Origin of the sequence: Streptomyces ficellus (assembly GCF_009739905.1) — a bacterium.
Classification (GTDB): domain Bacteria; phylum Actinomycetota; class Actinomycetes; order Streptomycetales; family Streptomycetaceae; genus Streptomyces; species Streptomyces ficellus_A.
This window is the reverse complement of record NZ_CP034279.1, coordinates 2,685,272-2,798,051: the sequence shown is the minus strand read 5'-3', so window position 1 is coordinate 2,798,051 and position 112,780 is coordinate 2,685,272. Positions and strand designations below refer to the sequence as shown.

Annotated in this window: 108 protein-coding genes (2 of these 108 cut by a window edge); 57 read left to right on the top strand and 51 right to left on the bottom strand. The window is 72.7% G+C overall.

Annotated features, from left to right (window positions below):
* Together leuE and EIZ62_RS12040 are read left to right on the top strand one after the other, a co-directional pair.
* Positions 1-439, top strand: partial view of a leucine efflux protein LeuE gene (gene leuE / locus EIZ62_RS12045; RefSeq protein WP_156692705.1) — the 3' portion only. 221 nt of this gene lie to the left of the window's left edge; 439 of the gene's 660 nt are visible here — the last part of the coding sequence; the start codon falls outside the window, past its left edge; its stop codon occupies positions 437-439.
* 60 nt (positions 440-499) lie between these two features.
* Positions 500-1,324, top strand: coding sequence for a MerR family transcriptional regulator (locus tag EIZ62_RS12040; RefSeq protein WP_156692704.1), 825 nt, complete (start codon positions 500-502; stop codon positions 1,322-1,324).
* Positions 1,325-1,376: 52 nt separating this feature from the next.
* On the opposite strand, the gene EIZ62_RS12035 is transcribed toward EIZ62_RS12040, so the two are convergent.
* Positions 1,377-2,690, bottom strand: a complete 1,314-nt coding sequence (locus EIZ62_RS12035) for a polysialyltransferase family glycosyltransferase (RefSeq protein WP_156692703.1) — start codon at positions 2,688-2,690, stop codon at positions 1,377-1,379.
* Positions 2,687-3,664, bottom strand: a complete 978-nt coding sequence (locus EIZ62_RS12030) for a glycosyltransferase family 2 protein (RefSeq protein ID WP_156692702.1) — start codon at positions 3,662-3,664, stop codon at positions 2,687-2,689. Before EIZ62_RS12030 ends, EIZ62_RS12035 begins: the two co-directional genes overlap by 4 nt.
* A 177-nt stretch (positions 3,665-3,841) precedes the next feature.
* Here EIZ62_RS12030 and EIZ62_RS12025 point away from each other — a divergent pair, with 177 nt between their 5' ends.
* The 13 genes from EIZ62_RS12025 to EIZ62_RS11965 all read left to right on the top strand — a co-directional run bounded on the left by EIZ62_RS12025 (position 3,842) and on the right by EIZ62_RS11965 (position 18,084).
* Complete coding sequence (locus tag EIZ62_RS12025) at positions 3,842-5,119, top strand: DUF6716 putative glycosyltransferase (protein WP_156692701.1); 1,278 nt, start codon at positions 3,842-3,844, stop codon at positions 5,117-5,119.
* Positions 5,116-6,327: an acylneuraminate cytidylyltransferase gene (locus EIZ62_RS12020; RefSeq protein ID WP_156692700.1), complete on the top strand. Its 1,212-nt coding sequence runs from the start codon at positions 5,116-5,118 to the stop codon at positions 6,325-6,327. Before EIZ62_RS12025 ends, EIZ62_RS12020 begins: the two co-directional genes overlap by 4 nt.
* An 11-nt stretch (positions 6,328-6,338) precedes the next feature.
* Positions 6,339-7,229 (top strand): N-acetylneuraminate synthase family protein, encoded by an 891-nt coding sequence (locus EIZ62_RS12015; RefSeq protein ID WP_156692699.1) that lies wholly within the window; start codon positions 6,339-6,341, stop codon positions 7,227-7,229.
* The gene (locus EIZ62_RS12010; RefSeq protein ID WP_244375636.1) at positions 7,226-8,428 is read left to right on the top strand and encodes a hypothetical protein; all 1,203 of its coding nucleotides are present in this window, start codon (positions 7,226-7,228) and stop codon (positions 8,426-8,428) included. Before EIZ62_RS12015 ends, EIZ62_RS12010 begins: the two co-directional genes overlap by 4 nt.
* Positions 8,429-8,678: 250 nt before the next feature.
* The gene (locus EIZ62_RS12005) at positions 8,679-9,899 is read left to right on the top strand and encodes an amidohydrolase (protein ID WP_156696353.1); all 1,221 of its coding nucleotides are present in this window, start codon (positions 8,679-8,681) and stop codon (positions 9,897-9,899) included.
* Positions 9,900-10,134: 235 nt separating this feature from the next.
* Positions 10,135-11,178, top strand: a complete 1,044-nt coding sequence (locus EIZ62_RS12000) for a BMP family lipoprotein (RefSeq protein ID WP_156692698.1) — start codon at positions 10,135-10,137, stop codon at positions 11,176-11,178.
* Between the two features lie 306 nt (positions 11,179-11,484).
* Positions 11,485-13,020 (top strand): ABC transporter ATP-binding protein, encoded by a 1,536-nt coding sequence (locus EIZ62_RS11995; protein WP_425281813.1) that lies wholly within the window; start codon positions 11,485-11,487, stop codon positions 13,018-13,020.
* Entirely contained in the window at positions 13,017-14,123 is a 1,107-nt protein-coding gene (locus EIZ62_RS11990; protein WP_156692696.1) for an ABC transporter permease, read from the top strand. Before EIZ62_RS11995 ends, EIZ62_RS11990 begins: the two co-directional genes overlap by 4 nt.
* On the top strand, positions 14,120-15,391 hold the full coding sequence (locus EIZ62_RS11985; RefSeq protein WP_156692695.1) for an ABC transporter permease: 1,272 nt from the start codon (positions 14,120-14,122) through the stop codon (positions 15,389-15,391). The genes EIZ62_RS11990 and EIZ62_RS11985 overlap by 4 nt, the downstream gene beginning before the upstream one ends.
* The gene (locus EIZ62_RS11980; RefSeq protein ID WP_156692694.1) at positions 15,388-15,777 is read left to right on the top strand and encodes a cytidine deaminase; all 390 of its coding nucleotides are present in this window, start codon (positions 15,388-15,390) and stop codon (positions 15,775-15,777) included. Before EIZ62_RS11985 ends, EIZ62_RS11980 begins: the two co-directional genes overlap by 4 nt.
* A gap of 117 nt (positions 15,778-15,894) precedes the next feature.
* Positions 15,895-17,172, top strand: coding sequence for a thymidine phosphorylase (locus tag EIZ62_RS11975; RefSeq protein WP_156692693.1), 1,278 nt, complete (start codon positions 15,895-15,897; stop codon positions 17,170-17,172).
* Between the two features lie 61 nt (positions 17,173-17,233).
* Complete coding sequence (locus EIZ62_RS11970) at positions 17,234-17,662, top strand: Uma2 family endonuclease (protein WP_244375634.1); 429 nt, start codon at positions 17,234-17,236, stop codon at positions 17,660-17,662.
* A 59-nt stretch (positions 17,663-17,721) separates the two neighbouring features.
* Positions 17,722-18,084 (top strand): STAS domain-containing protein, encoded by a 363-nt coding sequence (locus EIZ62_RS11965; RefSeq protein ID WP_156692692.1) that lies wholly within the window; start codon positions 17,722-17,724, stop codon positions 18,082-18,084.
* On the opposite strand, the gene EIZ62_RS11960 is transcribed toward EIZ62_RS11965, so the two are convergent.
* The 3 genes from EIZ62_RS11960 to EIZ62_RS11950 all read right to left on the bottom strand — a co-directional run bounded on the left by EIZ62_RS11960 (position 18,005) and on the right by EIZ62_RS11950 (position 21,072).
* Positions 18,005-19,012, bottom strand: coding sequence for a sigma-70 family RNA polymerase sigma factor (locus tag EIZ62_RS11960; RefSeq protein WP_244375632.1), 1,008 nt, complete (start codon positions 19,010-19,012; stop codon positions 18,005-18,007). The two genes, EIZ62_RS11965 and EIZ62_RS11960, sit on opposite strands and share 80 nt — an antisense overlap.
* Before the next feature lie 41 nt (positions 19,013-19,053).
* Positions 19,054-19,701, bottom strand: coding sequence for a L,D-transpeptidase family protein (locus EIZ62_RS11955; RefSeq protein WP_156696350.1), 648 nt, complete (start codon positions 19,699-19,701; stop codon positions 19,054-19,056).
* 81 nt (positions 19,702-19,782) lie between these two features.
* Positions 19,783-21,072 (bottom strand): MFS transporter, encoded by a 1,290-nt coding sequence (locus EIZ62_RS11950; protein ID WP_156692691.1) that lies wholly within the window; start codon positions 21,070-21,072, stop codon positions 19,783-19,785.
* 62 nt (positions 21,073-21,134) lie between these two features.
* On the opposite strand from EIZ62_RS11950, the gene EIZ62_RS11945 reads away from it, so the two are divergent.
* On the top strand, positions 21,135-22,094 hold the full coding sequence (locus EIZ62_RS11945; protein ID WP_156692690.1) for a LysR family transcriptional regulator: 960 nt from the start codon (positions 21,135-21,137) through the stop codon (positions 22,092-22,094).
* 7 nt (positions 22,095-22,101) lie between these two features.
* Here EIZ62_RS11945 and EIZ62_RS11940 read toward each other — a convergent pair whose 3' ends face one another.
* Positions 22,102-22,872 carry an alpha/beta fold hydrolase gene (locus EIZ62_RS11940; protein ID WP_156692689.1) on the bottom strand — a complete coding sequence of 257 codons (771 nt, stop codon included), beginning with the start codon at positions 22,870-22,872 and terminating at the stop codon, positions 22,102-22,104.
* Positions 22,873-22,983: 111 nt separating this feature from the next.
* Here EIZ62_RS11940 and EIZ62_RS11935 point away from each other — a divergent pair, with 111 nt between their 5' ends.
* Both EIZ62_RS11935 and EIZ62_RS11930 read left to right on the top strand, forming a co-directional pair.
* On the top strand, positions 22,984-24,138 hold the full coding sequence (locus EIZ62_RS11935; protein WP_156692688.1) for an adenosine deaminase: 1,155 nt from the start codon (positions 22,984-22,986) through the stop codon (positions 24,136-24,138).
* A gap of 131 nt (positions 24,139-24,269) precedes the next feature.
* Positions 24,270-24,599, top strand: coding sequence for a hypothetical protein (locus tag EIZ62_RS11930; RefSeq protein ID WP_156692687.1), 330 nt, complete (start codon positions 24,270-24,272; stop codon positions 24,597-24,599).
* A gap of 76 nt (positions 24,600-24,675) precedes the next feature.
* On the opposite strand, the gene EIZ62_RS11925 is transcribed toward EIZ62_RS11930, so the two are convergent.
* The 5 genes from EIZ62_RS11925 to afsQ1 form a co-directional block, all read right to left on the bottom strand.
* Positions 24,676-24,876, bottom strand: a complete 201-nt coding sequence (locus EIZ62_RS11925; protein ID WP_073753831.1) for a PspC domain-containing protein — start codon at positions 24,874-24,876, stop codon at positions 24,676-24,678.
* Between the two features lie 79 nt (positions 24,877-24,955).
* Entirely contained in the window at positions 24,956-25,543 is a 588-nt protein-coding gene (locus tag EIZ62_RS11920) for a VanZ family protein (protein WP_156692686.1), read from the bottom strand.
* 53 nt (positions 25,544-25,596) lie between these two features.
* Positions 25,597-26,211, bottom strand: a complete 615-nt coding sequence (locus EIZ62_RS11915) for a hypothetical protein (protein WP_156692685.1) — start codon at positions 26,209-26,211, stop codon at positions 25,597-25,599.
* Complete coding sequence (locus EIZ62_RS11910) at positions 26,198-27,700, bottom strand: sensor histidine kinase (protein WP_244375630.1); 1,503 nt, start codon at positions 27,698-27,700, stop codon at positions 26,198-26,200. The genes EIZ62_RS11915 and EIZ62_RS11910 overlap by 14 nt, the downstream gene beginning before the upstream one ends.
* A complete protein-coding gene (gene afsQ1 / locus EIZ62_RS11905; RefSeq protein WP_208827888.1) occupies positions 27,697-28,374 on the bottom strand; it encodes a two-component system response regulator AfsQ1 in 678 nt (225 codons plus the stop codon). The genes EIZ62_RS11910 and afsQ1 overlap by 4 nt, the downstream gene beginning before the upstream one ends.
* Before the next feature lie 149 nt (positions 28,375-28,523).
* On the opposite strand from afsQ1, the gene EIZ62_RS11900 reads away from it, so the two are divergent.
* Complete coding sequence (locus tag EIZ62_RS11900) at positions 28,524-29,246, top strand: SigE family RNA polymerase sigma factor (protein WP_156692682.1); 723 nt, start codon at positions 28,524-28,526, stop codon at positions 29,244-29,246.
* Between the two features lie 186 nt (positions 29,247-29,432).
* Here the strand turns inward: EIZ62_RS11900 and EIZ62_RS11895 are convergent, their stop codons facing one another.
* Positions 29,433-30,173 (bottom strand): uridine kinase family protein, encoded by a 741-nt coding sequence (locus EIZ62_RS11895; protein WP_156692681.1) that lies wholly within the window; start codon positions 30,171-30,173, stop codon positions 29,433-29,435.
* Between the two features lie 54 nt (positions 30,174-30,227).
* Here EIZ62_RS11895 and EIZ62_RS11890 point away from each other — a divergent pair, with 54 nt between their 5' ends.
* On the top strand, positions 30,228-30,590 hold the full coding sequence (locus tag EIZ62_RS11890; protein WP_156692680.1) for a hypothetical protein: 363 nt from the start codon (positions 30,228-30,230) through the stop codon (positions 30,588-30,590).
* A 78-nt stretch (positions 30,591-30,668) separates the two neighbouring features.
* Here EIZ62_RS11890 and EIZ62_RS11885 read toward each other — a convergent pair whose 3' ends face one another.
* From EIZ62_RS11885 to deoC, 3 genes are read right to left on the bottom strand one after another with little or no spacing between them, the layout of a single operon-like run.
* On the bottom strand, positions 30,669-31,577 hold the full coding sequence (locus EIZ62_RS11885; protein ID WP_156692679.1) for an aldehyde dehydrogenase family protein: 909 nt from the start codon (positions 31,575-31,577) through the stop codon (positions 30,669-30,671).
* Positions 31,570-33,003, bottom strand: a complete 1,434-nt coding sequence (locus EIZ62_RS11880; protein WP_156692678.1) for an aldehyde dehydrogenase family protein — start codon at positions 33,001-33,003, stop codon at positions 31,570-31,572. Before EIZ62_RS11880 ends, EIZ62_RS11885 begins: the two co-directional genes overlap by 8 nt.
* Before the next feature lie 5 nt (positions 33,004-33,008).
* Positions 33,009-33,953, bottom strand: coding sequence for a deoxyribose-phosphate aldolase (gene deoC, locus EIZ62_RS11875; protein WP_156692677.1), 945 nt, complete (start codon positions 33,951-33,953; stop codon positions 33,009-33,011).
* A 341-nt stretch (positions 33,954-34,294) separates the two neighbouring features.
* Between deoC and EIZ62_RS11870 the strand changes: the two genes are divergently transcribed.
* Positions 34,295-34,885: a PH domain-containing protein gene (locus tag EIZ62_RS11870; RefSeq protein ID WP_156692676.1), complete on the top strand. Its 591-nt coding sequence runs from the start codon at positions 34,295-34,297 to the stop codon at positions 34,883-34,885.
* A 42-nt stretch (positions 34,886-34,927) separates the two neighbouring features.
* On the opposite strand, the gene EIZ62_RS11865 is transcribed toward EIZ62_RS11870, so the two are convergent.
* The 4 genes from EIZ62_RS11865 to EIZ62_RS11850 form a co-directional block, all read right to left on the bottom strand.
* A complete protein-coding gene (locus tag EIZ62_RS11865) occupies positions 34,928-36,121 on the bottom strand; it encodes a hypothetical protein (protein ID WP_156692675.1) in 1,194 nt (397 codons plus the stop codon).
* A gap of 147 nt (positions 36,122-36,268) precedes the next feature.
* A complete protein-coding gene (locus tag EIZ62_RS11860) occupies positions 36,269-37,906 on the bottom strand; it encodes a phospho-sugar mutase (protein WP_156692674.1) in 1,638 nt (545 codons plus the stop codon).
* A 252-nt stretch (positions 37,907-38,158) separates the two neighbouring features.
* Positions 38,159-38,983 carry a purine-nucleoside phosphorylase gene (locus tag EIZ62_RS11855; RefSeq protein ID WP_156692673.1) on the bottom strand — a complete coding sequence of 275 codons (825 nt, stop codon included), beginning with the start codon at positions 38,981-38,983 and terminating at the stop codon, positions 38,159-38,161.
* 203 nt (positions 38,984-39,186) lie between these two features.
* The gene (locus tag EIZ62_RS11850; RefSeq protein ID WP_071965776.1) at positions 39,187-39,624 is read right to left on the bottom strand and encodes a gamma-glutamylcyclotransferase family protein; all 438 of its coding nucleotides are present in this window, start codon (positions 39,622-39,624) and stop codon (positions 39,187-39,189) included.
* A 139-nt stretch (positions 39,625-39,763) separates the two neighbouring features.
* Here EIZ62_RS11850 and EIZ62_RS11845 point away from each other — a divergent pair, with 139 nt between their 5' ends.
* Positions 39,764-41,203 (top strand): NAD(P)H-quinone dehydrogenase, encoded by a 1,440-nt coding sequence (locus EIZ62_RS11845; RefSeq protein WP_156692672.1) that lies wholly within the window; start codon positions 39,764-39,766, stop codon positions 41,201-41,203.
* Positions 41,204-41,381: 178 nt separating this feature from the next.
* Positions 41,382-42,338, top strand: coding sequence for a DeoR/GlpR family DNA-binding transcription regulator (locus tag EIZ62_RS11840; RefSeq protein ID WP_156692671.1), 957 nt, complete (start codon positions 41,382-41,384; stop codon positions 42,336-42,338).
* Positions 42,339-42,377: 39 nt separating this feature from the next.
* Here EIZ62_RS11840 and EIZ62_RS11835 read toward each other — a convergent pair whose 3' ends face one another.
* Positions 42,378-42,923, bottom strand: coding sequence for a TetR/AcrR family transcriptional regulator (locus EIZ62_RS11835; RefSeq protein ID WP_156696349.1), 546 nt, complete (start codon positions 42,921-42,923; stop codon positions 42,378-42,380).
* Positions 42,924-43,109: 186 nt separating this feature from the next.
* Positions 43,110-44,864 carry an acetyl/propionyl/methylcrotonyl-CoA carboxylase subunit alpha gene (locus EIZ62_RS11830; protein WP_156692670.1) on the bottom strand — a complete coding sequence of 585 codons (1,755 nt, stop codon included), beginning with the start codon at positions 44,862-44,864 and terminating at the stop codon, positions 43,110-43,112.
* 357 nt (positions 44,865-45,221) lie between these two features.
* Between EIZ62_RS11830 and EIZ62_RS11825 the strand changes: the two genes are divergently transcribed.
* Positions 45,222-45,677, top strand: coding sequence for a hypothetical protein (locus EIZ62_RS11825; RefSeq protein WP_156692669.1), 456 nt, complete (start codon positions 45,222-45,224; stop codon positions 45,675-45,677).
* Positions 45,678-45,690: 13 nt separating this feature from the next.
* Here the strand turns inward: EIZ62_RS11825 and EIZ62_RS11820 are convergent, their stop codons facing one another.
* From EIZ62_RS11820 to EIZ62_RS11810, 4 genes are all read right to left on the bottom strand, one after another.
* Positions 45,691-46,299 carry a Maf family protein gene (locus tag EIZ62_RS11820; protein WP_156692668.1) on the bottom strand — a complete coding sequence of 203 codons (609 nt, stop codon included), beginning with the start codon at positions 46,297-46,299 and terminating at the stop codon, positions 45,691-45,693.
* A gap of 61 nt (positions 46,300-46,360) precedes the next feature.
* Positions 46,361-46,489, bottom strand: a complete 129-nt coding sequence (mmpB, locus tag EIZ62_RS32735; protein ID WP_280117737.1) for a morphogenic membrane protein MmpB — start codon at positions 46,487-46,489, stop codon at positions 46,361-46,363.
* Positions 46,490-46,594: 105 nt separating this feature from the next.
* Positions 46,595-46,918 (bottom strand): hypothetical protein, encoded by a 324-nt coding sequence (locus tag EIZ62_RS32425; protein ID WP_244375626.1) that lies wholly within the window; start codon positions 46,916-46,918, stop codon positions 46,595-46,597.
* A 49-nt stretch (positions 46,919-46,967) separates the two neighbouring features.
* Positions 46,968-47,597, bottom strand: coding sequence for a TetR/AcrR family transcriptional regulator (locus tag EIZ62_RS11810; protein WP_156692667.1), 630 nt, complete (start codon positions 47,595-47,597; stop codon positions 46,968-46,970).
* 67 nt (positions 47,598-47,664) lie between these two features.
* Between EIZ62_RS11810 and EIZ62_RS11805 the strand changes: the two genes are divergently transcribed.
* Positions 47,665-48,846 carry an SGNH/GDSL hydrolase family protein gene (locus tag EIZ62_RS11805; RefSeq protein WP_156692666.1) on the top strand — a complete coding sequence of 394 codons (1,182 nt, stop codon included), beginning with the start codon at positions 47,665-47,667 and terminating at the stop codon, positions 48,844-48,846.
* 33 nt (positions 48,847-48,879) lie between these two features.
* On the opposite strand, the gene EIZ62_RS11800 is transcribed toward EIZ62_RS11805, so the two are convergent.
* Positions 48,880-49,089, bottom strand: coding sequence for an acyl-CoA carboxylase epsilon subunit (locus tag EIZ62_RS11800; RefSeq protein WP_156692665.1), 210 nt, complete (start codon positions 49,087-49,089; stop codon positions 48,880-48,882).
* 9 nt (positions 49,090-49,098) lie between these two features.
* Positions 49,099-50,700 (bottom strand): acyl-CoA carboxylase subunit beta, encoded by a 1,602-nt coding sequence (locus EIZ62_RS11795; RefSeq protein ID WP_156692664.1) that lies wholly within the window; start codon positions 50,698-50,700, stop codon positions 49,099-49,101.
* A 109-nt stretch (positions 50,701-50,809) separates the two neighbouring features.
* On the opposite strand from EIZ62_RS11795, the gene EIZ62_RS11790 reads away from it, so the two are divergent.
* The 5 genes from EIZ62_RS11790 to hutH all read left to right on the top strand — a co-directional run bounded on the left by EIZ62_RS11790 (position 50,810) and on the right by hutH (position 56,678).
* Positions 50,810-51,673: a biotin--[acetyl-CoA-carboxylase] ligase gene (locus EIZ62_RS11790; protein ID WP_156692663.1), complete on the top strand. Its 864-nt coding sequence runs from the start codon at positions 50,810-50,812 to the stop codon at positions 51,671-51,673.
* Between the two features lie 108 nt (positions 51,674-51,781).
* On the top strand, positions 51,782-52,966 hold the full coding sequence (locus EIZ62_RS11785) for an adenylate/guanylate cyclase domain-containing protein (protein ID WP_156692662.1): 1,185 nt from the start codon (positions 51,782-51,784) through the stop codon (positions 52,964-52,966).
* 39 nt (positions 52,967-53,005) lie between these two features.
* Positions 53,006-53,794 carry an enoyl-CoA hydratase/isomerase family protein gene (locus EIZ62_RS11780; RefSeq protein WP_156692661.1) on the top strand — a complete coding sequence of 263 codons (789 nt, stop codon included), beginning with the start codon at positions 53,006-53,008 and terminating at the stop codon, positions 53,792-53,794.
* A 30-nt stretch (positions 53,795-53,824) separates the two neighbouring features.
* A complete protein-coding gene (locus tag EIZ62_RS11775; protein ID WP_156692660.1) occupies positions 53,825-55,072 on the top strand; it encodes a GGDEF domain-containing protein in 1,248 nt (415 codons plus the stop codon).
* Between the two features lie 64 nt (positions 55,073-55,136).
* Positions 55,137-56,678, top strand: coding sequence for a histidine ammonia-lyase (gene hutH / locus EIZ62_RS11770; RefSeq protein ID WP_156696347.1), 1,542 nt, complete (start codon positions 55,137-55,139; stop codon positions 56,676-56,678).
* Between the two features lie 42 nt (positions 56,679-56,720).
* Here hutH and EIZ62_RS11765 read toward each other — a convergent pair whose 3' ends face one another.
* Positions 56,721-56,996: a hypothetical protein gene (locus EIZ62_RS11765; RefSeq protein ID WP_156692659.1), complete on the bottom strand. Its 276-nt coding sequence runs from the start codon at positions 56,994-56,996 to the stop codon at positions 56,721-56,723.
* A gap of 106 nt (positions 56,997-57,102) precedes the next feature.
* Between EIZ62_RS11765 and EIZ62_RS11760 the strand changes: the two genes are divergently transcribed.
* The 3 genes from EIZ62_RS11760 to EIZ62_RS11750 all read left to right on the top strand — a co-directional run bounded on the left by EIZ62_RS11760 (position 57,103) and on the right by EIZ62_RS11750 (position 59,492).
* Entirely contained in the window at positions 57,103-57,444 is a 342-nt protein-coding gene (locus EIZ62_RS11760; protein ID WP_167536371.1) for a hypothetical protein, read from the top strand.
* Positions 57,445-57,670: 226 nt separating this feature from the next.
* Positions 57,671-58,936 carry a L,D-transpeptidase gene (locus EIZ62_RS11755; protein ID WP_156692658.1) on the top strand — a complete coding sequence of 422 codons (1,266 nt, stop codon included), beginning with the start codon at positions 57,671-57,673 and terminating at the stop codon, positions 58,934-58,936.
* A gap of 205 nt (positions 58,937-59,141) precedes the next feature.
* Positions 59,142-59,492 (top strand): DUF1330 domain-containing protein, encoded by a 351-nt coding sequence (locus EIZ62_RS11750; RefSeq protein ID WP_156692657.1) that lies wholly within the window; start codon positions 59,142-59,144, stop codon positions 59,490-59,492.
* A 34-nt stretch (positions 59,493-59,526) separates the two neighbouring features.
* Here EIZ62_RS11750 and abc-f read toward each other — a convergent pair whose 3' ends face one another.
* The 4 genes from abc-f to EIZ62_RS11730 form a co-directional block, all read right to left on the bottom strand.
* Positions 59,527-61,143 (bottom strand): ribosomal protection-like ABC-F family protein, encoded by a 1,617-nt coding sequence (abc-f, locus tag EIZ62_RS11745; protein ID WP_156692656.1) that lies wholly within the window; start codon positions 61,141-61,143, stop codon positions 59,527-59,529.
* Positions 61,144-61,309: 166 nt separating this feature from the next.
* Positions 61,310-61,636, bottom strand: a complete 327-nt coding sequence (locus tag EIZ62_RS11740; protein ID WP_156692655.1) for an antibiotic biosynthesis monooxygenase — start codon at positions 61,634-61,636, stop codon at positions 61,310-61,312.
* A 40-nt stretch (positions 61,637-61,676) separates the two neighbouring features.
* Positions 61,677-62,387 carry a peptide-methionine (S)-S-oxide reductase MsrA gene (msrA, locus tag EIZ62_RS11735; protein ID WP_156692654.1) on the bottom strand — a complete coding sequence of 237 codons (711 nt, stop codon included), beginning with the start codon at positions 62,385-62,387 and terminating at the stop codon, positions 61,677-61,679.
* Between the two features lie 70 nt (positions 62,388-62,457).
* Entirely contained in the window at positions 62,458-63,567 is a 1,110-nt protein-coding gene (locus EIZ62_RS11730) for a hypothetical protein (protein ID WP_156692653.1), read from the bottom strand.
* Positions 63,568-63,691: 124 nt separating this feature from the next.
* Between EIZ62_RS11730 and EIZ62_RS11725 the strand changes: the two genes are divergently transcribed.
* The gene (locus EIZ62_RS11725; RefSeq protein ID WP_156692652.1) at positions 63,692-64,846 is read left to right on the top strand and encodes a cystathionine gamma-synthase; all 1,155 of its coding nucleotides are present in this window, start codon (positions 63,692-63,694) and stop codon (positions 64,844-64,846) included.
* A 98-nt stretch (positions 64,847-64,944) separates the two neighbouring features.
* Here the strand turns inward: EIZ62_RS11725 and EIZ62_RS11720 are convergent, their stop codons facing one another.
* Genes EIZ62_RS11720 through EIZ62_RS11710 form a run of 3 tightly spaced genes read right to left on the bottom strand, consistent with a single transcriptional unit; the run spans position 64,945 to position 66,235 of the window.
* Entirely contained in the window at positions 64,945-65,199 is a 255-nt protein-coding gene (locus tag EIZ62_RS11720) for a hypothetical protein (RefSeq protein WP_156692651.1), read from the bottom strand.
* A complete protein-coding gene (locus tag EIZ62_RS11715) occupies positions 65,196-65,648 on the bottom strand; it encodes a sigma factor-like helix-turn-helix DNA-binding protein (protein WP_156692650.1) in 453 nt (150 codons plus the stop codon). The genes EIZ62_RS11720 and EIZ62_RS11715 overlap by 4 nt, the downstream gene beginning before the upstream one ends.
* Before the next feature lie 32 nt (positions 65,649-65,680).
* Positions 65,681-66,235 carry a MarR family winged helix-turn-helix transcriptional regulator gene (locus EIZ62_RS11710; RefSeq protein WP_425281812.1) on the bottom strand — a complete coding sequence of 185 codons (555 nt, stop codon included), beginning with the start codon at positions 66,233-66,235 and terminating at the stop codon, positions 65,681-65,683.
* A gap of 149 nt (positions 66,236-66,384) precedes the next feature.
* Here EIZ62_RS11710 and ilvA point away from each other — a divergent pair, with 149 nt between their 5' ends.
* The 3 genes from ilvA to EIZ62_RS11695 all read left to right on the top strand — a co-directional run bounded on the left by ilvA (position 66,385) and on the right by EIZ62_RS11695 (position 69,657).
* On the top strand, positions 66,385-67,614 hold the full coding sequence (gene ilvA, locus EIZ62_RS11705) for a threonine ammonia-lyase (protein ID WP_156692648.1): 1,230 nt from the start codon (positions 66,385-66,387) through the stop codon (positions 67,612-67,614).
* Between the two features lie 91 nt (positions 67,615-67,705).
* Positions 67,706-68,809, top strand: a complete 1,104-nt coding sequence (locus EIZ62_RS11700; RefSeq protein WP_244375624.1) for an ATP-binding cassette domain-containing protein — start codon at positions 67,706-67,708, stop codon at positions 68,807-68,809.
* Positions 68,806-69,657: an ABC transporter permease gene (locus tag EIZ62_RS11695; protein ID WP_156692647.1), complete on the top strand. Its 852-nt coding sequence runs from the start codon at positions 68,806-68,808 to the stop codon at positions 69,655-69,657. The genes EIZ62_RS11700 and EIZ62_RS11695 overlap by 4 nt, the downstream gene beginning before the upstream one ends.
* 99 nt (positions 69,658-69,756) lie before the next feature.
* Here the strand turns inward: EIZ62_RS11695 and greA are convergent, their stop codons facing one another.
* Positions 69,757-70,254: a transcription elongation factor GreA gene (gene greA, locus EIZ62_RS11690; protein WP_156692646.1), complete on the bottom strand. Its 498-nt coding sequence runs from the start codon at positions 70,252-70,254 to the stop codon at positions 69,757-69,759.
* Between the two features lie 178 nt (positions 70,255-70,432).
* The gene (locus tag EIZ62_RS11685; protein ID WP_156692645.1) at positions 70,433-70,834 is read right to left on the bottom strand and encodes a DUF4307 domain-containing protein; all 402 of its coding nucleotides are present in this window, start codon (positions 70,832-70,834) and stop codon (positions 70,433-70,435) included.
* A 97-nt stretch (positions 70,835-70,931) separates the two neighbouring features.
* Here EIZ62_RS11685 and mca point away from each other — a divergent pair, with 97 nt between their 5' ends.
* Together mca and EIZ62_RS11675 are read left to right on the top strand one after the other, a co-directional pair.
* On the top strand, positions 70,932-71,813 hold the full coding sequence (gene mca / locus EIZ62_RS11680) for a mycothiol conjugate amidase Mca (RefSeq protein ID WP_156692644.1): 882 nt from the start codon (positions 70,932-70,934) through the stop codon (positions 71,811-71,813).
* On the top strand, positions 71,806-72,069 hold the full coding sequence (locus EIZ62_RS11675; protein WP_156692643.1) for a hypothetical protein: 264 nt from the start codon (positions 71,806-71,808) through the stop codon (positions 72,067-72,069). The genes mca and EIZ62_RS11675 overlap by 8 nt, the downstream gene beginning before the upstream one ends.
* 410 nt (positions 72,070-72,479) lie before the next feature.
* Here EIZ62_RS11675 and EIZ62_RS11670 read toward each other — a convergent pair whose 3' ends face one another.
* Positions 72,480-75,701: a tetratricopeptide repeat protein gene (locus tag EIZ62_RS11670; protein ID WP_156696345.1), complete on the bottom strand. Its 3,222-nt coding sequence runs from the start codon at positions 75,699-75,701 to the stop codon at positions 72,480-72,482.
* A gap of 161 nt (positions 75,702-75,862) precedes the next feature.
* On the opposite strand from EIZ62_RS11670, the gene EIZ62_RS11665 reads away from it, so the two are divergent.
* The 5 genes from EIZ62_RS11665 (at position 75,863) to EIZ62_RS11645 (ending at position 84,845) form a co-directional block, all read left to right on the top strand.
* Positions 75,863-77,896 (top strand): thioredoxin domain-containing protein, encoded by a 2,034-nt coding sequence (locus tag EIZ62_RS11665; RefSeq protein WP_156692642.1) that lies wholly within the window; start codon positions 75,863-75,865, stop codon positions 77,894-77,896.
* Between the two features lie 271 nt (positions 77,897-78,167).
* A complete protein-coding gene (locus EIZ62_RS11660; protein ID WP_156692641.1) occupies positions 78,168-79,424 on the top strand; it encodes a glycosyltransferase in 1,257 nt (418 codons plus the stop codon).
* Entirely contained in the window at positions 79,421-81,100 is a 1,680-nt protein-coding gene (locus tag EIZ62_RS11655) for an ArnT family glycosyltransferase (protein WP_156692640.1), read from the top strand. Before EIZ62_RS11660 ends, EIZ62_RS11655 begins: the two co-directional genes overlap by 4 nt.
* Positions 81,097-82,293: a glycosyltransferase gene (locus EIZ62_RS11650; RefSeq protein WP_156692639.1), complete on the top strand. Its 1,197-nt coding sequence runs from the start codon at positions 81,097-81,099 to the stop codon at positions 82,291-82,293. The genes EIZ62_RS11655 and EIZ62_RS11650 overlap by 4 nt, the downstream gene beginning before the upstream one ends.
* A gap of 95 nt (positions 82,294-82,388) precedes the next feature.
* Positions 82,389-84,845 carry a galactose oxidase early set domain-containing protein gene (locus tag EIZ62_RS11645; RefSeq protein ID WP_156696344.1) on the top strand — a complete coding sequence of 819 codons (2,457 nt, stop codon included), beginning with the start codon at positions 82,389-82,391 and terminating at the stop codon, positions 84,843-84,845.
* On the opposite strand, the gene EIZ62_RS11640 is transcribed toward EIZ62_RS11645, so the two are convergent.
* Positions 84,823-85,500 (bottom strand): TetR/AcrR family transcriptional regulator, encoded by a 678-nt coding sequence (locus tag EIZ62_RS11640; protein WP_156692638.1) that lies wholly within the window; start codon positions 85,498-85,500, stop codon positions 84,823-84,825. The genes EIZ62_RS11645 and EIZ62_RS11640 overlap by 23 nt on opposite strands.
* A gap of 29 nt (positions 85,501-85,529) precedes the next feature.
* Positions 85,530-86,207: a PAQR family membrane homeostasis protein TrhA gene (gene trhA / locus EIZ62_RS11635; protein WP_156692637.1), complete on the bottom strand. Its 678-nt coding sequence runs from the start codon at positions 86,205-86,207 to the stop codon at positions 85,530-85,532.
* Between the two features lie 207 nt (positions 86,208-86,414).
* Between trhA and EIZ62_RS11630 the strand changes: the two genes are divergently transcribed.
* Complete coding sequence (locus EIZ62_RS11630; protein WP_156692636.1) at positions 86,415-88,241, top strand: phosphoenolpyruvate carboxykinase (GTP); 1,827 nt, start codon at positions 86,415-86,417, stop codon at positions 88,239-88,241.
* Positions 88,242-88,501: 260 nt separating this feature from the next.
* Entirely contained in the window at positions 88,502-90,235 is a 1,734-nt protein-coding gene (locus EIZ62_RS11625; protein WP_244375622.1) for a WD40 repeat domain-containing protein, read from the top strand.
* 61 nt (positions 90,236-90,296) lie between these two features.
* On the opposite strand, the gene EIZ62_RS11620 is transcribed toward EIZ62_RS11625, so the two are convergent.
* The gene (locus tag EIZ62_RS11620; protein ID WP_156692635.1) at positions 90,297-90,689 is read right to left on the bottom strand and encodes an SCO4983 family protein; all 393 of its coding nucleotides are present in this window, start codon (positions 90,687-90,689) and stop codon (positions 90,297-90,299) included.
* A 58-nt stretch (positions 90,690-90,747) separates the two neighbouring features.
* Complete coding sequence (locus tag EIZ62_RS11615) at positions 90,748-91,959, bottom strand: pyridoxal phosphate-dependent aminotransferase (RefSeq protein WP_156692634.1); 1,212 nt, start codon at positions 91,957-91,959, stop codon at positions 90,748-90,750.
* Between the two features lie 107 nt (positions 91,960-92,066).
* Between EIZ62_RS11615 and EIZ62_RS11610 the strand changes: the two genes are divergently transcribed.
* Both EIZ62_RS11610 and mptB read left to right on the top strand, forming a co-directional pair.
* Positions 92,067-92,846: an SDR family NAD(P)-dependent oxidoreductase gene (locus EIZ62_RS11610; protein ID WP_156692633.1), complete on the top strand. Its 780-nt coding sequence runs from the start codon at positions 92,067-92,069 to the stop codon at positions 92,844-92,846.
* Positions 92,847-93,246: 400 nt separating this feature from the next.
* A complete protein-coding gene (gene mptB / locus EIZ62_RS11605; protein WP_156692632.1) occupies positions 93,247-94,737 on the top strand; it encodes a polyprenol phosphomannose-dependent alpha 1,6 mannosyltransferase MptB in 1,491 nt (496 codons plus the stop codon).
* On the opposite strand, the gene EIZ62_RS11600 is transcribed toward mptB, so the two are convergent.
* From EIZ62_RS11600 to EIZ62_RS11570, 7 genes are all read right to left on the bottom strand, one after another.
* Positions 94,730-95,704, bottom strand: coding sequence for a hypothetical protein (locus tag EIZ62_RS11600; protein WP_156692631.1), 975 nt, complete (start codon positions 95,702-95,704; stop codon positions 94,730-94,732). The two genes, mptB and EIZ62_RS11600, sit on opposite strands and share 8 nt — an antisense overlap.
* Positions 95,704-96,645, bottom strand: coding sequence for a hypothetical protein (locus EIZ62_RS11595; protein ID WP_244375620.1), 942 nt, complete (start codon positions 96,643-96,645; stop codon positions 95,704-95,706). Before EIZ62_RS11595 ends, EIZ62_RS11600 begins: the two co-directional genes overlap by 1 nt.
* 16 nt (positions 96,646-96,661) lie before the next feature.
* Positions 96,662-97,666 (bottom strand): ABC transporter ATP-binding protein, encoded by a 1,005-nt coding sequence (locus EIZ62_RS11590; protein WP_156692629.1) that lies wholly within the window; start codon positions 97,664-97,666, stop codon positions 96,662-96,664.
* Positions 97,663-98,199 carry a septum formation family protein gene (locus tag EIZ62_RS11585; RefSeq protein ID WP_156692628.1) on the bottom strand — a complete coding sequence of 179 codons (537 nt, stop codon included), beginning with the start codon at positions 98,197-98,199 and terminating at the stop codon, positions 97,663-97,665. Before EIZ62_RS11585 ends, EIZ62_RS11590 begins: the two co-directional genes overlap by 4 nt.
* Positions 98,200-98,283: 84 nt before the next feature.
* Positions 98,284-98,598 (bottom strand): hypothetical protein, encoded by a 315-nt coding sequence (locus EIZ62_RS11580; protein WP_167536370.1) that lies wholly within the window; start codon positions 98,596-98,598, stop codon positions 98,284-98,286.
* 326 nt (positions 98,599-98,924) lie between these two features.
* Positions 98,925-100,511 (bottom strand): N-acyl-D-amino-acid deacylase family protein, encoded by a 1,587-nt coding sequence (locus EIZ62_RS11575; RefSeq protein ID WP_156692627.1) that lies wholly within the window; start codon positions 100,509-100,511, stop codon positions 98,925-98,927.
* Positions 100,512-100,522: 11 nt separating this feature from the next.
* Positions 100,523-101,815, bottom strand: coding sequence for an alanine racemase (locus EIZ62_RS11570; RefSeq protein ID WP_156692626.1), 1,293 nt, complete (start codon positions 101,813-101,815; stop codon positions 100,523-100,525).
* A gap of 107 nt (positions 101,816-101,922) precedes the next feature.
* Between EIZ62_RS11570 and EIZ62_RS11565 the strand changes: the two genes are divergently transcribed.
* The 4 genes from EIZ62_RS11565 (at position 101,923) to EIZ62_RS11550 (ending at position 105,628) form a co-directional block, all read left to right on the top strand.
* Complete coding sequence (locus tag EIZ62_RS11565; protein WP_280117736.1) at positions 101,923-102,948, top strand: sugar kinase; 1,026 nt, start codon at positions 101,923-101,925, stop codon at positions 102,946-102,948.
* A complete protein-coding gene (locus EIZ62_RS11560) occupies positions 102,945-103,709 on the top strand; it encodes an IclR family transcriptional regulator (RefSeq protein ID WP_156692625.1) in 765 nt (254 codons plus the stop codon). Before EIZ62_RS11565 ends, EIZ62_RS11560 begins: the two co-directional genes overlap by 4 nt.
* On the top strand, positions 103,706-104,110 hold the full coding sequence (locus EIZ62_RS11555; RefSeq protein WP_156692624.1) for a RidA family protein: 405 nt from the start codon (positions 103,706-103,708) through the stop codon (positions 104,108-104,110). Before EIZ62_RS11560 ends, EIZ62_RS11555 begins: the two co-directional genes overlap by 4 nt.
* A gap of 87 nt (positions 104,111-104,197) precedes the next feature.
* Positions 104,198-105,628, top strand: coding sequence for a GntP family permease (locus EIZ62_RS11550; protein ID WP_156692623.1), 1,431 nt, complete (start codon positions 104,198-104,200; stop codon positions 105,626-105,628).
* A gap of 70 nt (positions 105,629-105,698) precedes the next feature.
* Here EIZ62_RS11550 and EIZ62_RS11545 read toward each other — a convergent pair whose 3' ends face one another.
* Positions 105,699-107,039 carry a M14 family metallopeptidase gene (locus EIZ62_RS11545; RefSeq protein ID WP_156692622.1) on the bottom strand — a complete coding sequence of 447 codons (1,341 nt, stop codon included), beginning with the start codon at positions 107,037-107,039 and terminating at the stop codon, positions 105,699-105,701.
* A 200-nt stretch (positions 107,040-107,239) separates the two neighbouring features.
* On the opposite strand from EIZ62_RS11545, the gene EIZ62_RS11540 reads away from it, so the two are divergent.
* Positions 107,240-108,535, top strand: a complete 1,296-nt coding sequence (locus tag EIZ62_RS11540; protein WP_156692621.1) for an Nramp family divalent metal transporter — start codon at positions 107,240-107,242, stop codon at positions 108,533-108,535.
* 35 nt (positions 108,536-108,570) lie between these two features.
* Positions 108,571-108,987, top strand: coding sequence for a hypothetical protein (locus EIZ62_RS11535; protein WP_156692620.1), 417 nt, complete (start codon positions 108,571-108,573; stop codon positions 108,985-108,987).
* A gap of 3 nt (positions 108,988-108,990) precedes the next feature.
* Here EIZ62_RS11535 and EIZ62_RS11530 read toward each other — a convergent pair whose 3' ends face one another.
* Positions 108,991-110,706: a chitinase gene (locus tag EIZ62_RS11530; RefSeq protein ID WP_156692619.1), complete on the bottom strand. Its 1,716-nt coding sequence runs from the start codon at positions 110,704-110,706 to the stop codon at positions 108,991-108,993.
* Positions 110,707-111,016: 310 nt separating this feature from the next.
* Here EIZ62_RS11530 and EIZ62_RS11525 point away from each other — a divergent pair, with 310 nt between their 5' ends.
* The 3 genes from EIZ62_RS11525 to EIZ62_RS11515 form a co-directional block, all read left to right on the top strand.
* Positions 111,017-111,859 carry a hypothetical protein gene (locus EIZ62_RS11525; RefSeq protein ID WP_156692618.1) on the top strand — a complete coding sequence of 281 codons (843 nt, stop codon included), beginning with the start codon at positions 111,017-111,019 and terminating at the stop codon, positions 111,857-111,859.
* Between the two features lie 163 nt (positions 111,860-112,022).
* The gene (cpaB, locus tag EIZ62_RS11520; protein ID WP_156692617.1) at positions 112,023-112,745 is read left to right on the top strand and encodes a Flp pilus assembly protein CpaB; all 723 of its coding nucleotides are present in this window, start codon (positions 112,023-112,025) and stop codon (positions 112,743-112,745) included.
* A gap of 7 nt (positions 112,746-112,752) precedes the next feature.
* Positions 112,753-112,780, top strand: the 5' end (the start) of a protein-coding gene (locus EIZ62_RS11515; RefSeq protein ID WP_156692616.1) for a CpaE/TadZ family protein. It continues 1,220 nt past the right edge of the window; 28 of the gene's 1,248 nt are visible here — the first part of the coding sequence; the start codon lies at positions 112,753-112,755; the stop codon falls past the right edge of the window.

The following is a 112,780-nucleotide window of genomic DNA, read 5'->3' as shown; positions in this document are numbered from 1 at the left end:
CATCGTGAAGTTCGCCGGCGCCGGCTACCTCACCTGGCTGGCCGTCGGGATGCTCCGCGCGGCCTGGTTGCTGTGGCGGACCCGGCGCGAGCGCGTGGCCGAGGAACCGGGGGAGGCCGCCCCGGCGCCCGCCGCCGAGCGGCCGTTCCGGCGGGCGTTCGTGATCAGCCTGCTCAACCCCAAGGCGATCCTGTTCTTCATCGCGTTCTTCGTCCAGTTCGTCGACCCCGCCTACCAGTACCCGGCGCTGTCGTTCGTCGTCCTCGGCGCCCTCGCCCAGGCCGCCAGCGTGCTCTACCTCACCGTGCTGATCTTCACCGGCACGCACCTGGCCGCCGCGTTCCGCCGCCGCAGGCGGCTGTCGGCCGGCGCCACCTCGGCGGCGGGCGCGCTGTTCCTCGGGTTCGCCGTGAAACTGTCCCTCACCAGCACGGCGTGAACCCCCGGGCCGCGCGGGCTTGACCCTCACACCGTGTGAGGCCGTGTCGTAGGAGGCGTCATGTTCACCATCGGAGACTTCGCCAGACACGGCCGGGTGTCGGTCCGGATGCTGCGTCACTACGACGCCGTCGGACTGCTGCGCCCCGCCCACGTCGACCCGCACAGCGGCTACCGCTACTACGAGGCCGGCCAGCTCGCCCGGCTCAACCGGGTCATCGCGCTCAAGGACCTCGGCTTCACGCTCGACCAGGTCGGGTCGATCCTCGACGAGGAGGTCGGGGCCGAGGAACTGCGCGGGATGCTGCGGCTGCGGCAGGCCGAGCTGGAATCGGCGATGAGCGAGGCGGCCGCGCGGCTGGCGCAGGTCGGGGCGAGGCTCCGAGCCATCGAGAGCGAGGGACACATGTCCACACAGGACGTCGTCGTCAAGAGCGTGCCGGGCGCCCGGCTGGCCGTGCTGAAGGGCACCGCGGCGGGCTTCGGACCGGACCAGATCGGGCCGGTCATCGGCCCCCTGTACCAGGAGCTGTGCGCACGGCTGGCGGCCGCCGGGGCGCTGGAGTGCGGCGGCCCCGGTATCGCCTACTACGAGGACGCCCCGGCGGGCGACGGCTCGATCGTCGTCCACGCGGGGATGACCCTCCCGGCCGGGGTGACCGTGCCGGACGTGGAGATCGTCGAGCTGCCCGGCATCGACCAGGCGGCCACGGTCGTCCACCGGGGCCCGATGGAGGCGTTGCTGCCCACCATCCAGACCCTGGCCACCTGGATCGACACCAACGGCTACCGCTCGGCCGGCTACTCCCGCGAGCTGTACCTGGAGTGGTCACAGGACCCGGCGCGGTGGGTCACCGAGATCCAGGAGCCGATCGTCCCGGCATGACCGGCCCGCGGCGCCCGGGCGGCCCGGCTCGTTCCGCCCCCGCGGCGGCGGGTCACCGCCCGAGCGCCGTGCGGGCCAGGCGGCGTATCCGGCGGGCCAGGCGGCGGGCGGTCGCGTTGCGGGACGCCGGGAGGCCGCCGGGGAGCCCGAGCACGGTGAGGCGGCGGCGCTTGACGTAGCGGACCCGGGCGGCCGGGTGGGCGGACAGGAAGCGTTCCGCCGCCGGGCGCAGGTCGGGGCGGACCCGGGGCTGCATGGCGAAGCCCACCGCGGCGACGAGACCGGCGAGATCGGGGGACCCGCCGGCCCGGTCGCCGTCCGCCCCGTCCTCCAGGCCGGGCAGCAGCGCGTCCGCGAGCGTCACCGGCACCCGGTTGCTGTTCTCGTACGGCGCCAGCCGGTCCAGCAGCGGGCCGGTGCCCGCGCGCGCGACCGGCACGCCGTAGAACCGGGACGCCGTGAACAGCCCGGTCGAGAAGCAGGCCACCACCAGCGCGGGCCGCAGCCGCCGGAAGTGGACCTCCGCGAGCACCGGCCGGTCCAGGACGGTCAGTTCCGCGCCCAGCTCCGCCGCCTCCCGCTCCAGGGCCGTCGACCAGGACGCGGGCGCCGCCGGGTGCGGCTTGAAGACCAGGCGCCGGTGCCCGCGCGCCACGGCGCCCCGCACCATCCGCAGGTGCAGGGCCTCCTCCTCGGCGGGGGAGAGGATGCCGAGGGCCGCCAGGTACTGGCCCAGCAGCAGGGCGCAACCCTCCGGGGCGGCGTCCAGCGCCTCGCCGTCCGCCAGTTCGTCCACCACCTTCATGAACGCCTCCGCCGGCACCACCTCGGGCTCCGCCCCGAACTCCGCCAGCAGCAGCGGCCGCAGGCCCGGCACCAGGTCCAGGTGCAGCAGCCGCCGCACCCGCTCACCCACCAGCGGGTCCAGCCTGCTGCGCGTCGGGCCGTAGCTCATCAGCCCGTCCGCGTACACGTCGACCGGCGCGTCCGGGAACAGCCGCGCCACCGTCAGCGCGGGCGCGACCTGGAGGGACTCCACGACCAGCTCGACCGGCTCGTCCTCGCCCAGGCGCCACAGCAGCCGCAGGTACCGCTCCCACAGCGGGACGTCGTCCGGGCGCGGCGACCAGCCGCCCGGGTGGAACGGCGCGATCGTGTCGTTCCACGACAGCACCCCGTCGAACCGCTCGCGCAGCCGCGCGAAGCCGGGCATCCGGTCCAGCGGGACGGCCGTCTCCGGCACCGCCGCGGTGGTGGCGACCAGCAGCAGCCGGCGGTCCGCGGGCGGGAAGCGGCCGCTGTCCAGGGCGGCGGCGAGGGTGACGGCGCCGTAGAGCGTGGACGCGTAGAAGATCTGCGTGGTCACGGGGTCGCCTCCACCCGTACGGGACGGCGGCGGAGCCTGCGCAGCCGGGACGCCCGCTCCGCGTCCATCGTCTCCAGGACGTCGTCCAGAACCGGCCGCGGCATGCGTTTCAGGGCGGCCGCGCCCAGCGTGCGCAATTTCCGGGCGACCGGCCGCTCGAAACGTTCCACCGAGCCCAGATGGTGGGCGATGATCGCGCAGTACGTGCGTACCGCTTTCGGCAACAGCAATTCCGCGTCCGGGTCCCGCGCCGTTTCCGACAGCACCTGGTCGAAAGCGCGGATGAAATCCAGCTGCCGAATGTCACCGATTTGTGTGAGCGACGAGGAGACACCCCGCCGGTAGAAGATCCCGAGCGTCCCGATCGCCGCGAACGAATCCGCCTCCCGGTGCAGCCGCCATATCCACGGCCGGTCCTCGGCGGTGCGCAGCCCGTCGGTGAAACGCAGCAATCCCCGGTCCGCCAGCCGCCGGTGGTACATCCCGGCCCACGCGTACGGATAGTCCACCGACGTGGACCGCCCGGCCGGCAGGATCGCGTCGCGCGGCCGCAGCACCACCCCGCGCCGGCCCACCGGAACCCGGTGCACCGTACGGGCCCTCGCCGTGCACCGCACATGGTCCGTGCGGACGAAGTCGCAGCCCAGCGCCTCGATGGCGGCGAGCACCCGGGCCAGGTGACCGGGCGCCAGCCAGTCGTCGCCGTCCAGGAACGCCAGGTACTCGCCCCGGGCCGCGTCGATCCCGGTGTTGCGGGCGGTGGCCAGCCCGCCGTTGCGCGCGTGGGTGAGCAGCACCGCGCCCGGCAGGTCGCGCGCCGCCCCGCGCAGGATCTCGGGCGTCCCGTCCGTCGAACAGTCGTCGACGAGCAGGAATTCGAAGTCCTCGCGGGCGTTCGCGCGCAGGCTCATAAGGGTGTCCGGGGCGTATGTCTGCACGTTGTGGAACGGCACGACGACGGAGAGCTTGACCACCCGCGAGACGTTAGGGGCGGTGCCCGTCATTCGGCCCGACCGGAAAAGGGATGCGCGGTGAACACTGGGCGGCGCGCCCCTTAACCGGACCGCCGCCCCATTGCCGCCGGTCGCTGTTCACCGTTTGTTGCGGCCCAGTTGGGCCGGTCGGACGCGCGCCTTCCTAACGTCCTCGGCGTGCTCCCACGCAACGGTGAAGCGGTGCGGGTCGCGGTACTCGCCGACTCCGACACCCGATGGAAATGGGGCGCCCTGACGGCGCGCCGCATCAGCCCGCCCGGCCACCGGGTGACCGGCTTCGTGCTGCGCGGCCGGGCCACCCCGACCGCCCGCCAGCTCGCCGAGACCGGCGCGGACCTGGCGGCCCCCCGGGAGGTGACGGGGGCGCGGTTCCTCACGGCGGTACGCGAGGAGGCGTACGACGTGGTCGTCCTCGCGCTCGTCGGCGGCACCGTCCGGGCGATGCTGCACGGCCTCGCGGCGGCGGCCCCGGCGCGCCGCCCGGTGGTCGTCACCGGCTACGTCGGCGTCGTCTACGAGAAGCTCGCCGACGGGCTCCTGCTGCGGCACGGGGCCGACGTCGTGCTCGCGAACTCGGCGTCCGACGCGCGGCGCTTCCGCGCGGTGTACGAGGGCGTCGGCGCCGACGCCTCGGCGGTCGTGGAGGCGGCGCTGCCGTTCCTGGGCGGCGCCCCCCACGCCCCCGCCCCGGGCCGGGACACGCTCGTGTTCGCCGCCCAGCCGTCGGTGCCCCAGTCGCGGGCCGACCGGGCGTACCTGCTGCGCCGGCTGGCCGAGCACGCCCGGTCGCACCCGCACCGCGAGGTGCTGCTCAAGCTCCGCTCCAAGCCGGGCGAGCACACCACGCACGTGGAGGAGCACCCGTACCAGAAACTCGCCGGCCTGGTCACGGGCTCGCTGCCGCCGAACCTCCGCCTGGTCCACGGCCACATGGGCGAGCTCCTCGACCGCACGGACCTGCTGGTCACCGTCTCCTCCACGGCCGCGCTGGAGGCCCTGCACCGGGGCGTGCCCACGGCGGTCCTGACCGACCTGGGCGTCCGCGAGGCGCTGGGCAACCACCACTTCATCGGCTCGGGGCTGCTCACGTCGTGGGACGCCCTCGACGGCGGCCACCGGCCCCGGCCGGACGCCGCGTGGCAGGCGGACCAGGGCGTCGCGCCGGGCGCCTCGTACGAGCGGGCCTTCGACGCCGCCCGCGCCCGGGTGGCCGCCCTGCTCGCGGAGCCCGCGCTGCCGCCCCTCGCGCCCTACTACACACCGGCGACCGCCCCGGGGTACCTGCCCGGCATCCTCGCCCGCCACCGCCTCGACGCCCCCGAACCACCCGCCCCCGGCCCACTGCGCCGCGCCCTGCGCGAGGCGGCGCGCGGGGTCTACCGCCACGGAGTGCAGCGTGTCGCCCCGGTGATCCGCCGCCTGGGGGAGCTGTGACGGCCCGTCGGACGGTGCTGGCCGTCGTCCCGGCCCGGGGCGGCTCCAAGGGCGTGCCGGGCAAGAACCTGGCTCCGGTGGGGGGCGTCCCGCTCGTCGCCCGGGCCGTGCGCGCCTGCCGGGGCGCCGGGCGGGTGACGGACGTGGTCGTCTCCACGGACGACCCCGCGATCGCCGCCACCGCCCGCGCGGCGGGCGCCGAGGCGGTCCACCGCCCGGCGGGGCTGTCCGGCGACACGGCGACCAGCGAAGCGGCGGTGCTCCACGCCATGGACGCCTTCGAGGCCCTGCACGGCCGGGCGGTGGACGTGGTGCTGCTCGTCCAGTGCACCAGCCCGTTCGTCACGGCCGCCGACGTCGACGGTGTCGCCGCCCGGGTGCTGGAGGGCGGCGCCGACACCGCCCTGACGGTCGCCCCGTCGCACGGCTTCCTGTGGCGGGAGGGGCGGGAGGGGCGGGACGGCCACGACGGCCACGACGCCGTGGGCGTCAACCACGACCGGGCCCACCGCCCCCGGCGCCAGGAGCGGGAGCCCGAATACCTGGAGACGGGAGCCGCGTACGGGATGGACGCGCGCGGATTCCGGGAGCGCGGTCACCGGTTCTTCGGGCGTACCGCCCTCGTCGTCACCGACGCCGCCCGCGTCCTGGAGATCGACGACCCGCACGACCTCGCCCGCGCCCGCGTGCTCGCGCCGCTGCTCGACGAGCGGGTCACCCCGACGCTCGACGACGTCGACGCCGTCGTCCTCGACTTCGACGGCACCCAGACCGACGACCGGGTGCTTATCGACGCCGACGGCCGCGAACTCGTCGCCGTGCACCGGGGCGACGGCCTCGGCGTCGCCGCCCTGCGCCGCGCCGGCGTCCGGCTGCTCATCCTGTCCACCGAGACCAACCCCGTCGTTGCCGCCCGCGCCCGCAAGCTCGGCGTCCCCGTCCTGCACGGCGTCGACCGCAAGGACCTGGCGCTCAAGCAGTGGTGCGACGACCACGGCGTCGACCCCGGCCGGGTGCTCTACGCCGGCAACGACGTCAACGACCTGCCCTGCTTCGGGCTCGCCGGCTGGCCCGTCGCGGTCGCGAGCGCCCACGACTCCGTCCGGGCCGCCGCCCGCGCCGTCACCGCCACCCCCGGAGGCGCCGGGGCGATCCGCGAGATCGCCACCTGGCTCCTCGGCCCCACCCTCACCGCCCCCGCACAGTAAGGAACCGCACGATGAACCGTCTGCGCACCCTCGGCCGCAGGGCCGCCGGCCCCGGCGAGCCCGTCTACGTCACCGGCGAGATCGGCATCAACCACAACGGCGATCTCGGCAAGGCCCTCGCCCTGGTCGACGCCGCCGCCGACGCGGGCTGCGACGCCGTCAAGTTCCAGAAGCGCACCCCCGAGATCTGCACCCCCCGCGACCAGTGGGACGTCGAACGCGACACGCCCTGGGGCCGGATGACGTACATCGACTACCGCCACCGGGTGGAGTTCGGCGAGGACGAGTACCGCGCCATCGACGAGCACTGCCGCGAGCGGGGCATCGACTGGTTCGCCTCCCCGTGGGACACCGATGCCGTGGCGTTCCTGGAGAAGTTCGACCCGCCCGCCCACAAGGTCGCCTCCGCGTCCCTCACCGACGACGAACTGCTGCGCACGCTGCGCGCCACGGGCCGCACCGTCGTCCTGTCCACCGGCATGTCGACCCCGAAGCAGATCCGCCACGCCGTGGAGGTGCTGGGCAGCGACACCATCCTGCTGTGCCACGCCACTTCCACCTACCCGGCGGTGGCCGAGGAGCTGAACCTCCGGGTGATCCAGTCCCTGATGCGGGACTACCCCAACATCCCCATCGGCTACAGCGGTCACGAGACCGGCCTCCAGACCACGCTCGCCGCCGTCGCCCTCGGCGCCTGCTTCGTCGAACGGCACATCACGCTCGACCGCGCCATGTGGGGCTCCGACCAGGCCGCCTCCGTCGAACCCGGCGGCCTCACCCGGCTCGTACGCGACATCCGCACCATCGAGACCGCGCTCGGCGACGGGATCAAGAAGGTGTACGAGTCCGAGCTCGCCCCCATGAAGAAGCTCCGCCGCGTCCCGGCCACGGCCACGGTATGACCGGCGGCCACGACACGACGGCCGGACCGGACCACGCGGCACCCGCACCCGCGCCCGGCACCGGCCCCGCGCCTGCGGCCGGCAGCGCGTCCGGCCCCGGCCCCGCGCCCACTCCCGCACCCGCGTCCCGCCCCGGCCCCGCGCTCGCGCCTCCGGCCGGCCGGCGGGCCGGGCCCGCGAACCTCGCCTTCGTCGAGAGTCCCGTCCAGCTCCTGAACGTCCTGGAGTGGGCCGACCACGCCGGCCGGCCCGACCTCCTCCTCGTCGTCCTGTCCCCCACCGACCCGATGTCGCGCGGCCAGCTGCGCCGCATGGCCCAGCTCGCGCGCGACGAGGGCGTCGCGGTCCGCTGGCAGGAGGCGCGCGGCGGCCGGGGCGCCCTGCCGAGGGCGCTGCGGGACCTGGTGCCGGTCCTGGTGCGCGCCGAGCGGGTGATCGTCGGCGATCCGTTCTCCCGCTACGTACAGCTCCTGCTGACCCTGTTCGGGCCGCGCGCCCTCACGGTCGTGGACGACGGCACGGCCACCATGGAGTTCGCCGCCCAGCTCGCGCGGGGCGAACGGCTCGTGCGCTGGCACCGGCGCGGGGCGCGTGGCGTGCGCGAGCTGGCCCTCGCGCCGGTCACCGCGCTGGCCCGCCGCCGTCTCGCCCCGGGGCGGGACCGCGCGGTCGAGATCTTCACCGCGCTGCCGGTCGAGGCGCCGGACGGCGCCACGGTCACCGCCAACCGCTTCGCCTGGACCCGCGCCCGGTTCGGCCCGCCCCGCCTGACCCGGGGCGCGGACCTGGTGGGCACCTCGCTGGCGGAGACGGGCGTGGTGGACCCCGACCGGTACGCCGGGGCGGTCGCGGCGCTGGCGGGGGCGCACGGCGCCACGCGGTACCTCGCGCACCGCCGCGAGGGCGTGGCGAAGCTGCACCGGATCGCGGTGGAGACGGGCCTGGAGATCGTCCGGCCGGACCTGCCGCTGGAGCTGATCGCCCGGCGCGGCCCGATCGGCCGGACGGTGCTGAGCTTCCCGTCCACCGTCGTGCACACCCTCCCGGCGGCCCTGGCGGGCAGCGGCGTGACGATCACGGTGTGCGGGATAGCCCCGGAGTGGTTGCGCGAGACGGCCTCGCCCCGCGCGCAGGGCTTCCTCGCGGGCGTGGCCGAATCGGCACGGTCGGTGCACGGACTGTCGCTCACCGGAGCGTAGGACCGGCTCCGGGCGCCGCCGACGAGGCACTTCCAGGCCGGGATCCGGACGGGCTCCGGACGGGCGTTCGAGCTCCGACACCCGTCCGACACAAGATCGGCACAAAGTCTGAAAACGCGTGAGCTTACCCACTTCACCTGCGGCTCAAGCCGACCGTCCAGGGTTTCTTTCCCCTATCGGGCTGAAGTTTTGTAGATCACACGTTAGTTGAGGGCGAAACGCGCCTACCCTTTCATGGGTGAACAAGGTGATGTCCCGCGACCCCGAAACAGACGTTCCCGGCGATACGCCCTTCCTCGGCGCGCTGCCAGAGAGTCTGCGCGCCGAGTTGATCGCGTTCCGCCGGGACGTGCACTCGCACCCCGAGCTGGGCTTCCAGGAGTTCCGGACCACGGCGGCGATCAAGGCGCGGCTGGAGGCGGCGGGGCTCAGCCCCCGGGTCCTCCCCGGCGGCACGGGGCTGACGTGCGACATCGGTACGTGGGACGGCGTGCGCCCCATGCTGGCGATCCGCGCCGACATCGACGCGCTGCCCATCCCCGACACCAAGACGGACGTCCCGTACCGCTCCACCGTCCCGGACCGCGCCCACGCCTGCGGGCACGACGTGCACACCACGGTCGTCCTCGGCGCCGGCCTGGTGCTGGCCGACCTGGCCCGCGAGGGCCTGCTGCCCGCCGCCGTCCGCCTGATCTTCCAGCCCGCCGAGGAGGTCATGCCGGGCGGTGCGATCACCGCCATCGACGCCGGGGTGCTGGACGGCGTGGGCCGGATCATCGCCGTGCACTGCGACCCGCGCGTGGACGTGGGCCGCATCGGGCTGCGCACCGGCGCGATCACCTCCGCCTGCGACCGCCTGGAGGTCACCCTCGACGGTCCCGGCGGCCACACCGCCCGCCCGCACCTGACGACCGACATGGTCACCGCCGCCGCCCGGGTCGCCGTCGACGCGCCCGCGCTGCTGTCCCGCCGCATCGACACCCGCGCCGGGCTGGTCCTGACCTGGGGCCGCATCGAGGCCGGGCACGCCCCCAACGTCATTCCGCAGCGCGCCGAGCTGGGCGGCACGGTCCGCTGCCTGGACCTGGAGGCCTGGCGGCACGCCCCGGACCAGGTGTACGCGGCGATCGACGAGGTGGCGACCCTGCACGGCGCCAAGTGCCAGATCGAGTACGTGCGGGGCGTCCCGCCGGTCGTCAACGACGCGTCCGTGGCGCAGCTGCTGCACGACGCCATGGAGGCGCGCCGCGGGGCGTACGCGATCGAGGACACCGAGCAGAGCCTGGGCGGCGAGGACTTCTCCTGGTACATGGAGCACGTGCCGGGGGCGATGGCCCGCCTGGGTGTCCGCCGGCCGGGTGACACGGCCCGGCTCGACCTCCACCGGGGCAACTTCGACGTGGACGAGCGTGCCATCGAGGTCGGCGTGGAGCTCTTCACGGCCGCCGCCCTGATCGACGGCGGTCTCTGACCCTTCGCCACACCGGGACGGCCCCGCCCTCCGGGGCGGGCCGACCGTCCTTTTCCGGTCACCAACCGGCAGGTTTCCACTACGCCTCGTGGTGGTAGGGCGAACGCCATCGGCTGTTCGCGTCGATCTGGTAACGGCTACCGAACAGGCCTTTACCTGACATCTACGCGCGTTACGATCGCCGCGAAACCAGCGCCGACCAGAGGCGCTTAGGTCAGGGTCGAAGGAGCCTCCCTTGCGCCGGATCACCAGGATCGCAACCGTGGGCGTCGCGTCCGCGGCACTCGCACTCAGCGCCACCGCGTGTGGCGGAAAGTCGTCGTCCGACGCGGGCGACACCCAGGACAAGGCAGCCATCGCCTACGACATCGGCGGCCGTGGCGACCAGTCCTTCAACGACGCCGCCTACGCCGGTCTGGAGAAGGCGGAGAAGGACCTCGGCGTCAAGGGCACCGAGGCGGAGCCCAGCGAGGGCGAGGGCGACCCGGACAAGGTCCAGCGCCTGACCGAGCTGGCCCGCGCGGGCAACAACCCGGTCATCGGCGTCGGTTTCGCCTACGCGCCCGCCATCGCCGAGGTGGCGCCGAAGTTCCCGAAGACCACCTTCGGCCTCATCGACGACACGTCGAAGACCGGCAAGAACATCGCGAACCTGGTCTTCAACGAGGAGCAGGGCTCGTACCTGGCCGGTGTCGCCGCCGCCAAGGTGACCAAGTCCAACACCGTCGGCTTCATCGGCGGTGTCGAGACCCCGCTGATCAAGAAGTTCGAGGCGGGCTTCGTCCAGGGCGTCAAGGACACCAACAAGAACGTCAACGTCAAGGTCCAGTACCTGACGCAGCCGCCGGACTTCGGTGGCTTCGCCAAGCCCGACCTGGGCAAGGCCGCCGCCGAGGGCCAGATCGACGCGGGCGCCGACGTCATCTACGCCGCCGCCGGTCTCGCCGGCTCGGGCTCGATCGAGGCCGCCGCCAAGGCCAAGAAGTGGGCCATCGGCGTCGACTCCGACCAGTACAACCAGAAGGGCCTCGCGCCCTACAAGGAGTACATCCTCACCTCGGTGACCAAGGACGTCTCCGACTCCGTCTACAACCTGATCAAGTCGGTCAAGGACGGCAAGCCGCAGTCCGGCGAGATCCGCTACGGCCTGGACAAGGACGGCGTGGGCCTGGCCACCTCCAACCCGGCCTTCACCAAGCTGACCGCCGTCACCGCCGCGGTGGACAAGGCCAAGGCCGACATCATCGCCGGCACGATCAAGGTCAAGACCGCTCCGTAACCGCGCGGCCGGGACCATGGTTCCGCGGGTCCGGAGGGGCGGTGCACACCGTCCCTCCGGACCCGGACCATGTCCGGGTCCCGTCCGGCGCGTCCGGGCCGGGCCCGACAACCCCGGGGTCTCCCCGGGTTTCTTCCCTTCGCCGTCGCTACGCGCGTAGAGCCCTCTGTGGCGCGGTAACTTCGGCACCTGCCCCTGCTCCCGTACCGCCCCCGCCCCCTGCCCCCGCTTCGGAAGCTCCTTCCCCGCCAAGGAGAGTGCGTCATCAACGCGTCCAGTCCGTCAACGCCGCCGGCTGCTCCCGCCGTGGAACTGCGCGGCATCACCAAGCGCTTCCCCGGCGTCGTCGCCAACCACGACATCGACATCACCATCCGCAAGGGCACCGTGCACGCCCTCGTGGGTGAGAACGGTGCCGGCAAGTCGACCCTGATGAAGATCCTCTACGGCATGCAGAAGCCGGACGAGGGCACCATCACGATCGACGGCAAGCAGGTCTCCTTCTCGAGCCCCGCCGACGCCATCGCCACCGGTATCGGCATGGTGCACCAGCACTTCATGCTGGCCGACAACCTCACCGTCCTGGAGAACGTCGTTCTCGGCGGCGAGAAGCTCCACGGCATCGGCGCCAAGGCCCGCAAGAAGATCATGGAGATCTCGGACGCGTACGGCCTGAACGTCCGCCCCGACGCCCTCGTCGAGCAGCTCGGTGTCGCCGACCGCCAGCGCGTGGAGATCCTCAAGGTCCTCTACCGCGGCGCCCGCACCCTCATCCTGGACGAGCCGACCGCGGTGCTCGTCCCGCAGGAGGTCGACGCGCTGTTCGCGAACCTCCGCGAGCTGAAGGCCGAGGGCCTCACCGTCATCTTCATCTCGCACAAGCTGGGCGAGGTGCTGTCCGTCGCCGACGACATCACCGTCATCCGGCGCGGCACGACCGTCGGCACCGCCGACCCGCGCACCACGACCACCAAGCAGCTCGCCGAACTGATGGTCGGCACCGAGCTGCCGTCGCCGGAGACCCGCGAGTCGACCGTCACGGACGTCCCCATGCTCACCGTCGACGGCCTGCGGCTGACCGCCGTCGACCCCGACGGCGTGGTCCGCGAGGTGCTGGACGGCATCGACTTCACCATCCACAAGGGTGAGGTCGTGGGCATCGCCGGTGTCGAGGGCAACGGCCAGACGGAGCTGATCGAGGCCCTGATGGGCCTGCGCACCCTCGACGGCGGCGTCATCACCCTCGACGGCGCCGACATCTCGGCCGCGCCGACGCGCAAGCGCCGCGAGGGCGGCATCGGCTACATCCCCGAGGACCGCCACCGCCACGGCCTGCTGCTGGAGTCCCCGCTCTGGGAGAACCGCATCCTCGGCCACGTCACCGAGGCGCCCAACAGCAAGCGCGGCATCCTCGACCCGAAGGGCGCCCGCAAGGACACCGAGCGGATCGTGCGCGAGTACGACGTGCGCACCCCCGGCATCGACGTCACCGCGGCGTCCCTGTCCGGCGGCAACCAGCAGAAGCTGATCGTCGGCCGCGAGATGAGCCACAACCCCAAGTTCCTGATCGCCGCCCACCCCACCCGTGGTGTGGACGTCGGCGCACAGGCGCAGATCTGGGACCAGATCCGAGAGGCCCGCCGCGAGGGCCTGGCGGTGCTGCTGATCTCCGCCGACCTGGACGAGCTCATCGGGCTCTCCGACACCCTGCGGGTCATGTACCGCGGCCGGCTGGTCGCCGACGCCGACCCCGCCACGATCACCCCCGAGGAGCTGGGCTCGGCCATGACCGGCGCCGCCACCGGCCACCTCGAGCACAACGAGAACGGTGAGGGCCGATGAGGAAATTCGACAAGGACCGGATGCTCCTGGGCCTGGCCGGCCCGGCGCTCGCCCTGGTCGTGGCCTTCCTGCTCACCTCCGTGGTGCTGCTGGCGTCGGACCGCAACCCGTTCGAGCCGTACCGGATCATGGTGGAGAACGCCGAGTTCACCGATGTCCAGGTGCTCATCCTCAACCAGACCGGTACGTACTACCTCGCCGCGCTGGCGGTCGCCATCGGCTTCCGGATGAACCTGTTCAACATCGGCGTGGACGGTCAGTACCGCCTCGCGGCGATGCTCGCCGCGGTCGTCGGCGCCTCCGTCGAGCTGCCCGGCCCGCTTCACGTCCTGCTGATCGTCCTGGTCGCCATGTTCGTCGGCGCGTTCTGGGCCGGTATCGCGGGCATCCTCAAGACCACCCGCGGCGTCAGCGAGGTCGTCTCGACGATCATGCTCAACGCCATCGCCACCAGCCTCATCGCCTGGCTGATCCTGCCCGCCAACCTCGGTGTGCAGGCGGAGGGCTCCAACGACCTCACCACCGGTGAGATCGCCGAGTCCGGCTGGATGTCCGGTCTGGACGTCGAGGGCGGCACCATCTACGGCTTCACCTTCGTGGCCTTCGCGCTCGGCATCGTCTACTGGTTCGTCCTCAACCGCACCCGCTTCGGCTTCGACCTGCGCGCCACCGGCGCCAGCGACTCGGCCGCCCAGGCGAGCGGTGTCGACGCCAAGCGGATGGTGCTCACCGCCATGCTGATCTCCGGCGCCGTCGCCGGTCTGACCGGCCTGCCGCTGCTGCTCGGCCAGACCCACACCTACAGCTTCAGCTTCCCGGCGGGCATCGGCTTCACCGGCATCACCATCGCCCTGCTCGGCCGCAACAGCCCCATCGGCATCTTCTTCGCCGCCCTGCTCGTCGCGTTCCTCGACAAGGCCTCGGCCTCGCTGGACCAGTACGGCTACGAGAAGGAGATCGCCACGATCATGCAGGGCCTGATCGTGATCTCGGTGGTCGTGTCCTACGAGCTCGTCCGCCAGTACGGGCTCCGCCGGCAGCAGCAGAAGGTGGGCGAGGAGCTCGCCGCCCAGGCCAAGAAGAAGGAGGCCGTGTCCTCATGAGCGAGTCCACGAGCACGGTTTCGGCCGCTGCCACCGCGCCGAAGAAGGGCGGCGGACGCCGCAAGCTGTCCCTGCCGGTCATCCTGCTGATCATCGCGGGCGGTCTGCTGCTGTTCTCGCTGGTCCGGGTGATCAGCGGCGCCAACGACCTCACCTCGGTGGGACAGGTCGCGGGCGCCCTCCAGCTCGCCGTGCCGATCGGTCTGGCCGGTCTGGGCGGTCTGTGGTCCGAGCGGGCCGGCGTGGTCAACATCGGCCTCGAGGGCATGATGATCCTCGGCACCTTCTTCGGCGCCTGGGCCGGCTACCAGTGGGGCCCGTGGACCGGCGTCCTGCTCGGCATCGTCGGCGGCGCGCTCGGCGGCCTGCTGCACGCGATCATCACCGTGACCTTCAACGTCAACCACATCGTCTCCGGTGTGGCGATCACCATCCTGGCCACCGGCCTCACCCGCTACCTGGCCAACTTCACCTTCGCCGAGGCCGAGGGCGGCTCCTCCAAGCAGTCCCCGCGCATCGACGCGATCGACCGGATCACCATCCCCGGTCTGTCGGACGGGCTGGCCGACCTCCAGGCCAAGCACTGGTTCTTCGTCTCGGACCTCGCCGGTGTGCTCGGCGGCCTGGTCACCGGCCTGTCGCTGCTGACCGTCGTCGCCCTGCTGCTGATCCCCGCCACCTGGTGGATCCTGTGGCGCACCGCCTTCGGTCTGCGCCTGCGCTCCTGCGGCGAGAACCCGATCGCCGCCGAGTCCCTGGGCGTCAACGTCTACAAGTACAAGTACATCGCCGTGACCGTCTCCGGCGCCCTCGCGGGCCTGGGCGGCGCGTTCCTCGCGATCGTCTCCACGGGCATCTACCAGGAGGGCCAGACCGGCGGGCGCGGCTACATCGGCCTCGCCGCGATGATCTTCGGCAACTGGATGCCGGGCGGCATGGCGCTGGGCGCCGGACTCTTCGGCTTCACCGACAGCCTCAAGCTGCGCGGCGGCGCCGAGAACGTCCACGCGATGCTCCTGCTGCTGGCGATCCTGCTGGTGGCGATGGCCGTCTGGCAGCTCTACAAGAAGAAGTACGTCAACGCGGCCATCGCCGCCGTCGTCTCGGCGGGCCTCTTCGTCTGGTACGTGGGCACCGACAAGCTGCCCAGCCAGTTCGTGGACGCCGCGCCCTACGTCACCACCCTGCTGGTGCTCGCCCTGTCCGCGCAGCGGCTGCGGATGCCCAAGGCGGACGGCATGCCCTACAAGAAGGGCCAGGGCAAGTGACCCCCGACGCCTGGGAGTCGCTGCGCGCCGCCGCCCGCGAGGCCATGTCCCACGCGTACGCCCCCTACTCGGGCTACGCGGTGGGCGCGGCCGCCCTCGCCGACGACGGGCGCACGGTGACCGGGTGCAACGTCGAGAACGCCTCGTACGGCGTCGGCCTGTGCGCCGAGTGCGGGCTGGTCTCCCAGCTCCAGGCCACCGGCGGCGGCCGGCTGACGCACTTCGTGTGCGTCGACGGCCACGGCCGGGTGCTGGTGCCGTGCGGCCGCTGCCGCCAGCTGCTGTACGAGTTCGGCGGCGACGAGCTGCTGCTGGACACCCCGGCGGGCGTGCTGACGCTCGCCGAGATGCTGCCGCAGGCGTTCGGACCGCAGCACCTGCGGTGAAACGGGACGACCCTTCCGCGCTGTCCGCGGAGGGGTCGTCCTTCTCCCCCCGTCTTCTCTATGCGCGTAGAGTCGCGCACAGGACAGTCCCACCCGCTGGAAGGAACCACCTACGCCATGGACGCGATTTCCGTCATCCGCACCAAGCGGGACCGGGGCGAGCTGAGCCCCGAGCAGATCGACTGGGTCATCGACGCCTACACGCGCGGCGAGGTCGCCGACGAGCAGATGTCGTCGCTCGCGATGGCGATCCTGCTGAACGGCATGAACCGTACGGAGATCGCCCGCTGGACCGCCGCGATGATCGCGAGCGGCGAGCGCATGGACTTCTCCTCCCTGTCCCGGCCCACCGCCGACAAGCACTCCACCGGCGGCGTCGGAGACAAGATCACGCTGCCGCTCGCCCCGCTGGTCGCCGCGTGCGGCGCCGCCGTGCCGCAGCTCTCCGGCCGGGGCCTCGGCCACACCGGCGGCACGCTCGACAAGCTGGAATCCATCCCCGGCTGGCGCGCCCTGCTCTCCAACGAGGAGATGCTGAACGTCCTCGACACCACCGGCGCGGTCATCTGCGCGGCCGGTGACGGCCTCGCCCCCGCCGACAAGAAGCTGTACGCGCTGCGCGACGTCACCGGCACCGTCGAGGCGATCCCGCTGATCGCGTCCTCGATCATGTCCAAGAAGATCGCCGAGGGCACCGGCTCGCTGGTCCTGGACGTGAAGGTCGGCTCCGGCGCCTTCATGAAGAACATCGACGACGCCCGCGAGCTGGCCTCCACCATGGTGGGCCTGGGCACCGACCACGGCGTGAAGACCGTCGCCCTCCTCACCGACATGGCGACCCCGCTCGGCCTGACCGCGGGCAACGCCCTGGAGGTCCGCGAGTCCGTCGAGGTCCTCGCCGGCGGCGGCCCCGCCGACGTCGTGGAGCTGACCATCGCGCTCGCCCGCGAGATGCTCGACGCGGCCGGCATCAAGGACGCCGACCCGGCGAAGGCCCTCGCCGACGGCTCCGCGATGGACGTCTGGCGCCGCATGATCTCCGCCCAGGGCGGCGACCCGGACGCCACCCTCCCCGTCGCCCGCGAACAGCACGTCGTCACCGCCCCCTCCTCGGGCGTCCTCACCCGCCTCGACGCGTACGGCGTCGGCGTCGCCGCCTGGCGCCTCGGCGCGGGCCGCGCCCGCAAGGAGGACCCGGTCCAGGCGGGCGCCGGCGTCGAGCTGCACGCCAAGCCGGGCGACACCGTCACGGCCGGCCAGCCGCTGCTGACCCTGCACACGGACACCCCGGAGAAGTTCGACTACGCCCTGAAGTCCCTGGACGGCACGTACGACATCGCCGCCGCGGGCACCGCGTACGAGCCGACCCCGGTCGTGCTGGAACGCATCGCCTGACCTCGTACGGGTGAACGGGACCGATGGGCGGCCGTCGGTCCCGTTCGGCATGCTGGGATCGGTGTCACAGCCGCAGAAGGAGACCGCCGTTCCCGACGACTTGGGCGTCTACCAGACGCTGGGCGTCGCCCACCCCTCGCGCGGGCGTCTCTTCGTTCCGGATCTGGTCGTCATCCCGGAGAGTGCCGTGGTCGAGCTGGAGGGGAGCGAGGCCGCTCCCCTCACGGCTGCCGAACTGGTCGTGGACATCACGTCCCGCTCGAATGCCAGCCACGACCGGTTGAACAAGGCCGCCGCGTACGCGGAGGCCAAGGTCCCGTTCTACCTGCTCATCGACCGCTTCGCTCCCACCGGACCGGCCGTCACCCTCTACGGAGAGCCCGAGGGCGACGTCTACCGCGTCCTCGTGACGGTGAAGTTCGGCGAGGACATCCGTCTCCCCGCCCCCTTCGGCCTCACCGTGGAGACCAGCGCCTTCCCCTTCGGCTGATCCGCCCGCGATCGGGCGGCCATCGATGAGTTCCGCGCCCCGCGCGGGTCTCTTCCCATGTGGACACCACGGATCCGGAAGTCTTCCGCGTCGCCGGCCTGATCGATCCCGCCGACGTCCCCCGCCTCTGTGAGGAACTGGCCGCGCTCCTCGGTGAGCGCGACGGCCCCGACGTCGTCTGCGACGTCGGCGCCGTCACCCGGCCGAACCTCGCCACCGTCGAGGCCCTCGCCCGGCTCCGCCTCACCGCTCAGCGGCGGGGCCGCCGGATGACCGTGCGCGACGCACAGCCCGCCCTGCGGGCCCTGCTGGAGCTGGTCGGGCTGGCCGACCTGCTCCTGGTCACCCCTCCGGCGACGCCTCCAGCCGCTCCGGAAGGTCGAACAGCGGGAACCAGCGCTGCACGTCCAGGAACGACGTGATGCCCGAGACCTTCCCGTCCGCGATCTCGATGACCATGAGCGCCCAGGGGCTGAAGCCGCCCTCCGGGTCCGGGTGGTAGTGCGCGAACGCCGGCGTGCCGTTGGCGACCACCGGCACCAGGCGCGAGCCCCGGCACACCTCGCCGACCCCCAGCATCCAGCCCACGATGTCGTCGTGGCCCCGCAGCCACAGGTCGTACGGCGGCATGGAGAGCGTGGCGTCCTCGTGGAGCAGGGCGGTCAGCGCCGCCATGTCGTACCCCTCGAAGGCGGCCACATAGCGGTCCAGGAGCTTCTTCTGCTCCTCGTCGAGCGGGTCGGCCGTGTCGGTGGCCGCCGGCTCGGACTCCGCGAGCGTCGCCCGCGCCCGCTGGAGCGCGCTGTTCACCGAGGCCACCGACGTGCCCAGCAGCTCGGCGACCTCGCTCGCCCTCCAGGCCAGCACCTCGCGCAGGATCAGCACCGCCCGCTGCTTGGGCGGCAGGTGCTGGAGCGCGGCGACGAACGCCAGCCGCACCGTCTCCTTCGCCACCGCCGCCTCCGCCGGGTCGGCCACCGTCGGCAGCACCCGCCCGTCCGGCACCGGCTCCAGCCAGGTGACCTCGGGGCGCGAGTTCAGCTGTGCCTTCGCCACCGGCACCGGCGCCGTCAGGTCCATCGGACGCGCCCGCCTGTTGCCCGCGTTCAGCGCGTCCAGGCAGACGTTCGTCGCGATCCGGTACAGCCAGGAGCGCACCGAGGACCGGCCCTCGAACTTCTCGAAGCTCCGCCACGCCCGGACCATCGTGTCCTGGACGGCGTCCTCCGCCTCGAAGGCCGATCCCAGCATCCGGTAGCAGTACCCGGTCAGCTCGGTCCGGTACTGCTCCAGCTCCGCAACGTCGCCCGCCGCACCCGTCATCGCGTCCACCCCTGTCGCGCTTCCCATGCCTCTTCACGGAAGCTACCGCAGGGGACTGACAACGCGGGTCAGGTTCCGGGCTTGCGCCCGTAGACGAACACGTCGTCGCCGTTCTTCAGCATGTTCCAGTACGCCTTGGCGTCCGCGGTGCGCATGTTGACGCAGCCGCGCGAACCGGGCGGGTTGTACATCGACACGCCGACCGAGTGGAAGGCCTGCCCGCCGTCGAAGAACTGCGCGTACGGCATGCGCACGTCGTAGAGCGTCGACCAGTGGTTGATGTTGCGGTGGTAGATCTTCCGCGAGCCGGTACGCGTCTCGTACTTGTCCCGCCCGGTCCGCACCGGCACCGGCCCGTACACCAGCTTGGCGCCGTCCTGGATCCAGCTCAGCTGCCGGGTCAGGTCCACGCACGCGATGCGGCCCTTGTTGGTGGGGCACGCCTTGGCCGCGTTCGGGTTCTTGCCCGCCGCGCGCTGCTGGTTGATCGTGTTCATCGTGCGCCAGGTGACCTCCCCGGCGTACCCGATGGTCGGAGTGATCCCGTGCCACCGCTGGAACGTCTGTATCGCCTTGCAGTCGGCCGCGGACTGCTTCCCGTCCACCGGCCGGCCCATGAACTTCTCGACCTGCTTCTGGTACGGCCCGGTCGACGTCGTGCACGACGCCGCCTGCGCCGGTGACGCGCCCAGCGCCACCGTCAGCGGCACGATCATGCCCGCGACGCCGAGCGCGGCCCCCACCCGTCTGCGTGTCCCACCCACGTTCACCACTCCCCTTGGAGCCCCTGCTGTTGCTTATGCCCTTAGGACGCTCGCGGCAGCCGCGCGGTTGTACGTCTCGCGGGATTTCCGGTTCTCCACCCGCGCGGCGTGCGTCCCGTACAGGGTCAGCGACACCACGCCGAGGACCGCGACCAGGCCCAGCAGGACCGTGCCGGCCCAGCCGCCGGCGTGGAAGGCGACCGCGCCGAGCGTGCCGCCCGCGCTGCTGCCCAGGTAGTACGCCGACTGGTACAGCGCCGACGCCTGCGCCCGGCCGGTCCTCGCGGTCCGGCTCACCGACGACGAGGCGACCGCGTGCCCGGCGAAGAACCCGGCCGTGATCAGGACGAGGCCGAGCAGCACCATCGACAGCGCGTCCGACAGGGACAGCAGCAGGCCCGCCGCCGTCGTGGTCACCGCCAGGTACAGCGCGCCGCGCCGCCCCATGCGGCCGACCAGCCGGCCGGCCGCGGCCGACGAGACCGTACCGACCAGGTAGACCAGGAAGATCGAGCCGACCACGCCCTGCGGCAGCGAGAACGGCGCCTCGACCAGCCGGTAGCCGATCACCGTGTACACGGCGCCGAAGACCGTCATGAACAGCGCGCCGATCGCGTACAGGCGCATCAGCAGCGGGTCGGACAGGTGGGTGCGCACGGTCCTCGCCAGCGCGCGCGGGCTGAGCGGGCCGGGCGAGAAGTGCCGGGCCCTCGGGATCATCAGCCGGAACACCACGGCGCACACCAGGGCCATCAGCCCGACCGCCGCGAGCGCGGCGCGCCAGCCCCACAGCTGGGCCGCCCACCCGGTGACGATCCGGCCGCTCATCCCGCCGATGCTGTTGCCCGCCACGAACAGCCCGATCGCGGCGACCAGCGCCTTGGGCCGCACCTCCTCCGCGAGGTACGCCATCGCCGACGCGGGCAGTCCCGCGAGCGCGGCGCCCTGCACGGCGCGCAGCGCCACCAGCCACTCCAGGCTCGGCGCGAACGGTACGAGCAGCCCGACGACCACGGCGACCACGAGGGAGCCGGTCATCAGGGTGCGGCGGCCGAACCGCTCGGACAGGGCGCTCAGCGGCAGGACACACAGGGCGAGCGCGCCGGTCGCGGCGGACACGGTCCAGCTGGCGGCCGAGGCGCTCACGCCGAAGTCGGCGGAGATGGCCGGGAGCAGGGCCTGCGTGGAGTAGAGGAGGGCGAAGGTGGCCACTCCGGCGGCGAAGAGCGCGAAGCTCATCCGGCGGTAGCCGGGTCGGCCGGGGGAAAGGCGGGTGTCGGCGACCGCGTCGGTGGCGGCCGCCTTGGTACTGGCGGAAGGCATAGGTCGACCGTAGGCACGACCGCTTCATGCGTCCAATGCATGGAACGGCTTTAATCGTTCCCATGGCGCATAACCACAGCTCACGGAAGTGGCTGTCACCGAACAGTAACGAAGAAGACATGGGCCTGCTGCTCGCGCCCCGGCTCGCGTACTTCGCGGCGGTGGCCCGTCACGAGCACGTGACGCGCGCCGCGCAGGACCTAGGCGTGCCGCAGTCCACGCTGTCCCGGGCCGTGGTCCGCCTGGAGGAGGACCTCGGGGTCGCGCTGTTCGCCCGCAAGGGCCGCACCGTGTCGCTCACCCCGGCGGGCCGCACCTTCCTGGCCTCCGCCGAGCGGGCGCTCGCGGAGGTGGAGCGGTCCGCCGACGCGGTACGGGTGGACGCCGACCCCTCGGCGGGGCGGGTCGCCTTCGGGTTCCTCCACACCATGGGCTCGGAGACCGTCCCCGGGCTGATCCGCGCCTTCCGGGTCGACCACCCCCGCGTGCGCTTCACGCTCGTCCAGAACTACGGCGAGGCCATGATCGAACGGCTGCGCGCCGGCGACCTGGACCTGTGCCTGACCTCGCCCGTCCCGGACGCCCCCGACCTGGTCGCCCGCCGGCTGGACGAGCAGCGGCTGCGGCTCGTCGTCCCGGACGACCACCGCCTGGCGGGCCGCAAGCGCGTCCGCCTCGCGGAGGCCGCCGACGAAACGTTCGTCACCCTGGAACCCGGCTACGGGCTGCGCCGCATCACCGACGCGCTGTGCGCCGAGGCGGGCTTCACCCCCCGGATCGCGTTCGAGGGCGAGGAGGCCGAGACCCTGCGCGGCCTGGTCGCCGCGGGCCTCGGCGTCGCCCTCCTCCCGCCCCCGGCCGTGCCCCGCCCCGGCGTCGTCGAACTGACCGTCACCGCGCCCCGCGCGGCCCGCGAGATCGGCGTCGCCTGGCTGGACGGCCACCCCGACACCCCACCGGTCGCCGCCTTCAAACGCTTCCTGCTCTCCCGCCGCGGCCGCCTCCTCGGCGAACCGGAGTAGGCCGCCGCTACCGCCCCCGCGCCTTGCCGAAACCCGAGGCCAGCGGCATCCGCAGGCCCAGGGGCGGGGGAGCGGCGAAGGCGTCGGCCAGGGGGCGGGCGAAGGGGTGGCCGAAGAGGGCGCCCAGCACGAAGTCGGCGGCCAGCGCGCGCACTTCGTCCCGGTGCTCGCGCAGCGCGTGGCCGTCCGAGTGGACCTCGAAACGGCACGTGTCGCGGTTCGTCTTCTTCGCGCGCTCCGCCAGCCGGTACGACAGCTCCGGATCCGTACGGCGGTCGTTCGTGCCGTGCACCACCACGACCCGGCGCCCGGCGAGCTGCTTCACCGGTTCGGGTGCCGCCGCCACGTCGTCCTCCGGCAGCCAAGGGGCGAGGGCCAGCACCGCGTTGACGGCCGTGTGGCCCGCCGCGCGCAGCGCCGCCCGGCCGCCCATGCCGCGCCCGGCGAGGCAGACCGGGACGTCGCCGTACCGGCGTACGACCTCCGAGACCGCCCACCGCGCGTCCGCCGCGAGCCGCGCGTCCGCGCCGTTCCAGCCGCGCCCCCGGTACCGCACCACATGGGCCACCAGGCCGTCCGCCCGGCCGGCGCGCGCCAGGCCGCGGGCCAGTGGAACGGCCGCCGCGTGGGCGCCCGGCGACGGGCCGCGCCCCGAGACCGGCTCCCCGTCCGGCAGGAGCAGCACCACGCCGCCCACCGCCGCGACGGACGACCCGACGGGCCGGCCCAGCCTGGGCGCCCGCGCCCCTCCCGTACCTACGAGTGCGTGGTGTGCCATGGCAGAACAGTCTCAGAAGACGACGTGCACGCGATCGGTACTCGTGGTCACTGTTACGTATCGACGCGCACGGGACGCGCCTTCTACGCGCGTAGGGGCTAGAGTTCGAAAATGACGAGCCAGACACCCGACATCCCCACCGCGGACCAGATCCGCCGAGCCCCCAAGGTGCTGCTCCACGACCACCTGGACGGCGGTCTGCGCCCCGGCACCATCATCGACCTCGCCGACGCCACCGGCTACACGTCGCTGCCCGAGCGCGAGCCGGACAAGCTCGGCATCTGGTTCCGCGAGGCCGCCGACTCCGGTTCGCTGGAGCGCTACCTGGAGACCTTCGCGCACACCTGCGCCGTCATGCAGACCCGTGAGGCCCTCGTCCGTGTCGCCGCCGAGTGCGCCGAGGACCTCGCCGAGGACGGTGTGGTGTACGCGGAGGTGCGGTACGCCCCGGAGCAGCACCTGGAGAAGGGCCTCACCCTCGAAGAGGTCGTCGAGGCCGTCAACGAGGGGTTCCGCCTCGGGGAGCGCCGCGCCCGCGAGAGCGGCCACCGCATCCGGGTGGGCGCGCTGCTCACCGCCATGCGGCACGCCGCCCGGGCGCTGGAGATCGCCGAACTCGCCAACCGCTACCGGGACAACGGCGTCGTCGGCTTCGACATCGCGGGCGCCGAGGCCGGCTTCCCGCCCACCCGGCACCTCGACGCCTTCGAGTACCTCAAGCGCGAGAACAACCACTTCACCATCCACGCGGGCGAGGCCTTCGGACTGCCGTCCATCTGGCAGGCGCTCCAGTGGTGCGGCGCCGACCGCCTCGGCCACGGCGTGCGCATCATCGACGACATCCAGGTCGCCGAGGACGGCACCGTCACGCTCGGCCGCCTCGCCGCGTACGTACGCGACAAGCGCGTCCCGCTGGAGCTGTGCCCGACCTCCAACCTGCAGACCGGTGCCGCCGCCTCGTACGCCGAGCACCCCATCGGGCTGTTGCGCTCCCTGCACTTCCGGGCCACGGTCAACACCGACAACCGCTTGATGTCGGGCACGAGCATGAGCCGTGAATTCGAGCTGCTGACCGAGACGTTCGGCTACACGCTCGACGACATGCAGTGGTTCACCGTCAATGCGATGAAATCAGCATTCATTCCTTTCGATGAACGGCTGGCGATGATCAGTGACGTGATCAAGCCCGGATATGCCGAGTTGAAGTCCGAATGGCTGTTCCGGCAGACCGTCACGACCAGCGGTTCCGTGCCGAAGACGCCCTGAAACAGGGTCTCCGCGAACGGTCGGGAAATTCCATGACCTGGCCGTCGCGGATGTTTGCGGGGCTTGCGGGGCGATGGCTAAGTTGCTGAGCCGCTCATCTTTCCCCGAGTTCTCCCAAGGACGACATTCTGATGAAGCAGTCCGCCAAGACCCTCGGTGCCGCCGCTCTCGGTGCCGCGTTCGCCGCTGCCGCCGCCGGCACCGCCTCCGCGGCCACCACGACGCCCACCAGCGCCGCGCTGGGCGCCGCCACCGCCACCGCGGTGCCGGTCGTCCAGTCCGCCGTCGAGCAGGCCCCGAACAACGCCACCGAGCTGCTGGCCACCGGCCAGGGACTGGCGGGCGCCGCCACGCAGAACGCCTCTCTCCAGGGCCTGCCCATCGACCCGGCCGCCGCCACCGGCCTCCTCGGCGGCCTGCCTATCGGCGGCACCCTCCCGGTCGCCGGCCTCGGCGCCTGACCCGGCGGCATCCGTACGAGCCGAAGGGGGCGCCCGCCTTACCCAGGCGGGCGCCCCCTTCGTGTGCGCGCGACGACTACCAGGCCGGCTTGGCGGCCTTCTCGGACGGCAGCAGTATCCACAGCGCCAGGTAGAGCAGGAACTGCGGTCCCGGCAGCAGACACGACGCCACGAAGATCACGCGCATCGTCGTCGCGGAGGTGCCGAAGCGCCGAGCCAGCGCCGCGCACACTCCGCCGATCATCTTTCCGTCACGAGGGCGGACAAGTGCGGCCATGGTGGGCTCCTTCGCGAAGAGAAGTCGTACCTTTCGGATAACCCCATCCTCGCCCGGATGCCCCGGACAAAACGTCGGACTACGGGGCGATGCCGACCCTGGGAATCCTCGGGGTCGCACCCTGAGAGACATCGTCCCTGAGCATTCCCACCGTGTGACCCCGGCCGCCGCCCCCGGCCGGCCGGCGCCCACGCCCCGGCCCGCCCTGACGGCGCCGCAGCCGCCCCCGCCACGCGGGCACCACCGCCAGGTGCGCCAGCGCCACGCCCGCGGTGTTCAGCAACAGCGCGTCGACGTCCACGACCCGGCCCGGCACCGCCGTCTGCACCAGCTCGATGCCCAGCGACACCAGGACGCCCGCCATGACCGTACGGGCCAGCGACGCCCACGGGGACACGTCCAGCCGGCCACCGGCCATCGGCAGCAGCACCCCCAGCGGGGCCAGCAGCAGCAGACCCTCACCGATCCGTCTCGCGGCCTCCAGCGGACCCATCGCCAGATCGGCCTTGATCCCCGCCAGGGGCTCCAGATTCGCGGCCGTCACCCACATCACGTCCCGCGGCCGCAGCGTCAGCCACGCCACGAGCACAAGATGGGCGGCGAGGAGGACGAGCCCCGCCGTGCGGAAGCGGATGGCGGCACTGCCGCCCGAACCATGACGCTGCACGCCCCCCAAGACGCGCCGACCGGCACGATCGGTTCCGCCCCCGGCCGCCTGCGTCAGGCCGCCGGCCGGGTCGGGACCGCCGAGTCCGGACGCTCCCGCAACTGCGCCGAGCACGCGTAACGCCGGACCGGGTACGAACCCGGGCCCCCGAGCAGCGCCGTCCCACCGTCGGCCGTCGACCCGTTCTCCGCGTACGTGCACACGATCTGCGACAGCGCCGCCGCGGGCAGGTCCTCCGGCTGGCGGCTCAGCCGCAGCGCCCCCTCCGGGTCGCCCTCGCGGCCCGCCGACACCGTCAGCGGCCCCTCCACGGACGTGGTGAACCCCGCCTCGCGCTCACCCGGCGCGGGCTCCGCGAGCAGCTGGTTCAGCAATGCCCGCGCCACCGCGACCCGGCTGCCCGCCGGATCCTTGTCACCGGTCTCCGCCACCGTGCGGTCCACCGCCTCCAGACCGGACGCGCACACCAGGAACACCCGCACCGGCACCTGCTGCGCCTGCGCCCGCGGCTCGACGTCCTCGCCCGACACGCTGCACGGCAGCCGCGACGGCGCGGCACCCGCGTCGACCGGCACCGACGTCGTACGAATCCCGCAGCCGGTGGCGACGGCGGCGACCACGGCGAACCCCGCGAGCGCCACCGCGGCCCGCCGCTCACGCACCCTCATCACCGCCACCCTCCTGCCCGTCCTCCCCGGCCGCCGGGCCGTCGCCCGTCCGGGACGCGTCCCGCGGCAGCCGCAGCACGAACACCGCGCCGTCACCGTCCGGCGAGTTCGCCGCCGTGATGTCCCCGCCGTGGATCAGGGCGTTCTCCATCGCGATCGACAGGCCCAGCCCCGAGCCCTCCGAACGCGGCCGTGACGCGCTCGCCTTGTAGAACCGGTCGAAGACGTGCGGCAGCACGTCCTCGGGGATGCCGGGACCGTGGTCGCGCACCTCGATGAACAGGTCGTCGTCCGCCGTCCGCACCGCGACCCGCACCGGCGACCCGCCGTGCTTGAGCGCGTTGCCGATCAGGTTCGCCAGGATCACGTCGAGGCGGCGCGGATCGAGCCGCGCCACGATCCCGCGCTCGGCGTCCAGCTCCACCGCGTCCAGCCAGGCCCGCGCGTCGATGCACGCCGTGACCTGGTCGACCACGTCGACGTCGTCCAGGACCAGCCGTGCCGTGCCCGCGTCGAAGCGCGTGACCTCCATCAGGTTCTCCACCAGCGTGTTCAGCCGCCGCGTCTCACTGACGACCAGCGCGACCGCCGGAGCGATCATCGGATCGAGGCTGTCCTCCTCTTCTTCCAGCACCTCCGTCACGGCCGTCAGCGCGGTCAGCGGCGTACGCAGCTCGTGCGACATGTCCGCCACGAAGCGCCGGCTCGACTCCTCCCGCGCGCTCATGTCCGCGACCTTCTTCTGCAGGCTCTCCGCGGCACTGTTGAACGTCCGCGACAGATCGGCCAGTTCGTCCGTGCCCGACACTCGCAGCCGGGTGTCCAGCCGGCCCTCGCCCAGCCGCCGCGCCGCCTCACCGAGCCGGTGCACCGGCTTCAGCACGGTCGTCGCCGCGGCCTGCGCGAGCAGCGCCGAACCGATCAGCGCCAGCGCCGACGCGATCCCCAGCGACCAGGCCAGCGAATTGAGGTCCTGCCGCTCCGGCTCCAGCGACTTGAGCATGTACCCCGTCGGCCCGCCGCCCACGATCCGCGTCCCGCCCACCAGGTACGGCGTGCCGTCCCGCGTGGTCCGCTGCCAGAACAGGTGGTACGGGAACTCGTTGCCGTCCCCCACCTCCTGCCGCTCGTTGACCGCCGCCCGCAGCTCCATCGGCACGTCGTCCATCGTGAACCGGTCCGGGTCCGACACCCCCGCGATCGGCTTGCCCGCGGCCCGCTCGCCCAGCAGCACCACGCCGTACCCGACCCCGCCGGACGACATCTCCTCCGCCGTCCGCCGCAGCTCCTCCTCCGTCGGCCGCAACGGCAGCGTCGCCGCCCGCCGCTGCATCTCCTGCCGGAAGTCGTTCAGCGCGGAATCCTGCGTCCGCTGGAGCACCGCCTCACGGTTGAGCCAGTACGCGATGCCCGACGCCGACGCGGCGGCGGTCAGCGCGACCAGGGCGAACACCACGACGAGACGGAGCCGCAGACTCGTCCGCCTCACGCAGGCACGTCCAGCCGGTAGCCCACACCACGGACCGTACGGATCAGCGTCGGCGACGACGGCACGTCCTCCACCTTCGCCCGCAGCCGCTGGACGCACGCGTCCACCAGCCGCGAGTCGCCCAGGTAGTCGTGCTCCCACACCAGCCGCAGCAACTGCTGGCGGGACAGCGCCTGACCCGGCCGGCGGGACAGCTCCAGCAGCAGCCGCAGCTCCGTCGGCGTCAGCTGGAGGTCCTCACCGTTCTTCGTCACGGTCATCGCCGAGCGGTCGATCACCAGCGACCCGAACGTCGCGGAGTCCGTGGACTCCCGCTCGCCGCGCCGCAGCACCGCCCGGATCCGCGCGTCCAGCACCCGGCCCTGCACCGGCTTGACGACGTAGTCGTCCGCGCCGGACTCCAGCCCGACCACGACGTCGATGTCGTCGCTGCGCGCGGTCAGCAGGATGATCGGCAACTGGTCGGTGCGCCGGATCCGGCGGCACACCTCGAAACCGTCGATGCCGGGCAGCATCACGTCCAGCACGATCAGGTCCGGCCGCTGCTCACGCAGCAGTTTCAGGCCGTCCTCGCCCGTCGCCGCGGTGGCCACTCTGTGGCCCTGGCGTGACAGCGAGAGTTCGAGGGCCGTGCGGATGGAATCGTCGTCCTCGATCAGCAACAGGAAAGGCACGCCGTCATTCTGTCCCATGGGGGCCGGACAGATCGACCGGTGGGGCCTGTGACAGGTCTGTGACAGACGGCGGACACCGGTGTGAAGTGGCCCGGGCAGAGTCATGGGCACAAGGACCGGAGCAGACTCCAACCGACGGGGGGCGCGAGATGAACGCACTGCACAGCACCACCTCAAGCGCAGTTGTCACGCGTCTCCACGACGTCACGCGGAGCACGGAGAAGTCCGGCGCGGTGAACTCGCGGGGGTGCGTTCGCAGCGCCGGGCGTCAGCACAAGGCGCCCTACATGGTCGCCGTGTCTGACGGGGGAGCGGGGTACGGGGAGGCAACGGGAGAGCGGACGAGCCTCACGGAGGCGGAGTTCACCGCCTACGTGCGCGAGCGCCGCGCCTCCCTGTACGCCACCGCCTACCACCTCACCGGCGACCGGTTCGAGGCCGAGGACCTGCTCCAGAGCGCGCTGTTCTCGACGTACCGCGCCTGGGAGCGCATCAGCGACAAGGCGGCGGTCGGCGGCTACCTGCGCCGCACCATGACGAACCTGCACATCAGCGCCTGGCGGCGGCGGAAGATCGACGAGTACCCGACCGAGGAACTCCCCGAGGCGGCCGGCGACACCGACGCGATGCGCGGCACCGAACTGCGCGCCGTGCTCTGGCAGGCGCTCGCCCGGCTGCCCGAACTGCAGCGCACGATGCTGGTGCTGCGGTACTACGAGGGCCGCACGGACCCGGAGATCGCGGAGATCCTGGACATCAGCGTCGGCACGGTGAAGTCGAGCATCTGGCGCTCCCTGCGCCGGCTGCGCGAGGACGAGGTCCTCAGCTTCGGCCGTGACGAAGAGGAGTCCTTCGGCCAGCTCGTGGCCTGAAGGCAGGGGGGCCGGTCGCGGTTTCGGGGGAGACGGCGACCGGTTGAACGGGGAAGAGGGCCTCTGCGGGGACGGGGGCCCCGGGGGGACACGGGGGTAACGGGGAAGGCGCGGGGCCGGACAAGACGGGGGGTCTTGTCCGGCCCCGCTCCGCGTTCGCGGCCCGTGCCCTCGGGGGCGTCCGGATTACGCCGGTTCCGGGGCGCGGGGGGCTGGAGCGGTCAGCGGGGGCGCCGGGGTCACCGGGGCGCGGTGGCGGCCGGCCGCGGCGGCGGCGAGACGGCCCAGCGCCTCGGCCTTGTCGCAGGGGTGGGCGCCCAGGGCGGTCTGGCGGGTGACGATCGAACGCTCCGCTCGCATCAGGCGCCAGCCCCGGCGCAGCAGGACCGGCACCGACTTGCGGCCCTCGCGCAGGTCCCGCACCAGCCGGCGGCGGAACGTGGTGGACGGCCGGCCGCGCAGGCACAGGGCGTCCGCCAGGACGCCGAGTTCCTGGCACCGCTCCACGACGTCCGCCGCGAAGATGCCCTCGGCGACGAACAGCGGTGTGCGCTCGATGTCGAGGACGTCGTGGTCGACGCGCGAGCTGGTGGCGATGTCGTACACCGGCACGGCCGTGCGCCCGGTGGCGCACAGCTCCACGATGGCCGCCACGGCCGCGTCCGCGTCCCAGGACAGCGGGGAGTCCCAGTCGACGTCCGTGCTCCCGGGCACGAGCGGGAGCGTCGGGTCGTCGGCCTCCTTGTAGAAGTCGTCGAGGCGCAGCACGGGCAAGCCGGTGCGGGCCGCGAGGGAGGACTTGCCGGAGCCGGAGGGGCCCGCGAGCAGCACGACGCGGGTCGGGATCGGTTGGGAACTCACGGGACACCAGTGTGAACCATTGACCCGGTCGGGGGACCCCGCAAGGGACCCGTTGGTATCCAGCATCACATGTCAAATACGGTGCGTACCCGACAGGTTACGCAGGTGGCAGGAGCTTCCATGACACGTCAAACCTTGCTGAAGGCCGGGCTCACCGTCTCGGCGCTGGGCGCCGCGCTCGGGGTCACCGGGGGCGCCGCGCACGCCGTGGTCCAGCCGCCGCAGGTGCCCCAGCTGCCCCAGACGGACCCCCAGGCGGCCCTGGAGGGGACGATGGGCGCGGTCCCGCACGTGACGGGCGTGGCGAAGAACCTGAAGGTGAACCCGCTCGCGCAGACGGGCGTGGACCCGCTCAACAACGGTGTCGGAACGCAGGTCAGCGACTTCCGCCCGGTCGACACGACGATGCTGACCGGCTCGTTGACGAGCGCCCCGAACCTGCCGGTCGCCGGACCGCTGCTGGGTGGCGTCGTCCCGGGCTAAGAGGGGCCCCGCACGGAGAACGGCTCCGCCTCCCCCGGACGGAGGGGAGACGGAGCCGTTCGCTCACGGGGGTCCCGGTCAGTACGAGGACCCGGAGGCACCCAGGGAGCCGGTGGGGTGCCAGACGGTCTTGGTCTCCAGGAACGCGGTCAGCCGGTGCGTGCCCGGGTCGGCGGTGAAGTCCTCGCCGTCCACGGCCGCCGGGCGCAGGACGCGCTTGAGGTTGTCCGCGGCGGCGATCTCCAGCTCGCGGGCCAGCCCGGCGTCGGCGCCCGTCAGGTCGATGGCGTTGACGTCCTGGTGCGCGGCGAGCGGCGCGGCGATCTCGGCCGCCCTGCCCGACAGGACGTTGACGACCCCGCCCGGCAGGTCGGAGGTGGCCAGCACCTCACCCAGGGACAGCGCCGGGAGCGGCGCCTTCTCGGAGGCGACGACGATCGCCGTGTTGCCGGTGGCGATCACCGGGGCGACGACGGACACCAGGCCGAGGAACGACGACTCGCGGGGCGCGACGACCGCGACCACGCCGGTCGGCTCGGGAGTGGACAGGTTGAAGAACGGGCCCGCGACCGGGTTCGCCCCGCCCACGACCTGGCCGATCTTGTCGGTCCAGCCCGCGTACCAGACCCAGCGGTCGACGGCCGCCTCGACGACCTCGGCCGCCCTGGACTTGGACAGCCCCTCCGCGTGCGCCACCTCGTGCACGAACTGGCCCTTGCGTCCCTCCAGCATCTCGGCGACGCGGTAGAGGACCTGGCCGCGGTTGTACGCGGTCGCGCCGGACCAGCCGCCGAACGCCTTGCGCGCCGCGACGACCGCGTCACGGGCGTCCTTGCGGGAGGAGAGCGGCGCGTTGGCCAGCCACTTGCCCTTGTGGTCCTGCACTTCGTACACCCGGCCGCTCTCGCTGCGGGGGAACTTGCCCCCGACGTACAGCTTGTAGGTCTTGAAGACGCTCAGACGGTTGTGTTCTGTCTTGTCAGACATCGAGGTACGCCTCCAGGCCGTGGCGGCCGCCCTCGCGGCCGAAGCCCGACTCCTTGTAGCCGCCGAAGGGCGAGGTCGGGTCGAACTTGTTGAACGTGTTGGCCCACACGACGCCCGCGCGGAGCTTGTTCGCCACCGCGAGGATGCGGGAGCCCTTCTCCGTCCAGATGCCGGCGGACAGGCCGTACTGGGTGTTGTTGGCCTTGGCGACGGCCTCGTCCGGCGTACGGAACGTCAGCACCGACAGGACCGGGCCGAAGATCTCGTCGCGGGCGATGGTGTGCGCCTGGGTGACGCCCGTGAACAGCGTCGGGGCGAACCAGAAGCCGGACGTCGGGATCTCGCACGCCGGGGACCAGCGCTCGGCGCCCTCGGCCTCGCCCGTCTCGGCCAGCGCCTTGATGCGGGCCAGCTGCTCGGCGGAGTTGATGGCGCCGATGTCGGTGTTCTTGTCCAGCGGGTCGCCCAGGCGCAGCGTCGACAGGCGGCGCTTCAGGGCGTCCATCAGCTCGTCCTGGACCGACTCCTGCACCAGGAGGCGGGAGCCCGCGCAGCAGACCTGGCCCTGGTTGAAGAAGATGCCGGTGACGATGCCCTCGACGGCCTGGTCGATGGGCGCGTCGTCGAAGACGATGTTGGCGCCCTTGCCGCCCAGTTCGAGGGTGACCTTCTTTGTCGTCCCGGCGACCTGGCGGGCGATGGCCTTGCCGACGGCGGTGGAGCCGGTGAAGGCGACCTTGTTCACGTCCGGGTGCTCGACCAGCGCGGCGCCGGCGTCCCCGTACCCGGGGAGGATGTTCACGACACCCTTCGGCAGGCCCGCCTGGCGGCAGATGTCCGCGAAGAACAGCGCGGACAGCGGGGTGGTCTCGGCGGGCTTGAGGACCACCGTGTTGCCGGTGGCGAGCGCCGGGGCGATCTTCCACGCGAGCATCAGCAGCGGGAAGTTCCACGGGATGACCTGGCCGGCCACGCCCAGCGGGCGCGGGTTCGCGCCGTAGCCGGCGTGGTCGAGCTTGTCCGCCCAGCCCGCGTAGTAGAAGAAGTGCGCGGCGACCAGCGGGAGGTCCGCGTCGCGGGTCTCCCTGATCGGCTTGCCGTTGTCCAGGGTCTCCAGGACGGCCAGCTCACGGCTGCGCTCCTGGATGATCCGCGCGATGCGGAACAGGTACTTGGCGCGCTCGGCGCCGGGCAGCGCCGACCACGAGGCGAACGCCTTGCGGGCGGCCTTCACGGCCCGGTCCACGTCCTCGGCCCCGGCCTGGGCGATCTCGGAGAGGACCTCCTCGGAGGCGGGGGAGATGGTCTTGAAGACCTTGCCGTCCGCGGCCTCGGTGAACTCGCCGTCGATGAACAGGCCGTAGGACGGCGCGATGTCGACGACCGAGCGGGACTCGGGGGCGGGTGCGTACTCGAACTTAGTCATCGTGATCAGTCCACCGTCACGTAGTCGGGACCGGAGTAACGTCCGGTGGCCAGCTTCTGACGCTGCATCAGCAGGTCGTTGAGCAGGCTCGACGCGCCGAACCGGAACCAGTGGTTGTCCAGCCAGTCCTCGCCGACGGTCTCGTTGACCAGGACCAGGAACTTGATGGCGTCCTTGGTGGTCCGGATGCCGCCCGCGGGCTTCACCCCGACCTGCACCCCGGTCTGCGCGCGGAAGTCGCGCACCGCCTCCAGCATGAGCAGGGTGTTCGGCGGCGTGGCGTTGACGCCGACCTTGCCGGTGGAGGTCTTGATGAAGTCCGCGCCGGCGATCATGCCGAGCCAGGAGGCGCGGCGGATGTTGTCGTACGTGGACAGCTCGCCGGTCTCGAAGATGACCTTCAGGCGCGCGTCGCCCGAGGCCTCCTTCACGGCGCGGATCTCCTCGTACACCTTCAGGTAGTCACCCGCGAGGAACGCCCCGCGGTCGATCACCATGTCGATCTCGTCGGCCCCGGCGGCCACCGCGTCACGGGTGTCGGCGAGCTTCACGTCGAGGGCGGCGCGGCCGGCCGGGAAGGCGGTCGCGACGGAGGCGACCTTCACGTCCGTCCCCGCGAGGCCCGCCTTGGCGGTGGCCACCATGTCGGGGTAGACGCAGACGGCGGCGGTGCGCGGCGTCGTGCGGTCGGTCGGATCGGGGTTGACGGCCTTGGCGGCGAGCGCCCGGACCTTGCCCGGGGTGTCCGCGCCTTCGAGCGTCGTCAGGTCGATCATCGAGATGGCCAGGTCGATGGCGTACGCCTTGGCCGTGGTCTTGATCGAGCGCGTACCGAGCGACGCGGCGCGCGCTTCCAGGCCGACGGCGTCGACGCCGGGCAGCCCGTGGAGGAAGCGGCGCAGTGTGCTGTCGGACGCGGTCACGTCAGCGAATGCGGATACAGAGGGCATGGTCACCACTTGAGCATATCTACGCGCGTAGCTGCCTGTACAGCCCCGGATCGCAAGCCTGTGGAAAACCGCTGGTGGCCACGGTGGCGTGAGGTCCGTCACGGGCATGTGACACGGAACGGACGGCTCCCCCACACACGATCCATAACGTGGACCGCGCAGCCCGCCCCACCTCACCGACCCGAGACCGACCCGAGCGGGCACGACACCCGGCGGGCCGCCGCGCACACCCCTCGCGGCGGCCCGCCGCACCCGTTCCCGGCAGCCCGCGGCCCGGCGGTGACGCGGAGGGCGCCGGTCTCCCCGTGTCGGACCCCGGGCCGTGAGGCAGAATCGGCCGCATGACGACGCCCCGAGAGCCCCAGTACGCCGACCGGTCCTTCCGCTCGACCGCGGGCATCGTGGGCGGGCTCCTGCTGATCGGCTTCGCCGCCTGGATCGGTGGCGACGCCCTGGTGACCGGCGAAGGCCGGGTGCGCTGGATCGCCGCCGCGGGCCTGCTGCTCGTGGTGCCGCTGATCGTCGCGTTCACCTTCCGGCCCGTGGTGTACGCGGGCGACGACCGGCTGCGCGTACGCAACCCCTTCCGCACCATCACCCTGCCCTGGGCGGCGGTCGCGGACGTCCGCGCCGGGTACTCCAGCGAGGTCATCACCCGCGCCGGCACCGTCTACCAGCTGTGGGCCGTGCCCGTCTCGCTGCGGGAGCGGAAGAAGGCGACGCGCCGCCAGGACCGCGCGGCGGCCGGCGCAGGACCCGACGCCGCCGCGGGCGCCGGTGCCGACCAGACCGTCGCCGACCTGCGCGAGCTGGCCGAGCGGGGAGCGTCACGGCCCACCGCGCAGGGCGACCCGCACGTCCGCTGGGCCTTCGAGATCATCGCCCCCGCGGTCACCGGTCTGGCCCTGCTCGTGGTCCTCCTGGCCGTCTGAGGGCGCGTCCGGCGCGACGAGTTCCGGCCGCGGTACGCGTGCTCACGGCGGCCCCGGCCACACCAGCAGCATGTAGCCGCCCAGCCACGCCGACGACAGCACCGCCCCGCCCAGCACCAGCCCCGCCACGGGCAGCCGCGCCCGGCCGACCGCCACCGCGAGCGGCAGCAGGAGCGGAAAGGCGGGCAGCAGGAAGCGGGCGCGCGGGAAGTACACCCCGCCGCTGCCCAGGACCACCAGCAGCAGCACCCCGCAGAAGACCAGCAGCGGCAGCGGCTGCCGGTCGGCCAGGCACAGCGCGTACAGGGCCACCGAGGCCACCAGCACCGCCGACACGGCCACCAGGAACAGCTGGGGCGTCCGGTCGTACGCCAGCAGCTCGCGCATCTCCCTGAGGGTGTCCGCGCCCCCGTCCCAGGTGTTGCGCCACAGCCGCTGCACGGCGAAGTAGCCGTCCCAGCGGCCCACCCGGGCCCCCACCCACGCCACGAATCCCAGCCAGCCGAGCGGGGCGGTCACCGCCGCGGTGAACGGCGGCCACGCGCGCGTGCGGGCCGCCGCCGCGAGACCGGCCACCGCCACGGCCACCGCCAGGGCGATCCCGGTCGGGCGGGCCAGCCCGGCCAGCACGGTCAGGGCGGCCGCCGCGTACCAGCGGCCGGTCAGCACCGCGTACAGCGCCCACGCGGCGAGCGCCGTGAACAGCGACTCCGTGTACGCCATCCACTGCACGACCCCGACCGGCAGCGCACCCCACAGCACCGTCAGCACCGTGCCCGCCCGGCGCCCGTACAGCCGGTCGCCGACCGCGAAGACGCCCCACGCGGCGGCCAGCGAGAAGACCACCGCCAGGGCGAGCGCCACCGACGCGCGCGAGCCGGGCGTGACGCCCGCGACCGCCTTGATCAGCACCGGGTAGAGCGGGAAGAACGCCAGGTTGTTGGAGTCGTAGGCGGTGCCGAGACGGTCCTGGTAGCCGTGGTCGGCGATGCCCAGGTACCAGTTCGAGTCCCAGGAGGAGGCCAGCACCGGCCACACTCCGTGGTGCTTCAGGTGCGCCCAGCGCGCCAGGACCAGCAGCCCGAGGAGCCGGACCGCCAGGTACCCGAGCAGCGCCGGAGCGGCGTACCGCAGCGAACGGGCGGTCCTGGCCCGTACGCCGCCCCCGCCCGCCGGGGACGGGGGCCGGCGCGACGCGGGGACGGTCGGGCGCGGGGTGATCACCGACGGCGGCACGGTGGCGCTCCAGGGGCTCGGCTTCGGTACCGGGGGTCACCCTGCTCGGTGACCCCTCCGCGTACCGGGACCCTGCGTCAAGCACCCGGCGAGAACCACCCGAACGGGTGCGTGCGCGGGTGGCGCCGCCCGGAAGCCGGCGGCCCTCTAGATGCCGGCGGCCGCCGCCAGGTCCCGCTTGATCGCGGCCAGGACCTCGTCGCCCTTCGCACGGGCAGCGGCCAGCTCGGCGGCGCCGGAGACCGGGACCACGACCTCCAGGTAGCACTTCAACTTGGGCTCGGTGCCACTGGGACGGACGATGACCCGCGCGGTGAACGCGCCGCCCAGGTGGTACCGCAGGCCGTCCGTCGGCGGCAGCTTGTCGGTCCCCTTGGTGAGGTCTTCGGCCGACGTCACCTCCAGCCCGGCCAGCGCGGCCGGCGGCTGCTCGCGCAGGCGGCTCATGGCGTTCGCGATGACGGTCAGGTCCTCCACGCGGACCGACAGCTGGTCCGTGGCGTGCAGGCCGTGCGCGACCGCCAGGTCGTCCAGCAGGTCGGAGAGCGTACGGCCCTCCTCCTTCAGCTCCGAGGCCAGCTCGGCCACCAGCAGCGCGGCCGTGATGCCGTCCTTGTCGCGCACCCCGCCCGGGTCGACGCAGTAGCCGAGCGCCTCCTCGTACCCGTAGGCCAGGCCCTCGACGCGGGCGATCCACTTGAAGCCGGTCAGCGTCTCCTCGTACGGCAGCCCCGCCGCGTCCGCGATCCGGCCCAGCAGGCTGGACGACACGATCGACTCGGCGAACGTGCCGGTGACGCCCTTGCGGACCAGGTGGGCGGCGAGCAGCGCGCCGACCTCGTCTCCGCGCAGCATGCGCCAGTCGCCCTCGTGCGGGACGGCGACGGCGCAGCGGTCGGCGTCCGGGTCGTTGGCGATGACGATGTCCGGCCGGACCTCACGCGCCCTGGCGAAGGCCAGGTCCATCGCGCCCGGCTCCTCCGGGTTGGGGAACGCCACCGTCGGGAACGCCGGGTCCGGCTCCGCCTGCTCCGCCACCAGGACCGGCGCGGGGAACCCGGCGCGCTCCCAGGCCGCGAGGACGACGTCCTTGCCGACGCCGTGCATGGCCGTGTAGACGACGTTCGCGGTCCGCGGGGACCCGGCGGTCAGCACGGCGTCCGTACGCGCCAGATAGGCCTCCAGAACCTCGTCCCCGAGGGTCTCCCAGCCGTCCTCGGCACGCGGCACGTCGTTCAGGCTCGTGATCGCGGCGATCTCCGCGGCGATCCCGGTGTCGGCGGGCGGCACGATCTGCGAGCCGTCGCCCAGGTACACCTTGTAGCCGTTGTCACGCGGCGGATTGTGGCTCGCGGTCACCTCCACACCGGCGACGGCGCCCAGGTGCCTTATGGCGTACGCCAGGACGGGCGTCGGCAGCGGGCGCGGCAGGATCGCGGCGCGCAGCCCGGCGCCGACCATCACGGCGGCGGTGTCGCGGGCGAAGTCGGCCGACTTGTAGCGGGCGTCGTACCCGATGACGACGAGGCCACCGGCGTGACCCTCGTCCTTGAGGTACGCGGCGAGCCCGGCGGCCGCCCGGATGACCACGGACCGGTTCATCCGCATCGGCCCGGCCCCCAGCTCGCCGCGCAGCCCGGCGGTGCCGAACTGGAGCGTGCCGCCGAACCGGACGGCCAGCTCGTCGAGGTCCCGCGCCTCGATGAGCGCCGCGAGCTCGTCGCGCGTCTCGCGGTCCGGGTCCTCGGCGAGCCACGCCTCCGCCTGCGCGATGAGGTTCTGCACGGTGTCTGCCTTCCTGGAAGTCGTTGGTGGAGCATGGCGAGCGCCGGTGGTGCGGTGGCGGGCGCCAGGGCCTCCGGCCGGGGGTGCTCGGACTCTCGCTTCGCTCGTCTTACGTCCGAGCACCCCCCGCCTGCGACCCCGTCACCCTCACGCGGGTGGGAAGCACCCCAGACCCGGCCCGCCCGGAGTGGCCCCGACGCCCACCGTGCCCGGACGGGCCACCGGTGCGAGCCGGGACACGCCCGGGTGCCGTCAGATGCGGGACAGCACCCGCGTCAGCAGCTCGCCCATGCGCGCGGCGGAGTCGCGGCCCGCCTGGAGGACCTCCTCGTGGTTCAGCGGCTCGCCCGAGAGCCCCGCCGCGAGGTTGGTGACCAGGGAGATGCCGAGGACCTCCGCGCCCGCCTCACGGGCCGCGATGGCCTCGAGGACGGTCGACATGCCGACCAGGTCGCCGCCGAGGACGCGGACCATGTTGATCTCGGCCGGGGTCTCGTAGTGCGGGCCGGGGAACTGGACGTACACGCCCTCCTCGAGGGTCTCGTCGACCTCCTTGCACAGCGCGCGCAGGCGCGGCGAGTACAGGTCGGTGAGGTCCACGAAGTTCGCACCGACGATCGGCGAGGCGGCCGTCAGGTTGAGGTGGTCGCTGATCAGGACCGGCTGGCCGGGGCGCATGCCCTCGCGCAGGCCGCCGCAGCCGTTGGTCAGCACGACCGTCTTGCAGCCCGCGGCGACGGCGGTGCGCACACCGTGGGCGACGGCGGCGACGCCGCGGCCCTCGTAGTAGTGCGTACGGCCGAGGAAGACCAGCGCGCGCTTGTCGCCGATGCTGTACGAGCGGATCTTGCCGCCGTGGCCCTCGACGACCGGCGGGGGGAAGCCGGGGAGCTCGGTGACCGGGAACTCGGCGTCGGGGGCACCGAGGGCGTCGACGGCCGGCGCCCAGCCGGAGCCCATGACCAGGGCGACGTCGTGGGTCTCGGCGCCGGTCAGCTCGCGCAGGCGCGCGGCGGCGTCGGCGGCGGCGGCGTAGGGGTCGCCCTGGAGGTGGTCCGGGGTGGCAGTTGCGTTCACAGAGTCTCTCGCCTCGCGAAGTAACAGTCGCCCCGGGCCGTGTCCGTGGACCGGGGGTCCGGGGGCCGGCCCCGGAAAAAATGCAGTACGCACAAGAGCGTAGCCCGAGATTGCCTACGCGCGTAGATGACGAAGCCCACGGACCGGGGATCGTTGCCTTGTCGTTTCCGACAAGGGCCCGGGAAGGGGGCCGCCCGCGGGGTTCAGCAGGGGCGCTTGCGCAGCTCCATCACGTAGTCGTGCGGGGCGCCCGCCGACTCCGCCGCGTCCGCGATCTCGCCCAGGTAGCGTGCGGAGGGCAGGCCGCCCTCGTAGCCGTTGAGGACGTACACCCAGGCGGGTTCCTCGCCGTCCAGGGTGTGCACGCGCACCCGCATGCGGCGGTAGATGTCCAGGCCGACGCCCTCCCAGCGGTCCATGGAGTCCTCGTCCATGGGGGCGATGTCGTACAGGGCGACGAACACCTGGGAGCGCGGCGCCTCCACGATCGTGGCCAGGGCGCCCTCCCAGCCCATCTGCTCGCCGCCGAACGTCAGCCGCCAGCCGTTGAGCCAGCCCGTACCGCGCAGCGGGGAATGCGGGGCGCGGCGGGTCATCAGCCGCGCGTCGAGGTTGCCGGCGTACGCGGCGTAGAGCGACATGGGACCGAGGGTACGGGAGGGCTGGGGGTGAGCGCTGTTTCCGGATGGAGGGCCCCGGGGGGAAGCACCCGGAGCCGTGCGGGACAATGGGGTACGTACTTGCACCCCTGCCGTGACGAGAGCGCGAGGCGTAACCCCTGTGACCCGGATCGTGATCATCGGTGGCGGACCCGGCGGATACGAGGCGGCCCTGGTGGGCGCCCAGCTCGGCGCGGAGGTGACCGTCGTCGACACCGACGGCCTCGGCGGAGCGTCCGTCCTGACCGACTGCGTCCCCTCGAAGACCCTCATCGCCACGGCCGAGGTGATGACCACCTTCGACTCCTCCCACGAGGAGCTCGGCATCATCGTCGCGGACGACACCCCGCACATCGACCAGGCGGCCCGGATCGTCGGCGTCGACCTCGGCAAGGTCAACCGGCGCGTGAAGCGGCTGGCGCTCGCCCAGTCGCACGACATCACGGCCTCCGTCACGCGTGCGGGCGCGCGCGTGCTGCGCGGCCGGGGCCGGCTCGACGGGCGCCAGGCGACGGACGGCTCCCGCCAGGTGATCGTCACCGCCGCCGACGGCAGCGAGGAGACGCTCACCGCCGACGCGGTGCTGATCGCGACAGGCGGCCACCCGCGCGAGATCCCCGACGCCCTCCCGGACGGCGAGCGCATCCTCAACTGGACGCAGGTGTACGACCTGGAGGAGCTCCCCGAGGAGCTCATCGTGGTCGGTTCGGGTGTGACCGGTGCCGAGTTCGCCGGCGCCTACCAGGCGCTCGGCTCCCGGGTCACCCTGGTCTCGTCGCGCGACCGCGTGCTGCCGGGCGAGGACCCGGACGCGGCGGCCGTGCTGGAGGACGTCTTCCGGCGCCGTGGCATGAACGTCATGGCGCGCTCCCGCGCCCAGTCCGCCAAGCGCGTCGGGGACCGCGTGGAGGTGACGCTCGCCGACGGGCGGGTCATCTCCGGTACGCACTGCCTGATGGCGGTCGGCGCGATCCCGAACACCGCCGGGATGGGCCTGGAGGAGGCGGGCGTACGGCTCAAGGACTCCGGCCACGTCTGGACCGACAAGGTCTCGCGCACCTCGGCGCCGGGCGTGTACGCGGCGGGCGACGTGACCGGGATCTTCGCGCTCGCCTCGGTCGCCGCCATGCAGGGGCGGATCGCGATGTACCACTTCCTCGGCGACGCGGTGACGCCGCTCAATCTGAAGACGGTCTCCTCGAACGTCTTCACGGACCCCGAGATCGCCACGGTCGGCTACACGCAGGCGGACGTCGACGCGGGCAAGATCGACGCGCGCTGTGTGAAGCTGCCGCTGCTGCGCAACCCGCGCGCCAAGATGCAGGGCATCCGGGACGGCTTCGTCAAGATCTTCTGCCGTCCGGGCACCGGCATCGTGGTCGGCGGCTGTGTCGTCGCGCCCCGGGCCAGCGAGCTGATCCACCCCATCTCGATCGCGGTCGACAACAACCTGACGGTCGAACAGATCGCAAACGCCTTCACCGTGTACCCGTCCCTGTCGGGCTCGATCGCCGAGGTGGCCAGGCAGTTGCACACCCGGAAGACCACCGGCGAGGCCTGACGCGCCCGGTACGGGTGGACAACACCCGGCAACCCCCGGCAAGTCGGGACATCGATCAGTCAAGGAACGTTCCCGGACGGGCCCGCCTATACCACTTGGCGGGCCCGTCTGTTCGCAACTTCCCTTAATAGGCGCATACCGCTGCAAAGAAACGGTCGCTGGGGTTACTGTCAGTTTCGTGTTCGCTGCAGAACGTCGTCAGTTGATCCTTGAAATGGTGCGCGCCAACGGGGCGGTATCGCTCCGGGAGCTCGCCCGCGTCGTCCAGACCTCCGAAGTGACCGTACGGCGTGACGTGCGGGCCCTGGAGGCAGAAGGACTCCTCGACCGCCGGCACGGCGGTGCGGTGCTGCCGGGCGGTTTTACGCGAGAGTCCGGCTTCCCGCAGAAATCCCATCTCGCGACCGCCGAGAAGACGGCCATCGCCGACGTGGCCGCCGGTCTCGTGGAGGAGGGCGAGGCCATCGTGGTCGGGGCGGGTACGACCACGCAGGAGCTGGCCCGCCGGCTGGCCCGCGTACCCGGGCTGACCGTCGTCACCAACTCGCTGCTCGTCGCCCAGGCGCTCGCCCACGCCAACCGGGTGGAGGTCGTCATGACCGGCGGCACCCTGCGCGGCTCCAACTACGCGCTGGTGGGCAGCGGGGCGGAGCAGTCCCTCCAGGGGCTGCGCGTCTCCCGGGCGTTCCTGTCCGGCAGCGGGCTGACCGCCGAGCGCGGGCTGTCCACGTCCAACATGCTGTCGGCGAGCGTCGACCGGGCGCTGGTCCAGGCCGCGGCCGAGGTCGTCGTCCTGGCCGACCACACCAAGCTCGGCACGGACACCATGTTCCAGACCGTGCCGACGGACCTGATCACCCGGCTGGTCACCGACGAGCCGCCCGTCCACGACGACCGGGCCGGGACCGAGCTCCAGGCGCTGGCCGACCAGGGCGTCCAGATCACCGTGGCCGGTCCGGCGCCCGGAACGTCCGGGGCGGAGGGCGGCCCGCCGCCCGGCCGGCAGACCCGCAGGGACGTTCCGCTCCCGGGCCAGCGCGGCCGCCACCCGGGCGGCCCCCAGCTCCGCGGCCTCGCGGCCGACGGCCAGCCCCCGGAGCGCGCCGCACGGGTGGCCGACCTCCGCCGCCGCTGAACGCCCCGGGCGCCGGGACGCCGGGGGAGCCGGGCGGGGTCAGGGCCTCAGGCCCCGCAGGGTCAGGGTCAGCAGGCGGTCGGCCAGTTCGGGGTCGTCCGGGGACTGTTCGGCCGCCAGGGCGATCGCGTTGGTGAGCTGCATCAGGTCGCCGATCGACACGTCCGTCCGCACCGCGCCCGCCTCCTGGGCGCGGACCAGCAGCCGCTCGCCCGCGGCGCGCATCGGGGTGCTGCACTGCGACAGGGCCGAACTCGTGTCGTGCGACGCCGACATGAGGGCGCGGGCCAGACCCCGGTACTCGCCCGCGTACGTGACGATGGCCCGCAGCCACTCCACCAGCGCCGAGCAGGGCTGCCCCGAGCCGGCCAGCTCGTGCGACCGCTCCAGCAGGCTCTGGAGCGCGTCCTGGAAGACGGCGTTCATCAGCGCGTGCCGGTTCGGGAAGTGCCGGTACAGGGTGCCGATCCCGACGCCGGCCCGGCGGGCGATGTCCTCCAGCGACGCGTCGGTGCCGTGCTCCGCGAACGCCACCCGGGCCTCGCCCAGCAGCCGCTCGTAATTGCGCCGGGCGTCGGCGCGCATGGGGCGTGGGGCGCCCGGCGCCCTGTCCGCCGCCGTCCCGCTCGCCGCCGCACTCGTCGCCATCGCGCCGTCCTCCCTCGTACCGCCGCCGTCCCGATACCTCCGCACTCTGCTTCCAGGATGCCATCGCGGACATGGCGGAGGGCCCGCCGGGCATATGCCGACGGGCCCTCGTGACGAGGTGTGTCAGTCCTTGATCTCGCAGATCGCGGCGCCGGACGTCACCGACGCGCCGACCTCCGCCGACAGACCCTTGATCGTGCCGGCGCGGTGGGCGTTGAGCGGCTGCTCCATCTTCATCGCCTCCAGGACGACGACGAGGTCGCCCTCCTTGACCTCCTGGCCCTCCTCGACCGCGACCTTGACGATCGTGCCCTGCATCGGGGAAGCCAGGGTGTCGCCCGACGCGGCCGAACCCGACTTCTTGGCGGCGCGGCGTTTGGGTTTGGCGCCGGCGGCGAGGCCGGTGCGGGCCAGGCTCATGCCGAGCGAGGACGGGAGGGAGACCTCCAGGCGCTTGCCGCCGACCTCGACGACGACGGTCTCCCGGCCGGGCTCCTCATCCGTCTCGGTGTCGGCGGGAGCGGTGAAGGGCGTGATGGTGTTGACGAACTCGGTCTCGATCCACCGGGTGTGGACGCGGAAGGGGTCGGCGGTGAAGGCGGGGTCGGCGACGGCCGCGCGGTGGAAGGGGATGGCGGTGGCCATGCCCTCGACCTGGAACTCCGCCAGCGCCCGGGCCGCGCGCTGGAGGGCCTGCTCGCGGGTGGCGCCGGTGACGATCAGCTTGGCGAGCAGGGAGTCCCAGGCGGGGCCGATGACGCTGCCGGACTCCACACCCGCGTCCAGCCGCACGCCCGGGCCCGACGGCGGGGCGAAGGCGGTGACGGTGCCGGGTGCGGGCAGGAAGTTGCGGCCCGGGTCCTCACCGTTGATACGGAACTCGAAGGAGTGACCGCGCACCGGCGGGTCGTCGTAGCCGAGTTCCTCACCGTCGGCGATGCGGAACATCTCCCGCACCAGGTCGATACCGGTGACCTCTTCGGTGACCGGGTGCTCGACCTGCAGACGGGTGTTGACCTCCAGGAAGGAGATGGTGCCGTCGGTGCCGACGAGGAACTCCACCGTCCCGGCGCCCTCGTAGCCGGCCTCCTTCAGGATGGCCTTGGACGCGGCGTACAGCTCGGCGTTCTGCCCGGGGGTGAGGAACGGCGCGGGGGCCTCCTCGACGAGCTTTTGGTGGCGGCGCTGAAGCGAGCAGTCACGGGTGGAGACGACCACCACGTTGCCGTGCTTGTCCGCAAGGCACTGGGTCTCCACGTGGCGGGGCTTGTCGAGGTAACGCTCGACGAAGCACTCACCGCGCCCGAACGCGGCGACGGCCTCGCGGACGGCGGAGTCGTACAGCTCGGGTACTTCCTCCAGGGTGCGGGCGACCTTCAGGCCACGCCCGCCGCCACCGAAAGCGGCCTTGATCGCGATGGGCAGACCGTGCTGCTCCGCGAACGCCACGACCTCTTCCGCGCCCGAGACGGGGTCGGGGGTGCCGGCCACCAGGGGGGCGCCGGCGCGCTGGGCGATGTGCCGGGCGGCGACCTTGTCCCCGAGGTCACGGATGGCGTGCGGGGGCGGACCGATCCAGGTCAGGCCCGCGTCCAGGACGGCCTGGGCGAACTCGGCGTTCTCCGACAGGAACCCGTAACCGGGGTGGACGGCGTCCGCGCCCGAGTCGGCGGCCGCCTGGAGCACCTTGGCCATGTCCAGATAGCTGTCCGCCGGAGTGTCACCGCCCAGGGCGAACGCCTCGTCGGCCACACGGACATGCAGGGCATCCCGGTCCGGATCGGCGTAGACCGCCACACTCCCGATCCCGGCGTCCCGGCAAGCACGGGCGACACGGACAGCGATTTCGCCACGGTTGGCGATGAGCACCTTGCGCACGATGGCTCCCTCCTTGAAACAAGCTGAGTTTAGGGACTGCCGACACGGCCTTTCGACCCGTCCCCAATGGTGAGCTTGCCCACACGGAGCGTGATTCGAGGCGTAGTGGAGTCGTGAAGTACCTTGTCGCACCACGTTACGCAGGGCTTCTTGACGGAACAGTAACCCCGGTGTGTGGTCAAGGTCTCTGTCTTCCCGGCCAGCACGCCGTCCCGTTTCTTTGTGGAGTCCCTACGAATGGCCGAATGATTCTTTGCCGCCCTGCCAGAACCCTTGTCCCCACGTTTACCAGTCAGTAGCCTGCGCGCTGTCGTCCGTACCGACCCGTCGGAGCAGGTAACAGGCAGGGGAGCGCCCATGGTGGCCCGCAGACCGATAGCGCTGGCGGCCGGGATCGTGCTGGTCCTGGAGGCGGTGGGGCTGGTGCTCCTGCACATGGTCCTCGCCAAGGTCATGGGCGGTCAGCGCATGTCGCTGGACGGCCTCGACCCGGACCTGATGGTCACCGCGATCTGGGTCATGGGCGCCGTCTTCGGGGCGTACGTGGCGCTGTGCGGGGTGCTGCTGGTGCGCCTCGGTGTACGGGACCGCCCGTCCGGGCGCGCCGTGCGGATCGTGCTGATCGCCTGTGCGATCACGCACGGGGTGCTGGGCGCGGTGGCCGTCGGGCTGCTCGGGTGGGGGGCGTTCGCGTACCTGATGGTGGTGCTGGGCCTGGTCGTCGCGTCGCTGGTGCTGTACGCGCCGGAGGCGGAGGAGGAGCCGGCGCCGCCCGTGGAGCCCGTGCGGGAGGGCGGCGCGGCTCCGGCGTGACACGGGGCGGGGCTCAGCCCCACAGGTCGGTGATCGCGACGTCCAGTTCGCCCAGCAGGCGGCGCAGCAGCGGCAGGGACAGCCCGATGACGTTGCCCGGGTCGCCGTCGATGCCGTCGATGAACGGGGCCGAGCGGCCGTCCAGGGTGAACGCGCCCGCCACGTGGAGGGGTTCGCCGCTGGCGACGTACGCGGCGATCTCCTCGTCCGTCGGGTCGCCGAAGCGGACCAGCGTGGACGCGGTGGCGGAGGCGTACCGCTTGGCGACCGTGTCGTAGACGCAGTGGCCCGTCTGGAGGATGCCGGCGCGGCCGCGCATGGCCTTCCAGCGGGCGGTGGCCTCCTCGGCGTCGGCGGGCTTGCCCAGGGCCTGCTTGTCCAGCTCCAGGACCGAGTCGCAGCCGATCACCAGCGCACCGCTCGCCTCGGGCTTGGCGGCCACGTGGGCGGCCTTGGCCTCGGCGAGGGTGAGCGCCAGTTCGGCAGGGGTCGGGGCGGTGAACCTGTCCTCGTCGACACCGCTGACGATGACCTCGGGGCTGAGGCCGGCCTGGCGCAGCAGGCCGAGGCGGGCGGGGGACTGGGAGGCCAGGACGAGGCGGCGGCGCCGATCAGCAGTCATGGGCGTCATCGTACGGAAAACGCCCCGGACGCCGGGGTGCCGGCAGGTGGCGGCGGGGGCGTCAGTGCAGGCCGACGACGAACATCGCCAGCACCATCGCGAGTGCCAGCAGGATCCCCGCGCGCCGCAGCATCGCCTGCATGTCGCGCATCTCTTCGGGAGGTTCGTTCTCGGGGTCGGACCACAGCATCCTTCGATCCTGCGGGCGTCGAGGGCCCCGGCGCCTGAGTACGCGTACTCAGGCGCTCCGGTGCGGGCGCACTACGGCCCGTCCGCCCGCGAGGGTCACGCCGCGTCAGTCGGCAGCTGCCTTACGGGCGTCGTGGGCCCACCCCGCGACGACCGCGCCGATCACGACGGCCAGGACGTACACGGTGATGCTCGCGGCGAAACCTCCGGGGAGCCAGCTCAGCAGGCCGGCGTTGTCGTGGTCGACGAGCCGGCGGATCGCGCCCTGGGCTCCGATGACGAGCAGCGCCATGCCGAGCGCCTGGTAGAGGCGCGCCGCGAGGAGCGCGCCGACGCCGACATCTGCTGGTCCCTCGCCACGAGCCTCGGCGTCGACATCGCCCTCGGCTACCGCACCCCGGAAGCCGCCGAACGTCTCCTTGACCACCACATCGAGCAGGTCCTCCGCTGAGACCTGGTCGGCGGGCCGCGCGGGTGGACTAGTCGGAACCGGGGGCGAACACCCCCGCCCGGGTGGCGGCGAGCGCCGCCGCCACCGCGCGTTCCGCGTCGGCGGTGGTGAGCGGTTCGTGGCTGACCGCGAAGCGGTAGTACAGCGGGGCGGAGACGGCGCGGACGACCTCGACCGGGTCGGTGCCGGGCGGGGCCTCGCCCCGCGCGGCGGCGCGGTCGACGGCGGTGGCCCAGGTGCGCAGCCGGGTGCCGTAGAAGCCCCGCAACGCGTCGGCGCACTCGTCGTCGCAGGCCGCGGCGGCGATGACGGCCCGGAAGACGGGGCCCATGCGGGGGTCGGTGAGGGTCGTGACGACGAGGGTGGCGTTCTCGCGCAGGTCCCCCTCCAGGGTGCCGGTGTCGGAGGCGGGGACGGACCGGTCGGCCATGTCCCGCAGCAGGTCGGCGATCAGGCCGGTCGGAGAGGCCCACCGCCGGTAGACGGTGGTCCTGCCGACTTCGGCGGCGGCGGCGATCCGGTCCATGTTCAGGGCGTGGAAACCCTCCGTGGCCAGCGCTTCCCGGGTGGCTTCGAGGACGGCGGCGCGCACCTTGGCGGTGCGGCCGCCGGGGCGGACGGTGCCCGGCGTCGCTTCCAAATGGGACTCCTGTTTCATTTACAGCGCGGACGGTGCTACGGTCGGTTCCAGCTTAATGGAACGTCGATCCCATTAGGAGTCCCTTGTGTTCCAGAACCCGAAGCGGAACCCGAAGCACCACTGGACCGCCGCCTGGACCGCCTCCCCCCAGCCTCCCTCCACTGGATTCACCCCCAACTGGTCCCAGGAGGGCTTCTCCGGCCACACCGTCCGCCAGGTCGTCCGCGTGACCGCCGCCGGCGACCGCGTCAGGATCCGGCTCTCGAACGCGTACGGCACCTCCCCGCTGCACGTCACGGGCGCCACCGTCGCCCTCACCGACACGGGCGCGGCCGTCCGGCCCGGCACCCCGCACCACCTCACCTTCGGCGGCGACCGGTCCGTGGCCGTCCCCGCCCGCGCCCACGTCGAGAGCGACGCCGCCCCGCTCGCCCCGCACCGCCTGGACCGGCTGACCGTCACGCTCCACCTGGCCGGCACGACCGGCCCGGCCACCTTCCACGCCCAGGGCTTCACCGACACCCACCGCGCCGGGGGCGACCACCTCGACGACGTCACCGGCGCGCCCTTCACCGAGGTCACGTCGTCCTGGTACTACCTGACCGGCGTCGACGTGAGCACCGCCGCCGGCGGGACCCCGGCCAGCGCGCCGGGCGTCGTCCTGTTCGGCGACTCCCTCACCGACGGCTTCGGCTCCACCCCGAACGCCGACCGCCGCTGGTCCGACGCCCTCGCCGAACGCGTGGAGCGTCCCGTACTGAACGCCGGGATCGGCGGGAACCTGCTGCTCAACGACTCGGCCTGGTACGGCGAACGGTCCTCCGCCCGCTTCCACCGCGACGCGCTCGGCCTGCCCGGCGCCGGGACCGTCGTCCTCCTCCAGGGCCTCAACGACATCGGCTTCAGCGAGGCCCGGGACCAGGCCACCTACAAGCCCGCCCCGGTCCTGTCGTCCGCCGACCTCGTCGCCGGGTACCGCACCCTGATACGCGCCGCGCACGACCGTGGCGTACGCATCGTCGGCGCGACGATCCTGCCGTTCAAGGGCACCACCCACTGGGGCCCGCGCGCCGCGAAGGTCAGCGCGGAGGTCAACGACTGGATGCGCGGGTCCGGCGAGTTCGACGCGGTCGCCGACCTCCACCGGATCATGGCCGACCCCGCCGACCCGGACCTGCTGAACCCGGCGTACGCCTACGAGGACGGCCTCCACCCGGACGACGCGGGGTACCGCGTCATGGCGGAGGCCGTCGCCCCGCTGCTGTGACGGCCGGACGGCCGCCGGGTCCCCGCCCGGACGCTACGCGGGCCAGTAGGAGCGCGCCCACGACCGGGGGCCCGGCTGCGGGTTGCGGCTCCGGGCGATCCTCGCCGGGTCGGACCAGCCCTCGGGACCACGTGCCGCGCCGCCGGAGTCCGCCGAGGCGGTCGCGGCGGCGCGCGCCTGGACCACCGCCAGGGCGGCGGCCAGCTCCTCGGGCGTCGGGTTGCCCCGGAGAACCTTGATCATGGGGGCTCCTTAGAGGGGGATGTTGCCGTGCTTCTTCGGGGGCAGGCTTTCCCGCTTCGTCCGCAGCTGACGCAGGCCCTTGACGATCTGCGCCCGGGTCTCGGAGGGCATGCACACCGCGTCGATGTAGCCGCGCTCGGCCGCCGTGTACGGGTTGAGCAGGGCGTCCTCGTACTCCTGGATCAGCCGCGCCCGCGTCGCCTCGACGTCGTCCGCCTCCGCGATGGCCCGCCGGTGCAGGATGTTCACCGCGCCCTGCGCGCCCATGACGGCGATCTGCGCGGTCGGCCACGCCAGGTTGAGGTCGGCGCCCAGGTGCTTGGAGCCCATGACGTCGTACGCGCCGCCGAACGCCTTGCGGGTGATCACCGTGATCAGCGGGACGGTCGCCTCGGCGTAGGCGTAGATCAGCTTCGCGCCGCGCCGGATGATCCCGCCGTACTCCTGGTCCACGCCCGGGAGGAACCCCGGCACGTCCACGAACGTGACGACCGGGATGTTGAACGCGTCGCAGGTGCGCACGAACCGGGCCGCCTTCTCCGAGGCGTTGATGTCCAGGCAGCCCGCGAACTGCATCGGCTGGTTGGCCACGATGCCCACGGGGAAGCCCTCGACCCGGCCGAAGCCGGTGAGGATGTTCGGCGCGAACATCCCCTGCGTCTCCAGGAACTCACCGTCGTCCAGCACGTGTTCGATGACGGTGTGCATGTCGTAGGGCTGGTTCGCCGAGTCCGGGATCAGGACGTCCAGCTCGCGGTCCTCGTCGGTCGGCGCCAGGTCCGCCTCCTCCGGGAAGGCCGGCGCCTCCGAGAGGTTGTTCGACGGCAGGTACGACAGCAGCGACTTGACGTACTCGATCGCGTCCTTCTCGTCCCCCGCCATGTGGTGCGCCACGCCGGAGGTGGTGTTGTGCGTCCGGGCGCCGCCCAGCTCCTCGAAACCGACGTCCTCACCGGTGACCGTCTTGATGACGTCGGGGCCGGTGATGAACATGTGCGACGTCTGGTCGACCATCACCGTGAAGTCGGTGATGGCCGGCGAGTAGACCGCGCCGCCGGCGCACGGGCCGACGACCAGGCTGATCTGCGGAATGACGCCCGAGGCATGGGTGTTGCGGCGGAAGATCTCGCCGTACATGCCGAGGGCCATGACGCCCTCCTGGATGCGGGCGCCGCCGGAGTCGTTGATGCCGATGACCGGGCAGCCGGTCTTCAGGGCGAAGTCCATCACCTTGATGATCTTCTGGCCGAAGACCTCGCCGAGGGCTCCGCCGAACACCGTGAAGTCCTGGGAGAACACCGCCACGGGACGGCCGTCCACCGTGCCGTAGCCGGTGACGACGCCGTCTCCGTAGGGGCGGTTGTTCTCCAGGCCGAAGTTGGTGGAGCGGTGCCGGGCGAACTCGTCCAGCTCGACGAAGGAATCCTCGTCGAGCAGCAGGGCGATCCGCTCCCGGGCGGTGAGTTTGCCCTTGGCGTGCTGCTTCTCGACGGCGCGCTCGGAGCCCGCGTGCGTCGCCTCGTCGATACGGCGCTGCAGATCCGCGAGCTTGCCCGCGGTCGTATGGATGTCGATCTTCTGGGGCTCTTGCTGCTTGGCCGGCTCGGACATCGGGATGCGGCTCCCTGCCTGGTCACGGGATCGGTGGCTACTGACCCGTAGCGTATCGGCGGCGATACCGTTCAGCAGTGCGGTGTTTACCACACCTACGCTGGCTTGCATGACGCCCTCACATGGTCCAGGCAGCCCCTGGTCGGACCTCGACCGGCCGCCCCTGAACGCCGCCTCCCTGCGCCGCGCCCTCATCAGGCCCGGCGGACTGTGGACCTCCCTCGACCTCGTGCCCGCCACCGGCTCCACCAACTCCGACCTGGGCGCCCGCGCCGCCGCCCTCCCCGAGGGCGCCGTCCTCGTCGCCGAGGAGCAGACGGCGGGCCGCGGCCGGCTGGACCGCACCTGGTCCGCGCCCGCCCGCTCCGGCCTGTTCTTCTCCGTCCTGCTCAAGCCGGACGTTCCCGTCGGCCGCCTCGCCTGGCTCCCGCTGCTCACCGGCGTCGCCGCCGCCACCGGCCTCGCCCGCGCCGCCGGGGTCGACATGGCACTGAAATGGCCCAACGACCTGATGGTGAACGTGGCGGGGGAGCGGGGGAAGGAGGAGCGCAAGACGGGCGGCATCCTCGCCGAGCGCGCCGGCGACGACGGCGTCGTCGTCGGACTCGGCCTCAACGTCACCCTTCGCGAGGAGGAACTGCCCGTCCCCACCGCCGGCTCCCTCCTCCTCGCCGACGCCGTCTCCACCGACCGTGACCCTCTGCTGCGCGCCGTCCTGCGCTCGCTGGAGCAGTGGTACACCCGCTGGACCGACGCCGACGGCGACCCGGCGGCGAGCGGCCTCCAGGAGGCGTACGCCGCCGGCTGCGCGACCCTCGGCCGCACCGTGCGCGCCGAACTGCCCGGCGACCGCACCCTCACCGGCGAGGCCGTCGCCGTCGACGGCGACGGGCGCCTGGTGGTGGCGCCGCCCGGCGGAGAGCCGGAGGCGGTGGGCGCGGGCGACGTCGTGCATCTGCGTCCGGCGGGCTGACGCGCTGGGCCGTGGGGACGTGAGCCAGGGCACACCTGCCGTATCGTTGGCGGCGGGCCAGCTACAGATCGGCAGGACAGTGCGCAGGGAACGGGCAGGAGGCGGCCGGTGACCGTCGACGACGCGAACGCGGGCGGGTCCGGGTCCGGGCCGAGCGGGGCGGAGCCGAGCGGGGCGGAGTACCCCACCCCCCACCATGTCGTCGACCACACGGCGGAGCCGACCGACGACCCGCTGGCCATCCGGCTGGAGCAGCTGATCCTCGGCGCCGACCGCCGCTACACCCCCTTCCAGGCGGCCCGTACCGCCGGTGTGTCCATGGACCTGGCCTCCCGGTTCTGGCGCGCCATGGGCTTCGCCGACATCGGGCAGGCCAAGGCGCTGACGGAGGCGGACGTGCTGGCCCTGCGCCGGCTGGCCGGTCTGGTCGAGGCGGGCCTGCTGAGCGAGCCGATGGCCGTGCAGGTGGCCCGGTCCACCGGGCAGACCACCGCCCGGCTGGCCGAATGGCAGATCGACTCCTTCCTGGAGGGCCTCACCGAGCCGCCCGAGCCCGGCATGACCCGCACCGAAGTGACATATCCCCTGGTGGAGCTGTTGCTGCCGGAGCTCCAGGAGTTCCTGGTGTACGTGTGGCGCCGGCAGCTCGCGGCGGCGACCGGGCGGGTCGTGCAGGCCGCCGACGACGAGGAGATGGTGGACCGGCGCCTCGCGGTCGGCTTCGCGGACCTCGTCGGCTTCACCCGGCTGACCCGGCGCCTGGAGGAGGAGGAGCTGGGCGAGCTGGTCGAGGCGTTCGAGACCACCTCCGCCGACCTGGTCGCCGCGCACGGCGGACGGCTGATCAAGACCCTCGGCGACGAGGTGCTGTACGCGGCGGACGACGCCGGCACGGCCGCCGAGATCGCGCTGCGCCTCATCGAGACGCTCACCCACGACGAGACGATGCCCGCGCTGCGCGTGGGCATCGCCTTCGGCACGGTCACGACCCGGATGGGCGACGTGTTCGGTACGACGGTGAACCTGGCGAGCCGGCTCACCTCGATAGCGCCCAAGGACGCGGTGCTGGTCGACGGGGCGTTCGCCGAGGAGCTGTCGCGCACGGGCGAGGCCCCGGTGTCGGAGGCGCGGGCCGCCGAGGAGGCGGCGCGCGCCGAGAAGGACGGCGAGTCGCCGGCCGGCCCGTCCAAGTACCGCTTCGCGCTCCAGCCCATGTGGCAGCGGCCGGTGCGTGGCCTCGGGGTGATCGAGCCCTGGCTGCTGACGCGGCGGGAGCCTAAGATCCCCGGTTAGCGGTCGCTAACGTTCGTTAACCGGGAGGGTGTGTCACGCATGTCCGAGCAGCGCTTCGGGGAATTCGTCGCAGTTCGTCACCAGGGTCACGTCGCCGAGCTGGTGCTCGACCGGCCCAAGGCGATGAACGCCGTGTCGACGGAGATGGCCCGCTCCATCGGCGCCGCCTGTGCCGCGCTGGCCGCCGATCCGTCGGTGCGCGTGACCGTGCTGACCTCCTCCAACGACAAGGCGTTCTGCGTCGGCGCCGACCTCAAGGAGCGCAACTCCTTCACGGACGCCGAGCTGGTGCGCCAGCGGCCGGTCGCGCGCGGCGCCTACACCGGTGTGCTGGAGCTGCCGATGCCGACGGTCGCCGCCGTGCACGGCTTCGCGCTGGGCGGCGGGTTCGAGCTGGCCCTCGCCTGCGACCTGATCGTGGCCGACGCGACGACGGTCGTCGGACTCCCCGAGGTGTCGGTGGGCGTCATCCCGGGCGGCGGCGGTACGCAGCTGCTGCCGCGCCGGGTCGGGGCCGCGCGGGCGGCGGAGCTGGTGTTCACCGCCCGGCGCGTGGCGGCGGACGAGGCGCTCTCGCTCGGCCTGGTCGACCGGCTGGCCGGTGACGCCACGGAGGGCGCCCTGGAGCTGGCCGCCCGGATCGCCGCCAACTCGCCGGTCGGGCTGCGGGCCGCCAAGCGCGCGATGCGGCTCGGGCAGGGCCTGGACCTCAGGGCGGGCCTGGAGGTCGAGGACGCGGCGTGGCGGTCGGTGGCCTTCTCGGGCGACCGGGCCGAGGGCGTGGCGGCCTTCAACGAGAAGCGGAAGCCGGAGTGGCCCGGGGAGTGAAAAGTCGAGGATCCTCCCTAAGCTTGAGGAATGGGTGAGGATGTCCGGCTACGTGCTGTAGTGGCGCTCGCGCAGGCCATGGCGTCGGCGCACACTCCGCGCGAGACCTGGCGGGCGGCCGCGCTGGGCGCACGCAACGCGCTCGGGGGGTCGTTCGCCGCGCTCTCGATGTGGGAGCGCGAGCTCGGCCGGCTCAAGGTGCTGGTGAACGAGGGTGCCCGGGCGCCGGACGAGGAGGAGTTCCCGGACGCCGAGACGTACCCGGTCCACCAGTTCTCCGAGATCACCGAGTTCCTGCACGAGCGGTGGGCGGGCGGCGGCGAGCCCAACGCCTGGGTGGAGACCGCCGAAGGGCCGGACGCGCTCGACGGTCAGGGGTACGCGGCCCTGCGCGGCCGGGTGGCCGCCCTGCGGCGGCGGGGCCGGGGCGCCTGCGTCGTGGCGCCGATAGTGATGCACGGGAGGGCGTGGGGCGAGCTGTACGTGGCCCGGCCCGTCGGGGCGCCGGTCTTCGACCGCCACGACGCCGACTTCGCGACCGTGCTCGCGGCGGTCGTCGCGGCGGGGATCGCGCAGACGGAGCGGCTGGAGGAGGTCCGCAGGCTGGCGTTCACCGACCCGCTGACCGGGCTCGCCAACCGGCGGGCGGTCGACATGCGGCTGGACGAGGCCGTCGAGCGCTTTCTGGCGGACGGGACGGTGGTCAGCCTGGTGGTCTGCGACCTCAACGGCCTCAAGCGCGTCAACGACACCCATGGGCACGCGGTGGGCGACCGGCTGCTGGAGCGGTTCGGCTCGGTCCTGTCGTACTGCGGGGCGATGCTGCCGGGCGCGCTGGCGGCGCGGCTGGGCGGTGACGAGTTCTGCCTGGTGTCGGTCGGGCCGGAGGCGGACGAGGTGGTGGCCGCCGCGGAGGAGCTGTGCGTGCGCGCCGGTGACCTGGAGCTGGGCGAGGGCGTGGCGTGTGGGGTGGCGTCGACGGGCGACCCGATCGGCCCGGTGCAGTCGGCGCGGCGCCTGTTCCGGCTGGCGGACGCGGCCCAGTACCGGGCCAAGGCCGCCCGCTCGCCCAAGCCGGTGGTGGCCGGCCGTGACGGCACGGTGGTCGCGCTGGCGGACCACCCCCCGGCCGCCTCCCGCGACCGCCGCAGCTTCCGCGACGCGCCGCCCACCCCGGCGGCCCTCGCGGAGCTTCCGCCGCCGGGCGGACCATCCGGCGAGGTCGGCTCTTCCGGAGCGGACGGGGTCGAGGGGGCCAAGGGGGCCGAAGAGGCGTAAGGGGCTCCTGGGAAGCGGGGTAGTGACACGTTGGGATTCAGTCCGTACGCTGCTGAATATGGATATGCACACAGTCGTGGTGGGGACGTCCGGTACCACCGCCCAGGACGTCATCGCCGTGGCCCGCGGCAACGCCCGTGTCGAGCTCTCCGCGGAGGCCCTCGGCGCGCTTGCCAAGGCCCGTGAGATCGTCGACGCCCTCGCCGCCAAGCCCGAGCCCGTCTACGGCGTGTCGACCGGCTTCGGAGCGCTCGCCACCCGGCACATCAGCCCCGACCTGCGCGCCCGGCTCCAGCGCAACATCGTCCGCTCCCACGCCGCCGGCATGGGCGCGCCCGTCGAGCGCGAGGTCGTGCGGGCGCTGATGTTCCTGCGGCTGAAGACCGTCTGCTCGGGCCGCACCGGCGTCCGCCCCCAGGTCGCGCAGACCATGGCGGACGTGCTGAACGCCGGGATCACCCCGGTCGTCCACGAGTACGGCTCCCTCGGCTGCTCCGGCGACCTCGCGCCGCTCAGCCACTGCGCGCTCACCCTGATGGGCGAGGGCGACGCCGAAGGCCCCGACGGGCGCGTCCGCCCCGCCGGCGAGCTGCTCGCCGAGCACAACATCGCCCCCGTCGAGCTGCGCGAGAAGGAGGGCCTCGCCCTCCTCAACGGCACCGACGGCATGCTCGGCATGCTGGTCATGGCCCTCGCGGACCTCGAACGGCTCTACAAGTCCGCCGACATCACCGCAGCCCTGTCGCTGGAGGCCCTCCTCGGCACCGAGAAGGTCCTCGCGCCCGAGCTGCACGCCATCCGCCCCCACCCCGGCCAGGGCGCCGCGGCCGCCAACATGCTCGCCGTCCTCGACGGCTCCGAGCTCACCGGCCACTTCCAGCAGGACGAGGCGCCGCGCGTCCAGGACGCCTACTCCGTGCGCTGCGCCCCCCAGGTCGCCGGCGCGGGACGCGACACCATGGCGCACGCCCGGCTCGTCGCCGAGCGCGAACTGGCCTCCGCCGTCGACAACCCGGTCGTCCTGCCCGACGGCCGCGTCGAGTCCAACGGCAACTTCCACGGCGCGCCCGTCGCCTACGTGCTGGACTTCCTCGCCATCGCCGCCGCCGACCTCGGCTCCATCGCCGAGCGCCGCACCGACCGGCTGCTGGACAAGAACCGCTCCCACGGCCTGCCGCCGTTCCTCGCCGACGACGCGGGCGTCGACTCCGGCCTGATGATCGCCCAGTACACCCAGGCCGCCCTGGTCAGCGAGCTGAAGCGGCTCGCCGTCCCGGCCTCCGCCGACTCCATCCCGTCCTCCGCCATGCAGGAGGACCACGTCTCCATGGGCTGGTCGGCCGCCCGCAAGCTGCGCACCGCCGTCGGCAACCTCGGCCGGATCATCGCCGTGGAGCTGTACGCCGCGACCCGGGCCATCGAGCTGCGCGACGGGCTCACCCCCGCGCCCGCCTCCCGCGCCGCCATCGAGGCGCTGCGCGCCGCCGGCGTCCAGGGCCCCGGGCCGGATCGTTTCCTCGCCCCCGACCTGGAGGCCGCCGACGCGTTCGTACGCGAGGGCGGACTCGTCGAGGCCGTCGAGAAGGTCACCGGCCCGCTGGCCTGACCACCGGGCCCACCACGGGCCACACGCGCGGGGCGCGCGCCGTCACCAGGCGGTGTGCGCCCCTCGTCGTACGGCGAAGGCCACCAGACCCGTGCCGACGCCCAGGAACGCGGCGCCGCCCACGAGGTACGGGGTGGTGTCCACGCCGCCGGTGTCGGCGAGCGCGAGGTCCTGCTGCGCGGAGCCGGACGATCTCGTCTCCTGCGCCTGCGCGGGTGGCCGTTCAACGGTGGCGTTGGCCGAAGGGACGAACCACAGCGCGCCCAGCAGGGTCCCGGCGGCGGTGGCGGTCAGCAGCGGTCGACGTGCGACGGACACAGATTCAGATCCCCTTGCGGAACCGAGAATTGGTGGTTGCGACGATGCTAATGAACACAGCGGGTCGCGGGAAAGTCGTGAGTCCCAGCGGCTTACGCTCCGTCATATGAGTCCTGCTGAGACATCACGGTATGTGCGCCTTCGGGTGGAACTGCTGCTGGAAGTGACGGACAACGATCAACTCACCGGAGCCGCGCTGGACCGCGTGGAAGCCGACGAATTCATGCCCGACGAGGAGCGTACACACGCCCGGTCCGCGGTACGAGAAGACGAAGCGGAAGCTCTCGCGTACCTCGTCGAGCCGGTCGACCTCGTCGGTCAGGTGCCGGGCGTCGAACTCGCCCAGGCGTCGTGGACCAGCGAGCAGGTCGACCACGACCCCGACGGGGACATGTGGGACCTGGACGAGGAGGATGATGAGGATCACCTCGACGACGTACGGCCGTAGCGTGTGACCTGCGACACGCTCCGGGTCCCGGACCGCCGCCGCCGCGGGGCGCGTCCGGGGCCCGTTTCACGCGCGCCCGTGGGCCGGAAGCCCACTCCGGGAGGATCGGGAACCAACGGCTCCCCGATCCGCGTCGATCAGTGGTGTTCCCCACATCCGTGCCGGATGGGGAACGGGACGGGTAGTTATGGGTGTTGTTGAGACAGTTGGCAGGGGTTCGGCGACGATGGAGAAGCGTGTGATGACGGACAGCAAGCGGCGCAGGGGCCTGGCGGCCGCGTCCGCACTGCTCGGCGGCGTACTGGTGCTCACGGCCTGCAACGGCGGCGAGGACAAGTCCGACGCCTCCGAGGGCTCGAAGACGTCACAGTCCCAGGTCGACGCCGCGGCGGCGAAGGACGCCTCCCAGGCCCGAATAGCGATCACGCCGAAGAACGGCACCCAGAACGCCGGCATCAACGACGACGCCAAGGTGACCGTCAGCGAGGGCACGCTCACGCAGGTCACGATGACCGCCCCGGACGGCACGGCCGTCAAGGGCGAGATGTCGGCCGACAACAAGAGCTGGAAGCCCAGCGAGCAGCTGGAGCGGGCCACCGTCTACAAGATCGCCGTCACGGCGAAGGACGCCGAGGGCCGCGAGGCCCACGAGAACTCCTCCTTCACCACCGTGTCGAAGGAGAACAGCTTCATCGGGAACTACACCCCCGAGGACGGCTCCACGGTCGGCGTCGGCATGCCCGTCTCGATCAACTTCAACAAGCCGATCACGGACAAGAAGGCCGTCCAGTCCGGCATCACCGTGTCGTCCTCCAGCGGCCAGGAGGTCGTCGGCCACTGGTTCAACAACCAGCGCCTGGACTTCCGCCCCGAGGACTACTGGGCCGAGGGCTCCAAGGTCACCCTCAAGCTGGACCTCGACGGCGTCCAGGGCGCCGACGGCGTCTACGGCGTCCAGCAGAAGACCGTCACCTTCACCATCGGCCGCAACCAGGTCTCCACCGTGGACGCCGCCGCCAAGACCATGACGGTCACCCAGGACGGCAAGACGGTCAAGACCATCCCGATTTCCGCCGGCGCCCCCGAGAACCCCACCTACAACGGCCAGATGGTGATCTCCGAGAAGTTCAAGGAGACCCGGATGGACGGCTCGACCGTCGGCTTCACCAAGAAGGACGGCAAGGGCGAGTACGACATCAAGGACGTGCCGCACGCCATGCGGCTGTCCACCTCGGGCACCTTCATCCACGGCAACTACTGGGGCTCCGACTCCATCTTCGGCAACGTCAACACCAGCCACGGCTGCGTGGGCCTGAACGACGCCAAGGGCGCGGACGACCCGAGCCAGCCGGGCGCCTGGTTCTTCGACAACTCGATCGTCGGTGACGTCGTCGTCGTCAAGAACTCCAAGGACAAGACCATCGCCCCGGACAACGGCCTCAACGGCTGGAACATGAGCTGGGCGGAGTGGAAGGCCGGCTCCGCGGCCTGAGCCACCGGATCCGGCACGCACGCGGACGGCACACGCCGGACGGCAGGTGAAGGCGGACGGTAAAGGGCGGCGGTCCTCCTCACGGAGGGCCGCCGCCCTCGCCGTACGCGCAACGGCGGTACGGCGTCGATGACCCCGCAGGTAATCGACGCCATGCGCCCCCTCCCGGAGCATGAGGTCATCCGATCCCACGAGGAGGCCCCAGATGACCGCGTACGCCCTCGGCAACCTCCGGCGCCCTGCCCGGCTCGACGACGAGGTCCTGACCTACATGGAGCGCGTCCAGGCCACCCTGGACCCCTTCGGCGGCCGCTTCCTGGTGCACGGCGCGCCGGCCAGGGAGGTCCGCGAGGGCACCTGGGACGCCGCCCTCGTCGTCATCGCCTTCCCGTCCCTGGACCACGCGCGCGACTGGTACGACTCCGAGGCCTACCAGCGGCTCATCCCGATGCGCACCCGGCACATGACCGGGGACGTCCTGCTCATCGACGGTGTCGCCCCCGGGTACGAGGCCGCCGCCACCGCGGCCGCCCTGCGGGCCGCCCAGGCCGCCTGAGCGCGCCCCCGCGTGACGGCGCCCCCGGAGGCGGTCAGACGGCCCGCCCGGCGCGCAGCTCCAGGCGCGCGCCGGGGAAGGAACCGCACAGGCGCCGGTCGTGCGTCACCACGACCACCGCCCCCTCGTACGCGGCGAGCGCCTCCTCCAGCTCCTCCACCAGGCCCGGCGCCACGTGGTTCGTCGGCTCGTCCAGGACGAGGAGGTCCGCGGGGCGCGTCACCAGGCGGGCCAGCTCCAGCCGCCGCCGCTGGCCCACGGACAGGTCGGCAAGCGGCACCGGCAGGTCCTCCTCCCGGAACAGCCCCAGCGCCATCAGCTCCTCCGCGTGGTCCTCCGGGACACCCGGGCGGCCCGCCGCGTACGCCGCCAGCAGGGGCCGGCGCGACGGCCGCGCGGGCAGCTCCTGCGGCAGGTAGCCCACCCGCGCCGGGCGGCGCACGGTGCCCGCGTCCGGGCGCAGGTCCCCGGCGATCACCCGCAACAGGGTCGTCTTCCCGGCCCCGTTCGGGCCGGTCACCAGCAGCCGGTCGCCCGCCCCGACGGTCAGGTCCGCCACCTCCAGCCGGTCGCCGACGACCACGCCCTCCAGCTCCACCGCCACGTCCTCGATGTGCTCCGCCACCAGCCGGGGCGCGAACCGCAACGGCCGCGGCGGCGCCGGCACCGGCTCGCGCCGCAGCCGGTCCAGCCGCCGGCGCGCCGCGCCGACCCGGCCGGACAGCTTCGCCTCGTGCGACCTCCGGTGCTTGCCGAAGCCCTGGCGCGGGTCCTTGCCCGACGCGGCCAGCCGCTGCCCGGCCGCCTCCACCAGGGCCTCGGTCGCCGCCACGTCGTCCAGCCACTCCTGGTGGTCCAGCTCCCAGCGCCGGCGGGCGGCGGCCTTCGCCGTCCGGTAGCCGGCCCAGCCGTCGCCGTAGCGGGTCACCGCCCGGGTGTCCCGGTCCACCTCCAGGATCGCGGTGGCGACCGCCTCCAGGAACAGCCGGTCGTGCGTCACGGCCAGCACCGTGCCGCGGTGCGCCCGCAGCCGCTCCTCCAGCCAGCCGGTGGCCCGCGCGTCGAGGTGGTTGGTCGGCTCGTCCAGCAGCAGCAGCTCCGCGCCCGAGGCCAGCGCGCAGGCCAGCGCCAGGCGCGACTGCTCGCCGCCGGACAGCGACCCGAGCCGCCGCCCCCGGTCGACGTGCCCGACGCCCAGCCCGTGCAGGGCGGCGTCGACGCGGGCGTCCGCCTGGTAGCCGCCGCGCTCCTCGTACGCGCTCAACAGCTCGCCGTAGGCGGCCAGTTCCGCTTCCGAGGCGTCCGCGAGGGCCGCCTCCGCGTCCCGCAGCCGCCGTTCCATCGCCCGCAGCTCGGCGAGCGAGGCGTCCACGGCGTCCCGCACGGTCGCGGCCGGGTCGAGGTCCAGCGTCTGCGCGAGATGGGCCACCCCGCCGGGGAAGCGGACCGTCACCTCACCGCCGTCGGGGGCCTCGCGGCCCGCGAGCAGCCGCAGCAGGGTGGACTTGCCGGAGCCGTTCTCCCCGATGACGCCGAGCTTCTCGCCGGGGCGGACGGTGAAGGTGACACCGTCGAGGACGGACCTGTCCCCGTACGCCTTGGAGACGTCCTTGACGGTGAGCTGAGAGGGATCGTGGGCGGAAACACGCATGGTTCTTTCCCTGATGTCCGGGTTCGGGCAGGACGGGGCATGACAGGACGCCTACGCGTCCGCGCCCGGAATCAGAGAAAGAAGTAGTACGAACCCATGCACCCGAGTGTAGGGCGACCCCCGGCCGCGGCTCCACCGGAATAAGCCCGGGGCCGCCGCGGCGGGGTCAGCTCAGGGGGCCCGGGCTCAGGGGGCCCGGGCTCAGGGGGTCCGACGTGAAGTGCCGCACCCGGAGCGGGGCGAGGAGGTACTCGTCCTCGCCCGGCAGGACCACGGCCTGGTCACGCCAGTGCTCACCGGCGTAAGCGGCCAGGTCCCGCTCGCCGCGCCAGCGGCTGACGTACAGCAGCGAGTCGGGCGGCCCGAGCAGCACCTCGTGGTCGAGCAGGCCCGGATGCTGGGCGGGGAACTCGCGCACCGCCGAGACGATCATGTCGCGGAACTCCTCGAACCGTTCCGGACGTACCCGCGCTTCGCTCACCCTGATGATCACGGTCGTCTTCCCTCGGTCGGCCTGCTCGGGACGGTACCGCTCAGACGTCGCGCGCTTCCGGCGCCGGAGTGAGACCCGTCGGGCACGACACTCCCCAGTTGGTCTCGAACGGAGCGTCCAGTGTGACGCCCGTACCGCCGATGCCGCAGTAGCCGTCCGGGTTCTTGTCCAGGTACTGCTGGTGGTAGCCCTCGGCCGGGTAGAAGACGCGGTCGGCGGCCGGGAGGATCTCCGTGGTGATCGTGCCGAACCCGGCGCCGGTCAGCACCTGCTGGTAGGCGTCGCGGGAAGCCTCGGCGGCCTGCGCCTGGGCGGCGGAGTGCGTGTGGATCGCCGAGCGGTACTGCGTGCCGACGTCGTTGCCCTGCCGGAAGCCCTGGGTGGGGTCGTGCGACTCCCAGAAGAGCTTCAGGAGCGTGCCGTAGGAGACGGCCGACGGGTCGAAGACCACGCGGACGACCTCCGTGTGGCCCGTCAGGCCGGAGCAGACCTCCTCGTACGACGGGTTTTGCGTGTAGCCGCCCTGGTAGCCGACGAGGGTGGTCCACACGCCCTCGGCCCGCCAGAACTTCCGCTCGGCGCCCCAGAAACAGCCCAGTGCGAAGTCCGCGACCTCCAGGCCGTCCGGGTAGGGGCCGAGGAGCGGGTTGCCGAGGACGGTGTGGCGGTCGGGAACGGTGAAACCGGGCTCCGGCCGGCCGCGGAGGGCCTGGTCGGGGGTGGGGAGCACGGGGGTGCGGCCGAACAGCATGACGGGTGACTCCTTCGCGGTGGCGGCACCGGGGCCAACGCTCCGGCGCCCGCCCCTATTCCGGCCCGGGTCAGTGCGGGAGCGTCGCCGGGCTGCCGCCGTTCGCCTCGTAACCCGCCACCGCGAGCGCCCGGTAGACCGCGTACTCCGCCGCCGGGTCCTCGTTCAGCGTCCACGGCAGCGCGCCGATGTGGCCGTCCACGTGGACCAGCTGGTGCATGGCCTCCGACCAGCGTTCCGCCCGTACCAGGAAGTGGATCAGCAGGTGGCGGACGTGCGCCAGCATCGGGTCGTCCGGGCGGGCCGAGTGCACCGCGTACAGGGCGCCCTCCATGGCCCGGGACACGACCTCCGTGCCGTAGAAGTCCCGCACCAGCGCCACCTCGGGCAGGTGCTCGAAGACGGCGAACAGCGGCAGCGCGGCGAGGAGCGAGCCCTGCGGGGCGCGCGCGGCGGCCGCGGTCGCGAACCGGTCCGCGTCCTTGCGTGAACCGTGCCACTTCTCGCACCAGTAGTGCAGGGCAGCCAGGTGCGCGCCCATGTGCTGCGGCGCGCGATCGATGATCTTCGCCCAGACCTGGTCGAACCGCTCGTGCGGATAGCCGAGCCCACGGGCGACGGCCAGTTCCACGATGTACGGGACGGGGTCGCCGGGCGCCAGCAGCGCCGCCTGCTCGCAGACCGCGCGCGCCTCCTCCAGGATGATCCGGAAGTCGTCCGTACCGGCCGACGACGACCGCCACGCCTGCTGCACCAGGAACTCGGCGTGCACCGCGGCCCCGCCCGGGTCCTTCGGCTTCTCCGCACGCCAGGCCCGCAGCCACGCGCCGCCCTCGCCCGGCCGCTGCGCCAGCTCCAGCGACGCGGCGCCCGCGAAGGCCTGCACCCGCTGCCAGCGCACCTCGCCGTCCTTGTCGGTGCCCGCCAGCAGCTGCGACGCGGCCCGCCAGTCCTGGGTGCGCTGCACCACGTCCAGCACGTCGAGGAGGTCCTGGTCCGGCCCCGGCATCCGCAGGTCCAGGTGCTCCTGGCGCACGAAGCCGTACGCGCTCGGGTCGGCGGCGTCCGGCGAACCGGGCGCGACCAGCCGGATGCCGTCGCCACCACGGCGGCGCATCAGCCAGGGCACGACGATCACGCCGATCAGGCCCATCGCGAACAGGAACCACAGGATCTCCATGCGCCCATTGTCCCGTACCCGTCCGGTGTCCCCGACGGTCCGGTGCAAGGCCGTGCGCCCCGAACCGTCCGGCGACCGGAAAGCGTCCCGTGCGAGGTGCCCGGCCGGGACTACGCTCGGGCCCATGAGCGACGACAACACCCACCAGAACTTCGAGACCCGCGCCATCCACGCGGGCAACACCGCCGACCCGCTGACCGGCGCGGTCGTCCCGCCCATCTACCAGGTGTCCACCTACAAGCAGGACGGTGTGGGCGGCCTGCGCGGCGGCTACGAGTACAGCCGCAGCGCCAACCCCACGCGCAGCGCCCTGGAGGAGAACCTGGCCGCGCTCGAGGGCGGCCGGCGCGGTCTCGCCTTCGCCTCCGGCCTCGCCGCCGAGGACTGCCTGCTGCGCACGCTCCTCGTCCCCGGCGACCACGTCGTCATCCCGAACGACGCCTACGGCGGCACCTTCCGCCTGTTCGCGAAGGTCGCCTCGCGCTGGGGCGTCGAGTGGTCGGTCGCCGACACCTCCGACGCGGCCGCGGTGCGCGACGCGATCACCGACCGTACGAAGGCGATCTGGGTCGAGACGCCGTCGAACCCGCTGCTCGGCATCACCGACATCGAGGCCCTCGCGGGCGTCGCCCGCACGGCGGGCGTCAAGCTCGTCGTCGACAACACCTTCGCCAGCTCCTACCTCCAGCAGCCGCTGGCGCTGGGCGCGGACGTCGTCGTCCACTCGCTGACCAAGTACATGGGCGGCCACTCCGACGTCGTGGGCGGCGCCCTGGTGACCGCCGACGAGGCGCTCGGCGAGGAACTGGCGTACCACCAGAACGCGATGGGCGCGGTCGCCGGGCCGTTCGACTCGTGGATCGTGCTGCGCGGCATCAAGACGCTGGCGGTACGCATGGACCGGCACAGCGAGAACGCGACCCGCGTCGCCGAGATGCTGACCCGGCACCCCAAGGTCACCTCCGTCCTCTACCCGGGCCTGCCCGACCACCCGGGCCACGAGGTCGCCGCCAAGCAGATGCGCAGCTTCGGCGGCATGGTGTCCTTCCGCGTCCAGGGCGGCGAGGAGGCGGCCGTGGAGGTGTGCAACCGGGCCAAGCTCTTCACGCTGGGCGAGTCCCTGGGCGGTGTCGAGTCGCTGATCGAGCACCCGGGCCGGATGACGCACGCCAGCGTCGCCGGTTCGCTCCTGGAGGTCCCGGGCGACCTGGTGCGGCTTTCGGTCGGCATCGAGAACGTCGACGACCTGCTGGAGGACCTGCGCCAGGCACTGGGCTGAGCCGCCGCGCGGGGGTAGCCGAGGCACCGGTGGCCGGGCCGGCGGTCGGGCGTTGGTGGCCGGACCGCCCGCCCGGCCGCCGGACACGCGCCCTCGCGTCACCAGCCCCGGAACGGGGGCGTGACGCCCGACGGCGGCGTCCGCCATGGTTCGGCCACCGACGCCCAGACCGTGAAGGCGACCGCCGCCGCCGTGAGGAGCACCCACAGGGCGCGGCGCAGCAGCCGTGCCCGGTGCAGGGCGCGGGTGCCGCGGCTGACCGCGCGGGGGAGCAGGTCCGGCGGGACGTGGACGTGCGCCGGGGCGTCGAGGAGGCGGCGGACCTCGTCCTCCTTGCGGTCGTAGCCGTTCACGACGCCCTCCGCAGCACGGTGACCGCCCGCGTACACGTCGCCCGCACCCGGTCCACCGGGAGGCCCAGCAGCGCCGCCGTCTGTTCCTCGGCGACGCCCTCGTACAGGCGCAGCACGACGACGAGCCGTTCCAGCGGGGTCAGCGGCGAGAGCAGGCCGCCGCGCGGGCGGTGGAAGCGCCGGGCCGCGCGGGCGAACCGGCTGGCCAGTTCCCGGCGGGTGAGGTCGTACGGGTCCTCGCCGCGCAGCCGGTCCCAGCGGGCGTACGTGGCCGCCAGCGCGGCGGTCAGCAGGGCCTGGGCGCGGGGGGCGCGGCCGGGGGGCTCGGTCGTCAGGAGCGTGGCGGCGTGCAGCAGCCGGCCCGCCGCGCCCGCGACGTAGGCCTCGAAGTCCCGCTCCCGGGCGTGGGCGAGCCGTACCGGGGCCGGATGCCGTCGCCGCTCGTCCACGTCCTCATATCAGGCCAGGCGCCCGGCCCGGGTCAAGAGGCGGGAGCCGCCTCCGTCTCCCGCTCGGCCGGGGGCAGGCCGGCCTGCCGGGCGGACAGCGCGGAGTTGAAGCGGGTGAGCAGCGTGCAGAACGACTCGCGCTCCGCCTCCGTCCAGCCCTCCGTCACCTGCGCCATCAGGTCGCGCCGCGAGGAGCGGACCTCCTCCAGGCGGGCCTGGCCGCGCGGCGACAGCTGGAGGACGACGGCACGGCCGTCCTCCGGGTGCGAGGTCCGCTTGACCAGTCCGGTGTCGACCAGCGGCGCGACCTGGCGGGTGACGGTGGACGAGTCGATGCCCATCCCCGCCGCCAGCGCCTTCACCCCCATCGGGCCCTCCTGGTCGAGCCGGTTGAGGAGCAGGTAGGCGGCGCGGTCCATGGAGTTGCGGAGCTGACCGGTGCCGCCGAGGCGGGTCTGCTCGGCCCGCCGGGCGAAGACGGCCACCTGGTGCTGGAGCGCGTCGAGGAGACCGTGGTCGCCCGGGGGCTCGGGGGCCGTCCCGGGGGAGACAGGCGCAGGAGTCGTCATGTCCTGAGATGTGGGCATGGCTGCGGGGCTCTCTCGTGCGGTGGTGGTCGGTTGGTGGGGGACAGAGTACGCGGCCCGGTGCGCCTTGGGACCGGCGCTGCCCAAACGTGATGAGCGGGAACCGGGGCTCGAGCCGGGGTGCGGGCTGAGCTGCGAGACTTGCCGTCATGAGCTTCGGTACGCCTTACCCCTCACACCCGCTGATCCTCGACGACGTCCGCGGGGCGCAGAAGATGCTGTCCGGGGTGGCCAGAGTGACCCCCATGGAGGGCAGCCGGCACCTGTCGCGGCTGGTGGGCTCGCCGGTGCACTTCAAGTGCGAGAACCTCCAGCGGACCGGGTCGTTCAAGCTGCGGGGCGCGTACGTGCGGATCTCGGGGCTGCGCCCGGAGGAGCGGGCGGCCGGGGTGGTGGCGGCGTCGGCGGGCAACCACGCGCAGGGCGTCGCGCTGGCCTCGTCGCTCCAGGGCGTGCGGTCCACGGTGTTCATGCCGGTCGGCGCCCCGCTGCCGAAGGTGGCGGCGACGCGGGAGTACGGGGCGGACGTGCGGCTGCACGGGCACGTCGTCGACGAGACGCTGGCGGCGGCGCAGGAGTACGCGCACGACACGGGCGCGGTGTTCATCCACCCCTTCGACCACCGCGACGTCATCGCCGGACAGGGCACGGTGGGGCTGGAGATCCTCGAACAGTGCCCTGAGGTGCGGACGATCGTCGTCGGGGTCGGCGGCGGCGGGCTGGCCGCGGGCATCGCGGTGGCGGTGAAGGCGCTGCGGCCGGACGTGAAGGTGATCGGCGTGCAGGCGGAGGCCGCGGCGGCGTACCCGCCCTCGCTCGCGGCGGGCCACCCGCTGGCGGTCGACTGCTCGCCCACGATGGCGGACGGCATCCAGGTCGGGCGCCCCGGGGACGTGCCCTTCGGGATCGTCCGGGAGCTGGTGGACGAGGTGCGCACGGTGTCGGAGGACCGGTTGTCCTCGGCGCTGCTGCTGTGCCTGGAGCGGGCCAAGCTGGTCGTCGAACCGGCAGGTGCGAGCCCGGTGGCGGCGCTGCTGGACGCGCCGGAGACCTTCGCCGGCCCGGTGGTCGCGGTGCTGTCGGGCGGGAACGTGGACCCGCTGCTGATGCAGCGCATCCTGCGCCACGGCATGGCCGCCGCCGGCCGCTACCTGAGCCTGCGGCTGCGCCTGCCGGACCGGCCGGGCGCCCTGGCGAACCTGCTGGGCGTGCTGTCGGTCACCAACGCCAACGTCCTGGACGTCGGGCACGTACGCACCGACCCCCGGCTCGGGCTGACGGAGGTGGAGGTGGAGCTGCACCTGGAGACGAAGGGGCCCGAGCACTGCGAGGAGGTCGCCTCGGCGCTGCGCGCGGCGGGATACACGGTGCTGTCCTGACGGACCGTGGGCCCGACAATTGCCGGGCGCCGGGCGCCCGGCATCCCTACGCTCAGGGGTAGCGATTCACCCATCCCATGGGAGACCCCACATGCCAGGCGCAATTCACGCCGAAGGTCTGGTGAAGACCTTCGGCGACGTACGGGCTCTGGACGGCGTGGACCTCGACGTCCCCGAAGGGACCGTTCTGGGGCTGCTCGGCCCCAACGGTGCCGGCAAGACCACCGCCGTGCGCGTTCTCACCACCCTGCTCCGACCCGACAGCGGCAAGGCGGTCGTGGCGGGCATCGACGTCCTCAAGCATCCCAACGAAGTCCGCCGGGCGATCGGCCTGTCGGGCCAGTTCGCAGCCGTGGACGAGTACCTCACCGGCCGCGAGAACCTCCACATGGTCGGCCAGCTCTACCAGATGTCCAGCAAGGCCGCGAAGGTCCGCGCGGCCGAGCTGCTGGAGCGGTTCAACCTCGCCGACGCCGCGGACCGGACCGCCAAGACCTACTCCGGCGGCATGCGGCGCCGTCTCGACCTCGCCGCCGCGCTCGTGGTGTCGCCGCCCGTGATGTTCATGGACGAGCCGACCACCGGCCTCGACCCGCGCAACCGGCAACAGCTGTGGGACGTCATCCAGGACCTCGTCGCCGGCGGCACCACCCTGCTGCTGACCACGCAGTACCTGGAGGAGGCCGATCACCTGGCCCACGACATCTGCGTGGTCGACCACGGCAAGGTGATCGCCCGCGGCACGGCCGACCAGCTCAAGGTCCGCACGGGCGGCGAGCGCGTCGAGGTCGTCGTCCACCGGCCCGACGAGATCGACCCCGCCCGCGCGGTCCTCGCCGGATTCGGCAAGGGCGAGGTCGCGGTGGAGACGCACACCCGCAAGCTCACCGTCCCCGTCACCGGCGGCGCCAAGCTGCTGGCCGAGGTCATCCGTGAACTGGACTCGCGCGGGGTCGAGATCGACGACATCGGGCTGCGCCGCCCGACCCTCGACGACGTGTTCATCTCGCTGACCGGCCACGCCGCCGAGCTGGCCGACGAGGAGAACGGCGACGCCGGCACCCGGCGCAAGGGAGACCGCAAGAACGACCGCAAGGGCGACGGCAAGAACGACCGCAAGGGCGACAGCGGGGATCACCGGAAGAACGACGGTGGGGATCACCGCGATAACGACTGCGAGGAGGCCGCGAAATGAGTGCCGTGTCCGACACCGCCCCACGGCTCGCCGCCCCCAAGCCGCGCGGCGGCATCGCCCAGTCGATCGCCGACTCCCTCGTCGTCGCCCGGCGCAACCTGATCCGGATGTCCAGGATCCCGGAGATGGTGATCTTCGGACTGATCCAGCCGATCATGTTCGTGGTGCTGTTCAGCTACGTCTTCGGCGGCTCGATGAACATCGGCGGCTCCACCGACCCCGACGTCTACCGCAACTTCCTGATGGCCGGCATCTTCGCCCAGACCGTCACCTTCGCCACGGCCGGCGCGGGCGCGGGCATCGCCGACGACATGCACCGGGGCCTGATCGACCGGTTCCGGTCCCTGCCGATGGCCCGCGGGGCGGTCCTCACCGGGCGTACGCTCGCCGACCTCGTCCAGACCGCGCTCACCGTCGTCGTCCTCGCGATCGTCGCCCTGCTCGTCGGCTGGCGCATCCACGAGGGCGTGCCCAAGGCGATCGGCGCGTTCGCGCTGCTGCTCCTGCTCGGGTACGCGTTCTCCTGGATCGGCGCCCTGATCGGCCTGTCGGTGCGGACGCCCGAGGCGGCCACGTCCGGCGGGCTGATCTGGCTGTTCCCCGTGACGTTCGTGTCCAACGCGTTCGTGGACTCGTCGCAGATGACGCCGTGGCTCCAGCACGTCGCCGAGTGGAACCCCTTCAGCGCGACCGTGCAGGCCTGCCGCGAGCTGTTCGGCAACCCCGGCGTCTCGGAGTCCACCGCCTGGCCGATGCAGCACCCGGTCTGGGCCTCGGTCATCTGGTCGGTGGTGATCATCGCGGTGTTCCGCACGCTGGCGGTGCGCAAGTACCGCTCGGCGGCGTAACACGCGAGAAGGGCCGGGCCGCGCGTCGTGCGCGGCCCGGCCCTTCGTACGTACCGGCCGGGCGGCCGGCAGGGCGTGTACGGGGCGACGGGCGGACGGTCAGCCCGAGTAGGGCTTCGCGTCGAGGATCTTCACCGACGCCTTCTTGCCGTTCGGCAGCTCGTACTCGGCGTCCTCGCCGACCTTCTTGCCGTTGACGCCCGAGCCGAGCGGCGACTGCGGGGAGTACGTCTCGATGTCCGAGCTCGCGTACTCGCGCGAGGCGAGCAGGAAGTCCAGGGTGTCGTCCGGGTCACCGTCGAACGCGATCGTGACCACCATGCCGGGCGCCACGACGCCGGTCTCCGCGGGAGCCTCGCCCACCTTCGCGTGCTCCAGGAGCTGGGTCAGCTGGCGGACGCGCAGCTCCTGCTTGCCCTGCTCCTCCTTGGCCGCGTGGTACCCGCCGTTCTCGCGCAGGTCGCCCTCCTCGCGCGCAGCCGCGATCTTGGCGGCGATCTCGGTTCGCGCGGGACCAGACAGGTACTCCAGCTCGGCCCTGAGCTGGTTGTACGCCTCCTGGGTGAGCCAGGTGACGTTGTCGCTGGTCTGGGTCACAGGTGCTCCTCGTCGGTACTGGATATACAAAGCATCGCCCTACCCAGAAGGATTGTGCCTTCCTGGATGGGCGAAACCACGAGCCTAACAATTTCGGCGGGGAAGGGGGAGGACGAAAGCCTCGGAATCTACGTCCGCGCAGGTCACGAGGTGAACACGGACGGGACGGGTGGCGCGTCTACTGCGCGGAGCAGCCGAGCAGCTCCACGCTGGTCGCCTGTGCCGTCGTACGTACGGTGACGACCTCGTCGATCCGGTCGTCGGCCTGGTCGAAGCGGACGTCCTTGTGACCCACCTCGCGGCCGTCCTCCGCGAGGGCGCGCAGCGTGCAGGAACCCCGCGCGTCCCGGTCCTTGCGCACCTCCAGGTGCGCCTGCACCCGGTCCTCGGCCGAGACGTCGAACTTGATCATCTCGGCGCTGAGGCTCTGGCCCGCGACGTAGTCGTAACCGAACCAGCCGACCAGGGCGAGCATCGCGACGCCCAGCACCGAACCGACGATCTTGAGCTTGCGGTCGGCGCGCTCGTCCGCCGAGCGGCCGTAACGGCCTTCGGGGAGCCCTTCCCGCACCGCGCTCATGATCGTTCCTTTCCTGGGCCGGACGGCGGAATTTTCCGCCCCCCGATTCCGTCACTATAGAAGCCGCCTGATGTGACCATTCATTGAGGATCGAGTCTTGACTGAGCAGCTGCGACTGATGGCCGTTCACGCCCACCCCGACGACGAGTCGAGCAAGGGCGCGGCGACGATGGCCAAGTATGTGTCCGAGGGGGTGGACGTGCTGGTCGTGACCTGCACCGGGGGCGAGCGCGGCTCCATCCTCAACCCGAAGCTCCAGGGCGACCCGTACATCGAGGAGAACATCCACGAGGTGCGCCGCAAGGAGATGGACGAGGCCCGCGAGATCCTCGGCGTCAAGCAGGAGTGGCTGGGCTTCGTCGACTCGGGCCTGCCCGAGGGCGACCCGCTGCCGCCGCTCCCGCAGGGCTGCTTCGCGCTGGAGGACGTCGACAAGGCCGCCGGACGGCTGGTGAGGTCGATCCGGGCGTTCCGTCCGCAGGTCATCACCACGTACGACGAGAACGGCGGGTACCCGCACCCCGACCACATCATGACCCACAAGATCACGATGGTGGCGTTCGACGGCGCGGCGGACGCCGAGAAGTACCCGGAGTCGGAGTTCGGCCCGCTCTGGCAGCCGCTGAAGGTCTACTACAACCAGGGCTTCAACCGTCCGCGCACCGTCGCCCTGCACGAGGCGCTGGAGTCCCGCGGCCTGGAGTCCCCGTACGGGGAGTGGCTGAAGCGCTGGGAGGAGTTCGAGCGCGTCGAGCGGACGCTGACCACGCACGTCCCCTGCGCCGACTTCTTCGAGATCCGCGACAAGGCGCTGATCGCGCACGCCACGCAGATCGACCCGGACGGCGGCTGGTTCCGCGTCCCGATGGAGATCCAGAAGGAGGTCTGGCCGACCGAGGACTACGAGCTGGCCAAGTCCGTGGTGGGTACCTCCCTCCCCGAGGACGACCTCTTCGCGGGCGTCCGCGACAATGCCTGACATGAGCGCACACCTGGCACTGACCCAGCTCGTCCCGTTCGCCGCCAAGGAACTCGACGAGAACAAGGTGACCCCCGGCGTCCTCGGTTTCATCGTCTTCGCGGTCATGGCCGTGGGCGTATGGCTGCTGATGAAGTCGATGAACCGCCACATGGGCAAGGTCGACTTCGAGGAAGCCCCGGAGGCCCCGGACGCCCCCGGAGCCCCGAAGGCCCACGCGGCCACCGCACCGGACACCGGCAAGGGCGCCCGCTAGGGACCCGTTAACCCGGCGCGGCCCCGGCGGGGGCGGTACGCGGCGGGGTGCTGGGCCCAGGGCCGTGGGCCCGCGGACACGCCGGCGGAACCGGGCGCCCACGCCCGGGGCCGCCGGCTTTCGGGCTCCGGGCGCGAGGCACGTCGCAGCGGCGGTGCGGTTCGTAGCCGCCCGGGTACGCGACGGCTCGGGTACGCGCTGTGGTGGGTGCCGCGGCGCTGCGGCGCCGGGTACGCGGTGGCCAGCCCGGGCACGCGACGGCTCGGGTACGCGTCGGGCGGCGCCGCGGTGCATCCGGACCCCGCTGTGGTGGGTGCCGCGGCGCCGGGTGCCGCGTACGCGGCGACCGTGCGCGGCGGCCCCGTCTCCGCGACGGCCCGGCCGGGCCGGTCCGGCCGCCGAGCCGGGCGTCATGGGGTGGTGAGGGCGTCCGGGTCCGTGGGGACGCCCATGACTTCCCGGGCGTGGCGGCCGGGGGTGAGGCCCAGGGGCCAGGCCTGCCAGGGCGCTTCGAGGCGGACGCCCCGCTCCAGGACCAGGGACCAGGCGGGCAGGGCGTCCTCCAGGCGTGGGTCGCGGGCCGGGTGGCCGGCGGCCGCGAGGGCCGTCAGCTCCTCCTGGGCGACGACCGTGCCGACCTCCACCCCGCCCGGCGAGGCGTACGGCAGCATCGTGCACCGCAGGAAGCGGGCCCAGTCCGCGCCGCGGAGGTCGCCGTACGAGCCGAACAGGCCGTTCGCCTCGTCGCACAGGGCGAGCGCCTGCGGGGCCCGGCCGTTGCCCGCGTCGATGACCGCCAGCTCCAGGCACGTCCAGGCCTCGCCGTGGGCCACGCCGATACGGCGGAAGTCCGCGCGGGCGTCCACCAGCAGCTGGCGGGCGAAGCCCGAGTTGCGGAGGTTGCCGGTCCGGGCGGCGCGCTGGTCGCGGGTGGCCCGGCCCGCGTGGTGGCGGGCGCACGCCAGGCCGTACACGTCCCGCATGCGGGAGAACATCGCGCGGGCCCGCTCCAGCTCCCGTACCGCCTCGTCGGTGTCGCCCCGGTCCTCCAGCGCCTGGCCCAGGTAGTACAGCGTCCAGGCCTCCCCGCGGGCGTCCTCGTTGTCCCGGTGCCGGGACAGGGCCGTACGCAGCTGCTCGGCCGCCGGGGCCGGGTCGCCGTCGACCAGGCGGGCCCGACCCAGCTGGGTCAGCGCCCAGGCCTCACCGCGCTCGTCGTGCGTCCGCCCGTACAGCTCCAGCGCGGCCCGCAGCTCCTCCTCCGCCCGCGGCACGTCGCCCATCCGCAGGCCGACCTGGCCCAGCTGGAAGTGCGCCCACGCCTCGCCGTGCAGCGACTCGGCCTCCCGGTGCAGAGCCAGCGCCGTGTCGAGCAGCCCGAGCGCCTCCGCGAGCCCCGCCCGGTCGCGCTCCACCGCCGCCAGGGCGTGCAGCGTCCACGCCCGGTCGGCCGCCAGCTCCGGCGGCGCCTGGAGCGCCAGCGCCTCGCGCAGCCGGGCGGCCGCCTCCGGCAGATTGCCCTGGTGGTGCAGCGTGATGCCCAACGAGCACAGCGCGAGCGCCGCCCCCGCGTCCTGATGGGCCTCCTGGTACTGCGACACCACCGAGGTCAAAGTCGTCCGCGCCGTGTCCAGCTCGCCCAGCTGGCGTGCCGCGATGCCCGTGCGCCACCGCACCAGCAGCCCCTGGTCCACCTGCTCCGTCAGCTGCTGGAGCTCGCCCAGCCGGTGCAGGTCGCCGCGCAGCAGGCAGTAGTCGCACAGCGCGCCCAGCAGGTCCAGCACCGTCTGCCGGCCCACGCCCTCCGCGCCGCGCAGCGCGGCCGTGATGAACGCCGACTCGTCGTCCAGCCAGCGCAGCGCCGCGTCCAGGGACACGAAGCCGTGCCCGTCGAACCGGGCGCCGTGGCCGGCGCGCGTGGACATCTTGCCGTCCACCATACGGATCACCGAGTCGGCGAGCTCCGCGTGGTTGCGGATCAGCCGCTCCTGCGCCGCGGCGACCGCGTCCGCGTCCTCCTCCTCGCGCAGCCGGGCCGCGGCGAACGCCCGTACCGCGTCGTGCAGCCGGAACCTCTCGCCCCGCACCTGGTCCAGCAGCCCCGCCCGGGCCAGCTCCCGCAGCCGCTGCCGCCCCTCCTCCTGACCCGCCGCCAGCAGCGCCGCTGCCGCCGCCGCACCGAGGGACGCCCGGCCCGCCAGCGTCAGGCGCCGCAGCAGCCGCCGCTGGTCGTCGTCCAGGTCCGTGGCGTAGCACGCCGCCAGGGCCCGCTCCACGGGGCCGCCCGGCCGGTCCGCCAGCAGCCGCACCACCTCGCCCACCGGCCGAGTGCCGGCCGCTGAGCCCGCCACCCGCAGCGCCAGCGGCAGCCCCGCGCACAGCTCCCGCAGCCGCTCCATGGCCTCCGCGTCGTACGGACCGGGGCCCGGGCCGCCGGCCGACTCCCGCAGCAACTCCTCGGCGCCCGCCACGTCCAGCCCGCCCACCGGCAGGTGGTGCACCCACGCCGGGGCGTCGTCCCCCAGCTCCAGCGGCTCCCGCGCCGTCACCAGCACCAGACCGTCCGAGCGCTCCGGGATCAGCGTGCGGACTTGGGCGGCGTCGTGCGCGTCGTCCAGCACCACCGTCACCGGCAGCCCCGTCAGGTGCTGGTGGTACGCCTCGGCCAGCCTGCGCACCTGCTGCTCCGCCGGCGACCGGTCGCGCGGGAGCAACCGCTCACGCGGCGCCCCCAGCCGGTTCAGCAGGTGCAGCAGCGCGTCCCGCGTCGTGAGCGGCGGCTCGTCGCCGCCCGCGCCGCGCAGGTCGACCAGGCACGCCCCGCGGAACAGGTCCCGCAGCCGGTGCGCCGCCCGGACGGCGAGGGCGGTGCGCCCCGCGCCCGGCTCGCCGTGCAGCACGACCACCACCGGCCGGGTCTCGGGCGAGGCCCGGGCCGCCCGCACCCACCGCTCGATCGTCTCCAGCTCCGCCCGCCGCCCCGCGAAGGGCGCGTCCGGCTCCGGCAGGTGCCCGTAGGACCGCTCCAGGGTGGCGCGCCGGCGGGCCATCGCGCTGCGGTCCAGCCCACGCAGCTGTGGCGCGGCCGCCGGCTCCGGCTGCTGCACGGCCGCGGCCAGGACCCGCTGCTGGTCCAGGAACGGGCGGATGCCCCGTACCTCCAGGGCCGTCAGCCACTGGAGCCGCAGCTGCTCCGGCCCGCCGGGGCGGCCCAGCGCCCCGGCGCGGCGGTGGGCGGCCGGCCAGTGCGCCGCCGTCGCCCGGACCACGGTCGCCGCGGCGCCGGCGACCGCGACCACTGCCCCGGCGCCCAGGGCGGTGCCCGCCGCGGTACCGAGTGCCAGGTCCGCGCCGGTCGCCGCCACCGCCGCGACGGCCGTCACCAGGGCGGGCGCCCCGACGGCCTGCCGGCTGAACCGCTCGGACAGCGGCGGGGCGCCCGCCTCCGCCTCCTCCAGCGCCGCCCTGTACGCCGCGTACTCCTCGGCGGAGCTCTCCGCCAGCGTGTCCAGCGCGTCCCGGCCCCGCGACAGCAGCGCCCCCGCGTCGGCCCGGCCGCCCGAGCGGCGGACCTCCTCCTCCACGGCGCGCGCCAACAGCCGCTCGGCCTCCGCGCGATGGTCCTCCCGCATCCCGGTCCCGCTCGTCCGCGCCGTCCGACTCATCCGCGTCCCCCTCCGCCGGTGATCACTCCCGGGACAAGTGTCCGCCGCACGGCTGTTCGGCGCGAGGCCTGTGGACAACCTGCCGACGCCCGAGGCGGGTGGTACCCGCATCCGGCAGGATGGGTGGTATGCCGAACCGACTGGCCCATGAGACGTCCCCGTACCTCCTCCAGCACGCCGACAACCCGGTCGACTGGTGGCCCTGGTCGGGCGAGGCCTTCGAGGAGGCCCGGCGGCGCGGGGTGCCCGTGCTGCTGAGCGTCGGGTACTCCAGCTGCCACTGGTGCCACGTCATGGCGCACGAGTCGTTCGAGGACGAGACGACCGCCGCGTACCTCAACGAGCACTTCGTGCCCGTCAAGGTCGACCGGGAGGAGCGGCCGGACGTGGACGCCGTGTACATGGAGGCCGTGCAGGCGGCCACCGGTCACGGCGGCTGGCCGATGACGGTGTTCCTGACGCCCGACGCCGAGCCGTTCTACTTCGGGACGTACTTCCCGCCCGCGCCCCGCCACGGCATGCCCTCGTTCCACCAGGTCCTCCAGGGCGTCGCGGTCGCCTGGGCCGACCGGCGCGAGGAGGTCGACGAGGTCGCCGGGAACATCGTGCGGGAACTGGCGGGGCGCTCGCTGGCCGTGGGCGGGGCCGGCGCGCCCGGTGAGCAGGAGCTCGCGCAGGCGCTCCTCGGGCTCACCCGCGACTACGACGACCGGCACGGCGGCTTCGGCGGGGCGCCGAAGTTCCCGCCGTCCATGGTGGTGGAGTTCCTGCTCCGCCACCACGCCCGCACCGGTGCCGAGGGCGCCCTCCAGATGGCCGCCGACACCTGCGAGGCGATGGCCAGGGGCGGCATCTACGACCAGCTGGGCGGGGGTTTCGCCCGCTACGCGGTGGACCGTGAGTGGGTGGTGCCGCACTTCGAGAAGATGCTGTACGACAACGCCCTGCTGTGCCGCGTGTACGCCCACCTGTGGCGCGCCACCGGCAGCGACCTGGCCCGCCGGGTCGCCCTGGAGACGGCCGACTTCATGGTGCGCGAACTGCGCACCGCCGAGGGCGGCTTCGCCTCCGCGCTCGACGCCGACTCTGACGACGGCACGGGCAGGCACGTCGAGGGCGCCTTCTACGTGTGGACGCCCGCGCAGCTGCGCGACGTCCTGGGCGAGGAGGACGCCGCGTACGCCGCGCAGTACTTCGGCGTCACCGAGGAGGGCACGTTCGAGGAGGGCTCCTCCGTGCTGCAACTGCCGCAGGGCGCCGGGGTGGTGGACGCCGAGCGCATCGAGGGCATCCGGCGGCGGCTGCTCGCCGCCCGTGACGAGCGGCCCCGGCCCGGCCGCGACGACAAGATCGTCGCCGCCTGGAACGGGCTGGCGATCGCCGCGCTCGCCGAGACCGGCGCCTACTTCGACCGCACCGACCTGGTCGAGCGGGCCACGGAGGCGGCCGACCTGCTGGTACGGCTCCACATGGACTCCGGCGCGCGGCTCACCCGCACCTCCAGGGACGGGCACGCCGGTGCCAACGCCGGAGTGCTGGAGGACTACGCCGACGTCGCCGAGGGCTTCCTCGCGCTGGCCGGCGTGACCGGCGAGGGGGTGTGGCTGGAGTTCGCCGGCTTCCTCCTCGACCTCGTGCTCGACCGGTTCACCGGCGAGGGCGGCGCCCTCTACGACACCGCGCACGACGCCGAGCAGCTGATCCGCCGCCCCCAGGACCCCACCGACAACGCCACCCCGTCCGGCTGGACCGCCGCGGCCGGGGCCCTGCTGTCGTACGCGGCCCACACCGGCTCCGAGGCGCACCGCACCGCCGCCGAGGGCGCCCTCGGCGTGGTCAAGGCCCTCGGGCCGCGTGCGCCCCGGTTCATCGGCTGGGGCCTCGCAGTCGCCGAGGCGCTCCTCGACGGCCCGCGCGAGGTCGCCGTCGCCGGGCACCCGGACGACGAGGCCGCCCGGGCCCTGCACCGCGCGGCCCTGCTCGGCACCGCTCCCGGCGCCGTCGTCGCCTTCGGTGTTCCGGACGGCGCGGGCGAGGAGTTCCCGCTGCTCAGGGACCGCCCCCTGGTCGACGGGCGGCCCGCCGCGTACGTCTGCCGGCACTTCACCTGCGACGCGCCTACCACGGATCCGGACGATCTGGCGGGCAAACTGGCCAACTGACGCCGGATACACAGTTTTTGCCCGGACACCTCCTGACTGTCAGTCTCTGCCTCTATTCTCGTCGGACAAAGGAGTGGAGACTCCACGCACGTTCTGGGGAGGGCGTGTGTGGACGTTGAACGAGGGCGTCGACGGCCAGGGGGGTCCTGCCGCGATTCGCCCCTGACATGTCTCTTGGGGAACGACCGCGCCACGGTGGCGTGCCGCCGGTGACCTCACCGGCCCGCGCACCTGCGTACGCCGTGGCGCGGCCGATGGGGGGAGTCTTTCCGTGCTCATTTCCGTGTCCGTCGCCGCCATATCGCTGGCGCTCTTCTGGATGGCCGCCTTCACCCTGTGGTGGCAGATGCACGCCTGGCGTACGCCCGAGACGCTGGCCGCCACCCGCTTCGAGAGCCCCGACGGGCAACAGGGGCTGTCCTTCTCGCTGTTGCTGCCCGCCCGCCACGAACAGCTCGTGCTGGAGCACACGATCGACCGGCTGCTGGAATCCAGCCACCGGGACTTCGAGATCATCGTGATAGTGGGACACGACGACCCGGAGACCGCCGAGGTCGCCGACCGGGCCGCGGCCCGCGACCCCGGTCGCGTGCGCGTCGTCGTCGACACCCACGAGACCAAGAACAAGCCCAAGGCCCTGAACACCGCCCTGCCGTACTGCCGGGGCGACGTCGTCGGTGTCTTCGACGCCGAGGACCAGGTCCACCCCGAGCTGCTCGCGCACGTCGACCACGCCTTCACCGCCACCCGCGCCGACGTCGTCCAGGGCGGCGTCCAACTGATCAACTTCCACTCCAGCTGGTACTCCCTGCGCAACTGCCTGGAGTACTTCTTCTGGTTCCGCTCCCGACTCCACCTGCACGCCGCCAAGGGCTTCATCCCGCTCGGCGGCAACACCGTCTTCGTCCGCACCGACGTCCTGCGGGAGGCCGGCGGCTGGGACCAGAACTGCCTCGCCGAGGACTGCGACCTGGGCGTCCGACTGTCCAGCACCGGCAAGAAGGTCGTCGTCGCGTACGACGCCGACATGGTCACCCGCGAGGAGACCCCCGGCACCCTGATGAGCCTGCTCAAACAGCGCACCCGCTGGAACCAGGGCTTCCTCCAGGTGTACCGCAAGAAGGACTGGCGCCAACTGCCCACCCTGGGACAGCGGATGCTCGCCCGCTACACCCTGATGACCCCGTTCATGCAGGCCTTCACCGGGATCATCATCCCGCTCAACGTGGCGATCGCGCTCTTCCTCGACGTGCCCATCGGCGTCGCCGTCATCACCTTCCTCCCCCTGCTGACGGCCATGGTCACCTTCGTCTTCGAGATCGTCGGACTGCACGACTTCGGCAGGCAGTACGGGCTGCGGGTGCGCTTCGCGCACTACCTGAAGCTCATCGCCGGCGGCCCCTTCTACCAGGTGCTGCTGGCCGGCGCGGCGGTCCGCGCCGTCTGGCGCGAGCAGCGCGGGCGCAACGAGTGGGAGCTCACCAGCCACGTCGGCGCCCACCTCGTCCGTGAGGAGGCCGCCCGGTGACCGCCACCCTGCCCGCGGCCCCCGCCGCCCCCGAACCCTCCACCGCCCCCGCGCGCCGCGGCAGCCGACAGCTCGTCACCCGGCCCGTGGTGCGCTTCCGCAGCTCCCGCCCCGACCTGCTGCTGTGCGGGGTGCTGCTCGTCGCGATCCTGGTCGTCCAGGGCTGGAACATCCAGCAGTACCCCACCCTCAGCGACGACGAGGGTACCTACCTCGCCCAGGCCTGGGCCGTGCAGAACGGCCGGGGACTCGCCCACTACACCTACTGGTACGACCACCCGCCGCTCGGCTGGATGCAGCTCGCCGCCCTCACCTGGATCCCGTCGCTGATCGCCCCCGACACGATGACCGTCGCCTCGATGCGCCTGGCGATGCTGCTGGTCAGCGCCGCCTCCGCGGTGATGCTGTACGTGCTGGCGCGCCGCCTGTGGCTGCCGCGCTGGGCAGCGGGCCTGGCCATGGTGCTGTTCGGGCTCTCCCCGCTGTCCGTCGTCCTCCAGCGCGAGATCTTCCTCGATAACCTCGCCGTGATGTGGATCCTGCTGGCGTTCTGCCTCGCCGCCTCACCCAGCAGACACCTCTGGCACCACTTCGGGGCCGGGATCGCCGCCGCCGTCGGCGTCCTCACCAAGGAGACGATGCTCGTCGTCCTGCCGGCGCTGCTGGTCACCATGTGGCGCCACAGCCACCGCGACACCCGCAAGTTCGCCGTCACCGGCGCGATCACCGCCTGCGCCCTGATCGGCTTCTCCTACCCGCTGTTCGCGCTGCTCAAGGGCGAGTTGCTGCCCGGCGACGGACACGTCTCACTGTGGGACGGCATCACGTACCAGATGAGCCGTCCCGGCTCGGGCTTCATCCTCACCGAGGGCACCGGCTCCAACGGGGTGCTCGACTCCTGGCTCTACTACGACCGGGTCCTGCCGGTCGGCGGCCTCGTCGGCGCCGCCCTGCTCCTGGCCACCGTCAGGTGGTCGGTCACCGCGCGGGCGCTGGCCGGACCCGCGCTCGCCGTCGCCGTCCTGGCGCTCGTCGCGATGCGCCCCTCCGGCTACCTGCCCGCCATGTACGTCATCCAGGCGCTGCCCTTCCTGGCCCTGGTCCTGGCCGGCGGCGCGGCGAGCGTCGCCCACGCCGTCCTGCGCAAGGGCCGCCGCACGCCCGGCCTCCTGCCGGTCCGCCGCGCGGTTGCCGTCCTGCTCGCCGCCTCCGCCGCCGCGTACATCGCCCCCCGCTGGTACGAGGGCGACCGCACCGCCATGACCGCCGACGCCAACGCCCCCTACCGGGCGGCCGCCGCCTGGCTCGCCGCCGAGGTTTCCGACCCGGCCCGCACACGCGTGCTCGTCGACGACGCGCTCTGGCTCGACCTCGTCCACGCGGGGTACGAACCCGGGCTCGGCGTCATCTGGTTCTACAAGGCCGACCTCGACCCGGCCGTGACGAAGACCCTGCCCCACGGCTGGCGCGACATCGACTACGTCGTCGCCTCCCCGACCGTGCGGCGCGACGCCCGTGACCTGCCCCGTGTGAAGGCCGCCCTGGAGCACTCGGCGCCCGTCGCCACCTTCGGCGAGGGCGAGGAACGGATCGAGATCCGAAGGATCACCCGGGACGGGACCACCACCGGGGACGCCCGCGCCGCAGACCGCGACAGCCGAGCGGAGGCCCCGTGACCATCCAGCCCACCGGCGCCGAACACCTCGCCCCGGCCACCGGCGACGTGCCCGAGCCGGGCGCCGTCACCGTCGTCGTCCCCACCTTCAACGAGTCCGCCAACGTACGGGAGCTGCTGCGCCGGATCGCCGCTTCCGTGCCCGACCGGCTGCCCTGCGAGGTGGTGTTCGTCGACGACTCCACCGACGACACCCCCGCCGTGATCGCCGACGCCGCACGCGACTGCCCCTTCCCCGTCTCCGTCATCCACCGCGACACCCCCGACGGCGGCCTCGGCGGCGCCGTCGTCGCCGGGATCGCGGCCGCCACCTCCGACTGGGTCGTCGTCATGGACGCCGACCTCCAGCACCCGCCCGCCCTCGTGCCCGACCTCGTCGCCACCGGCGAGAAGGAGGGCGCCGACCTGGTGGTCGCCAGCCGCTACCTGCCCGGCGGCAGCCGCGCCGGGCTCGCCGGCGGCTACCGCGTCGCCGTCTCGCGCGGGGCGACCTGGCTCGCCAAGGGACTGTTCCCGCGCGCCCTCGGCGGCATCAGCGACCCCATGAGCGGGTTCTTCGCGATCCGGCGCGGCACCGTGACCGCCGCCGCGCTCCGGCCGCTCGGCTACAAGATCCTGCTGGAGCTGGCCGTGCGGTGCCGCCCGGAGCGCGTCGCCGAAGTGCCGTTCGTCTTCGAGGAGCGCTTCGCCGGCGAGTCCAAGTCCACCGCCCGGGAAGGCCTGCGGTTCCTGCGGCACCTCGTCGGGCTGCGCACGGCGTCGCCGCTCGCCCGCATGGTGGTCTTCGGACTGATCGGCCTCACCGGCTTCGTACCGAACCTCGCCGCGCTGTACCTCCTGACCGGCGCCGGGTTGCACTACCTGCCCGCCGAGATCCTCGCCAACCAGTTCGGCGTCGCCTGGAACTTCCTCCTCATCGAGGGCCTGCTGTTCCGCGACCGCCGCCACCACCGTCACTGGGCCGACCGCGCGGGGCGCTTCGCGCTCCTCGCCAACGCCGACCTCGTCCTGCGCATCCCGCTGATCGCCCTGTTCGTCGGGCAGCTCCACATGGCGGTCCTGCCCGCCACCGCCCTCGCGCTGCTGACCACCTTCGTCCTGCGCTTCGCCGGCACCGAGGCCCTGGTCTACCTGCCCCGCAGAGCGCGCACGGCCCGCACGCGTACGGCCCGCACAGGAAGGAAACCCCGGTGAAACCGACCTCGGTCCCACGAACCCGAGCGAAACCGACCCCGGTGGGAAGGACACCGCGCCGGCGCCGCAGAGCGGCCCTCCTCGCCGTCGGCGCCATGACCTCCGGCCTGCTGCTGGCCGCCCAGCCGCCCGCGGCGGCCGGGATCAACCTCATCAAGAACCCCGGCTTCGAGAATCCCGGCACCGGCGCCGACACCATGCCCGCCTGCTGGTCCCGGTCCGGCTGGGGCGACAACGACTTCACGTTCACCACGACCACCGACGCCCACTCCGGCACCGCCGCCATGAAGGTCGAGCTGACCCGCCGCACCGACGGCGACCGCAAGGCCCTCATCACCGAGTCGGCCGCCTGCGCCCCGACCGTCACCGCCGACCGGCAGTACGACCTGTCCCTCTGGTACAAGTCGACGACGCCCGACGCGGCGATCACTCTCTTCCGGCACGACACGACCGCCGGCTGGCAGTACTGGACCGACCTCAAGACCCTCCCGCTCGAAGGCGCCTACACGCGCGCGGAGGTGCGCACCCCCGTCGTGCCGCCCGGCACCGACCGGATCGCCTGGGGCGTGTCCGTCTTCGGCACCGGCAGCGTCACCACCGACGACTACGTGATGGAGGAGGTCACCCCGCCCGCGCCCGAACCGGAGTGCACCGGCACCGCCGAGGAGTGCGCCAAGGGCAAGTGGGAGGTCCTCCCCACCAAGAACCCGGTCCGCTCCATGCACTCCGTCGTCCTCCACAACGGCAAGGTGCTGCTGATCGCCGGCTCCGGCAACAACCCGGAGATGTTCGAGGCCGGCACCTTCACCTCCGCCGTCTACGACCCGGCCAACGGCTCGTTCAAGACCATCCCCACCCCCGTCGACATGTTCTGCGCCGGCCATGTGCAGCTGTCCGACGGCCGGGTGCTGGTGATGAGCGGCAACAAGGGCTATCCGTCCGCCGACGGCACGATCGGCTACCAGGGCCTGAAGGACTCGTACGTCTTCGACCCGGCGACCGAGACGTACACCAGGACCAACGACATGAACGGCGGCCACTGGTACCCGTCGGCGACGATCCTCGGCAACGGTGACGTCATCTCCTTCGGCGGCCTGAAGGAGGACTCCACCGGCAACGTGACGGCGGAGAAGTTCTCCGCCACGCAGCACAAGTGGCTGCCCATGAACGAGGTCAACCAGACCTGGTCGTACTGGGGCCTGTACCCGTCGATGATCCTCATGCAGGACGGGCGGCTCTTCTACTCCGGCAGCCACACCTTCGGCAACGGCACCCCGGGCACGGGCGCGTCGATCTACGACTACGACGCCAACACCATCACCGACGTCCCCGGCCTGCGCAACAAGGACCAGCGGGACGAGTCGGCGAGCGTGCTGCTGCCGCCCGCGCAGGACCAGCGGGTGCTGACCCTCGGCGGCGGCAACAACGAGACCAACCCCGTCGCCAACCGCCTCACCGACATCATCGACCTCAAGCAGCCCAGCCCGGCCTATGTGGCCGGCCCGCCCATCCCGCACGGCCTGGTCGACCAGGGCACCGGCAAGCGCCCGCAGACCGGGGCCGAGGGCAAGATGTACGTCTCGGCGGTCCTCCTGCCCGACGGCACGGTCCTGGAGACCGGCGGCGCGCTCCACGACCGGGCCGACCCGGTCTACGAGGCGTCGATCTTCGACCCGGCGACCGACACCTACCGGGCGGGCATGGCCGCCGACCCGGTCCCGCGCGGCTACCACTCGTCGGCGTTCCTGCTGCCCGACGGCCGGGTGATGGCGGTCGGCGACAACCCGGGCAACGGCACCTACAACCACGACGTGTCGATCTACACGCCGCCGTACCTGCTCAAGGGCCCGCGCCCGCGGATCACCTCCGTGATCGACGGCCGCTGGAACTACGGCGACACCCAGCGGATCACCGTGGACCGGCCGATCGCCAAGGCCGAGCTGATCCGCCCGGCCGCCGTCACCCACTCCTCCGACCCCAACCAGCGGTTCGTCGACCTGCCGCTCTCGGTGATCGACGACCGGACGATCGACCTCAACGTCACCGGCAACCCCAACCTCGCCCCGCCCGGCTGGTACATGCTCTTCGCGGTCGACGCCAACGGCGTCCCGTCCGTCGCCGAGTGGGTGCACCTGGGCGGACCGGCGGCCATGGCGGCGGAGGCGGAACGGTCGGCGCACGTCCACGACTTCGCGGACGACCTCACGGCCGCCCCGAAGAAGCGGCTGAAGAAGCGCGACTCGGTTCCGGTCAGCCCGCGCGTCGCCGGGTGCGACCGGCACTACGGCACGGCCGGGGTGTGCGTACCGACCGTCTTCCCGAAGGAGGTGAAGGCGACGGCCAAGGCCCGCTGCGAGTGGCTCGCCCGGCACGACTACGGGCGGCTGAAGGTCAACGGCAAGGACGACCCGCTGCGCCTCGACCCGAACCGGGACGGCACGGCCTGCGGAAAGGGGGACGTCCCCGGGATGACGCTGCCGGCCACGCCCAGGGGCGCGGCCACACCCCCGGCCGCACCGTCCGTCGCGCCTACAGAACGGGGCCGCCCCTGAGCGCGTCCAGGGTGCGGTGCACGAGCGCGACCAGGTCGTCCCGCTGGTCGCGCTCGGCCCAGTAGATCAGCGCCTCCCGCAGGGCGCCCATCACGGCCGCCGTGAAGACCCGCACCTCCAGGTCGTCCGCGCCCCGGCCGGTGCGGGCGGCCAGCACCCGGGACAGCGACCGTGAGGTCCCGGCCATCGTCTCGGTCATCCGGGCGCGTACGGCCGGGACCTCCACCATCAGGCGGGCGCGCTCCCGGGACCGCTCCGGCTCGTGCTCCAGATGGGCGGCCACGGCCCTGGTGATCACGGACCGGAGGGACTCCAGCGGGTCCTCGCCGGGCGGCCGCCGCCGCAGCGCCTCCTCCATGACCAGGTCGTACTCGTCGGTGAGGACGATGTCCTCCTTGGCGGGGAAGTACCGGGACACCGTGCTGGGCGAGACCTCGGCCGCCTCGGCGATCCGCTCGACGGTGGTCGCGTCGTACCCCTGCTCGGAGATCAGCCGGTAGGCGGCCCGGCGGATCGCGGTCCGGGTCTTGAGCTTCTTGCGCTCCCGCAGCCCCAGGGGCGGCCGGTGCGCGGACAGCGGATCGAGCCCCGAGAGCGGATCGGCGCCCGGGAGCGGATCGAGCGGGGACAGGGGTGCGGCGGCCATGTGGCTCATTGTCGGCCATCCCGGCCGCCGCCCGGCCCTCAGCCGTGCCGGTAGGCCACCAGCGAGATGCCGACGTAGTGGGCGATGAACGCGGCGAGCGTGAGCGAGTGGAAGACCTCGTGGAAGCCGAACCACCGGGGGGAGGGGTTGGGGCGCTTCAGTCCGTACACCACACCGCCCAGGCTGTAGAGCAGCCCGCCGACGACCACCAGGACGAGCACCGCGATGCCGCCCTTGCGCATGAAGTCGGGCAGGAAGAACACGGCCGCCCAGCCCATCGCGATGTAACACGGCGTGTAGAGCCAGCGCGGGGCGCCGACCCAGAACACCCGGAAGGCGATGCCCGCCACCGCCGCCGCCCAGACCGCCCACAGGAGCACCCGCCCGGTGGAGTCGGGGAGCAGGAGCAGCGTCAGCGGGGTATAGGTGCCCGCGATGATGAGGAAGATATTGGCGTGGTCGAGCCGCCGCAGCACGGCGGTGGCGCGCGGTCCCCAGTCGCCCCGGTGGTAGAGGGCGCTCACTCCGAACAGCAGGCAGGCGGTGACGACGTAGATGCCGCAGGCGATCCGGGCGCGCGTCGAGTCGGCGAGCGCGGTGAGGACGGTGCCCGCGACGACGACGGCGGGGAACATACCGGCGTGCAGCCAGCCGCGCAGCCTCGGCTTCACCGGTGGCGGGTCTATCTCGGTCACTTCGGAGGCGGCCGTAGTCATGCCGGAAATGCTACCGACGCCTCCGTAGGGAGCGGGATCGAGTGGCCATGCTCACGTGAGAGGCCCTCTGGACATATGCGCACAAGACACGGATGATCAGATGAGTGCGGTCGGCACCGGATGAGCGCCAGAGGTCCATGCAACGAAGCATCCGGGTCGCAGCCCCCACGGGGCAGACAACCCAAAACCCCTCTACAAGGAGCAATCGTGGCGCGCGGTAATGCGGCTCCCACCACCGTCCCCACCAACCACCAGGAGCTGATCTCCTGGGTCGACGAGATCGCAAGCATCACGCAGCCGGACAACGTCGTCTGGTGTGACGGTTCAGAAGCCGAGTACGAGCGCCTGTGCGAGGAGCTCGTCGCCAAGGGCACGTTCCGCAAGCTCGACGCGATCAAGCGTCCGAACTCGTACTACGCCGCGTCCGACCCCACCGACGTCGCGCGCGTCGAGGACCGCACCTTCATCTGCTCCGAGAAGGAGGAGGACGCGGGCCCGACGAACCACTGGAAGGCCCCGGCCGAGATGAAGGACGTCTTCGCCGGTGAGAAGGGCATCTTCCGCGGCTCCATGAAGGGCCGCACGATGTACGTCGTGCCCTTCTGCATGGGCCCGGTCGGCTCGCCGCTCTCCGCCATCGGCGTCGAGATCACCGACTCCGCGTACGTCGCCGTCTCCATGCGCACCATGACCCGCATGGGACAGGCCGTCCTCGACGAACTGGGCAGCGACGGCTTCTTCGTCAAGGCCGTCCACACCCTCGGCGCCCCGCTGGCCGAGGGCGAGCAGGACGTCCCCTGGCCCTGCAACTCCACCAAGTACATCTCGCACTTCCCCGAGAGCCGCGAGATCTGGTCCTACGGCTCCGGCTACGGCGGCAACGCCCTGCTCGGCAAGAAGTGCTACGCCCTGCGCATCGCGTCCGTCATGGCCCGCGACGAGGGCTGGCTGGCCGAGCACATGCTGATCCTCAAGCTCACCCCGCCGCAGGGCGAGTCGAAGTACGTCGCCGCCGCCTTCCCGTCCGCGTGCGGCAAGACCAACCTCGCGATGCTGGAGCCCACGATCTCCGGCTGGACCGTCGAGACGATCGGCGACGACATCGCGTGGATGCGGTTCGGCGAGGACGGCCGGCTGTACGCGATCAACCCCGAGGCCGGCTTCTTCGGCGTCGCGCCCGGCACCGGCGAGCACACCAACGCCAACGCCATGAAGACCCTGTGGGGCAACGCGGTCTTCACCAACGTCGCGCTCACCGACGACAACGACATCTGGTGGGAGGGGATGACCGAGGAGGCGCCGAAGCACCTCACGGACTGGAAGGGCAACGACTGGACCCCGGACTCGGACACCCCGGCCGCCCACCCCAACGCCCGCTTCACCGTCCCCGCCTCGCAGTGCCCGATCATCGCGCCCGAGTGGGAGGACCCCAAGGGCGTGCCGATCTCGGCCATCCTCTTCGGCGGCCGCCGCGCCACCGCCGTCCCGCTGGTCACCGAGTCCTTCGACTGGCAGCACGGCGTCTTCCTCGGCGCCAACGTCGCCAGCGAGAAGACCGCCGCCGCCGAGGGCAAGGTCGGCGAGCTGCGCCGCGACCCGTTCGCCATGCTGCCGTTCTGCGGCTACAACATGGGCGACTACATGGCCCACTGGATCAAGGTGGGCAAGGGTGCCGCCGACCAGTCCAAACTGCCGAAGATCTACTACGTCAACTGGTTCCGCAAGAACGACGCGGGCAAGTTCGTCTGGCCCGGCTTCGGTGAGAACAGCCGCGTCCTGAAGTGGATCGTGGAGCGCCTGGAGGGCAAGGCCGAGGGCGTCGAGACGCCGATCGGCATCCTCCCGACGCGCGAGGCCCTCGACACGGACGGCCTCGACATGCCGCAGGAGGACCTCGACTTCCTGCTCAAGGTCGACACCGAGGTCTGGCGCGAGGAGGCCGCCCTGGTGCCCGACCACCTCAACACCTTCGGCGACCACACGCCGAAGGAGCTGTGGGACGAGTACCGCGCCCTGGTCGCCCGCCTGGGCTGACCCGGCACGACTTCGCGGCGGGTCAGCCCGACATCCGCCCTGACCTGTGGGTTCACGAATGACCCGCCGCGATGCGATCGGCCCCCGAAGCCCCCTCAGGCTTCGGGGGCCGACCTCTTCGCACGCCCGACACGCCGACATGTTTTCGAACCCGTGTGCACAAGCTGTGTACGGCAGTTACCTTTCCCTCACGTGCCCCTCTGCTCACACGGAGGGGTCAACCATGCCTGTGGGGGGTTCAGTTGAGTACGTCCGTACGCTTGATCACCACATCCGCGCTGGTCGCCGCGCTCGCCCTCGGTGCCGCCGCGCCGGCGACGGCGGCCGCGCCCGCGGCCGTGACCGCCGGTGACGCCACCGCCGGACCGGGCGACATCGTCGCCAAGCTGCCGATCTCCTCGTACTCGGCGCTGGCCGTGGACTCCGTGCACCAGCGGGTCTACGTCGCCGACAAGCGCTGGTACGCCAGCGACAAGGGACAGGTCCTCGTCTACGACTTCGAGGGCCGCCGGGTCGCGACCCTGACCAGCACCCAGCCGGTCTCCGGGCTCGCGCTGAGCGCCGACAGCGCGACCCTGTACGTCGGTGAGCGCACCGGCGTCGCCGCCTACGACACCACCACGCACCAGCCGGCCGGCCGCACCCCGGCCTACGAGGCGAACTGCGGGCGGGAGCTCGCCTTCTCCGGCGGCAGGCAGTGGCTCACCCGGGGCAACGCCACCTACGAGTCCGAATGCGCCTACGCCGCCCACGGACTGGACTCGATCAACGGCAGCGCCTACGACGTCAGCGGCTGGAGCGTCACGGGCCGGATGCTGCTGGAGGCCGGCCCGGCGGCCGGGAACCGCCTGTTCATGGGCCAGGCCAGGAACGAGAAGGCCCTCGACCCGGCCCTGACGTCGTTCGACACCGGCGGGGAGACCCCCGTGCGCGGCGCCTCCCGCCGCTTCGCGGACACGGAGGGCAAGGGCGGCCTGGACCTGAAGGACCTGGCGGTCAGCCCGGACGGCCGGCGCCTCGCGGTCGCCGACGCCGCCCACGGCACCCGGCTGCTGGACGCCGGTGACCTGTCCGACGCCCCGGTCCCGTACCAGCCGCTGCCCGAAGGGGCGGTGGCCTCCGCCGTGGCCTTCGGCGGCGACGGGAAGTACGTCGCGCGGGGCGCATCCGCGAGCGGCTCCACGCCCGACCTGCTGATCCAGCCCGCCGACCCGGCCGACGGCACGACCGCGCTCGAATTCGCCTACGAGGGCGACCTCGACGGCAACCGGGTCGTCCCGCGCGGCCTCGAATGGTCCGCGGACGGCTCCCGGCTCTTCGCGGTCACCACCAACGCGGCCGGCAGCGCCTTCTGGCTCCACATCGTCCGGCCGCCGGCCGCCCAGTACGACGCCCGCTTCACCGGTGGGCTCACCTCCACCCCCGGGCAGGCCGTCGTCGGTGAACCGGTCGGCATCCGCGGCCGCCTGGAGCTGGACGGCCCGGCGCCCGCCGAGCCGGTCAGGGTCACCGCCGTACGGACGGACGCGGACGGCACCCGCAAGCTCGCCGCCGCGGAGGTCGCCGCCGACGGGACGTTCACCGTGCTCGACGTGCCCGCGCGGGTGGGGGAGTCGACGTACACGCTGTCGTTCCTCGGTGACCTCACCCACCGCCCGGCCGAGGACGTCGCCCTCACGGTCTCCGTGGCGAAGGCGCCGAGCGCGATCACGCTCACCGCGCCCGCCGAGGCCGTCAAGGGCGACAACCTGGAGATCACCGGCAAACTGACCGCCCAGGGCCGTCCGCTTCCGGCCGGGATCACCCTCGCCGTCCAGCGCACCGACCGGCAGGGCACCGGCGCGCTCACCTCGGCGGCGGTGGCCGCGGACGGCACGTTCCGGATCAACGACCTGGCGCGGGTGCGCGGCCAGGTGACGTACACGGTGAGCTACGCGGGCGACGACGTGCACGCGGCGTCCACCGCCGAGGCGACCGTACGCGTGCGCCGCTGACGCGGGGCGCCGAAGCGTGGCAACCCGGTCCGCGCCCTCCCCGGGCGCGGACCGGGGCCGTTCAGAGGGCGCCGACGGGACGGAGCTCGTCCAGCGCGGCGGTGTGCGCGTCCATGCGCTCGGCGGCGAGGATCGCGGCGGCGGTGTCCGCCCGGGAGGCGGCCACGACCAGGGCCCGGCCCGCCAGGGTGTGGGCGCGGCGGTGCAGTGCGACCGGATCGGCGCCGGTGAGGCCCGCGTGCCGGGCGGGCGGGGCGCCGCGCAGCCGGGCGACCTGGTGGGCGATGCGGTCCGCCGCCGCCTCGTCCCCGAGCTCGTCGGTCACGGCGAGCAGCGCGGAGAGGTGCCCGGCGAGCTGGATGTCCAGCTCGGCCTCGCGGGAGCGGTGCGGCCCGCGGTCGGGTGCGTCGTCGGCCATCCGGTGGACCGACTTGGTGCGGATCGGTTCGTACATGGCGGACGGCCTCCTGCTCCTCGACAGGAGACCATCCTACATTGGATCGTGTCTAAAGTTAGTGCTGGCCGTAACCGTCCAGGAAGGTGCCGATCCGGGTCACCGCGTCCGCCAGGTCCGTGGCGTTCGGCAGTGTGACGATCCGGAAGTGGTCCGGCTCGTGCCAGTTGAAGCCCGTGCCGTGCACCACCATGATCTTCTCGGCCCGCAGCAGGTCCAGCACCATCTGCCGGTCGTCCTTGATCTTGTAGACGTTCGGGTCGAGCCGCGGGAACAGGTACAGCGCGCCCTTCGGCTTCACACACGTCACGCCCGGGATCTGCACCAGCAGGTCGTACGCCACGTTCCGCTGCTCCAGCAGCCGCCCGCCCGGCCGCACCAGCGCCTCGATCGACTGCCGCCCCTGGAGCGCGGCGGCGATCGCGTGCTGCGCCGGCATGTTGGCGCACAGCCGCATGTTGGCGAGGATCGTCAGCCCCTCGATGTACGACGAGGCGTGCGCCTTCGGCCCGCACACCGCCATCCAGCCGCTGCGGTAGCCGGCCACCCGGTAGTTCTTCGACATGCCGTTGAAGGTCAGCACCAGCAGGTCCGGCGCGATCGCCGCGGTCGGGGTGTGCGTGGCGCCGTCGTAGAGGATCTTGTCGTAGATCTCGTCCGAGCAGACGACCAGGTTGTGCCGCCGGGCGATCTCCGTCAGCCCCCGCAGCATCTCGTCGTCGTACACCGCACCCGTCGGGTTGTTCGGGTTGATGATGACCAGGGCCTTGGTCCGGTCGGTGATCCTGCGCTCGATGTCGGCGAGGTCCGGCATCCAGTCGGCCTGCTCGTCGCAGCGGTAGTGCACCGCCGTACCGCCCGCGAGGGACACCGACGCCGTCCACAGCGGATAGTCCGGAGCCGGTACGAGGACCTCGTCGCCGTCGTCGAGCAGCGCCTGCATCGCCATCTGGATCAGCTCGGAGACGCCGTTGCCGAGGTAGATGTCCTCGACCGACAGGGGGATGCCCCGGGTCTCGTAGTGGCTCATCACCGCCCGGCGGGCCGACAGCAGACCCTTGGCGTCGCCGTAGCCGTGCGACTCGCCGAGGTTGCGGAGCATGTCCTCGAGGATCGCGGGCGGGCACTCGAAGCCGAAGGCGGCGGGGTTGCCGGTGTTCAGCTTCAGGATCCGGTGACCCGCGGCCTCCAGCCGCATCGCCTCCTCGAGCACCGGGCCGCGGATTTCGTAACAGACGTTGGCGAGCTTCGTGGACTGGATCACCTGCATGTCGCGAGCTTACGGCGGCCACGGAAGGGGCGCCTCGTGTTTTGTGCCACTTCGCCCCGCCCGGGGGCGCCCTTGATCGCCCCGCCCCGGGGCGGGATCATCGGCGGATGGCCGCTCTGCGACGTTTCGACGGGTACGGCGTACTGATCACGGGCGCGGCGCGCGGAATCGGCGAGGCGACAGCGCGCAGACTCGCCGGCGAGGGCGCCCGGGTGCTGCTCGCCGACCTCGACGAGAGGCTCGCCCGTGAGGTGGCGGACACGATCCCCGGGGCGGTCGCGTACGGCTGCGACGTCGCCGACCGCGCGGCCGTCGACGCGGCGGTCGCCCACGCCGTGGAGGCGTTCGGCCGGCTGGACGTCCTGGTCAACAACGCCTTCGCCCGCACCCCGGACGAGCCCCGCCTCGAGGACGAGGCCGACGAGGTCTGGCAGCGGTCCCTGGACGTCACCCTGATCGGCGCCCTGCGGTGCGCCCGGGCCGCGCTGGGACACCTGGCGGCGTCGGGGCGCGGCGCGATCGTCAACATCGGGTCGGTCAACGCCGAGCAGGCCTTCGGCGGCCACGCGTACAGCGCCGCCAAGGGCGGGCTCAGCTCGCTCACCCGTACGCTCGCCGCCGACGCGGCCCGGCGGGGCGTCCGCGTGAACCAGGTCAACCCCGGCACGATCCGCACCCGCGGCTGGGCGGGCCGGGAACGCGAGCTGGAGGCCCTGGCGGACCGGGTCTACCCGCTGGGCCGAGTGGGTGAACCCGAGGACGTCGCGGCGGCGGTCGCCTTCCTGGCCTCGTCGGACGCGTCCTGGGTCACCGGGACCACGCTCCGCGTCGACGGCGGCCTGCTCGCGGTGAACGCGGCCTTCGCGCAGGTCCTGGACGACGCCTGACGCGGCGCGCCCCGCTTCGGTCGCGGCCGGTGGGTACGGTCGGGGCCCCTCCGGGCTCACCTCCTCGCCGTCGGCGGGGCGCCCACCTACTCCTGTGGCCGTATCGAGCCGCCGATCGGCTGCGGGGGCGACCCTGCACGGCCCCTTCTCGCCGTACGCGAACACAGTGCGGCCCGCAGCCGGCGTACGGCCCGGGCCGCGGCCGTGCAGGGTCGCCCCCGCAGGCGCTGGCGGCGATAGATGGGTTCGAACTGTCGAGACCCAAGGCCGCCGGCGCCGAGGAGGTGAGCCCGGAGGGGCCGCGGCCCCCACCCACCGGCAGCCCACCGAGCCGCACGGGAGCGAACCGGGAACGGGCACCGCCCCGGTCCCACGGGCGCGCCCGATAGGTTGGCGGGTCATGTGGGCAATGAGTGCCGCCGGGTGTCGGTGGGTGGGGGTGGCCGGGGCGGTCGGGGTGGCCGCGGGCGGCTGGGTGGCGGGGACGCTGCCGGCCCGCGATCCGTGGGGGATCTGGGTGCCGCATGGGCCGGGGGCCACCGTGGCGGCCGGCGTCGTCGCGTACCTCGGCCTGACGCTCCTCGTCGCCGCATGGTGGGGCTACGGCAGGGCCGGGGCGTCCGTACGCCACACCCTGGCGACGCTCGGCTGGTGGACCGCGCCGATGCTCCTCGCGCCGCCCCTGTACAGCGCCGACGTCTACAGCTACGTCGCCCAGGGCGCGATGGTCCTGGAGGGCCACGACGTGTACGGCGCCGGGCCCTCCGTACTGGATCCGGCGGGCCTCGGCGGGGACGCCGCGGCGAGCGTCGGCGGGAACTGGACGGACACGCCGGCTCCGTACGGGCCGGTCTTCCTGATCCTGGCGCGGGCGGTGACCTGGGTGACGGGCGGGACGATCGTGCCGGCGGTGCTCGGTATGCGGCTGATCGCCGTGGCGGCGCTGGCGCTGACCGTGTGGGCGCTGCGGCGGCTCGGGCGGTCCTCGCCCGGCGGGGAGGGCGGCGCCCTGTGGCTCGGCGCGCTCAACCCGCTCCTGCTGCTGCACGTCGTGGGCGGGATGCACAACGACGGGCTGATGATCGCCCTGATGCTGGCGGGCGTGGTGCTCGCCCGGCGCGGTGGGCGCGGCGACTGGGTCCTCGGCAGCGTGCTCGTCGGGCTCGCGATGATGGTGAAGTCCCCGGCGGCCGTGGCGCTGCTGTTCATCGGCGTGATCGCCGGGCGCGCGGCGTCCGGCCGGCCGCTCGCGCACCGGGTGGTGAAGGGCCTGCTGGGGCCGGGGGTGGTCGCGGGAGCGGTGGCCGTGGGCGCCACGCTGCTCGCGGGGACGGGTTTCGGCTGGCTGCGTACCCAGAGCGTCGCCGGATCGATCCACACCGCCTTGTCGGTCACGAGCGACCTGGGGCTCGCCCTCGGTGAGCTGGCGCACCTGGTGCTGTCCACCGACCCGGACCCGGTCAAGGCCGCCGTGCAGCGCCTGGGCCTGGCCGCGGCCCTCGCGCTGATCGCCCACCTGGCCTGGCGCTGCGCGCACGGCCGTCTCGACCCGGTGCACGCGCTGGGCCTTGCCCTCGCCGCCCTGGTGGCCCTCTCGCCGATGGTCCAGCCCTGGTACCTGCTGTGGGGCGTGGTCACGGTCGCCGCCGCCACGGGCGCCCGGGACGGCAGGGCGGTACGGGTGCTGGCGGTGCTGTCCGCGGCCCTGGTCTACGAGACGGCGCCCTCGGGCAGCACCCCGGCGTACGGCTTCGCCCTGGCGGCCGTCGTGTGCGTCGCCGGCGTGCTGCTGCTGCGCCGGGAGGCGTCCGCCGCCGGGGAACCGGGCCGGGTGCCCGGCCCGCGGACGGCCGAGTGGACGGCGGCACCGGAGTCCGGTCGGCTCAGGTGATGTCCCGGCGCACGAAACGCCAGGCCGCAGCCGCCAGCACCGGCAGCAGATAGAGGGTGAGACCCGCGAAGGCCTGGGTGGCCGTCGTCCCCTCACGCATCGCCGCACAGGCGATGTCGCCGACGCAGTCGGTCCGCTCGACCGCCATGAGCAGCCGTTCGTTGAAGACGGCGAAGACGATGGCCGAGAGGTGGAGCTCGGTCAGCGCGGTTGCGTAGTCCTGGACCAGCCGTTCGGCCACGACGAGGTAGGCGAGGGCGATGCCGAGCGCCGTCGTCAGGCTGCGCGTGAGCATGCCGAGGCCGTAGCCGATGGCGGCCACCAGCCCGATGAGGAGCGCGCCGCGCAGGGCGATCGCGGCGAGGACGGTCCAGTAGTGCGTGTCGGCCCCGGCCAGGGTCCCCCTGACGTGGGCGACGACGACCAGCAGCGGTACGAGAAGTGTCGCGGCCAGGAGGGACAGCACCGCGGAAACGGCCGTCACGAGCAGCCCGCGCACGGCGAACAGGCGGAACCGGCGGGGTTCGGCGGCGGCCAGGGTCAGCATGACGCGCGAGGACCAGTCCCGTCCGCCGCTGAAAACCCCCAGAACGAGGGCAGCTACGGCGAGCCCCGAGCCGATCGCGCGCAGATCCACGAAGGACGCCTTCACCATCTGGTAGCGGGGGTCGTCGAAGAAGTAGTCCGGTGAGAGCTTCTCCCAGGTGCCGGCGGGCCGGCGTACACCGTCCGCCGCGTATCTGCGGTGTGCCTCCTCGGCCGCGCTCCAGGCCGCGGACATGTCCGTGTGGTGGCTGGTGAAGGCCGCGGCGCAGTAGAGCAGGAGCAGCGGCGCCAGCGCGTAGAGGAACCAGCGCACGGGACGCGGGGTCAACAAGTGCCGGATCTCGGCCCTGACCAGCCGGGAGAGCGGGAGCGGCCGGGCGCTGGGCGGGTTGTCGGTGGCCGGTGGGAGTACGGTCGTCATCAGCCGAGGTCCGTTCTGAGGGAACGCCACAGGGCGAGCGCGAGGACCGGAACGAGGTACAGGAGTACGCCGACGAAGCCGTCCGCGGCCGTCAGGTCCACGTGCGCCGCTTCGCAGCCGGGCCCGGCGAAGCAGTCGGACCGCTCCATGGGGATCACCGGTTTCTCGTTCAGTACGGCGAAGACGAGGCCGCTCATGTCGTACTCGCTCAGCCGCGGCCCGCGGTCGGCGAAGACGCGGCCCGCGCTCGCCAGGTAGAGGAAGGCCAGGGCGAGCGCGATCGACGTCCGCCGGGTGAGGGTCGCCAGGGCGTGGCCCAGCAGGCAGAGGAGGCCGACGAGGACGACACCGCGCAGCAGCTGACTGGTCAGCGCGGCCCAGAAGGCTCCGTCCAGCCCTTGCGGCACCCCTCGGAAGGCCGCCGCCACCAGGAGGAGCGGGACGAGCAGGGCGCCTGCCGCGGCGGTGACGGCGGCGGATAGTCCGGTGACGAGCAGAGCGCGGGTGGTGAACAGGCGGGCCCGGCGGGGCTCGGCCGCGGACAGCGTGAGCATCACACGGGAGGACCAGTCCGTGCCGCCGCTGAAGATGCCGAGGAGGACGGCACCGGCGGCCAGGGCCGTGATGAGCGTGCGCAGGTCGCCGAAGGCGAGCGTCTCCATCACGTACCGCGGGTCGTCGAAGAACTGCCGGGGGCCGATCCCGGCGCTGGTGGGGAGCCCGAACTCGACCACGTCGGCCTGGAACTGCCGGTAGCGTTCCTCGGCCCGGTGCCACGCGTTGGAGGCGTCGGCGTCGTGCAGCAGCAGTTTGGACAGGCCGAAGGCCACGACGGCGACCGGGAGCAGGACGGCCGTGAGGCGCGCGGCGCGCGGCGCGAGGAGCCGGTGCAGCTCGGCCCGGGCGAGGCGGCGCCAGGGCAGCGGCCGGGCAACGGTCACAGGGCGCGGCGGTGAGTCAGTCGCCATCGGCGGCGCTCCCGGTGGCGGGCTGTGCCGCATCGGCCTTGCGGATGGCGGTGATGTAGACGTCCTCCAGCGACGCCTGTCGTACCCGCAGTTCCTCCGGGTACAGCCGGTGTTCGGCCAGCAGCTTGACGAGCCCCGCGTCCCGGCCCGGGGCGCCGTCGACGTGCAGCTCGGAGCCGTGCGGGCCTGCGGCGACGGTCACGGTGAGGCCGGCGCTCTCCAGGACGGACCTGGCGGCGGAGACGTCCTGGATGCGGACGACGGTGCGGACGGCGCCGCGGTCCAGCAGTTCGCTCACGGGCGCGTCGCAGATCACCTTTCCATGGCGGACGATCGTGACCCTGTCGCAGACCATCTCCACCTCGGCGAGGATGTGTGAGGACACCACGACCGTCATCCCCCGCTCGTCGCGCAGACGGGTGAAGAGTTCTCGCATGTCCCGCACCGCCTCGGGATCCAGGCCGTTCATCGGTTCGTCGAGCACGAGGAGTTCGGGCGCGGCGAGCAGGGCGCCGGCGACGCCGAGGCGCTGTTTCATCCCCAGCGAATAGCCGGAGAAGGGCCGTCGTGCGGCATGGGTCAGGCCGACCAGCTCCAGCACTTCGGCCACGGCCCCGGCACCGACGCCGTGCAACTCGCCGAACAGCCGCAGGTTGTGTTCCCCGGACAGGGACGCGGTGAAGGCGGGCCCCTCGATGAGAGCGCCGATCCGGGGGGCGACGAACTTCTGGCCGGCCGGCAGCTGGTGTCCGAAGGCCTGGATGGTGCCCGCGTCGGTTCGTACAAGCCCGAGGAGCGCCTTGAGCGCCGTGGTCTTGCCCGAGCCGTTGGGTCCCAGCAGACCGACGACGGAGCCGCGCGGGACGGTCATGGAGAAGCCGTCCAGCGCGGTCTGCCGACGGCCGAGGGAGGTGCGGAAGCGCTTGACGACGCTGTCGAAGCGGACGAGCTCGCAGGCGGGTCCCTCCTCCACCGCCGTGGACCCGTCCGTCATGACGCCGCCGGAGTCGCCGTCGCACCGACCCTGCCCGTGGTGGGCTCGGTGTACGTGATGGCGCAGTAGCCCCGGCGGTTGCCGGCGTTCCACGACCGCTCGTCGTACGCCATGAAGTGGAGCCGTACACGGGAGCCCTGGGCACCGGCGGTGATCGGATCGAGCACCGGCCGGCAGGCGATGCGCAGCTTGTCGGCGAGCGCGCGGTCGCCGGGGTAGGTCGCCGTCGCGGCGTCCGGGAGGACGGTGGTGGAGATGATCTCGAACGCGTGCGGATCGGCGCAGTCGACGGTGCCGACCTCCTGATCGGCACTCACCTCTCCGTAGTGGTTGGAGCACGTCCCGGGCCCGAGTTGCGCGTACGGCACGGGCGTTCCCCGCGGCAGATGCTTCATCGCCTCGAACGGGTTTTTCGGCGGGGGGCCCTGCGCCGCGTCGTCGTGACCGTGCTGCTCGGTGGTCGCGCAGCCGACGACGACCGCCGCCGCCGCGGCGAGAGCGGCTGCCAGCCGGAGGAGAGGTGCACGGCTCATGACTTCCTCGCTTCACGCATCGACGGGGTGCTGCCCGGGTGAGGCCGAGTGGCCTCACCCGGGCGGTGGTCAACGGGATGGTGCTCAGCAGATCTTGGTGCCGTAGTAGCTGTCCCGGGTGTCCCCGTCGTCGCCGCCGTTGTTGTCCGCGTACCAGTCGACCACGAGGTTGCCGCCGGTGTTGGCGTATCCGCCCACGTAGTGGTTGCCGGTGCGGTGGGTGTGGCCGGAAGCGCGACTGGGCGCCTCGGCTCCCCGGTTGCCGTTGATGGTGATCGTGCCCCAGTCGCAGCGCATGTCGGCGTGCGCGGTCGAAGCGGTTCCCCCGACGAGAACAAGGCCGGAAAGCGCGGCCGCGGCGGTGCCGAGAGCGCCGATACGGCGCAGGTTCTTCTTCACGACGTTTCCCCTCCTAGAACGTTTGTTCTAAACCTGACGTGCGGGATCACCGTAGGCAGCGCGCGAGTTGACGGGCAACGGAGAAATCGGTGGCCCTGGCCGAAACGGGCGGGCGGGGTGAGGGCGTGGCTGCTGACGGCGATGATCCGCTTGTGCGCTGCGTGACCGGCTCACCGGCCGGGGTGGGTTTCACGACCGCAGAAGCCGTGAGGGGCCGGTGTTGATCGCGGTGCGTGACCGCCTGGGTACGGACCTGCCTGCGTCGAAGCCGTCGCAAAAGCCACCTACGAGAGGAGGTGGAACCGTGGGAGGCGGGCGTACGCCGGTCAGGAGACGGGCGTACGCCGGATCGCGCGGCCCGCGAGGGTGTCCGTGCGGCGGCCGTCCCGGATGACGAAGCGGCCGTCGATCAGGACGTGCGGGATGCCGGACGGGAGGGTGCGGGGGGCTTCGAAGGTGGCGCCCGCGGCGACGGTGGCCGGGTCGAAGAGGACCAGGTCGGCGCGGTGGCCCTCGCGGACCAGGCCCCGGTCGGGGAGGCGGAGGCGGGCGGCGGGGCGGGAGGTGAGGTGCGCGACCGTCTCCTCCAGGGACAGGACGCCCAGGTCGCGCGCGTAGTGCCCCAGGTAGTGCGGGAAGGTGCCGTAGGCGCGCGGGTGGGGCTTGGTGCCCTGGAGGATGCCGTCGGAGCCGCCGGTGTGGACGCGGTGGCGCATGATGGCCCGGACGTTCTCCTCGTGGCCGACGTGCTGGAGGATCGTCGTACCGAGCCGGTCCTCGACGAGGAGGCGGCGGGCGGTGGCCCAGCCGTCGAGGCGGCGGCCGGTGAGGCCGGCCAGGCCGGGGGCGGTGACGCCCGAGATCTCGACGGTGTTCCAGTCGACGGGCACGCCGTGGCAGCCGTCCGAGCCGGTGACCTCCAGGTGGTGGCGGATCCGGTCGGCCGTCGCGTCGTCCCGCAGGCGGGCCAGGACCGCTTCCGGGCCGCCCTCGCTCGCCCAGCTGGGCAGCAGTGCGACGAGCGTCGTGCAGCCGGGGGTGTAGGGGTAGGTGTCGAGCGTGATGTCGGCCCCGCCGGCCAGCGCCTCGTCGAGCAGGGCGAGCAGTTCGGGCGCCCTGCCCTCGTTCTCACCGAAGTTCATGGTGGCGTGCGCCAGGTGCAGCGCGCAGCCCGCCTCCCGGGTGAGGGCGACCATCTCCTGGTACGCCGCGAGGGCGCCCGCGCCGTAACTGCGGTGGTGCGGGCAGTAGTAGCCGCCGTGAGCCGCCACGACCCGGCACAGCTCGGTCAGTTCGGCGTCCCGCGCGTACATGCCGGGTGTGTAGGTGAGGCCGGACGACATGCCGACGGCGCCCTGCTCCAGGCCCTCGGCCACGAGCCGCTTCATCCGGGTCAGTTCGGTGGCGGTCGGCGGCCGGTCCTCCCAGCCCATGACGTACGCGCGGACCGTGCCCTGCGGGACGAGGTACGCGGCGTTGACCGCGATGCCCCGCCCGCCGAAGTTCCGGTCGAGGCGGTCCAGGTACTCACCGACGGTCCGCCAGTCGAACCCGACGTCGGAACCGTCTCCGTTCCAGCCGGTGATGGCCCTGCGGACCTCGTCCAGGGTGCGGTCGTCGGCCGGCGCGTACGACAGGCCGTCCTGGCCCAGCACTTCGAGCGTGACGCCCTGCGCGGCCTTGGCGCTGTGGTCCGGGTCCCGGAGCAGCGCGAGGTCGCTGTGGGCGTGCATGTCGATGAAGCCGGGGGAGAGGGCGAGCCCCTGCGCGTCCAGCACGTGCGAGCCGGTCAGCGAGCGGTCGCCCTCCCGGCGGATCGCGGCGATCCGGCCGCCGGCGAGGCCGACGTCGGCCCGGTACGACGGGCCGCCGGAGCCGTCCACGACGCGGACGTCCCTGATGACGAGGTCCATGCCGGCCGCTCCTAGAAGAAGGTACGGATGAAGTCGGTGACCGTGCCGTCCGCCTCGACCACCGGGATCAGCTGCCACTTGTCGAACGACGTGCAGGGGTGCGACAGGCCCATGCCCACCCAGTCGCCCACCTCCAGCCGGGCGCCGTCCGCGGTCTCCAGCCAGGCGTGCTGGTCCGACAGGCGGCTCACGGTGATCCCGTCCGCCGGGCGGACCGACCCGTCGCGCGCGGAGCGGACGACCTGCGCCTCGGGGAGGTGGAGGTCGTACGCCGCGTCGCGCTTGCCCGCGTTGACGAAGGCCTGGTCCGGTGTCGGGCGGGACACCACCTGGGCCCACAGGCGGAACGCGGGCTGGAGCGCTCCTTCGCCGGGGACCCGGTTGAAGGGGGTGAGGTTGCGGTACTGGCCGTCGTCGTGGGACACGTACGCCCCGGAGCGCAGCAGCTTCAGCACCGGGCGGGACAGCGGTGCGAGTTCAGCGAACACCTCGGCGACCGTGTCGAACCAGGCGCTGCCGCCCGCGCTGACGACGATCTCGTCGAGGCCGTCCGGGAAGCGGCCGTCCTTGTCGAACGCCACCGCGAGGCCGGTGAGCCGCTCCAGCCACGCCCGCACCCGTTCCGGTGTCGCGTCCGGGACCTCGCCCTCGTAGCCCGCGACGCCCACCAGGCGCAGGGTGCGCGTCGCGGCGACCGCGTCCGCGACGGCGGCGCAGTCCGCGTCGGTGCGCGCCCCGGTGCGCGCGCCGTCGCCCGCGCCCAGCTCCACGACGACGTCGACCGGGCGGGAGGCGCCCGCGCCGGCCAGCGCCTGGTCCATCAGCTCGACGCCGCGTACGGAGTCGACGTAGCAGATGAAGCGGAAGTCCGGGTCCCGCTCCAGCTCGGCGGCCACCCAGCGCAGGGCGGCGGCGTCGACGACCTCGTTGGCGAGGAAGATCCGCCGGACGCCGAACGCCCGGTAGACGCGGGCCTGGTGGGGTACGGCCGCGGTGATCCCCCACGCGCCGTGCGCGACCTGCCGGTCGAACAACTGGGGCGCCATGGAGGTCTTGCCGTGCGGGGCGAAGGCGAGGCCGTGCCGCTCGGCGTAGGTCTCCAGCAGCGCCAGGTTGTGCTCCAGCGCCTCGGCGGACAGGGCGAGGACGGGGGTGGTGAAGCCGCCGGTGAAGAGGTCGCGGCGCTGTGCGGCCAGTTCGCCGACGGTCAGGCCCTCGGCGTCCAGGGGAAGCCCTTTGAACCGGTGGTCGACGGGCTCCCGGTCCAGGTGCTCGGCCTTGAGGTGCATGGCCACCCTCTCCATCTGTTGCATTCTGTGCAACGGTCATTGCGTATATCGCTCAGTGGTGTCTAACATCCGGCGCAATGCCGGGTCAATGGATCCGGCGGACCCAGTGAGGAGCCCCCAGCGTGACCGCAACCGACGTCATCTGTCTCGGTGAGTCCATGGTCACGTTCCTGCCGTCCCGGCCCGGCCGCCTCGCCGACGTGCCGTCCTTCGCCCGCGCCATCGGGGGCGCCGAGTCCAACGTCGCCTGCGCGCTCGCCGCGGCGGGCCACCGCGTCCGCTGGGTCAGCCGCGTCGGCGCCGACGGCTTCGGCGACCACCTGGTGGACGCCGTCGCCGCGTACGGGGTCGACACCACCGCGGTGCGCCGCGACCCGGACCGCCCGACCGGCGTCTACTTCCGCACGGCCACCGACCGCGCCACCGACACCCACGAGGTCGTCTACTACCGGGCCGGGTCCGCCGCCTCCGCCATGTCGCCGCGGACGGTGCCGTACGAGGACGTCGACGACGCCCGCGTCCTGCACCTGTCCGGGATCACCGCCGCGCTCTCCGACGACTGCCTGGCCCTGATGCGCGCGCTCACCGCCCCCCGCCCCGGCCGCCCCCTGGTCTCCTTCGACGTCAACCACCGGGCCGGGCTGTGGCGCGGCGCCGACCCCGCCGTCCTGCTGGACCTCGCCCGGGGCGCCGACCTCGTCCTCACCGGTGACGACGAGGCGGAGGCGGCGTGGGGCCTGCGCGGCGCGGCGGCCGTCCGGGAGGCGCTGCCGCAGCCGGCCGTGCTGGTGGTCAAGCACGGGGCGCGCGGCGCGACCGTGTACGCCCGCCGCGCGGACGGGGAGCCGGACGCCGTCACCTTCGCCCCCGCGCCCCGTGTCGACGTCGTCGCGCCCGTCGGCGCCGGGGACGCGTTCGCCGCCGGGTTCCTGTCGGCGACGCTCCGCGGGCTCGACCACACCCGGCGCCTGCGCCACGGGCACCTCATGGCCGCCGCCGCGCTCACCGTCCCCGGCGACCTCGGCGACCCGCCCGCCACCGCACACGCCGACCGCCTCGCCGGACTCGACGACGACGCCTGGGGGAGACTGCACCTCGGCCCCGGCTGGACACGGACCGGGGAGGACCAGGAGGTACGTACGCCATGAGCCAGACCGTCGACCGCGCGCTGAGCATCCTGCCGCTGCTCGCCCGGGGCCCCGCCGACCTCGGGCAGGTCGCCGACGCCCTCGGCGTGCACAAGTCGACCGCGCTGCGGCTGCTGCGCACCCTCCACGAGCACGGCCTCGTCTACCGCCAGGAGGACCAGCGCTACCGCCTCGGCGCCCGGCTGTTCGCCCTCGCCCAGGAGGCCGTCGAGAGCCTCGACATCCGCGAGATCGCGCACCCCCACCTCGTCGCGCTCAACGAACAGACCGGCCACACCGTGCACCTCGCCGTCCACGAGGAGGGCGAGGTGCTCTACATCGACAAGGTCGACAGCCGCTACCCGGTGCGGATGTACTCGCGCATCGGCAAGCCCGTCGCGATCACCGTCGCCGCCGTGGCCAAGCTGCTGCTCGCGGACCTGCCCGAGACCGAGCGCCGCGCCCTGGCCGGGAAGCTCGACTACCCCATGTACACGTCCCGTTCGATCCCGAACGCCGCCGCCTTCCTCCAGGAACTGGCGACCGTGCGCGAACAGGGCTGGGCCACCGACCTCGGCGGCCACGAGGAGTCCATCAACTGCGTCGCGGCCCCCGTCCGCGGCGCCGACGGCCGGGTCGTCGCCGCCATGTCGGTGTCCGCGCCGAACGTCGTCGTCACCGCCGACGAACTCCTCACCCTCCTGCCGCTGGTGCGCCGCACCGCCGACGCCATCAGCGGGGAGTACTCCGGCACCACCCCACCCAAGGAAGCACACCCATGAGCGAGAAGACCGCGATCACCCCCGCCACCCACACCGCCCCGCCCGCGAAGTTCTCCCACGGCGTGCGCAAGGGCAACATCCTCCAGGTCGCCGGCCAGGTCGGCTTCCTCCCCGCCGTCGAGGGACAGGCCCCGACCCCGGCCGGCCCCACCCTGCGCGAGCAGACCCTCCAGACCCTGGCCAACGTCGAGGCGGTCCTGAAGGAGGGCGGCGCGAGCTGGGACGACGTGATGATGATGCGCGTCTACCTCACGGACACGGCGCACTTCGCCGAGATGAACGAGATCTACAACGCGTACTTCGCCGGCCTGACCGTCGCCCCCGCCGCCCGCACCACGGTCTACGTCGGTCTCCCCGCCGGTCTGCTCATCGAGATCGACGCCCTCGCCGTCCTGGACTGATCCCCCTGCACCAGCCGCCGCACCACGGCACGGCGCCCCACCCCCGGGCGCCGTGCCGCGATCCGCCCTGCCCGAAAGAGTCCCCACATGCCCGTGCACACCGGAGGCCTGCTCCTCCTCGTCGACGGCACCGCCGGTCTCCTCACCGTCGCAGCCCTCGGCATCGCCCTCCTCCTCTTCCTCATCATCAAGGTCCGGCTCCAGCCGTTCGTCGCGCTGCTCGCCGTCTCCATAGCCGTCGGCCTCGCCGCCGGGCTGTCCGTCACCGAACTGTTCGGCACCGTCCAGAAGTCCGCCGCCACCTCCGTCGTCGAGGCCGGCATGGGCGGCATCCTCGGTCACGTCGCGATCATCATCGGCCTGGGCACCATGCTCGGCGCGATCCTCGAAGTGTCCGGCGGGGCGCAGGTGCTGTCCTCCCGGCTCCTCGGCCTGTTCGGCGAGAGGCGGGCGCCGCTCGCCATGGGCCTGACCGGCCTGATCTTCGGCATCCCGGTCTTCTTCGACGTCGGCATCTTCGTCCTCGCGCCGATCGTGTACGCCGCCGCCAAGCGGTCCGGCCGCTCGGTCCTCCTCTACGCGATGCCGCTGCTCGCGGGCCTGTCCATGACGCACGCGTTCCTGCCCCCGCACCCCGGCCCGGTGGCCGCGGCCGGACTGCTGCACGTCTCGCTCGGCTGGGTCATCCTCATGGGCGTCGCCGTCGGCGTCCCCGCGGTCCTCGCCGCCTGGGGCTACGCCGCCTGGATCGGCGAACGGCTCTTCGTGCCCGTACCGGAGGACATGCTGGAGGCCGCCGAGCAGGCCAGGGCCGAGGTGGCCCGGGAGCGGGGCGGGGAGTCGGAGGCGCCGGTGGCGCTGTCCACCGTCCTCGCCGTCATCGGCACGCCGCTGGTCCTCATCCTCGCCGCGACGTTCTCCTCGATCGCCCTCGAACCCTCCACCCTCCGCTCGGTCGTGGAGTTCTTCGGCAACCCGTTCGTGGCGCTGACGATCGCCCTGGTGCTGGCGTACTACGTGCTGGGCGTCCGGCGCGGCTGGACCCGCGGGTCGCTGGAGTCGGTGTCCACGCGGTCCCTCAAGCCGGTCGGCAACATCCTGCTCGTGGTCGGCGCGGGCGGTGTCTTCGGCGCGGTCCTCAAGGCCGGCGGCGTCGCCCAGGCGCTCTCGGACACCTTCAACGGCATCGGCCTGCCGGTGATCGTGCTCGCCTACCTGATCGCGCTGGTGCTGCGGGTCGCCCAGGGCTCGGCGACGGTCGCGATCGTCACGACGGCCGGCATCGTGCTGCCACTGGTCGAGCACGGCGACCACTCGCAGGCGTTCCTGGCGCTGGTCATCATGGCCATCTCCGCCGGGTCGATCTTCGCCTCGCACGTCAACGACGGCGGGTTCTGGATCGTCTCCACGTACTTCGGCATCTCCGAGCGCGACACGCTCAAGTCCTGGACGGTGCTGGAGTCGGTCCTGTCGGTGGCCGGCTTCGCCGTCGCGGCGGGTCTGAGCCTGGTGGTGTGACACGTGGACCGGCGCGGTACGGCGGTCTCCCGACGGCGGTTTCCCGCCGTACCGCGCCGGTCCGTACCCGTCAGGCGCAGTACTGCTGTTCCTTGCCGATGGACCGGTACATGCAGTCGGCGTTCTCGATCAGTTGCAGCACCGCGTCACGGTTGCGGCTCGTCTCGCGCTCGATGACCTCGTCGGGCGGGTAGAAGCCGCCGCCCGAGGCGGAACGCGGGTACATCTCGAAGGTGTACCCGAAGATCTTGTGCGCGCCCCACAGGTAGTCGTCGATGGACCCGTCGGTGATGTAGAGGTCGCTCGACTGCTCGGGCGTGTAGCCGTTGCTCGCGGCCATCTTGCGGCCGACGGTCGCGAAGGCGTCGCGGTCGTCCTGGGTGAGGCCGGGGGCGGTGTCGCTGTAGGTGTAGCCGTACGGCCACAGGACCAGCTCGCTGTACGTGTGGAAGTCGATGCCCGCCCTGATCTGCTGCTTGCCGCCGACCACCCGGGAGCGGACGAAGTCGGAGACGACCTTCACCTCGGGGGCGGACTCGGCGGCGCGGCCCCGGTAGGTGTCGGAGCCCGGGGAGCCGGAGGAGCCGCCGCAGCAGCCCCACTTGAAGTCCCAGTTCCGGTTCATGTCGGTGCCGATGTACGACGAGCCGGAGTTCGGCTGCCGGTTCTTGCGCCAGCTGCGGTACGAGCCGGAGGCGATGTCGTACTCGCCGCCGTCCGGGTTGAGGTCCGGCACGATCCAGATCTCGCGGTTGTTCACGGCGCTGGTGACGCGGGGGTCGGAGCCGTAGCCGGCGCCGAGTTCGCGCAGCAGGTACAGCGCCATCTCGACCGTGAGGTGTTCGCGGGCGTGCTGGTGGTGGGTGAAGAGGACCTCGGGCTCGTTCTCGTCGGTGGCCACGTTGTCGCTGATCTTGATGGCGACGATGTCGCGCCCCTGGTACGACTTCCCGATGACGCGGCGGCTCATGATGCCGGGGTACTGCTGGAGCCGCTGGGTGATCTCCGCGTTCATCTCCGCGTAGTTGTGGTAGCGCGCGTCGGCGGAGGGGAAGTCCATGGCGCCGAGCGCCGTGCCGCCCTGGCCGCGGTCGGGCGGGGCGGGCAGGGCCTCCAGCCGGTGGCCGAGGGCGCGCAGCTTCCGGGCCTGTTCGGCGTTGGCGCTGACGACGACCGCGTGGCCACCGGCCTCGTCGACGGAGGCGCCGGTGGCGGCGAGCGCGGTGCGCTCGGCGGGGGTGGACGGGCCATGGATCTCGTACTGCCGGACGACCTCCTCCGCGGCGGCGGCCGGGGTGGCGGCCACGGGCGGCGCGGCCGTCGTCGGGGTGGCGGTGAGCGGTGCCGCGACGGCGAGGGCCAGCAGGGCCGTCAGGGCGGCGGACCTTCTGCCGCGTATGCGGATGCGCATGGATGTCTCCTGCGGTGGGGGGCACGGGGTGGGTCTCCCCGTGCGACGCATCGTCCGGCCGTGGCATGAGCGCGTCAAGTACGTCTCCGGCCGCGCCGCGCCACGCCGCCCCCCGTACGACCCCTTGCGCGATCACCACGCGCCGCGCTTTGGTGTCGTGACGTCGTGTGACCAGGGGACGAGCGAAAGGCGGCACACGCATGGCAGACACCGCGCGACAGGGCGAGACCGAGGGAACGGCCGGGCCCCCGCTCCGCAAGGCCAGTTGGCGTTACATCGGTCCGGGCATCGTCGTGGCCGCGACCGGGGTCGGCGCCGGCGACCTCGTCGCCACGCTCATCGCGGGCAGCAAGTTCGGCTACACGCTCCTGTGGGCCGCCGTCATCGGCTGCCTCGTCAAGATCTCGCTCGCCGAGGCCGCCGGCCGCTGGCACCTGGCCACCGGCCGCACCCTCTTCGACGGCTGGCGCAGCCTCGGCGCCTGGACCACCGTCTACTTCGCCGGGTACGTCGCCGTCTGGGGCTTCGTGTACGGCGCCGCCGCCATGTCCTCCAGCGCCCTGCCCCTCCAGGCCCTCTTCCCCGGCGTCATGGACCTCAAGTGGTGGGCCGTCCTGTGCGGCCTCGGCGGACTGGTCTTCGTCTGGTTCAACCGGTACGCCGTCTTCGAGAAGGTCATGACCCTCCTCGTCGGCGTCATGTTCGTCGTCACCGTCTACCTCGCCATCCGCGTCACCCCGCACCTGGGCGAGGCGTTCGCCGGACTCGCGCCCGTCCTGCCCGACGGCTCGCTGATCTACACCCTCGGCCTGGTCGGCGGCGTCGGCGGGACGATCACGCTGGCCGCGTACGGCTACTGGGTCAACGCCAAGGGCTGGACGGACACCTCGTGGATGAAGGTGATGCGGCTCGACAACCGCGTCGCCTACATCACCACCGGCATCTTCGTCGTCGCCATGCTCTTCGTCGGCGCCGAGCTGCTCCACTCCTCCGGCGTCGCCCTCGCCAAGGGCGACAAGGGGCTGCTCGACCTCGGCAAGGTCCTGGAGGACCAGTACGGCGGGGCCACCGCCAAGCTGTTCCTCATCGGGTTCTTCGCCACCTCCATCACCTCCCTCATCGGCGTCTGGCACGGCGTGAGCCTGATGTTCGCCGACTTCGTCAGCCGCTTCCGCGGCCGGGAGCCCGCCACCGGCGAGGCGGTGGCCGCCGGCACCCGGGAGAAGTCGCTGCCCTTCCGGGCCTACCTGCTGTGGCTGACGTTCCCGCCGATGTCCCTGCTCTTCCTGGACCAGCCGTTCGGCCTGGTCATCGTGTACGGCGTCGTCGGCGCCTTCTTCATGCCGTTCCTCGCCCTCACCCTGGTCTGGCTCCTCAACTCCTCCCGCACCCCGCGCGAGTGGCGCAACGGATGGCTCAGCAACGGGGTCCTGGGCGTGGCGGGGCTGCTGTTCCTGGTGCTGTGCGTGGAGCAGGTGCGCGACCTGCCCTGGTAGCGGGCGGGCAGGGTCCCGTTGGCCATACTGGGGGCATGACGACTCCCCCCGGATTCGGCCCCCCGATACCCGTACAGCCGCCGTACGGCGCGCCGCCCGCGCCGTACGGCGCCCCGCAGCAGCCGCAGTACGGCACCCCGCAGCAGCCGCACTACGGGGCGCCCGCCGGGGGGCCGGAGTTCGTGGCGCACGACCGGCGCAACTCGGTGATCGTGGACGCGAACGGGGTGGCCCTGGAGGTCAACGGCCACACCATGGACTTCCCGTGGGCGGGCGTGGCCGCCGTGCACCACGCGCCCTCCCCGCACGGCGCCGTCCTCATGGTGACCGTCACGCACCCCGGCGGCCTGCGCTACGAGTGCCGGGTCGACGCCAGGCGCAAGGCCCAGCTCCACCAGTGGCTGGCGGAACTGGGCCCCGTCCTGCACCACTACCTCGCCCACCGGGGCTGACCCCTACGGCAGGTTGTGCACGTGCGGGCCGACCGCGTTCGACCAGGCGTTGCCGGCCGTGGCGTCCCAGTTCGTGGACCAGGTCATCGCCCCGCGCAGCGCCGGGTAGGTCTTCGACGGCTTGAAGGAGCCGCAGCCGGTGCCGCGCGTCAGGCAGTCCAGCGCGTTCTTCACGATCTGCGGGTCGACGTAGCCGCTGCCGGCGCCGCGGGTCGAGGCGGGGACGCCCAGGCCGACCTGGGAGGCGTCCAGGCCGCCCTCCAGCTGGATGCAGGCCAGCGCGGTCAGGAAGTCGACCGACCCCTGGGAGTACACCTTGCCGTCGCAGCCCAGCATCGAGCCGCTGTTGTAGTACTGCATGTTGACCACCGTGAGGATGTCCTTCACGGCCAGGGCCGTCTTGAAGTACTCCGTTCCGGTGTTCTGCATGTCGATGGTCTGCGGCGCCATCGTCAGCACCATGCCCGGCCCCGCCTTCGCCGACAGCTGGCGCAGCGCCTTCGTCAGGTAGGTGGAGTTGATGCCGTGCTCCAGGTCGATGTCGACGCCGCTGAAGCCGTACTCCTGCATCAGGGCGTACGCGCTGTTCGCGAAGGCGGTCGCGGAGGCGTCACTGTTGATGGTGACGTTGCCCTTCTCGCCGCCCACCGAGATGATCACGGACTTGCCGGCGGCCTTCTTCGCGGCGATGTCGGCCTTGAAGTCGGCGAGCGAGGCGTAGCCGACGGCCGGGTCGAGGTTGAAGACGATCTGGCCGGGCGTCGCGGTCGAGTCGGCGAACGACACGGCGATGATGTCGTACTGCGCCTGCACGTCCCGCAGCTTCTGCACGGTGGCGCCGTTGTTGAAGTTCTGCCAGTAACCGGTCACCGCGTGGCGGGGCACGGCCGGGTTGGGGTTCTGCCCGCCGGGTGAGGTCCGGGCGGTGACGGTCGCCGACTTCGCCGACTCCCCGGCCGCGTTGGTGGCGCTGACCTGGAAGCCGTACGAGGTGTTCGCCGCCAGTCCGGTCACGGTCGCCGACGTCCCGGTCACCGTCTGGACCCGGGTGCCGTCCCGGTGGACGTGGTAGCCGGCCGCGCCGGGGACGGGGTTCCAGCTGAGGGCGACGGACGACGAGGTCACCGTGCCCGCGGTGAGCCCGGCGGGCGTGGCGGGCACCACCGGGTCGGGGTCGCCGCCGCCTCCGCCGTCCGGTCCGAAGACGGAGACGTCGTCGGCGTAGTAGGCGGACTGCCCGTACCAGCCGTGCGTGTAGACGGTCACGGACGTGGTGCTCGCGCCGGTGGTGAAGCGGGTGGACAGCTGCTGCCAGCCGGCCGAGCCGGGCGTCCAGGTCGAGACGTCCGTCGTCCCGGTGCCGCTCGCGCCGAGGTACGCGTACCCGCCCTGCACCCAGGCGCTGAGCGTGTACGTGGAGTTGGGCCTGACCGTCACGGTCTGCGCGCAGCGGGCATTGTCCTGGCCGCCCGGTGTCGCCCGGAGCGCGGCGGTCCCGCCGTGCACGGGAGAGGAGACGGTGGCGCCGCTGCCGGCCGAACAGGTCCAGTTGGCCAGGCCGGACTCGAAGCCGGCGTTCCTGGCGACGTTGACGTCGGCGGCGTGCGCGGTGCCGGCCGCCGTGCCGGTGAGGGCGAGCCCGGCGCCCACGGCCAGCGCCAGGGTCCCGGCGAGCCGGCGGTCGTGTCGTCTGCGTGCGCCACGGGGAGAGGGGTCCACGTGCTGCCTCCGGTGGGGGAGTCGGGGAGGTGCTGGGGAACGGTGGCCACCGCGTTTCCGTAAAACTGGTCCAGACCAATCAACTTGTCAAGACCTGTGGAAAGAAACAGGAGTTAACCACTGACGCCTTCGTCCTGATTGGTCACCCGAGCACCGTCCACGCATTGCGATCGGGCGATCTGAAAGCTGTTCTCTGCCCCCGGAGACGTGGCTAAAGTGCGGGTGGGCAGGAGTGAGCGTGGAGGAACGGGCAGAGCAGGTGTCTGCGGTTCGCCGGTGTCCCGGTGGCCGGAGCTGAACGGGGAACAGCGTGCCGACCGCAATTGCCGTCACCAGTGCCGACCTGGTGCTACCACCGACCGACCACCAGACTCCCACGGCCGCCGTGCTGGCGTCCCCCGACGCGCAGCCGCTGGACGCCGCGATCGCGGACATGCAGGTCATGGTCGAGCGGCACGGGTACGTGATCGCCCTCTACCCGTCCTCCCTCCCCGCGCCCCACGAACGCCGCCTGCACACCGTCCGGTCGGTGCTGGAGAGCGACCGCGTCGCGCTGCTGAAGCTCGACCTCCCGCCGCTCGGGGTCGCCGTCCTCGTACGCCAGTTACGCCAGCTGTCGGTCTGCGACTTCAGCGCCGGTGTCGTCGCCTCCGCCGCCCGGCTGCTGTCCCACTACATCTACGCCGGAGCCCTGCTCAGCACGGTCACCCGGCTCGACCGCGTGCCCGTCGGCCTGAAGTCCCACGCCAAGTCGTGGGTGCCCGGCTCCCAGTTCGGCGTCCTCGCCAATCCGGCGCCCCAGCTCATCAAGGTCGGCACCGGCGAACAGCTCGCCGGCCCCGAGTTCGGTACGCGGCTGGTGCTGGCGCGCGGCCAGCTCGCGTCCGACTGGGTCACCGAGTCCCTCGCCCCCGCCTGGCGCGTCCAGGACGTCGTGGACTGTCCGCTCCCGGCCGGATCCCCGGCGTGGTGGGGGACCGCGAAACTCGTCGAGTTCGCCGCCTTCCTCCCCGACATCTCGGTGCTGTACCAGCTCGTCGCCTCCGTGCGGCGGGAGATCTGCTCCTGGTGCGGAACGGACCTCATAGGAGACCGCTGCGGCTTCTGCGCGGCCCCGCTCGTACCGCCCGAGCACAGCCAGGGCACGGCATGAGCGCCATGAGCCCCACGAGCCTTATGGGCCCCGTAAGCCTTATGAGCTCCGTGAGCCTTACGAGCCCCGTAGGCCTTATGAGCTCCCGAACCTGGCACCCGCACCCGTGTCCGTCCCGCCCGCGTCCGTCACGCCCACGTTTCCCCGCGAGGTCACCCCGCCCATGAATTCACGCCAGCGTCGCGGAGTCATTCTGCTGCTCCTCTCCCTCCTGTGCGCCCTCGGCGCGTTCGCCGGTGTGGTCACGGTGATCAGCGACGTGAATTCGAAGGTCGGCCCCGAGGTCGACGCGTACGAACTGAAGGCCGACGTCGCGGCGTACACGTCGCTCCAGCCCGCCCAGTTCCGGAAGATAAGGATGCCCGAGCGCTGGCTCTCCGGGAACGCCGTCACCGACCTCACCGTCGTCAAGGACAAGATCGCGGTCACCGACCTCAAGAAGGGCTCGCTGCTCCAGGAGGACATGATCGCCAGAAGGCCCGCCCTGGAGAGCGGCCAGCAGGAGATCGCCATCATGATCGACGCCGCCACCGGCGTCGCCGGCAAGATCACCGCAGGCTCCCTGGTGAACATCTTCGCCACGTTCGACGACGACGACCGAGGGAAGGACGCCGTCGCCGAGTCCCGCATCATCGTCGCCAACGCCCGGGTCCTCGACGTCGGCAAGCTCACCCCGCTCGACGGCAAGCGGGACGACAACCGCGGCGTCGGCATGCGGGAGGCCGTGCCGATCACCTTCGCGCTCAGCACCACCGACGCCCAGCGCGTGGCGTACGCCGAGTCGTTCGCCGAGCACGTACGCCTCGCCCTGCTGCCCCGCAACAGCCCCACCGTCCTCCGGCCCGGCGAGGGCAGCTACACGCTCGACGAAGACAGGAACAAGTGAGGGCCGGATGACCACACGCATCCTCCCGGCCGTCG

Bases quoted from the DNA above. Each gene is read 5' to 3' on its own strand.
- EIZ62_RS11795 (WP_156692664.1), bottom strand. From the start codon at position 50,700: ATGTCCGAGCCGGCCAAGCAGCAAGAGCCCCAGAAGATCGACATCCAT.
- ilvA (WP_156692648.1), top strand. From the start codon at position 66,385: ATGAGCTTCGGTACGCCTTACCCCTCACACCCGCTGATCCTCGACGAC.
- EIZ62_RS11975 (WP_156692693.1), top strand. From the start codon at position 15,895: ATGGACGCGATTTCCGTCATCCGCACCAAGCGGGACCGGGGCGAGCTG.
- EIZ62_RS11685 (WP_156692645.1), bottom strand. From the start codon at position 70,834: ATGAGCGCGGTGCGGGAAGGGCTCCCCGAAGGCCGTTACGGCCGCTCG.
- msrA (WP_156692654.1), bottom strand. From the start codon at position 62,387: ATGCTGTTCGGCCGCACCCCCGTGCTCCCCACCCCCGACCAGGCCCTC.
- EIZ62_RS11895 (WP_156692681.1), bottom strand. From the start codon at position 30,173: ATGCTGGATACCAACGGGTCCCTTGCGGGGTCCCCCGACCGGGTCAAT.
- cpaB (WP_156692617.1), top strand. From the start codon at position 112,023: ATGAATTCACGCCAGCGTCGCGGAGTCATTCTGCTGCTCCTCTCCCTC.
- abc-f (WP_156692656.1), bottom strand. From the start codon at position 61,143: ATGCGTGTTTCCGCCCACGATCCCTCTCAGCTCACCGTCAAGGACGTC.
- EIZ62_RS11665 (WP_156692642.1), top strand. From the start codon at position 75,863: ATGCCGAACCGACTGGCCCATGAGACGTCCCCGTACCTCCTCCAGCAC.
- EIZ62_RS11955 (WP_156696350.1), bottom strand. From the start codon at position 19,701: ATGATCGTGCCGCTGACGGTGGCGCTGGGCGCGTCACCGGCGCAGGCG.
- EIZ62_RS11930 (WP_156692687.1), top strand. From the start codon at position 24,270: ATGAAGCAGTCCGCCAAGACCCTCGGTGCCGCCGCTCTCGGTGCCGCG.
- trhA (WP_156692637.1), bottom strand. From the start codon at position 86,207: ATGACTACGGCCGCCTCCGAAGTGACCGAGATAGACCCGCCACCGGTG.
- EIZ62_RS11780 (WP_156692661.1), top strand. From the start codon at position 53,006: ATGTCCGAGCAGCGCTTCGGGGAATTCGTCGCAGTTCGTCACCAGGGT.
- EIZ62_RS11540 (WP_156692621.1), top strand. From the start codon at position 107,240: ATGGCAGACACCGCGCGACAGGGCGAGACCGAGGGAACGGCCGGGCCC.
- EIZ62_RS11890 (WP_156692680.1), top strand. From the start codon at position 30,228: ATGACACGTCAAACCTTGCTGAAGGCCGGGCTCACCGTCTCGGCGCTG.
- hutH (WP_156696347.1), top strand. From the start codon at position 55,137: ATGCACACAGTCGTGGTGGGGACGTCCGGTACCACCGCCCAGGACGTC.
- EIZ62_RS11870 (WP_156692676.1), top strand. From the start codon at position 34,295: ATGACGACGCCCCGAGAGCCCCAGTACGCCGACCGGTCCTTCCGCTCG.
- EIZ62_RS11545 (WP_156692622.1), bottom strand. From the start codon at position 107,039: ATGCGCATCCGCATACGCGGCAGAAGGTCCGCCGCCCTGACGGCCCTG.
- EIZ62_RS11915 (WP_156692685.1), bottom strand. From the start codon at position 26,211: ATGAGGGTGCGTGAGCGGCGGGCCGCGGTGGCGCTCGCGGGGTTCGCC.
- EIZ62_RS11820 (WP_156692668.1), bottom strand. From the start codon at position 46,299: ATGACTGCTGATCGGCGCCGCCGCCTCGTCCTGGCCTCCCAGTCCCCC.
- EIZ62_RS11730 (WP_156692653.1), bottom strand. From the start codon at position 63,567: ATGGAGATCCTGTGGTTCCTGTTCGCGATGGGCCTGATCGGCGTGATC.
- EIZ62_RS11615 (WP_156692634.1), bottom strand. From the start codon at position 91,959: ATGCAGGTGATCCAGTCCACGAAGCTCGCCAACGTCTGTTACGAAATC.
- EIZ62_RS11535 (WP_156692620.1), top strand. From the start codon at position 108,571: ATGACGACTCCCCCCGGATTCGGCCCCCCGATACCCGTACAGCCGCCG.
- EIZ62_RS11670 (WP_156696345.1), bottom strand. From the start codon at position 75,701: ATGCGGGAGGACCATCGCGCGGAGGCCGAGCGGCTGTTGGCGCGCGCC.
- EIZ62_RS11850 (WP_071965776.1), bottom strand. From the start codon at position 39,624: ATGTCGCTCTACGCCGCGTACGCCGGCAACCTCGACGCGCGGCTGATG.
- EIZ62_RS11675 (WP_156692643.1), top strand. From the start codon at position 71,806: ATGCCTGACATGAGCGCACACCTGGCACTGACCCAGCTCGTCCCGTTC.
- EIZ62_RS11725 (WP_156692652.1), top strand. From the start codon at position 63,692: ATGAGCGACGACAACACCCACCAGAACTTCGAGACCCGCGCCATCCAC.
- EIZ62_RS12010 (WP_244375636.1), top strand. From the start codon at position 7,226: ATGACCGGCGGCCACGACACGACGGCCGGACCGGACCACGCGGCACCC.
- EIZ62_RS11835 (WP_156696349.1), bottom strand. From the start codon at position 42,923: ATGCGCGCCGACGCCCGGCGCAATTACGAGCGGCTGCTGGGCGAGGCC.
- EIZ62_RS11550 (WP_156692623.1), top strand. From the start codon at position 104,198: ATGCCCGTGCACACCGGAGGCCTGCTCCTCCTCGTCGACGGCACCGCC.
- EIZ62_RS11945 (WP_156692690.1), top strand. From the start codon at position 21,135: ATGGCGCATAACCACAGCTCACGGAAGTGGCTGTCACCGAACAGTAAC.
- EIZ62_RS11700 (WP_244375624.1), top strand. From the start codon at position 67,706: ATGCCAGGCGCAATTCACGCCGAAGGTCTGGTGAAGACCTTCGGCGAC.
- EIZ62_RS11985 (WP_156692695.1), top strand. From the start codon at position 14,120: ATGAGCGAGTCCACGAGCACGGTTTCGGCCGCTGCCACCGCGCCGAAG.
- deoC (WP_156692677.1), bottom strand. From the start codon at position 33,953: ATGCCCTCTGTATCCGCATTCGCTGACGTGACCGCGTCCGACAGCACA.
- EIZ62_RS11710 (WP_425281812.1), bottom strand. From the start codon at position 66,235: ATGCCCACATCTCAGGACATGACGACTCCTGCGCCTGTCTCCCCCGGG.
- EIZ62_RS11570 (WP_156692626.1), bottom strand. From the start codon at position 101,815: ATGGAGAGGGTGGCCATGCACCTCAAGGCCGAGCACCTGGACCGGGAG.
- EIZ62_RS11555 (WP_156692624.1), top strand. From the start codon at position 103,706: ATGAGCGAGAAGACCGCGATCACCCCCGCCACCCACACCGCCCCGCCC.
- EIZ62_RS11990 (WP_156692696.1), top strand. From the start codon at position 13,017: ATGAGGAAATTCGACAAGGACCGGATGCTCCTGGGCCTGGCCGGCCCG.
- EIZ62_RS11620 (WP_156692635.1), bottom strand. From the start codon at position 90,689: ATGTACGAACCGATCCGCACCAAGTCGGTCCACCGGATGGCCGACGAC.
- EIZ62_RS11825 (WP_156692669.1), top strand. From the start codon at position 45,222: ATGGTGGCCCGCAGACCGATAGCGCTGGCGGCCGGGATCGTGCTGGTC.
- EIZ62_RS11590 (WP_156692629.1), bottom strand. From the start codon at position 97,666: ATGACGGACGGGTCCACGGCGGTGGAGGAGGGACCCGCCTGCGAGCTC.
- EIZ62_RS11750 (WP_156692657.1), top strand. From the start codon at position 59,142: ATGACCGCGTACGCCCTCGGCAACCTCCGGCGCCCTGCCCGGCTCGAC.
- EIZ62_RS11885 (WP_156692679.1), bottom strand. From the start codon at position 31,577: ATGTCTGACAAGACAGAACACAACCGTCTGAGCGTCTTCAAGACCTAC.
- EIZ62_RS11960 (WP_244375632.1), bottom strand. From the start codon at position 19,012: ATGGGAAGCGCGACAGGGGTGGACGCGATGACGGGTGCGGCGGGCGAC.
- EIZ62_RS11610 (WP_156692633.1), top strand. From the start codon at position 92,067: ATGGCCGCTCTGCGACGTTTCGACGGGTACGGCGTACTGATCACGGGC.
- EIZ62_RS11790 (WP_156692663.1), top strand. From the start codon at position 50,810: ATGACGCCCTCACATGGTCCAGGCAGCCCCTGGTCGGACCTCGACCGG.
- EIZ62_RS11760 (WP_167536371.1), top strand. From the start codon at position 57,103: ATGAGTCCTGCTGAGACATCACGGTATGTGCGCCTTCGGGTGGAACTG.
- EIZ62_RS11575 (WP_156692627.1), bottom strand. From the start codon at position 100,511: ATGGACCTCGTCATCAGGGACGTCCGCGTCGTGGACGGCTCCGGCGGC.
- EIZ62_RS12005 (WP_156696353.1), top strand. From the start codon at position 8,679: ATGTCCCGCGACCCCGAAACAGACGTTCCCGGCGATACGCCCTTCCTC.
- EIZ62_RS11810 (WP_156692667.1), bottom strand. From the start codon at position 47,597: ATGAAACAGGAGTCCCATTTGGAAGCGACGCCGGGCACCGTCCGCCCC.
- EIZ62_RS11560 (WP_156692625.1), top strand. From the start codon at position 102,945: ATGAGCCAGACCGTCGACCGCGCGCTGAGCATCCTGCCGCTGCTCGCC.
- EIZ62_RS11695 (WP_156692647.1), top strand. From the start codon at position 68,806: ATGAGTGCCGTGTCCGACACCGCCCCACGGCTCGCCGCCCCCAAGCCG.
- EIZ62_RS11935 (WP_156692688.1), top strand. From the start codon at position 22,984: ATGACGAGCCAGACACCCGACATCCCCACCGCGGACCAGATCCGCCGA.
- EIZ62_RS11755 (WP_156692658.1), top strand. From the start codon at position 57,671: ATGGAGAAGCGTGTGATGACGGACAGCAAGCGGCGCAGGGGCCTGGCG.
- EIZ62_RS11950 (WP_156692691.1), bottom strand. From the start codon at position 21,072: ATGCCTTCCGCCAGTACCAAGGCGGCCGCCACCGACGCGGTCGCCGAC.
- EIZ62_RS12040 (WP_156692704.1), top strand. From the start codon at position 500: ATGTTCACCATCGGAGACTTCGCCAGACACGGCCGGGTGTCGGTCCGG.
- EIZ62_RS11645 (WP_156696344.1), top strand. From the start codon at position 82,389: ATGACCTCCGGCCTGCTGCTGGCCGCCCAGCCGCCCGCGGCGGCCGGG.
- EIZ62_RS11900 (WP_156692682.1), top strand. From the start codon at position 28,524: ATGAACGCACTGCACAGCACCACCTCAAGCGCAGTTGTCACGCGTCTC.
- EIZ62_RS11880 (WP_156692678.1), bottom strand. From the start codon at position 33,003: ATGACTAAGTTCGAGTACGCACCCGCCCCCGAGTCCCGCTCGGTCGTC.
- mptB (WP_156692632.1), top strand. From the start codon at position 93,247: ATGTGGGCAATGAGTGCCGCCGGGTGTCGGTGGGTGGGGGTGGCCGGG.
- EIZ62_RS11640 (WP_156692638.1), bottom strand. From the start codon at position 85,500: ATGAGCCACATGGCCGCCGCACCCCTGTCCCCGCTCGATCCGCTCCCG.
- EIZ62_RS11925 (WP_073753831.1), bottom strand. From the start codon at position 24,876: ATGGCCGCACTTGTCCGCCCTCGTGACGGAAAGATGATCGGCGGAGTG.
- EIZ62_RS12015 (WP_156692699.1), top strand. From the start codon at position 6,339: ATGAACCGTCTGCGCACCCTCGGCCGCAGGGCCGCCGGCCCCGGCGAG.
- EIZ62_RS11800 (WP_156692665.1), bottom strand. From the start codon at position 49,089: ATGATCAAGGTTCTCCGGGGCAACCCGACGCCCGAGGAGCTGGCCGCC.
- EIZ62_RS11775 (WP_156692660.1), top strand. From the start codon at position 53,825: ATGGGTGAGGATGTCCGGCTACGTGCTGTAGTGGCGCTCGCGCAGGCC.
- EIZ62_RS11940 (WP_156692689.1), bottom strand. From the start codon at position 22,872: ATGGCACACCACGCACTCGTAGGTACGGGAGGGGCGCGGGCGCCCAGG.
- EIZ62_RS11585 (WP_156692628.1), bottom strand. From the start codon at position 98,199: ATGAGCCGTGCACCTCTCCTCCGGCTGGCAGCCGCTCTCGCCGCGGCG.
- mmpB (WP_280117737.1), bottom strand. From the start codon at position 46,489: ATGCTGTGGTCCGACCCCGAGAACGAACCTCCCGAAGAGATGCGCGAC.
- EIZ62_RS11600 (WP_156692631.1), bottom strand. From the start codon at position 95,704: ATGACGACCGTACTCCCACCGGCCACCGACAACCCGCCCAGCGCCCGG.